The following is a 115,343-nucleotide window of genomic DNA, read 5'->3' as shown; positions in this document are numbered from 1 at the left end:
TCGGGGACACCAGGGGTACACCGAGGTCAGCGGAGCGAACGACCCCAGGCACCCGGGCCGTGGTCGAGCGGACGACGGAGCCCGCGCGACGAAGCCTGCCACCCGGTGCGGGGCTCGTCGACGATCTCGGCACGTCCGGCCGCCGCGGCCTCGTCGGCCTGTCGCTGGAGCACGGCGACCACCGCGGCGAGTTCCTCGGGGGTGGGCTCGCCGGAGACCACCCGGACGTCGGCGACCGAGGCCGGCTCGTCCGAGGGGACCGGAGCTGCGTGACGACCCATCAGTGCGCACCCATCAGAGCGGGATGTTCCCGTGCTTCTTGGGCGGCAGCGTCGCCCGCTTGCCGCGCAGGGCGCGCAGCGCCTTGATGACCGAGACGCGCGTGGCGTGCGGCTGGATGATGCCGTCGAGCTCACCGCGCTCGGCCGCCAGGTAGGGCGACGCGACGTTGTAGGTGTACTCGTTCGCGAGCTTCGTGCGGACCGCGGCGACGTCCTCGCCGGACTCCTCGGCGCGCTTGATCTCGGCGCGGTACAGGATGTTGACGGCGCCCTGACCGCCCATGACGGCGATCTCGGCGGTCGGCCACGCCAGGTTGATGTCGGCGCCGAGCTGCTTCGAGCCCATCACGATGTACGCGCCGCCGTAGGCCTTGCGCGTGATGACGGTGACGAGCGGGACGGTGGCCTCGGCGTAGGCGTACAGCAGTTTGGCGCCGCGGCGGATGACGCCGGTCCACTCCTGGTCGGTGCCGGGCAGGTAGCCGGGCACGTCCACCAGGGTCAGGATCGGGATGCCGAAGGCGTCGCAGAACCGGACGAAGCGGGCGGCCTTCTCGCCGGCGTCGATGTTCAGCGTGCCAGCCATCGCCTGCGGCTGGTTCGCGATGATGCCGACGGTGCGGCCCTCGACCCGGCCGAAGCCGATCAGGATGTTCGGTGCGAAGAGCGGCTGCACCTCGAGGAACTCGCCGTCGTCGACGACGTGCTCGATGATCGTCGTGACGTCGTACGGCTGGTTCGTCGAGTCGGGGATGACGACGTCGAGCTCGTGGTCGGCGTCGGTGGTCTCGAGCTCGGGCGCGACGTCGTAGGCCGGCGGGTCGGACAGGTTGTTGTCCGGCAGGAACCCGATCAGCGACCGCGCGTAGTCGAGGGCGTCGGTCTCGTCCTCGGCCAGGTAGTGGGCGACACCGGAGACGGCGTTGTGCGTCTGGGCGCCGCCGAGCTCCTCGAAGCCGACGTCCTCGCCGGTGACCGTCTTGATGACGTCGGGGCCGGTGACGAACATGTGGCTGGTCTTGTCGACCATGATCACGAAGTCGGTGAGGGCGGGGGAGTACACCGCACCGCCGGCCGCCGGGCCCATGATGATCGACAGCTGCGGGATGACGCCGGACGCCTGGGTGTTGAGGCGGAAGATCTCGCCGTACTTGCCGAGCGCGACCACGCCCTCTTGGATCCGGGCGCCGCCAGAATCGAGGATGCCGATGATCGGCACGCCGGTCTTCAGCGCGTGCTGCATCACCTTGATGATCTTCTCGCCGGCGACCTCGCCGAGCGAGCCACCGAAGACCGTGAAGTCCTGCGCGTACACCGCGACGTTGCGGCCGTGGATCGTGCCGACACCGGTGACGACGGCGTCACCGTAGGGGCGCTTGGCGTCCATGCCGAACGAGGTGGTGCGGTGCCGCACGAACTCGTCGAACTCCACGAAGGAGTTCTCGTCGAGCAGCTGCTCGATGCGTTCGCGCGCGGTGCCCTTGCCCTTGGCGTGCTGCTTGGCGATCGCGGACTCGCCCGCAGCGGTCACGGCCTCGTGGTACCGCTCACGGAGGTCGGCCAGCCGGCCGGCCGTCGTCGAGAGATCGGGGGTGTCTCCTGAAGTCACCCGCTCACCCTACCGGCGGCGGGCACGGGGCTGGTTGGAGGACCCCCACGGTTCCTGCCCGTACATTTGCGTGCATGTCCACATCCCCGTCGTCGTCGTTCCCCGTCACCAGCGAGGCGGTCCGGGCGGCGGGCGCGACCCTCAGCACGCCCGCCGAGACCGGCTCCACGAACGCCGACCTGCTCGCCGTCGCAGCCGAACAGCAGCACGGCAGCGTCGTCGCCACGCTCCACCAGACCTCGGGGCGGGGCCGCCTCGACCGCACGTGGAGTGCGCCGGCCGGCGAGGCGCTCGCGGCGAGCCTGCTCGTCCGCGCGGACCTCGCCGACCACGACCGTGGCTGGCTGCCGCTGGTCGCCGGTGCCGCCATGCGCGACGCGATCGCACGGGTGCTGCCCGCCGGTGCCGACGTCGCGGTGAAGTGGCCGAACGACGTCCAGGTGTCCGGCGACAAGGTGTGCGGCATCCTCTGCCAGGTCGCGGCCGACGGCAGCGTCGTGGTCGGCGCCGGCGTCAACCTCACGATCCCCGCCGACCGTCTGCCCACCACGACGTCGACGTCGCTCGTGCTGGCCGGCGCGGTCGACGACGCCCCGGCCGTGGCCGACGCGGTCCTGTCCGCCTTCCTGCAGTCCGTCCTGGAGGCCGTGGCCGCCCTGGCGACGGGTGGTCCCGCCGCCGAGTCGGTCCGGTCCCACGTCCGCGCCGCGTGCGGCACGATCGGTCGCCGCATCCGCCTCGAGCTGCCCGACGGCACCGTGGAAGAGGCCGACGCCACCGGCATCGACGACGAGGGCCGCATCACGATCCGGGATCGAGCGGGTGACTCCAGGGGCGTCGCCGTGGGGGACGTCACCCACCTGCGGTATGCATGACGGCATGACCGCCGAGCCGCCGCCCGAACGCGTCGTCGCTCGCCTGCGACCGCACGCGCGTCGGCTCGTGCGCCCGGCGGTGTTCGTCGTGCTCGTCACGGTGGCCGGCGGGTTCGGGTTCGGCGTGTTCCGGGCGCAGCTCGCGTGGCTGAACGTCGTGGTCGCCGGCGTCGTCGTGGTGCTCGTGGTGTTCGGCGGCGCCGTCCCGCTGTTCCGGTGGATGTCCGAGCGGTACGTGGTCACCACACGGCGGCTCGTGGTCGTGCACGGTCTCGGCACCCGCACCCGGCGCGAACTCCTGCACTCCCGGGGGTACGACGTCACGGTGCGCCGCCGCGGGTTGCAGGGGGTGTTCCGCTCCGGCGACGTCCTGGTGTTCCCCGGCGACGACCCGGCCCTGGTGCTGGCCGACGTGCCGCACGCCGACCTGGTCGTGGCCGTCCTGCACGACCTGGTCGAGGCGTACGAGGCCCGGCGCCGACACCGCGAGCCCGACTGGGACGAGATCGTCGGCGGCCCCGACCGACCGCCGTGGGGCGACGTCCGCGCCTGACCCGGTGCCACGACACCCGCCCCGGCCGTTGTGGAAGTCGACGCAGAACCCGGTACCGTCTTCGACGTGCGTATCTCTGTGATCGGCTGCGGGTACCTCGGTGCCGTGCACGCCGCCTCCATGGCCAAGCTCGGACACGAGGTCGTCGCCGTCGACGTCGACCCGACGAAGATCGAGCGACTCGCCGCGGGTGAGGCTCCCTTCTTCGAGCCCGGCCTGCCCGAGATCCTGACCGAGGCGCTCGCCTCTGGTCGGATCCGGTTCACCACCGACATGGCCGAGGTCGCCGGTGCCCGCGTGCACTTCCTCGCCGTCGGCACCCCGCAGAGCCCGACCGGCGCCGCGGACATGACCTACGTGAACGCCGCCGTCGCCGCCCTCACCCCGTACCTGTCCGCCGGCGAGTTCGTCGTCGGCAAGTCGACGGTGCCGGTCGGCACCGCTGCGCGCCTGGCCGCCGAGGTGTCCGAGGCCGTCCCCGGCGCGACGCTCGTCTGGAACCCCGAGTTCCTGCGCGAGGGCTTCGCCGTGCAGGACACGATCAGCCCGGACCGCTTCGTCTACGGCGTGCCGGACGGTGACGCCGGACAGGCGGCCGTCGACGCGCTCGACGAGGTCTACGCCGAGGCACTCGCGACCGGCACCCCCCGACTCGTCGTCAACCTGCCCACGGCCGAGCTCGTGAAGATCAGCGCCAACGCGTTCCTCGCCACGAAGATCTCGTTCATCAACTCGATGGCCGAGATCGCCGAGGTCGCCGGTGCCGACGTCACCGCGCTCGCCGACGCCATCGGGCACGACGCCCGCATCGGTCGCAAGTTCCTGAACGCCGGCCTCGGCTTCGGCGGCGGATGCCTGCCGAAGGACATCCGCGCGTTCCAGGCCCGGGCGAACGAGCTCGGCGTCGGGGAGTCCCTGGCGTTCCTGGCCGACGTCGACGCCACCAACCTGCGTCGTCGCGCGCACGTCGTCGAGCTCGCACAGGAGCTGCTCGGCGGGGTCGTCACCGGCAAGCGCGTCGCGGTGCTCGGCCTGGCGTTCAAGCCGAACTCCGACGACGTCCGTGACTCGCCCGCGCTGGACATCGCCGCTCGTCTGCACGAGCTCGGTGCGACGGTGTCGGCGTACGACCCCGAGGCCGTCGTCACCGCCCGTCGCGTGCACCCGGAGCTCGACTTCGTCGAGACCGCGGCGGACGCGCTGGTCGGAGCAGACCTGGTCCTCGTGCTGACCGAGTGGAACGAGTTCCGTGAGCTCGACGCGACGGCAGCGGCGTCCCTGGTGTCGACCCCGGTCGTCATCGACGGCCGGAACTGCCTCGACCGCGACGCGTGGACCGCTGCCGGCTTCACCTACCGCGGCATGGGCCGCTGACGACGAGCGTGGGGACCCGGATCAGGCAACGGCTCCTCGGCGGGTTCCACGGGCGGGAGTGGGCGACCCCGGTCGTCCTCGCCGCGACGCTCTTCGTCCTGGTCGCCGCCGTGGCACGGATCGCCTCGACGGATCCGCTGGGCGGCACCGACGAATCCGCGCACGTGGACTACGCCATCCGCGTCTGGCACGGGCAGCTGCCGGTGCTGATGGACGGTGTCCGCTTCCGGCCCGGGTTCGGCCACACGCCGCCGGTGCAGTGGGTGGCCCAGCACCCGCCGCTCTACTACGCCCTGCTCGCGCCGATCGTCGGCCCCCTCGTCGATTCCGGGCACACCGTGCAGGCGGTGGTCGCCGCGCGGCTCGTGAACGCGGTCATCGTCGCCGCCATCGTGCCCGCGGCGGCCTGGGCTGCGTCACGCTGCTTCCCGGGGGTGCGTCGCCTGCCGGCGACGGTCGCCGTGGTGTCCGGGTTCACCGCGGTCGTGATCGTGCAGGGCGGTGTCGTCTACAACGACTCGCTCGCCGCCTTCTTCGGTGTCCTGGCGTGCGGCGTCGCCGGCGCCGCCCTGCGTTCCGGGGTCACCACGCGGCTCGTCGTCGGCGGTGCGGTCGTCGCCGCTGCCGGCATCAGCACACGCCTCTCGTTCGCACTGTGGCTCGTCGCGATCGCCGTGGCGTTCCTGCTCTGCCGACAGGTGCGTGTCGCGCGACTCCGGGGCCCGTGGGCGCGGGTGCTCGTCGCCCTCGTGCCGGTCGTGGCTGCGGCGGGTGCGTCCGGCTGGTTCTGGATCCGCAACGTGGTGGTCGCGGGCTCCTTCAGCGGGCGACCGAAGGCCTGGCCGGGGTGGGTGCCGCGCGAGCACTTCACCGACGGTGAGATCGTCGCGATGCCGCTCTTCTGGAAGCAGCTGTTCGCCGTGTACCGAGGGGCGCTCGACCTGTTGGACCCGGTGCCGTGGACCCTGTTCACGGTGCCGCTGGTGCTCGCCGTCGGGTCTGCAGTGGCCCTGGTGGTCCGTGGTGTCGTCCGACGCCGATCCGGAGCGCAGCCGACCGAGCGAGCTGCGGCGGCGGCGCACTGGCGACGCGCCCTCGTCGTCGCGATGCTCGCCACCGTCGCCGTGTTGTTCGTCGCCGTCCAGGTCCGGTACGCCGCCGGGGGCGGTGCGCCGATCAACCGGTACCCACTCGCCATCTGGGGCCCGATCGCGCTCGCGATCGCCGCCGGGCTCCGGTTCTGGCAGCGGGCGGCCGTCGTGCTCGTGCCCGCGTGGGTGCTCCTCGCCCTCGTGCCGATCGCGAGTCTGCTGCACCCGGAGGGCGCGTCGCTGGTCCCGCACTCGGCCACGGTCGTCCTCGGGGCGACGGTACTGGCCGGACTGCTCGCCCTCGTGACGATCGCGCTGTTCGTGCTCGGCGAGGTCGACGCCATCCGTGGACGCGGCGTGTCCCGCGCGGCGGAGGGGTCCGCCGACGGTCAGCCGATCGCGGCGCGCAGGACCGCGCGGTAGCGCTCGCCGATCCGCTCGGTCGAGAACTCCGCTGCCGACACCACGGCCTGCTCCTGGAACCGTGCTCGTGCGGCGCCGTCGGAGAGCACACGCTGCAGTGCTGCTCGGAGCGCGGTGACGTCGCCCGGCGGCACGAGGATGCCCGAGTGGTCGTCCTGCACGACGTCGCGGATGCCCGGCAGGTCGCTCGCCACGATGGCGGCGCCGACGGCAGCGGCCTCGAGCAGCGTGACCGGCAGGCCTTCCTGGTCGCCGTTCGCCGCCGGGATCGACGGCACCGCGACGACGGTCGCCGCCGCCAGGGTCTCGAGCACCTCGGTGCGCCCCCGCTGCCCGAGGAACGTGACCGGCAGGCCGGCGGCCTGCTCTTCGAGTTGCGCGCGGTACGGGCCGTCGCCGACCACGGTGAGCCGCCACGGCACGTCGTCTCCGAGCCCGCGGAGTGCCTCGATCAGGTTGCCGAAGCCCTTCTTCTCGACGAGCCGGCCGACCGCGACGACGTGGTGCTCCTGCGCCGGGACGCGGGCCCGGGTGTCGCGGGCCGGGCCGAGGTCGACGCCCATCGGGATGACGGTCGAGCGCGCCTCGGGCACGCCCCACTCGGACAGCCGCTCGCGCATCTCGGAGTTCACCGTCGTCACGTGTGCCGAGCGGCCGAAGATCCAACGCTTGAGGCGCACCAGGGGAGCGGCGCGGAGCGCGTAGATGTCACCGCCGTGCGTCGTGACGACGACGGGCACGCCCGGGGCCGCCAGCGTCGCGACCAGGGCCTGGGGGATCGCCCAGTGGGCGTGGATGACGTCGGGCTTCGCGGAGCGGACCACGCGTCGCACGGCGAGGTACTGCGCGAGCACCAGGGCGGGCACCTGGACGATGCGGGAGCGGCGCTCCTTCAGGTTGTCGAGGATCGCGCCGTCGGCCAGGTCTTCGAACCGACGCGGGAAGTACGGGTAGCGGCGCACCGCGACCTCGCCGATGCGCTCCTTCGCGGCGCCGCCGGGGACCCGTGGCGTCAGCACGAGGGTGTCGAACTCGGTGGCCTCCTGGTGGGCGAGGTCGAGCACGAACGCCGGGACCCCGTCGTCCGGCCGGGCCGGGAACGTGGAGCCCAGGACGAGCAGACGGGGGCGGTCCTGGTGGGATCGGGCGGAGCGGGTGGTGCGGGACATCGTGCCTTTCCGGGGTGGCGGTGGACGGTCCGGTAGGCTCTCCACCCGTGCGCGTTCTGATCCACAATAGCGATTCGCCCCACAACCGCGGGGACCGGGCGATCCTCGCCGGCAACGTCGAGCTGGTCCGGCGGCGGTGGCCCGATGCCGAGATCGTCTCCCTGTCGCAGTACCCCGAGCGGGACGGCGAGTGGTTCGGGATCCGGTTCCTGCCGGTCTCCCCGTACAGCACCGGCATCGGCGACCTGTTCGCGCTGCTCCGTGCTGCCCGCAGCGCCGACGTGGTGCTGTGGGGCGGCGGCGAGATCCTCAAGGACTACACGAACAAGCTCGGCCTCGTGTACTGGTTCGGCAAGATGGCGTTGGTCCGCGCGGTCAACAAGAACCTGGTCGGCGCGTTCCAGGGGATCGGTCCGACGACCGCCGGGGTCAGCAAGCGCCTCATCCGCGCCACCGTCGACCTGTGCCGCTCGTTCGCCGTGCGTGACGACGAGTCGCGCGAGAAGCTCCTGGCGTGGGGTGTCCGCACGCCCATCGTGTCGTCGTTCGACCCGGCCGTCGTCGGGACCGTGACGGCGCCCGACGCCGAGGTGCTCGAGCGGCTCGAACGCACCACCGGCCTGACCGCCGAGCGACTCGAGGGCTCGATCGGCTTCGGCGTCCGCCGCTGGTTCCACTACAAGCGCAGCGGCTGGATCCCGTTCCGGTTCCTGCCGAAGCGTTTCCGCGAGACCGGGGTCGACAGCGACAAGCTCGTCACCTACCGGCAGGCCGTCGCCGACCTGGCCGACCGGGTGATCGACCGCTGGGATGCCGACGTCGTCTTCTACCCGATGCACATGGAGGCCTCCGAGGGCGACGCCGCCTTCGCCCGCGAGGTCATCGCCCTGATGCAGCACGGTGACCGCACCCACGTGGTCGAGGCCGACGAGTTCTCGCCGTCCGAGTACGCCGGCCTGATGTCCCGCAGCCGACTGTTCCTGGCGAGCCGACTGCACTCCGCCATCGTCGCGACGATCGCCGGCGTGCCCGCTGCGGTGCTCTACTACGTCGACAAGGGCCGGCTGTTCTTCGAGCAGATGGGCCAGCAGGAGTTCTCGAAGCCGATCGAGGCCGCGCTCGAGGAGCGCTTCGTCGACGACGTCACCGCGCAGCTCGAGCGCCTCGACGCGGACCGCGACGCGGTCCGCGCGCAGCTCGCCGAGGGCGTGGCCCGGATGGCCACCGCGCTCGACGCCGACTTCGCCGAGGCGACCCGCGACGTCCGCTGACACCGCCGGGGTGATCTGCGCCCCTGACGGACGGGAGGCCCGTGGCGACACCGCCACGGGCCTCCCGTCCGTCATCCGCACCCGCTCAGGGCGTGACGCGCGTCACTCGGTCTTGGCCGCGAAGCGCTTCAGGTAGGTGATGTCGTTCCGGTAGACGTCCTGGTCGCCGGGGAGCACCCCGCTGGACGCCCACTGCCAGAAGGTCCACTTCGACCAGCTGCGGCCGAGGGTGCCGGGCGTCGTGAAGTCCTTGACGGGGTAGAGCGCGACGAAGAGCGGGTTCTTCGAGAACTGGTTGCTGTTGTTCGTGCAGCGCTTCCACCAGTCGGTGGTCGTGTAGATCGCCGGGTAGCGGCCGATCTTCTTCTTGACGGTGCTCGAGAAGGCCTTGATCCAGCTGCGCATCTGCGCCCAGGACAGGCCGTAGCAGGTGCCCTGCGCGGCGCTGCCGTACTCGATGTCGAGCAGGGGCGGCAGGGTCTTGCCGTCTTTCGACCACTGGCCGCCGTGCGCGAAGAAGTAGTTCGCGGTCGCCGCGCCGCTCGCCTGGCTCGGCTGCGCGTAGACGTAGCCACCCCGGATGAGGTTGCGCTGCTTCGCGGTGGCGTACTGCTGCTTGTACGTCGAGCTGACGTACGAGGTGCCCTCCGTCGCCTTGACGTAGGCGAAGCGGGCGCCGTTGCGGTACGCCTGCCGGAAGTTGACGCTCGGCTGCCAGGCGCTGATGTCGAAGCCCTGGACGCGCCCCGGGGGCGGGCCGGAGGCGGTCGCTGCGGTGGAGGTGCTCAGCGACTGGGCGCTCACCCCACCGGCTGCGGCGTCCGGGTCGGTGACCGTGACGTGCGACTGGCCCGCGTGGGCGGCGATTCCGGCGCCCATCGTGTGGTTGCCGGTTCGGTCCATCTCGGCGATGGAGAGCTGCTCCGGCTCCGGCGTCGGCGCTGCCGAGACCGACGCTGTCGGCGCGGCCGCGGTGGGGGCGGTGTCGGCGATCGCCGGTCCGCTGCCGAAGGTGATGGCCCCGGCGACGGCGGCAACGGTGCCGAGTCCGAGGATCCTGGTGATCGGTGCGCGCATGTGGTCTCGTCTTCCCTGTCGAGATGCCGTGGGTCCCTGATCACCCACGCCGAGGTCCGAGCGATGCTACCTGCCGACCACGCGTGCTGTCCGCCACGCGCAGGACGTCATGTGGACGTCAGTGGCGCGTGCGAGCGGTCTCGTCGGTGGTGACGGCGTCGTCGTCCGTCTCGACCTCGGGGATGCGTCCACGGTGCGAGACCTCGGCGGTCGCGTGCTTCTGCCGACGGTTCATGAAGTTCCGCTCGACGAGCCACCAGAAGCCGATGCAGACGGCGATCGTGACGGGGATCACGAGGAAGACCATCATCAGGAACTGGTACTTCGGGTACAGCCCGAGGGGCAGCAGCAGCAGGTTGCCGAGGCCCAGGAGCGGGCTGTGGAACAGGTAGATCGAGTACGAGACCAGACCGGCGAGCACGAACGGCTTCCAGGCGAAGAACCGGGCGAGCCAGGTGTGCCGACCGGTGACCGCCTGCCGGCCCATCCATGTGAGCAGGATGCCGGCGAGGATGCCGGTGACGACCTCGGACGGCCAGGTCTGGTGCTGCCAGTAGTCGCGGTTCCGGAAGAAGACCAGGACGGTGCCGATGGCCATCGCGGCCACGAACGCGCCGCTCGCCCACCGCGGGCCGCCGAGCTTCGTGCGCACCGTGCCGGTCAGGTGCTCGTCACGGGCCTTCACGGTCAGTTCGGCGGCGAGCATGCCCACCGCGAAGAGCCCGACGAACCACGGGTGCATCCACGAGTAGCGGCTCTCGGAACCCATCCACATGCCGATGAGGACCAGGCTCGACGCCGTCGCCCACCCGCCGAACACGCGCCAGAGCGGAAGGATCAGCAGCGGCATCAGGAAGTAGATCTGCCACTCGACCGCGACCGTCCACATCGGGCCGTTGATCTTGCCGATGTACTGCGGGAAGAAGTCGTGCACCAGGAAGAAGTGCGTCAGGAACGTGCCCCAGCCCATCGGCAGCTTCGTGTCCCACTGCGTGCCGCCGGGCTGACCGAGCACAGGCACGAACAGGATGAGCAGCGCGAACAGCACCAGCGACGCCCAGTACGGCGGGATGATGCGCCGGGCGCGACGCCAGATGAACTTCCAGAAGCCACCCGGCAGGCGGTACCGGTCGAACCGCGTCAGCACCGGGAGCATCAGCACGTAGCCGGACAGCACGATGAACAGTGGGACGCCGAGGTAGCCCCAGCCGATGATGGGCCGCAGCCAGGGCAGCTCGGTCGGCCCGGTGCCGGTCGTCCCCGTGAAGAGGTAGGCGTGGTAGAAGACCACGGCGAGGGCAGCGAGCCCCCGGAGTCCGTCCAGGTAGGGGAACTCGAGCCGGCCGCCGGCGCGGGGCGCGGGGGCAGCGGAGTCGGCTGCGGGTACTGCGGCGCGGGTTTCGGTGGCCAACGATCGTCCTCGGGGGTGGTCGGAGCGGGGTCGCAGGCAGTCTCCCACACGCCGAGGGAGCCTCGCGATCTGGCCGCGTGCGCCGCGGAGATCCGATCGGATGTCATGATGAAGCACGTGACCTCGACGACCGCAGCTGGACCGCAGATCACCCACGAGCCCGTTCGACGGCGTTCGGGGGCCGTTCCACGTCGCTACCGGCACGTCGTTGCGCCCCTGATCCTGGCGGTGTTCGTCGTCGTCGGCGTCGGTCTGAGTGCCGCCGTGGCCTACCACAACCGCCTCGGCGTGACGAACGTCGACGGCATCTCGTACATGGGGATCGCGCGCGAGTACGCGAACGGGTGGCTTCCCGACGCGATCAACGCCTACTGGTCGCCGATGGTGTCCTGGATGATGGCGCCCTTCATCGCGGCGGGGCTCGGTATGCAGACCGCCTTCGCCGTCGTCAACTGCTTCGCGGTCGCCGTCGTGCTCGGGGTCGGTGGCTGGCTGGTCTGGTCGCAGAACCACCGCATCGTGCCCGCCGTCCTGTTCATGGTCACCGCGATCCCGGCACTGATGAGCGCGGTGTCGGTGCAGACGCCCGACCTGCTCGTCGTCGCGTGGGTGGTCGGGTTCCTCTGGGCGCTCCGGTGGGCGGACCAGGCGTTGCACGGCTCGACGCGGGCCCGACTCGTCTCCGGCGGGGTGCTCGGCGTGGTGGCGGCCATCGGCTACTTCGTGAAGCTGTTCCTGCTGCCCGTGGCGGTCGGCGCCGTCATCCTGTGGCTGGTCCTGCGTGTCTGGTCGGCTCGTCGACGCCGTGAACCGGTCCGACACTGGTGGACCTCGCCCGTCGCCACGATCGTGCTCTTCGCCGTCGTGGTCGCGCCCTGGGTCGGTGCCCTGACGCTGAAGTACGGCTCGCCGACCCTCGGGTCGTCGCTGTCGGTGAACATCGGCTCGAAGTTCGACGACGGCGGCCGCGCCACCGACTGGCCCTTCCTGCCCGTACCCCCCAACTCGCACGCGTTCTCGCCGAACGAGGACTTCACCCCGTCGGTCTACAAGCAGGGGCCGATGGACAACCCGGACCCCTCCGCGGTGCCGCCGACCACCGAGTCGACCACCGACGACACCGGTCCGAAGGTCACGAAGGAATCGGGCATCGCGGCCCGTGCCGGCTACTACCTGCACGAGCGCATGCTCGCGCTGCCGTACTACTTGCAGAAGATCAGCACGTTCGCGCCGTTCGCCGCACCGATCGCCCTGCTGTTCGCCGCGGCCCTGGTCATCGGCGTCGTCCGGTTCCGCCGGTACGCGTTCACCTGCATCGTCGCGGCGACGACCCTGGTGTACTTCGTCGGCTACGGCATGATCACGTCGTCGTCGAGCGGCGGCGGGAACGCGCGGTACTACTGGCCGCTCTTCTACCTGACGGCGATGATCGGCGCGCTCATGCTGCCGGCCGTCTGGCGCCTGGTCCGCCGTCGCGGGGTGGTGCGGACCATCGTCGCCTGCGTCGCGATCGCCGTCGTGCCCGTGGCGTCGTTCACACAGAACTGGTTCGGCTCGCCGGCGCCGTTCTACCCGTCGGTGAACCGCACCGAGGCGCTCCGCGTCACCGGGCCGACCGACGTGCCGGAGATCGTCCGACTCGCCGACCAGATCCGGGCGAGCGGTGCCCTGCCCGAGGACGCCACCGTGATCGGCTCGAACTACCGGTCGCTGTCGTCGCTGGCCTTCCTGACCGACACGCGTGTGTACGGTCGCTCAGGCCAGGGCTACACGTACCACTCCGACGCGATGCGGAAGCTGTTCATCGACGAGGGCGTGCAGTACTTCGTGCAGTTCGACCCCGCGACCGCGCCGGCACGCGACTACTCGATGGCGGGGAAGCTCGTCGGCACGTACAACGCGACGATCTCCTGCAGTGCCGACCGGTCCACCGACCCCGAGATCCCCTGCCGCATCCAGATCGTCAAGTTCGCGAAGTGACCGCCGCTCCAGGGAGCGTGCCACGCCAGCGTCTACGATGACCTGGTCCCGAAGCCCGGCAGGAGACCACGTTTGTCAGGAACCACCAGCGACACGCCCGCGCCCGAGGGGAAGCGTCCGCCGTCCTGGCGACGGTTCCTCGGCAAGGCGATCCCCATCGTCTTCTACGTGCTGCTCGCGGTCTTCCTCGTGCTGTACGTGCGGAGCGTCGACTGGGGGCAGCTCGCCGGGCTGGACTGGCAGTGGTCGTGGGTGATCCTGGCGACGGTGATCAGCCTCGGCTTCCGGTACTGGGGCGTCGGCATCTGGTTCTACCTGCTGCGGCGGCTCGGTGCGACCGGGCTCAAGGGCAGCGGCGTCACCCTGACCTACGTGTACGCGAAGTCCTGGATGGGCCGCTACATCCCCGGCGCAGCGACCTGGATCATCGGCAAGGTCTACTTCGCCTCGAAGCACGGCGTCTCGAAGGCCCGCCTCGGCGTGAGCGGCCTGCTCGAGGGCGCCCTGCAGATCGCGGCCACGTTGGCCCTGGCGCTCGTGCTGCTGCTCATCGACCCCCGCACGCACGAACTCGACCCGTGGCTCATCGTCCTGATGATCGCGGCGTTCGTCGGCTGCGTCGTCTGCCTGATCCCGAAGGTGTTCGTCTTCCTGATCGGCATCGCGCTGAAGATCCTGCGACGCAAGCCGCTCGAGGCCGACGTCCGTCCGAACCTGGGCACGGTCCTCGGTGGGGCCGGCCTGTACGTCGCCGGTGCGATCCTGTCCGGCACGGCGTACTACTTCATCACCCTCGGGGTGTACCCGTCGCTGAAGCTCAGCGACGCGGCCTTCGTCATCGGTGCCGCGAGCATGGCCTCGGCGATCAGCATGCTGGCCGTGTTCGCCCCCGGCGGCCTCGGTGTCCGCGAGGGCGTGCAGGCGCTCCTGCTGGCGCTCGTGATGCCGGCGCCGATCGCGCTCGTCGTGGTCGTCGTCACGCGCGTCTGGAGCCTGGCGGTCGACGGCCTTTTCCTGCTCTGCGCCGCAGCACCGACCTGGTTCCGCCGTGGTCGTCCGACCGACGACCCGTCGGCCGTCGAGGGCAGCGCCCCCGCCGCCTGACAGCGCATCGAGTGAGCAGACGACGACGGGTCCCACGCCGGGACCCGTCGTCGTCTGCTCACTCGGCGGCGTGCGGGATGCGCATGCCGCACGCCCGACGAGTGGTCACGGCGCGGGGGCGGCCACCCGACGGTCGGCACGGGCGACCTGGACGACGGACGCGACCAGGCCCACCGCGACCAGCCCCACGACGACCACGAGCACCGCGGGCGGCACCGGCCCGATCTCCGTGTACCGCAGCAGTCCGCGGCCCGTCACGGGGAACAGCGCGGCGTTCCAGAACCACGCCGACGCCACCGCGAACCCGTACACGCCCACGGCGGGCAGCAACACGGCCAGCGCGACCGCGGCCCACGCGCGTGCACGGCCGGCGGGCACCAGGCGACGCCAGGCCAACGCGCTCAGCACGATCAGGCAGACGATCGCCGGGAAGTAGTAGCGGCCCTGGGTCGCCGCGACCTCGGTGGTGGTCAGGTACGAGTGCGCGCTCGTCCGGTTCTGGATGCCGATGAGCAGCGCCGGGAACACCGCCAGGCAGAGCGCCACACGCAGGTCCGGGCCGCGCCGAAAGGCCCAGCCGACCAGCACGACCAGTGCGACGAGCGTCAGGACCGCGGTCAGCAGGTCGCCCATGCTCACCTGGGCCCGACCGCCGAAGCTGCCCCAGAACGTCCGCGACAGCGTGCCCCAGCTGACGTCGAGGAAGTGCCCGAGGGTCGGGTGCTCGCCCGGGGGGAAGTCCTTCGGCGGGCGCATCGCGGTGTAGCCGTTCGGCTGGATCCGGCCGTAGGCGAACCAGTTGTGGAGCCACCACCACGCCCCGATGCCACCGGACACGGCCATCGCCACGACGGTGCGGACCGCGCGTTGCCGCAGGGACAGCACGCTGGCGCCGGCGAACAGGACGACCACCGCCACGAACGGCACCGCCGGCAACCCGGTGCCCTTGATCCAGACCAGCGCGCCGAGCACCACCGCCAGGGCGATCGTGGTGCGCCACCGGGTGTCGCCGGTCAGCAGCCGGGTGGCGAGCCACACGACGATTCCGGCGACGAGCAGCACGGGCGCGTCGTTCGAGAAGGACGAACCGATGGAGGCGAGCTCGGGCGTCGCGAAGACCGCGAGCGCGCCGACCAGGGCAGCCCGTGGCGACCGGGTCACCCGGCGGACCGACGCCCACGCCAGCAGCGGCAGCGCGGTGACGGCGAGGACGTCGGCGAGGCGCAGCGCGGTGAAGGCCCGGTCCCACCGCAGGTCCCCGAAGTCCACGGCGCGCAGGACCGCGGCCCCCGCGAGGTACGCGGTCGGCGGGTGCTGGGTCATCTGGTTGACCATCGACGACTGCCCAGGGGCGTTCTGCAGCAGCTCGCTGACGGTCGACCACTCGCTCGCCGGCTTCGTCGCCTGCTCGACCTTGGCGGCCTGCACGGCGTTGGTCACGAACAGGTCGCCGGGGGCGGCCCAGGCATCACCGAGGGCGACGTGCACCGCGGCGTCGATGTGCGCGGTCTCGTCCGGAGCCTCGAACACCGGCACGATCAGGGCCCAGGCGACGAGCCACAGGCCGAAGGTCGCCGTGACGATCGCGATCGCCACACGCTCCCAGCGGGCGGTGCGGGGTGGTGCGGTGGTGCTGGTGGTGGTCTCGTGGGCCGTCACCCGTCGAGTCTAGAGCGAGTGCCTAGAGCGCGTGCCTACCGTGCGACGTCGGTGGCGACGGGCTCCGACGAGGTTCGCTCGGGGTGGTACACCCACACCTTGTAGAGCCAGAACCGGAACACCGTGCCGAGGACCAGCCCGACGATGTTCGCCACGTTGTCGGCGAGGACCGAGGTCAGTCCCATCGCGTAGTGGGACACCCCGAGGCAGGCGAGCGCGATGACCATGCCGCCGAGCGACACGACGACGAACTCGATGCCCTCACGGGTCGCGACCGCCCGGCGCTGCTCACGGAACGTCCAGTACCGGTTGCCCATCCAGTTCACGAAGATCGCCACGACCGTGGAGACGACCTTCGCCCAGAACGGCCCCGAGTGGACGTCCTCGGGGTTCAGGACGGTGAGCCGCAGCACGTTGAACACCGTGGTGTCCACGACGAAGCCGACGGCACCGACCACGCCGAAGCGTGCCAGTTGAGCAATGAGGCGCCGCACGTGCCCTCCAGGATCCGTAGAGTTGTGTCCGGTCGCGCACAGCGCGACCCGAACAGCGATTGTAGACAACGCGTTCGCACCACTCGGTGGGAACGCCGGAAGGATCACACAGCATGGCGTTGCGCGTCGGGGTCATCGGTGGGGGACAGCTGGCACGGATGATGGTGCCGGCGGCCGTCGAGCTGGGCATCGACATCCGGGTGCTCGCCGAGGGCCCGGGCATGTCGGCTGCGATCGCCGCCACGGCCGAGGGCGACTACCACGACGTCGACACGGTCCTGGCGTTCGCCCGCGACGTCGACGTCGTCACCTTCGACCACGAGCACGTGCCACAGGAGGTCCTGCGCGCCCTGGTCGACGCCGGCGTCGCCGTCCGCCCCGGCCCCGGGCCGCTCGCGGTCGCCCAGGACAAGATCACCATGCGCAGGAGGCTCTCCGAGCTCGGGCTGCCGGTGCCGGACTGGGCAGCGGTCCACGACCCCGACGAACTCCGCGCCTTCCTCGACGACCACGGCGGGCGTGCGGTCGTGAAGACCCCGCGCGGCGGCTACGACGGCAAGGGCGTGCGGGTCGTGTCGGACGCCTCCGACGTCGACGACTGGTTCATCGCCGTCGCCGAGGCCGGTGGCGGCCAGGCGCTGCTCGCCGAGGAACTCGTGCCCTTCACCCGCGAGCTCGCGCAGTCCGTGGCCCGGCGGCCCTCCGGCCAGGTCGTCGCCTGGCCCCTGGTCGAGACCGTGCAGCGCGACGGCGTCTGCGCCGAGGTCATCGCCCCGGCACCCGACAGCGCCGGCCGCATCGCCGACGTGACCGAGTCGATCGCGGTCCGGATCGCCGAGGAGCTCGGGGTCACGGGCGTCCTGGCGGTGGAGCTGTTCCAGACCGACGACGAGCGCATCCTGATCAACGAGCTCGCGATGCGACCGCACAACACCGGGCACTGGACGATCGACGGTGCGACGACGAGCCAGTTCGAGCAGCACCTGCGTGCCGTGCTCGACCTGCCGCTCGGCGCCACCGGCTCGTTCGCCCCGGCCGCCGTGATGGTCAACGTGCTCGGCGGGCCGGCCGACGGCGACCTCGCCGCTCGGTACCCGGCCGCGCTCGAGGCGTTCCCCGAGGCCAAGTACCACTTCTACGGCAAGGCACCCCGACCGGGTCGGAAGATCGGGCACGTCACGGTGCTCGGCGACGACGTCGACGACGTCGTCTACCGGGCGCGCGCGGCCGCGGCGCACTTCGACGACTGACACCGGGTCCGTCGACGCGACGGGTGGCGGACTGGGCCCACGCCGCCGGTACCGGAGCGACGCGCCAGCGGCGGTCCGGCCGTGTCGGTGGGGGGAGGCCCGTGGCGACGCCGCCACGGGCCTCCCGTCCGTCCGTGGGTCGCGTCCAGGGCGACCGGCGCGTCCCCCGGACTGCCGACACCCGCTCGGGTGGCACCCGCACTGGCGGGTGGTGGCCCGCGGCGGCCCGTGTTCCCATGGAACGGTCCGGAGTCGACCGTTCGAGGAGTGTGTCCATGCGTCGCCGTCAGCGCCGTGCTGTCCTCTGCGCCGCCGCCGTCGCACTCACCGCCCTCGTCGGCGCACTGCTGCCGGTGAGTGGCGCGTCCGCCGTCACCTCGGCGGCGACCATCCGCTCCGCGACGGCACAGTCGCTCTACGGGGCAGGGCCGTACCGCTCGCCGACCAGCGAAGCAGCGAAGGCCCAGGCCGCACTCGCCTCGTCGGACCCGGCCGGCGCGAAGGCCGCCGCGACGATCGCGCGGTACCCCGTCGCGACCTGGCTCGGCGAGTGGACGCAGGGCACCCAGCTGACGAAGACGATCAGCGCTGCGGTCACCGGCGCCGACGACTCCGGCACGACCCCGGTGTTCGTCCTCTACGCGATCCCCGACCGCGACTGCGGCGGGTACTCGGCGGGCGGGTTCTCGGAGGACTCCTACGACGCCTGGGTCGACCAGGTCACCGCCGCGCTCGCCGGGCACCGCGCCGCCGTCGTCGTCGAGCCGGACTCGCTCGCGATGCTCAGCAACGCGAAGTGCAGCGCCACGCTCGACGAACAGCGCTACCGGATCCTCTCCCGCACCGTCGCCGGGCTCACCGCTGCGGGCGTGCCGGCCTACCTCGACGCCGGCAACTCGAACTGGGTGCCGCCGGCCACCATGGCGGCACGGCTGAACAGCGCTGGCGTGCAGCAGGCTCGCGGGTTCTTCACCAACGTCGCGAACTACTACCCGACCGCCCAGGAGCAGGCCTACGCGCAGAAGGTGTCCGCGGCCACCGGAGGGTCGCACTACGTGATCGACACCTCGCGGAACGGGCAGGGCTGGCGGGGCACCTGGTGCAACGGTCCCGGCGCCGGGCTCGGCACCTCGCCCCGGGTCGTCGCCGACGGCACCGCGCTCGACGCCCTGCTGTGGGTGAAGACCCCCGGCGCGAGCGACGGCACCTGCAACGGCGCCCCGGCCGCGGGCACGTGGTGGTCGACGTACGCGCAGGCCCTCGTGGCGAACGCCCGGCTCGGCATGCCCGCACCCGACCTCGCTCCCCGCGGTGCGCTCGAGGTCGTCGCCGGCACCGGGGGTGGCGTGCGGGTGACGGGGTGGGCGTTCGACGAGGACGACCCCACGCAGCCCGTCCGGGTCCGCGCCACCGTCGACGGCGTCGTCGCGGGCGCCACCGCCGCCGCGCTCGACCGACCCGATGTGGACCGCGCTGCCGGCGTCGGTGCGGCACACGGCTTCGACGGCGTCGTACCCGCTGCCGCCGGCGCTCGCCGTGTCTGCGTCACCGCGGTCAACATCGGTGCCGGGTCGGACACGACGCTCGGGTGCGCGACGGTCCGGGCCTTCCGACACGATCCCTACGCCGCGCTCGAATCGGCGACGGCGACGGCGACGGGCGGCCGCGTCAGCGTGCGCGGTTGGGCGTTCGACGGCGACGCCGTGTCGGCCGCCAGCACCGTCGCGATCACCGTCGACGGCAAGCGTGTGGCGTCGCTGTCGGCCGGCCGCAAGCGCACCGACGTCGACCGGACGTGGGGTTCGGGAGCGAAGCACGGGTTCGCCGGCACCGTCGCGGTGCGGGCCGGGAAGCACCGGGTCTGCGCGGTCGCGCGGAACACCGGCGCCGGGACGGACCGCACGGCCAGTCCGTGCCGGTCCGTGACCGTGCGCTGAGGGCGCGGTCGGATGGCCGGCGACCCCGCACCGTGCGAGGAGTGGGTGCTGCGTGCGCACGGTGCGGCCCTGGTCTCCCGGTGCGGGGTTGCTCGCTGGGTGCGGTCCTGCACGCTCGCACGGAGCGGGCAACACGCGCACCACTGACGAACGAGGCGCCGTGCTCCATCCGTGACGATCGCGGCACGGTGCGCTGCCGACCGGCGGGTGCGAGTCTGCTCGATCCGTGCGAGAGGATGGGCGCATGCCGCGTGATCTCGTCCGCCGGGCCGCCCGCCGCCTCCGCCGAGCCGTCGTCGGCACGCCGCCCACTCCAGCGCCGTTGCCCGTCCTCGGCTACGTCGTCGCGGGCGGCGACGGGGCGCACCCGGCGTCCGCCCACGTGCGGGTGGTCCGGCGCACCGAACACCTCGCGGCCAGTGGCACGGCTGCGGTCCGCCAGGTCGACCCCGGCGCGTTCATCGACGGGACCGACACCACGGAGTACGCCGCGGTGCTGGTGCAGCGCGACAACCTGCCGCGCGACGCCGTGCAGCGCTTCCTCGACGCCGCTGCCGCCCGTGGGGTCCGCGTGGTCGGCGAGGTCGACGACGACTTCTTCACCGCGTCCGGCCGCGCGCGCCTGGCACGGGCCGAGTACGACCCGGACCGCCTCGCGTCGATCGACGCCCTGGTCCGCGGTGCCGACACCGTCGTCGTGAGCACACCAGAGCTCGCGGACGTCGTGCGTCCGGTCGCCCGCGAGGTGGTCGTCGTGCCGAACGCCCTCGACCCCGGGCTCTGGACGCCCGGCGACACCGAGGACGACGACGACCGACCCGACGGCGAACACCGCGTGCTCTACATGGGCACCCTGACCCACGCCGCCGACCTCGAACTGCTGCGCGACGTCTTCACCGACCTGACGGCCACCGACGGCGCACCGATCCGCCTCGAGGTCATCGGTGTGACCGACGAGGGGGGTGCCGACTGGTTCCGCCGGATCGAGGTGCCGGACGGCCACTACCCGGCGTTCTCGCGGTGGCTCGTCGCGCACCGGGAGCGCTGGCGAGCCGGGGTCGCCCCGCTGCGCGACGAGGAGTTCAACCGGGCGAAGAGCGACCTGAAGTTCCTGGAGTACACCGCGCTCGGGCTGCCCGCGGTGGTGTCCGATCGGCCGTCGTACGCCCTGGCGCGCGCGCACGGAGCCGTTGCGGTGCCCGACGGCACCGAGGCGTGGCGCGCTGCCGTGCGGGCCGCCGTCGAGGTCGGGACGGCCGACGAACGCGCGGTCCGGTGGGTGACGGGGGAGCGGACGATCGGCCGTGACGACGACGCCTGGCGCCGCGTGCTGCTCGGCTAGGCTCGTCGCGTGACCGACACCGCCGCACCCGCACAGCCGCTCGTCTCGATCATCATGGGCTCGGACTCCGACTGGCCGACGATGCGCGCCGCGGCGGACATCCTCACCGAGCTCGGCATCCCGTTCGAGGCCGACGTCGTCTCGGCGCACCGCACGCCCGACAAGATGACCCGGTTCGCCCGTGGTGCCGCCGCGCGCGGCATCCGCGTGGTGATCGCCGGTGCCGGTGGTGCCGCCCACCTGCCGGGCATGGTGGCGTCGATGACGACCCTGCCCGTCATCGGTGTGCCCGTGCAGCTGGCGCGACTCGACGGTCTCGACTCGCTGCTGTCGATCGTGCAGATGCCCGCCGGCATCCCGGTCGCGACGATGGCGATCAACGGTGCGGCGAACGCCGGTCTGCTCGCAGCACGGATCATCGGGTCGTCGGAGCCGGCCGTCGCCGCTCGTCTGACGGAGTACGCCGACGGGCTCGAGAAGCTGGTCGAGGAGAAGGCCGCGCGCCTTCGCGACTCCCTCTAGCGTTCCGCGCGCGGGGCCCCTGGGCCGTCGAACGGACTGCCGCCGTTCAGCAGGCCGTAGGCGATCGCGGTCGTCCGGTCCGCGCAGACGCGGTCGAGCGTCCGGGTCGCGGTTCGGACGACCTCGCCGGTGATGGGTCGGCCGCATTCCTCGCATCGCGTCATGCGCGCTACGGTAGCGCCATGCGCGCTCGTCTCCGTCGTCACACCGTCACGTTCGTCCTGGCCGGCGCCGCGGTCGTCGCAGCCCTGGTCTGCGCGATCGCCGTGCGGGGTGCCGGCCCGATCAACCCGGTGTCGCAGTGGCTCGGGGCGACGGACGGAGACGTCGTCGCCACCAAGTCGCAGTTCGAGTCGTGGACGCTGGCCCTGCACGTCGCCGAGGTCGCCGCGGTGGTCGTGATCGTCGCCGTACTGGCCGCCGTCGTCTCCGCCGTCGTGAGGTCGCGCCGCTGACACGCCGTCGTCATCGCTCGACGCCGCTCCGGTCGCGCCGCTGACACGCCGTCGTCATCGCTCGACGCCGCTCCGGAGCCGAGACGCCTCCGAATTCGACGGCGTCTCGACGGGACCGCGGCGTCCGGACGAGACGACGGCGTCTTGCGAGCAAGAGCGCACCGACAGCGCCGCGAGCAACACCGACAGCACCGTGACCGACAGCACCGAGGCACGGAGAACACGTGCCGTCAGCCCCAGAACGGGGGCGCTACACGGCGCTGACCAGCACTTCCTCCACGTAGACGGAACGGTCTGCAACCCCCGCGGACTGGGGATAGGGCTGATTTGTCAACCCCGCGCGCTGGCTGCACTTCGCAACTACCGTGATCCGCAGGAGGTCGGCAGGCGGCCTCCCGGCACCCACGGGAACGGGTGCGAACCGTCACGTCAGGGAGTGACAGCTCATGCAGAAACGCGCAACCAAGCGGGCAGCCATCGCCGTCGTGCTCCTCAGCGCGGCGCTCGTCGCGGGTCCGCTCGGCCCGGTGACCGCAGCGTCGGCCAGCTCGGCACCGATCGGCAACGTCGGGAACTTCAAGCAGACCTTCCGCGAGAACTTCAGCACCGCTGCGTCCGCCAAGGGGGCGTTCGCCAAGACCTACACGAACTCGTGGCAGCCGTACCCGGACGGCACGGGTGGCATGTACTACTCGGGGGCCCTCGTCAGCGCGCACAACGGGTACATGGACGTCAAGCTCGACGGCAAGCACGGCGCCGCGGGCACGTTCGGGACGCCGTCGGGTGCGTGGGGCCACAAGGGCGGCAAGTTCATCGTCCGTGCCAAGGCGACCGGTGGCGACGGGAACGGTGCGGCGTTCATGCTGTGGCCCTCGTCGGACAAGTGGTCGGACGGCGAGATCGACTACCCCGAGGCCAACTTCGACCAGCAGCCGATGCTGCACCACCACTCGATGACGCCCGGGCAGGAGGTCAACGCGACGAGCCTGAGCACCGGGGTGTCCTGGCGCTCGTGGCACACGTACTCGATCGAGTGGATCCCGGGCAAGTCCGTGCGGTACCGCCTCGACGGCAAGGTGATCAAGACGATCACGAAGCACGTGCCGAAGACCGCGCACCGCTACATGTTCCAGGTCGGCAACTGGGGCGACACCGGCCACCTCTACATCGACTGGGTCAGCACCTACACGTACGGGAAGTGACGCCGGGTCACAGGTCGGCGTGCAGCTGCCAGGTCTCGGCGGCGGAGTCGCTCCAGTCGTACATCCGGGCACGGTCCGGACCCGCCACCGCCAGGCGACTGGCGAGGTGCGGGTCGTTCACGACCTGGTAGACCGCCTGGGCGATCCGCTCCGGGTACGACTCCTTCGGCCCGCGTGCGACGGTCACGCCGGCGTCCGAGGCGACCTCGGCCACCGCGGGGTCGTCGGAGTGGATGACGGGGGTGCCGAAGCTCATCGCCTCGATCGCGGGCAGGCCGAAGCCCTCGGCGAGGCTCGGGAACACGAAAACAGTGGCCCGGTCGTACACCACGGCGAGGTCGGCGTCGTCGATCCTGCCGAGCACCTTCACCCGGTCGCGGGACAGGCCGGCGCGCTCCGCGGTGCCGTAGACGTCGACGTCACCCCAGCCGTCCGGGCCGGAGATGACGAGCGGGATGTCGGCTGGTGCGTCGGGGTGCGCGAGCGCCTCGATCAGGGACGACAGCGCCTTGCGGGGCTCGAGGGTGCCGACCGCCAGCACGTACCGGTCCGGCAGTCCGAGCCGCTCGGCACGCAGGTCGGCGTCGACCGGCAGCCGGAGCCGTCCGCTCGGCGCGCCGCCGATGACGCGCAGCCGGTCGTCGAACCGGTGGATCTCGTTCAGGGCACTCGCCACCGCGTGGGTGGGCACCACGACGGCGTCGGCGTGCTTCCACGCACGCTTCACCATCGCCTTGTGGAAGTGGACGCCGCGCGGCGTCAGGGTCTCGGGGTTGGTCCACGGCACGGTGTCGTGCACGGTGACGACGGTCTGCCGCCCCGGGTCCTGGAAACGGTCGTGCTTGACCAGGGGAGCGAGCACGCTCGGCGCGTGCACCATGCCCTTGGCGATCCCGCCGACGAAGCCGCCCTGCCAGGCCAGTGAGAGCTCGCGGCGTGCGAGCGGCAGCCGCTGCAGCTCGGACAGCCCCGGCAGCAGCGTGCGCAGGTGGGCCATCTCGTCGGAGCTGACCGCGGACACCACCCCGGCGACGTCGCACCCGCTCGGCGCGTTCGCGACGAGGTGTCGGGCGAGCTCTTCGGCGTACCGCCCGATGCCGCCGGGGACGGGGGCGACGACCTGGTCGACGAGGACGTGGAGGGTGGTCATGGTGCTGGTCTCCTCGTCGTGGTGATGGGGCCGAGGACCGGCCCGGCGCCCGGCTGCCCGACACTACCAGGGCAGACGGGTGGCCCCCTGAGCGCGGCCGGCGGGGTGCGGCAGGGGACCGAGACGGGAGGCCCGGGGTGCGTTCCCGACGTCGGGAACGCACCCCGGGCCTCCCGGTCGACTGCCCTGCCTACGTGCTCAGCGCACCTGCGGCCACCGCGGCGCGCAGCGCTTCGCGCCAGTCGCGCATCGGCGCGAGCCCGGCACGCGACCAGCCGTCGTGCCCGAGCACGCTGTAGGCCGGACGCGGTGCGGGCCGGACGAACGCGGCGCTGTCCGTCGGCAGCACACGCTCGGGGTCGAGGCCGAGCTCGCGGTAGATCGCGCGGGTGAAGTCGAACCACGAGCCCTGTCCGGCGTTCGTACCGTGGTAGACGCCTGCTGGGGCGTCCCCGTCGACGAGCTCGACGATGCGGGCGGCGAGGTCACCGGTCCACGTCGGCTGGCCGACCTGGTCGGTGACGACGCTCACGGTGTCGTGCGAGCCGGCCAGGCGGAGCATCGTCGCGGCGAAGTTCGGACCGTGCGCCCCGTAGATCCACGCCGTGCGGACGACGTACGACGTGTCCGGGGCGATCTCGCGGACGAACGCCTCGCCGGCGGCCTTGGTGCGGCCGTAGGCGTTGATCGGGTCGGTCGGGGCGTCCTCGGCGTAGGGCGCGGTGCCGTTGCCGTCGAACACGTAGTCCGTCGACACTGTGACGAGCTTCGCACCGTGACGCACCGCTGCCTCGGCGAGGAGCTTCGGGCCGGTCGCGTTGACGGCGAAGGCGGCGTCCTCGTGGCCTTCCGCGTCGTCGACCTTGGTGTACGCAGCGGAGTTGATCACGACGTCGTGCCCGGCGACGGCGGCGTCCACCGCGTCCGGGTCGGTGATGTCGAGCTCCGCGCGGGACAGCGCGGTGACGTCGCGTCCGGCGAGCGCGGCCTGGAGGTCACGGCCGAGCATGCCGGCGGCGCCGGTGATGAGGTACCTGGTCATGCGATCGCTGCGCGCTCCTTGAGCGGCTCCCACCACGAACGGTTGTCGCGGTACCACTGCACGACGTCGGCCAGGCCCTGCTCGAACGGCACGAGCGGCTCGTAGCCGAGCTCGGCCTGGATCTTCGAGATGTCGACCGAGTAGCGCAGGTCGTGGCCGAGGCGGTCGGCGACGCGGTCGACGTACGACCAGTCCTTGCCGGTGGCGTCGAGGAGCAGCTGCGTGAGCTCCTTGTTGGTGAGCTCGGTGCCACCGCCGATGTTGTAGATCTCGCCGGCGCGGCCACGGGTCAGGACCATCGCGATGCCGCGGGTGTGGTCGTCGACGTGCAGCCAGTCGCGGATGTTGTTGCCCTCGCCGTACAGGGGGACGTGCACGTCGTCGATCAGGTTCGTGACGAAGAGCGGGATGACCTTCTCGGGGAAGTGGAACGGACCGTAGTTGTTCGAGCAGCGCGTGATCGACAGGTTCAGGCCGTGCGTGCGGTGGTAGCTGCGGGCGAGCAGGTCGCTGCCGGCCTTCGACGCCGAGTACGGCGAGTTCGGCTCGAGCGGGCGTTCCTCGTCCCACGAGCCCTCGCTGATGGAGCCGTAGACCTCGTCGGTGGAGACGTGCACGAAGCGCTCGGTGCCGTGGCGGAGCGCGGCGTCGAGCAGGCGCTGGGTGCCGACGACGTTCGTCTCGACGAAGATGCCGGAGTCGCGGACCGAGCGGTCGACGTGGGACTCGGCGGCGAAGTGCACGATCGCGTCGACCGACGGGACGACCTCGTCGAGCTTCGCGGCGTCACGGATGTCGCCGTGCACGAAGGTGTAGCGGGGGGAGTCGGCGACCGGGGCGAGGTTCGCTTCGTTGCCGGAGTAGGTCAGTGCGTCGTAGACGACGACCTCGGCGCCCTCGAGGCCGGGGTACGCGTCCTCCAGCGTGCGGCGGACGAAGTTCGAGCCGATGAAGCCGGCTCCTCCGGTGACGAGGATCTTCACGAGTTCTCTTTCCTGACGGTCGGTTCGTGGGTCGGCGGCGATTCTAGCGGGAGGCCGGTGACGGGGGTGGTCGTGGTGGTCGGCAGGTCGGCAGCGCGCCGGACGAGCACGGTGCTCGCGACGGCGGCGACGAGGAACAGGGCACCGGCCACGCCGACCGGGACCGCTCCTGCGAGCGATCCGCTGGCCATCGCGGAGAGGCCGTCGGGGGTCACCCGGAACTGGACGTCCTCCCACGCGCCGCGGTAGGCGATCCCGATGCCGTACAGGCCGATCGCGAACGAGCCGACGGCAGCGACCACGGCGAGCCGGCGGCGCAGTTCGGGGCGCACGACGAGTGCCCGCCACGCCACGGCCTGGGCCAGGACGAGCGCGACGACGGCGACGAAGAGGAACCGGCCCTGCAGCCCGTTGCCGTGGTGCGTGCCGAGGTAGTTGCGCCAGTTGTAGGCGAGGGTCGCGACGACGACCAGGGCCGGCCAGACCAGCGCGATCGTCATCACCCGGCGGTCGGGACTGCGGCGAGCGTACGACCACGCCAGGGCCACGAGCCCGACGATCGCGAGGGCGTCGATGACCACGGGCGGCAGCGGCCACTGGTTCGCGCCGAAGTCCCCGAAGAACGACGCGGTCAGTCCGTCCCACTGCCGACCGGCGAAGGCGCCGGGGTTCGCACCGCCGGCGGGGTACGGCTGCACGGTGGTCGAGGCGCGCAGGGCGTCCGGCAGCAGCGTCCCGGTGGTGCGCAGCGTGCGGATCCACCACCAGCCCGACACCGCGGCGGCGGCCACGACGACGACGGCGGCGTGCAGGACGGTGCGCGCGGCGGTGCGGCCGCGTGCGCCGCCGGCGTCGCCGTCGCCGTGTGTGCCGCGTGAATCGGTGTCGCCGCCCGCGCCCCGGTGTGCGAGCACGAACACCACCACGACGAACGGCACCGCCAGCAGCCCCAGCGCGCTGATCGCGGCCAGGCCCGTCACCGCGACGGCGAGCCCGGCGGTGGTCCACCACGAGCGGTCGCCGGTCAGGACGCGCACGCTCAACCAGACGAGGACGGCACCGAGCAGGACCATCGGCGCCCACGACGTCACCCCGGCCCCGACCTGGGCGAGCTGCGGCACCGCGAAGAGCAGCAGCGGAGCGACGAGTGCGGTGCGCGGCGACCGGGTCACCCGGCGGACCGTGGCCCACACGAGCACGGGCAGCGCGGTCACGAGCGCGACGTCGAACAGGCGCAGCACGAGCACCGAGGTCGCCCAGTCGTGCGCTCCGAACCGGATGAGGCGCAGGATGCCGGCGGCGACGAGCCAGTACGTCGGCGGGTTCTGCGACATCGGGTCGATCGCGGCGGAGTCACCGGGCACGGCGGCGAGCAGGCCGTCGACCGTGGGGCGGTCGACGGCGGGCACCGGGTGCTCGACGATCTGCCGGATCGCGGCGAGGTAGTGCATCTCGCCGCCGTTCGGCCAGCCGAGGCCGAGCGCGAGCCGGAACGCCGCGTCGACGTGCGCCGCCTCGTCGGGAGCGCCGAACGCCGGCGTGAGCAGGGCGAAGGTGAGCAGGAACGCCAGCCAGGCGACGGTGACGCTGCCGAGTGCGACCAGTTCGCGGCGGCGGGTCACGCGGGGACCCCCGGACGGCGGACGAAGCGCACGAGCAGCACCCCGGTGCCGAGCAGCGCGACGGCGGCGATCACCGCGAGCGTGACGTTGCCGCCGGCCGCGAGCATGCCGTACCGGTCGAACGTGACGATGGACCGGCCGTCGATCCAGAACGCGGCGTCGCGCCCGAACGCCCGGAGCGCGTAGACGACCCCGTACAGCGCGATGGTCGTCGCCGCCACGGACATGCCGATCGCCAGGCGCGTGGTGCCGGCCGCGCTGATCGTCACCCGGCGCCAGGCGAGGGCGCTCAGGGCGATGAGCGCGATGAGCGTGGGGTAGTAGTACCGGCCCTGGGTGCCCGCGACGATCGTGTTCTTGACGTAGCCGCCCCACCCGCTCTGCATGTGCAGGGCGATCAGGATGACGGGGAAGGACGCGAGCACGATCGCGGGGCGGAGCGACGGGCCACGACGGAACGCCCAGATCACGATGCCGGCGATCGACACGATCGTGAGCGCGTCGACCAGGAACTGCGCGAACTGGAACTGGGCCAGGCCGCCGACGCTGCCCCAGAACGTGCGGGTCACACCGTTCCAGTAGTCGCGCAGGAAGACCTCGGGGCTGGCCGACGTGCCGTCCGGGAACGGCATCGGCGGGCGTTCGGCGGCCATGCCGTCGGGCTGGATCCCGTGGTACACGAGGATGTTCCGGAGCCACCACCAGCCACCGACGACCCCGGCGATCCCGAGGGTCCAGAGCGTCCGGAGCACGTTCCGCCACACGGCGGCACGGGTGTACCCGGCGGCCATCACGGCGATGCCGACGAAGGGGACGGCGGGCAGCGCGGTGCCCTTGGTGAGCAGCATCGCCCCGAGCAGCAGGCCGATCCACACCGTGGTGCGCACCCGCAGGTCACCGGTGAGCATGCGGACGACGAAGAAGACGAGGGCTCCGGCGAGCGGCAGCATCAGGGCGTCGTTGGTGACCGATGCCCCGATCGACGCGACCTCGGGCACCGCCAGCACCGCGGCGCCGCCGATCACGGCCGCGCGGGGCGAACCGGTCAGTCGGCGGACGGTGGCCCACGCCAGGAACGGCAGCGGCAGGACCAGCAGGGCGTCGAACAGTCGCAGGGCCATCACGGCGTGGTCCCACCGGAGGTCCTCGAAGTGCACCAGGTGGAGCACCCCGGCGGCGAGCGCGTAGTAGGTCGGCGGGTGCTGTGACATCTGGTCGATGCTGGTCGGGTGCACGCCCGGGAACTCGCGGAGCAGCTCGCCCCAGGTCGCGTTCTCGCTGGCCGCCTGGTGCAGGTTGCTGACCTGCGTGCTGTGCATGGCGTTCAGGTAGTGCATCGCACCGGGCTCGGCCCAGGTGTCGCCGATCGCCAGGTGCAGCGCGGCATCGACGTGCGTCGGCTCGTCCGGAGCCTTGTAAGTGGTGGTGACGACCGCCCAGACCGCCAGGACCGCGGCGAACGCGATCGTCAGTGCGATGACGACGGTGCGTTCGGCGCGGCCCACGCTCGGTCGGACGGCGCCCGACACGGTCGGAGCCGTGTCAGTCGCCATACCGCTGCAGTTTCTGCAGGTCGAGCTGCTCCTCGGCCAGCGTGCGGTTGAGGCGGGTGAGGTCGGCGACGACGCCGATGACGATGGAGAGCAGCGCCGTGATGAGCAGCACCACGCCGAGGATGATCGACTGCAGGTGGTTGCCGGGGGTGTGCATCGCGAGCAGCACCAGGTAGCGGATGAGCGGCCAGAGCCCGAGACCGCCGAGGACCACGCTGACCCAGGCGAACAGTGCCATCGGCCGGTACATCAGGTAGACACGGGCGATCGCCGACCCGGACTCGAACATGTGCTGGAAGATGTTGCTGAAGAGCCGGGACTCGCGCGTCTTCGGGTTCGTGGTGATCGGCACCGAGGCGATCGCCAGGCGCTTGTAGCCGGCCTGCACGATGGTCTCCATGCAGTAGCTGAACCGCGTGACGATGTTCAGCCGGATGAGCGAGTACTTCGAGTACGCGCGGAACCCGCTCGCGGCGTCGGGCAGGTCGAGCCCGGCCGCACGGCTGGCGACCCACGAGCCGAAGCGCTGCATGATCTTCTTGAAGCCGGAGAAGTGCTCGATGGTGCGCGTCTGCCGGTCGCCGATGACGATCTCGGCCTGTTTCCGGAGGATCGGCTGGACGAGCTCGGCGATCTGCGCCTGCGGGTACTGGTTGTCACCGTCGGTGTTGACGACGATGTCGGCACCGTGCAGCAGGGCGTAGTCGACGCCGTCGCGGAACGAGCGGGCGAGACCCATGTTGGTGGTGTGGTGCACGAAGTGCTTCACACCGTGCTCCTTGGCGACCTCGACGGTGCGGTCGGTGCTGCCGTCGTTGATCACCAGGATCTCGATCTCGTCGATGCCGTCGATCTCCCGTGGGATGGAGTCGATGACGCTGGCGAGGGTGTTCTCCTCGTTGAGGCAGGGGATCTGGACGAATAGCTTCACGGGCTCGCTTGGTCTCGTTTCAGGAGTCGGCAGGGCGCAGAACCATGACAGCCTATGCGAACTCGGGCCTTGCTAGGCTTCCACGGTGCAGATCCGCGAACTGAAGATCCCTGGCGCGTGGGAGTTCACGCCCGTCCAGCACGGCGACGCACGGGGTGCATTCCTCGAGGCGTACCGGGCCGACGTCGTCGAAGCGACCGTCGGGCACCCGCTGGACCTCCGTCAGGTGAACATGTCGATTTCGTCGGCCGGCGTCGCGCGGGGCATCCACTACGCCCTCGTCGCGCCCAGCCAGGCGAAGTACGTCACGGCCGTCCGCGGCGCGTTCATCGACTACATCGTCGACATCCGCGTCGGCTCCCCGACCTTCGGGCAGTGGGACTCGGTCCGCATCGACGACGTCGACCGCAAGGCCGTCTACCTGTCCGAGGGCCTCGGCCACGCGATCGTCGCGCTCGAGGACCAGTCGACCGTGAACTACCTCGTCAGCGCCCACTACGACCCGGAGCGCGAGAAGGGGATCACCATCCTCGACCCGACCGTCGGCCTCGAACTGCCGGACGGCATCGGCGAGCCGGTGCTTTCCGAGAAGGACACGAGCGCCCCCACGCTCGAGGAAGCCGCCGCCGCCGGTCTGCTGCCGACGTACGAGGAGTGCGTCGCCTACACCGAGTCCCTCCGAACGAAGAAGTAAGGACGCACCGATGAAGGGCATCATCCTCGCCGGTGGATCCGGCACGCGCCTCTGGCCGATCACCAAGGGCATCAGCAAGCAGCTCATGCCGATCTACGACAAGCCGATGGTCTACTACCCCCTGTCGACCCTGATGATGGCCGGCATCCGAGAGGTGCTCGTCATCACGACGCCGGAGTACAACGAGCAGTTCAAGGCCCTGCTCGGCGACGGCTCCGCCTTCGGCATGGAGATCCAGTACGCCGTGCAGCCGTCACCCGACGGTCTCGCGCAGGCGTTCGTCATCGGCGAGGACTTCATCGGCGACGACAGCGTCGCGCTCGTCCTCGGCGACAACATCTTCCACGGCACCGGCCTCGGCACGAACCTGCGCAAGAACACCGAGGTCGACGGCGCGACGATCTTCGCGTACCACGTGGCCGACCCGAAGGCGTACGGCGTCGTCGAGTTCGACGACGACTTCACCGCCGTCTCCATCGAGGAGAAGCCGGCCGAGCCGAAGTCGAACTACGCCGTCCCCGGCCTGTACTTCTACGACAACAAGGTCATCGAGATCGCGAAGACGATCGAGCCGAGCGCCCGTGGCGAACTCGAGATCTCGACGGTCAACGAGCGCTATCTCGAGGCCGGCGAGCTCGGCGTCCAGGTCCTCGACCGGGGCACCGCGTGGCTCGACACCGGCACGTTCGAGTCGATGATGCAGGCGTCCGAGTACGTCAAGGTCATCGAGGACCGCCAGGGCTTCAAGATCGGCTGCATCGAGGAGATCGCCTGGCGCAACGGCTGGATCGACGACGCGCAGCTCGCCGAGCTGGCCGCGCCGCTGGTCAAGGGCGGCTACGGCGTCTACCTGCAGCGGCTCCTCGGCGTGCAGTAACCCACGTGACCCCCGGTTCTGGTTGGTTCGGTCGCCGTCGTCGCGACACGACGGCTGCCGACCACCCCGACCGGGAGGCCCGTCCCGCCCCCGCAACGACGGCTGACGTCGTCCGCGTGGCCGGCTTCAACCGTCCCCTGCCGCACCTGGACCGCGACGTCACGGTCCTCGTCACGACCCGGTCCGACCGGCATGCCGAGGTCGACCGCCTGGTCGCCGTCGCCCGAGCGGCCTTCGGCCGCGGCGCCGACGTCCGTGCCGTGAGCTACGTCGCCGACGCCTCACCGCGCGATGCGTTCAGCCGTCGGCTACCGTGGGTGCGGACCGTGCCGGTCGACGGCCTGGGGTCCGCGATCAACGCCGGGCTCGCCGCCGGGGTCGGGCGGGTCCTCTTGCTGATCGACACCTCGGTGTCGGTCGAGGTGTCGGCACTGCGCGACCTCGCGGCGGCGGGGTCGGTCGCCCAGGCACAGGTCCGGCTGCCGGACGGAACGCTCCGCTCGGGTGCCCGGCTGCTGCGCCCTGGCGCCCTGCCGTGGTCGGACGACCGGGCCGACGTCGACGTCGTCTTCGCGGCCGACCAGCCGGTGCTCTCGGTGCCGGGAGCGGCGCTGGTGCCGGCACCGTGCCTCCCGGACGAACGCACGACCCTGACGGCCTGGAGCCGCGCCGTCGCCGAGACCCACGGCGGGCCGGTGCGCGTCGTCGGTCAGGCGACCCGCTCGGTCGAGCCCGGCCGCACGGTCGACGCTGCGACCGTCGACGCGGTCGCTGCTTGGCGCCACCGTGAACCCGGGGGCGGCGCAGTCGTCGCAGGTCCGCCGTTGCCCCCGTGGGGAGCCCGGCCGGTGTCCCCGGCCTCGCACGCGCCCGACAGCGACGCTGATCACCTGACCTGGTCGCTGAAGATCGCCGCTCCCGCAGGGCCCGAGGGTGACGGCTGGGGCGACGTGCACTTCGCGGCCGAGCTGGCCGGGGCCCTCGAGCGGCTCGGGCAGCGCGTCCGGATCGACCGACGTGACGCCCACGTGCGGGACGACGACGCCGCCGACGACGTGACGCTCGTGATCCGCGGACTCGACCGGGTGCCGCCGAACCCTGCGTCGGTGAACCTGCTCTGGGTGATCAGCCACCCCGACGACGTGTCCGACACCGAGCTGCGGTCGTTCGATCGGGCCTTCGCGGCCGGACCGACCTGGGCCGCCGCGGCATCCGCGCGGTCGGGCGTCGACGTCGAGCCGCTGCTGCAGGCGACCGACCCGGCGGTGTTCCACCCGGGTGTTCGCTCGACGAGCAGTGCCGATGCCGACCGGGTGGTGTTCGTCGGATCGACCCGCGGCGCCGCACGTCCGGTGGTGTCCGATGCGGTGGCGCTCGGGGCGGACCTCCGGGTGCACGGGCCCGGTTGGGGAGCACTCGTCCCCGCAGAGTCGCTCGGCGAGCCGTCGCTGAGCCGGGCCGAGGTCGCGACGGCCTACGCCTCGGCGCGCGTGGTGCTCAACGACCACTGGCCGGACATGGCCGCGGGCGGGTTCGTGTCGAACCGGGTGTTCGACGTGCTGGCCTCCGGGGGAGTCGTCGTGACCGACGAGGTCGCCGGATTGGCCGAGGTGCTCGACGTCCCGACGCTGGCGGTCGCCCGCTCCCGTGACGCCCTCGCCGCGCTGCTGGACCCGGCACGAGTGTGGCCGTCCGCTGCCGAGCGGGCGGAGATCGCGTCGCGCATCGCGGCCGAGCACTCCTTCGACGCCCGTGCCGCCGTGCTGCTGACGGCGGCCCGCACCGCCCGCGCCTGCCTCCGCCCCTGACCCGTTCCACGGAACCAGGTTCCGGCGGCGGGCGGGGCTACTTGCGCGTGACCCAGCGGGCGCGGAGCGACAAGCCGGCGCGCAGGACCGCGCGCAGGGGCCAGAGCCACCACGCGCCGTACTTCCGCGACAGGAACCGGTACGCGCTGCGGTGGTGCTCGATCTCCATGCGGCGCCGGTTCGACGACGTCGAGTGCGCGCCGGTGTGGGTGACCACGGCCGTCGGCACGTAGACGTTCGCCCGGCCGGACCGTCCGACGCGCTGCCCGAGGTCGACGTCCTCGAAGTACATGAAGTACGACTCGTCGAACCCCCCGAGTTCGCGGAACAGCGACGTCCGGATGAGGAAGCACGCGCCGGACAACCAGCCGGCCTCGCGTTCGACGACCTGCGTGGTGGACCAGTACCGCTGGCTCCACGGGTTCGCCGGCCAGAACCGTGAGAACGCCGCGTGGCCGAGGCCGGTCCGGAGCGAGGGGAGCTGGCGGGCGGATGGGTAGGTCTCGCCCTGGTCGTCGAGGATCCGCGGCCCGAACGAGCCGCCGGACGGCAGTCGGTCGGCGGCGGCGACGAGCGCGTCGATCGACCCCTCGCCGAGCACGACGTCGGGGTTGGTGACGAGCAGGAACTCGGGGCGGACGTCGGGCAGGACGTCGTCGAGGGCGCTCAGCGCGGCGTCGATGCCGCCGCCGTACCCGCGGTTGCCGCCGGAGGACACCACGACGGCGCCGTAGGACTCACCGATCGCCCGGAGCGCGTCGATGTCGGCCGAACCGTTGTCCGCGATCACGACGGCGACGGGTTCCTGCGACGCACCCGCCACGCTCGCCAGGAACGGCCGGATCGTCTCGCCGGTGTTGTAGGTGACCGTCAGCACCGCGACGCGGATCACCGGGTACCCCCGACCGGAGCGACGCCTGCCGCAGCAGCGCCGGCCACGGCCGAGTACGCCTCGACGTGCACGGCTGCCGTGGCCTCCCACGTGAAGTCCGCAGCCCGGGCCAGCGCGGCCGCCCGGTGCGACGCCACGAGCGACGGATCGTCGAGGAGCCCCGTCATCGCGGATGCCAGCGCGGTGGCGGACGGCTCGGTGTAGACGGCTGCGTCGCCGCCGACCTCTGGGAGCGACAACCGCCGGGTCGTCAACACGCACGCACCGGAGGCCATCGCCTCGACCACCGGCAGGCCGAAGCCCTCGCCGAGGGACGGGTAGACGACGAACTCCGCACCGCCGAGGTACCCGGAGAGGTCCTCGAGCGGCAGGTACCCGGCCTCGATCACGTGGTCGTCCGGCTGCAGGGCGTCGAGCCGGGCGACCGCGGACTCGTCCCACCCCCGTGCCCCCGACAGGACCAGCCACGGCGTGTCCGCACCGGCGGCCGCACGCGACGCCCGCACCGTGGCGTAGGCGTCGAGCAGCGCGGTGACGTTCTTCCGCGGTTCGATCGTGCCGAGGAACGCGATCCAGGGCGCTCCCTCGGGCAGGGTCGCGGCGATCCGGGCGTCCTCGACCTCGGCGGTGGACGGCTCGTGGAACACGGCACGGTCGACGCCGAGCGGCGCCACCCGGACGTCGGCGCGGATCCCGCTGACGACCCGCGCGGCCTCGGTCGCGGTGGCCGCACTCGGCACGATGACGACCGGTCGGGTGCGCAGGGACCGGCGGCTCCACCAGGTGAAGAACGTGCGCTTCACCCGGGAGTGCCACTCCGGGTTGGAGAAGAACGTGGCGTCGTGCAGCGTGACGACGGACCCGCCGCGCCAGCCGAACGGGAACGTGTAGTGCGGGGAGTGCAGCACCTTCGCCCCGAGCCGCCGGCCGAGCGCGGGCAGCCCGGTCTGCTCCCACAGGAACCGCAGCGGCACCCGGTCGGTCCACGCCGGTGCGGTGTGCACGGTCGCGTGCGGTGCCACGGCGCGGAAGTGCGCGGCGTGCACGGGGCGGACGACCAGGTGGACGTCGAGCGCCGGGTCGGTCAGGTGCGACACGACCCCCTCGACGTAGCGGCCGACCCCGCCGAGTTCGCGCGGTACCGCGGTGCCGTCGACGAGGACGGTGAGCTGCGGCACGCGTGGGTCCTTCCGAGCGGGGGAGCGAGCTGGGGAGTGACCAGGATAGCCCTCCGCGCTCATGCGCCCGGGTCCACGCTGCGGCGTGGGACGGACGCGCGACGCGTCTCGCGGAGCCGCCGGGCGAGGTGGGCGGGCAGGGTCCCGACGACGTCGACGAACGCTGCCAGGACGAGCCGGGCCTCCCGTCGGGTCGCACCGGACAGCAGCCCGCGCAGGCCGCGGAAGAGGGTGCGGGCGCCGGCCCGCAGGACGGTCGACCAGGGCGCGTGCCAGAGCGCGACGACCAGGCGGTTGCGCGCGTTCCGGAACAGGAACAGGTCGCTCTGCACGCCGGACGACGCCGAGTGGTCGTGTTCCACGACTGCGTCGGCGGCGTGTTCGACGCGCCAGCCGCGTCGGCGCAGTCGCCAGGCGAGCTCGGTGTCCTCGTAGTACATGAACAGCGACTCGTCGAGCAGGCCGACGTCGTCGAGGGCGCTGCGGCGCAGCGCGGACGCACCCCCGGAGAACCCGAAGACGTCGACGTCGGCGACCCGGTCGACGGGCGCGAACCAGTCGCGGTCCATGCCGTTGCCGTCGCGGTCGACGCGCACGCCGGTGGAGTTGAGGCGGACCTCGCCGTCCGCCGACGGCGTCCACAGGCGGCCGTCGTGGTCCCGCAGCACGCGTTGGTCGGGTGCGGGCGTCGCGTCGACCGGGAGGCCCGTCCAGCGTCCGGCGAGCACGATGCGGCCCGTCACGGCCGCGACCTCGGGCCCCGCCTGCGTCAGGTGGTCGCGGAGCGCCCGGACGAAGCCCGGAGCGGGCACCGCGTCGTTGTTGAGCAGGACGACGACGTCGGCGTCGGCGTGCCGGATGCCGGTGTTCGCGCCGGCCGCGAACCCGCCGTTGTGCGCCCGCGCGATGACGGTGGTGCCCGGCAGGTCGCGGCGGAGCACCGGGACGGAGTCGTCGGACGACCCGTTGTCGACGACGACGACGTGGTCGGCGGTGCCCTCGTCGAGCACGGCGCGGACGGCCGCGATCGTCAGGTCGGCGCGTTCCCAGTTGACGACGACGACCGCGGTGCGCGGGACGCCAGGGGTCCGGGCGCCGGTGCCGTCGTCGGTCGGGCTCAGTCGAGCTCCTCGATCGAGGGCTGCGCGTAGACCGTGCCCACGGCGTTCTCGAACCCGGGGACCTCGAACGAGTCGCACTCCGGCATGTCGTGCAGGTGGCGGCCGGCGGAGTCCATCATCGACACGTTGATGAAGTACTTGCCGGTGCCGAACGCGGTGTCGGCGATCCGCAGGCGGAGCTTCCGGCGACCGTGCAGGGGCTGCAGCTCGAGCCCCATGATGCCGGTGGTGGTGCCGTAGACGACCTGGCCGCCGGCGTTGTTGATCTGCACCGCGGCCTCCCAGTCGGCGATGCCGTCCAGGTGCTCGAACTCCATGTCGACGACCAGGTCGTCGCCGGGCATGACCTCGGCCCGGCGCTCCTTGCCGTCGACGTGCACGCTCGCGCCGATGACCTTGCCGCGGCCGACGGCGACGTCGGTGCTGAGCTCGCCCTGGCGGCGTTCCTCGAGGACCTCGCGGAACATGCTCACCGCCTGGACGGGATCGCCGTCGTGCAGCACCTTGCCCTTGTTGAGCAGGACGACGCGGTCGCACATCTCCTGCACCTGGCTGAGCGAGTGCGTGACGATGATGATCGTCTTGCCGGCCTCTTGGAAGGTGCGGATGCGGTCGAGGCACTTGCGCTGGAACGCCTCGTCACCGACGGCGAGCACCTCGTCGACGAGCAGCACGTCGGGGTCGGTGTGCACGGCGACGGCGAAGGCGAGTCGCACGTACATGCCCGATGAGTAGAACTTCACCTGGGTGTCGATGAAGTCGCCGATCCCCGAGAACGCCAGGATGTCGTCGAACTTCGCGTCGGTCTGCTTGCGGCTCAGGCCGAGCAGCGCAGCGTTGAGGTAGACGTTCTCGCGGCCGGACAGATCGGGGTGGAACCCGGCGCCGAGCTCGAGCAGTGCGGCGAGACGGCCGCGGCGGGACACTGTGCCGGAGGTCGGCTGGATGATGCCGCCGATCGCCTTGAGCAGCGTCGACTTGCCGGAGCCGTTCTGCCCGATGAGGCCGACGGTCGACCCGGCCTGGATCGACACCGTGACGTCGTCGAGCGCCCAGAAGTCCTGCCGGTGCTTCCGGCCGGCGCGGCCGAGCGTGACGATGCGTTCGCGCAGGGTGTTGTCCTTGCGGACCGTGAAGCGCTTGCGGACGTGGTCGATGACGATGACGTCCGGACGGTCGCTGGTGCCCTCGGTGGTCGTCGGGGCGACGGGGGTGCTGATGGCCATGGTCTACAGCTCCTGCGCGAAGTTGCCCTGCAGACGGGAGAACACCCGCTGCGCGCCGAGGAGGCAGAGGACACCGATGACGAACGCGATGCCGAGGCGCAGCATCAGGTGGTCCGGGTACGTGACGTCGGCCGGGTCGTGCAGCCAGATCGCGTTCTGCAGGCCGAGCACGGCCAGCGTCAGCGGGTTGTTCGTGTAGGCCGTGATGAGCCAGTCGGTGTTCACGGTGGCGACCACCCGCGAGTACGAGTACACGATCGGCGAGGCCCAGAGCAGGACCATCAGGCCGACGTCGATGACGAACTGCACGTCGCGCAGGTAGACGTTGAGGGCCGAGAGCACCAGGCCGATGGCGGCGCCGTAGACCAGGATCACCGCGAGCGACGGGATCAGGTAGACGAGCCCCTCGTGGAACGGGAAGACGCCGATGACCACGGTCGCGGCGAGCAGGATCGCGAACTGGATGGTGAAGTTCACCAGGGCCGCGCCCACGCTGGCGAGCGGGAAGACCTCACGCGGGACGTAGACCTTCTTGATCAGCCCGGAGTTGCCGACGATCGAGCCGGTCGACCCCGCGACGATCTCGCTGAAGAGCGTGTAGGCGGTCAGGCCGGTGAAGACGTAGATCGCGAAGTTGTCGATGCCGTTGGCGGCCCCGAGGACCTTGCCGATGACGAAGTAGTAGATGAGCAGCTGGGTCAGCGGGCGCACCAGCGTCCACACGAACCCGAGCGCCGAGTCCTTGTACCGCGCCTTCAGGTCGCGGCGGACGAGCATCCCGAGCATCTCGCGCTGTCGGAAGACGTCACGCAGTTCACGCCAGGTTCCGCGGAAGGCACTCGTCGGAGCGCCGATCACGACGAGGGGTTCCTTCGCGAGCGCCGCCATGCGGGCTTGATCGACCATACGTCTCTTCGTTCGTGGGGGCAGGACCGGAACAGCATACTCACCGGGCCCGCGCGGCAGGGATGGGCGACGGACGTCGTGCACCCCGAGTGGGGGTGATTCCGGACGATCCAACCCTCAACCTTCACTTTCGGGTTACCGTTGTTGCAACCCGGACCCTTGTCAACATCCTCAGGACGGCCCGTCAGCATGCTCCTCGCATCCAGGCCGATCGCTGCGTTCGCGGTGGTCGGTGCACTCAGTCTCCTCGTGGCCGGTTGTTCCGGTGGTGGCGACGACGCCGCCCCGTCGCCGTCCTCGTCGGCCTCGCGCACCGCGAGCCCCACCCCGACCGCCGACGACTCCCAGGCCGCCGAGCCCACGGACACCGCGTCGACACCCGGCGACGACGACACGTCCGCCGCTGACGACGACACCCCCGGTGCCTTCCCCGGCAGCGGCGCGACGAACCAGCCGGACACCGACCCGTCCGACTTCCCGGCCACCGCGGTCGTCACCTACGCGGGCTGGGACACCGGCTCGAAGACGCTGCAGGCCGGCGGACTCGTCTCCGGCACCACCGACACCAGCGGGAAGTGCACCTTCACCGCGAAGCAGGGCGGCGTGACGCGCACCGCGACGAGCACCGCCCAGGCGAGCGCCTCGTCGGTCAACTGCGCGCAGGTCGCGTTCCCCGCGGCCCAGGTCCCCAGTGGCACATGGTCCGTCACCCTCACGTACGCCGTCGGGTCCGCCTCGACGACGTCCGACCCGATGCCGGCGGAGGTGCCGTGATGCAGTCCATCCAGACCGAACCGGACCGGCGGCGTCGCCGGCCCCTCCGGACGTCCCTCGCCCTCGTCGCCGCACTCGCCGTCGCCGTCAGCGGCCTGACGTTCGGCACGATGCTGTCCGAGCAGACCACGACCGAGTCCGCCTCGGCCGCGGTCGCGGGCGACTTCGACCCGGGCAACATCATCAGCGACGCGAACTTCTACAACGGCTCGGCGATGAACGCCGCCGCCGTGCAGTCGTTCCTGTCGAGCGTCGCCCCGAACTGCCGGAAGTCGTCGAGCGGGCCCGCCTGCCTGAAGGACTTCTCGCAGAAGATGAGCGGGATCGGCGCCGTCTCCGGCCGGTGCAGCGCCATCGCCGGTGGCACGAAGTCCGCCGCGACGATGATCGCCCAGGTCGGTGCCGCGTGCGGGATCAGCCAGAAGGTGCTCCTCGTGCTCCTGCAGAAGGAGCAGGGGATCGTCACGACGTCCTCGCCGACGTCGTACATGTACCTGCACGCCACCGGCTTCGCCTGCCCGGACACCGCCCCATGCGACCCGGCGTACTTCGGCTTCGGCCAGCAGGTCTACGCCGCGGCCCTGCAGTTCAAGCGGTACCAGGCATCGCCGACCTCGTGGGCGTACCAGGCGGGCCGGACCAACTCGATCCTGCTCAACCCGAACGCCGCGTGTGGTCGGAAGTCCGTCTACATCCAGAACCAGGCGACCGCCGGGCTGTACATCTACACGCCGTACACCCCGAACACCGCCGCGATGTCGAACCTCTACGGCACCGGTGACAGCTGCTCGGCGTACGGCAACCGCAACTTCTGGCGCATGTACACCGACTGGTTCGGCTCGGCGACCGGTGGTGGCAACCCGTACGGCAACGTCGACGCCGTCACGGCCAGCTCGACCTCGTCGATCACGGTCACCGGCTGGGCAGCCGACCCGGACACGTCGAACGCGCTCCGCGTCGCGCTGTACGTCGATGGCGAGGGCGCGAAGACGGTCACGGCGAACGTGAACCGTCCCGACCTGTCGGCCACCCTCGGTGCGAACAACCTCAAGCACGGCTTCGACACGGAACTGACCGGTCTGAGCCTCGGCAAGCACTCGGTCTGCAGCTACGCCATCAACCAGGGCAAGGGGTCGAACACCCTGCTCGGCTGCTACACCCGCACCGTCACCAGCGAGGCGCCGAAGGGTGCGCTCGACACCGTCACCGGCGGCGTCGGCACGATCACGGCGACCGGCTGGGTGCTCGACCCCGACTCGGCGAAGCCGGGCCCGTGGAAGATCCTGGTCGACGGCACGAGCCGCGCGACCGGCACCGCGAACCTCAAGCGCACCGACGTCGCGAACGTCTACCCGGGCGTCGGCAGCACCGTCGGCTTCTCGAAGACCATCGGCGGCATGACGCCCGGCAAGCGGACCGTGGCGCTCTACACCCAGGACAAGCCCGGCACGGGCTACGTCAAGGTCGCGTCGAAGACCGTGACCGTCGACGCCCCCTCGACCGGCAAAACCGGCAAGACCGGAGCGGTGCGCGGGTCCTACGACTCGGTCACCGGCGGCGTCGGCACGGCCACCGTGCGCGGGTGGGCGATCGACCCGGACGTCTGGGACCCCGTCAAGTACAAGATCCACGTCGACGGCGTCAGCACGGACAGCGGGAGCGCCGACGCCACCCGCACCGACGTCGAGGCCTCGCACCCGACCTGGGGCTCGGACGTCGGCCTGACGCTCCGCCTCACCGGGCTCACGGCCGGCAAGCACACGGTCCGCGTGTACTTCCAGGACCTGCCGAGCGGCAAGTACGTCAGCTTCGGGACGAAGACCGTGACCGTCACCGCGGCCGCGTCGGGAGAGCCCACCGACCCGTCGGGCACCACCGGCAAGACCGGGAAGACCGGTTCGGTCAAGGGCGCGTTCGAGTCCGTCACCGGCGGCGTGAACAGCGCCACCGTGCGGGGCTGGGCGATCGACCCCGACGTGTGGGACCCCGTGCAGTACAAGATCCACGTCGACGGCGTGGCCATCGCACCGGGTGCCGCGAGCGCGAAGCGCACGGACGTCGAGGCGGTCCACCCCGCCTGGGGCTCCGACGTGGGGCTCGCGCTGAAGATCGGCGAGCTGAGCGCCGGCACGCACACCGTCCGCGTGTACTTCCAGGAGCTGCCGAGCGGGACCTACAAGAGCTTCGGCACGAAGAACGTCACGGTCACCGATCCGCCAACCACGGGCAAGACCGGCAAGACCGGCTCGGTCAAGGGCCTGTACGAGTCGGCCACCGGCGGTACGGGGACCATCACGGTCGCCGGCTGGGCGATCGACCCGGACGTCTGGGACCCGGTGCAGTACAAGATCCACCTGGACGGCGTCGCGGTCGCCCCGGGCACGGCGAACGCCGCCCGCACCGACGTGCAGGCCGTGCACCCGGACTGGGGTTCGGACGTCGGGCTCTCGCGGAAGTTCACCGGCCTGAAGGCGGGCAAGCACACCGTGCGCGTCTACTTCCAGGACCTGCCGAGCGGCACCTACAAGAGCTTCGGCACGAAGACCGTCACCGTGCGGTAGACGGTCACCGAGACGGACGGGAGGCCCGTGGCGGATCCGCCACGGGCCTCCCGTCCGTTCGTGGTCGCGCCCAGGGCGCGCTCGCCCGTCAGCGGCGCACGCGCCGGGCCACCAGGCCCACACCGTGCAGCAGCCGGTACTCGGGCGAGCGGGTGAGGCCCGCGAACCGCGCCGCGATCTGGTCGCGCTCCGCCTCGGCCTGTCGGCGCGCGGTGTCGTACGCACCGACCTGCTGCTCGGACGCGACGAGCCGCTGGTTGATGTCCTGCACCCCGGACAGGTGCACGTCGCGGTCGTGCTCGGCCTGCCGCAGGACCTCGCGCTGCGCGGTCGCCCAGCGCAGGAACGCGCCGCGCTGACCGGACCGACCGGACGCGATCGCGACGGCCGCGTCGAGGACCGGGCCGACCTGCTCGGCGCGGGTGCGGAACGAGTGCCGCTCGACGACCACGGCACGGAGCCGGGCGGTCAGGGCCGTGCGCTCGTCGCGGGGCATCGCGAGCGCTCGCTCGAGCGAGGCGGCGTCGTCGAAGACCGGCACGTCGGACAGGCCGAGTTCGTCGAGACCGAGCGTGCAGTCCGTGACGGGCAGCGCGCCGGCGGCGAGCGACTCGAACAGTCGGGAGTTCAGCGTGCCGTACTCGGCGGCCGGTGCGATGACGTCGTCGACGACGAACCCGGCGGCGCGGTAGACCTCGGGCAGTGCGAAGTACGACACCGCCGGGCGCAGCTCCACGCCGGCGGTGGCCTCGACGTGGTCGACGTTCGCGGCGAACCAGACGATCGGCTCGGCCGGCGCGACCTCGGCGAGGACGTCCTGCACGCGGCGGCGGACACCCCAGAAGTTGACGGTCGTGACGGCGCGGTCGGTGCGCTCGCGCGGTGCGGGCGTGTCCGTCGTGAAGAGCTCGGTGTCGACACCGATCGGGACCACCTCGACCGGGCCGTCGTACTGCGCGGCGACGGCGTCGCGTGCGGGAGACGACGACGTCCACACCGCGTCGAACTCGTCCAGGTAGGGCAGCGCCGCCCACTTCGCGGTCCAGTTCCGCACCCACGCCACCAGCGCGGTACCGGCGGGGACGTACCCGGGCACGAACGACTCGATCATGCTGACGACCACGGCGGTGTCGGCGGGGACCTCCTCGCCCCAGCGCTCGAGCGGCCACATCGCGACGCCCCAGCCCTCGGCCCGGAGCGCCCGCGCGAGCCCGAGGGCGACGAACAGGTCACCCTTGCCCTCGGTGGGGTCGGCCGTCGACACGGCGAACCGGACGGTGCCACGGGGTCCCTCGACGTGCTCGCCGGCCGCGATGGCCTCGTACTCGGCGCGGAGGGGAGCGGACAGGGGCGTGTTCGGGATCACTGCGGCGGTCACCCGGCCCATTCTGCACGAATCGGCGCCCGCCTCAGGGGAGCGGCGGGGCGCGCCTTGTAGGGTGTCATCGGTCCGCGGCACCCCGCGGCCGAGCCATCGACCCGCGCACGTCTGCGCGCCAGCTGCTGGAGGAACACGCGTGACACAGCGCAAGCCGGGAGTCGTCTCCGTCATCCTCGTCAACTACAAGGGCACGGACGACACCCTGACGAGCATCGCGGAGCTCCGCAAGCAGGACTGGCCGCAGGACAAGCTCGAGGTCATCGTCGTCGAGAACGGCTCCGGCCCGGAGCACCTCGGACGCCTGCAGGCCTCGGACCTCGACTTCACCCTGATCGACGCCGCCGCCAACCTCGGGTTCACCGGCGGCTGCAACCTCGGCGTCGAGAAGTCCTCCGGCGAGGTCGTCGCGTTCCTGAACAACGACGCCCGCCCCGACACCGGCTGGGTGCGCGAGGCGATGGCCACGTTCGCGTCCGGTGCCGACATCGGTGCCGTGGCGTCGAAGGTCCTCGACTGGGAGGGCGTCAACATCGACTTCACCGAGGCCGCGATGACCTGGTACGGCATGGGCTACAAGCCCTTCGCCGGTTCTCCGGACACCGGCCGCTGGGAGAGCGAGACGGACGTCCTGTTCGGCACCGGTGCGGCGATGTTCATCCGTGCAGAGCTCTTCGAGCAGCTCGACGGCTTCGACGACCGCTACTTCATGTTCTACGAGGACGTCGACCTCGGCTGGCGCCTCAACCTGCTCGGCTGGCGCTTCCGGTACCAGCCGAAGTCGGTCGCGTTCCACAAGCACCACGCGTCGATGAACAAGTTCGGCGACTTCCGCGAGACCTACCTGCTCGAGCGGAACGCCCTCTTCACGCTCTACAAGAACCTCGGCGACGAGCAGCTCGCCGCCGCGCTGCCCGGGTCGCTCGCGCTCGCCGTCCGCCGTGCCGTGGGCCGCGGCGAACTCGACTCCACCGAGCTCGACCTGCGGAACCCCGGCGACGACAGCGTCCCGACGATCCCGGTGCCGAAGACGAGCATGGCCGGCATCTACGGCGTCGACCAGTTCGTCGAGCAGCTGCCGTCGATGACCGAGTCCCGCCGCGCGATCCAGGCCACGCGCGTCCGCAGCGACCGCGAGCTCCTCCGCCTGTTCGGCAACCGCGACGAACCCGCCTACCCGATCGAGAACTACCTGGCCGGCTACGACAAGATCGTGCACTCGCTCGGCGTGCTCGAGGTCGGCACCCGTCGCCGCATCCTCATCATCACGGGCGACTCGATCGGCGCGAAGATGGCCGGTCCGGCGATCCGCGCCACCCAGATGGCGAAGCAGCTCGCGTCCGAGCACGACGTCCGGGTCGTCAGCCTGACCCGCTCGTCGCAGATCGACCCGTCGTACGACGTCGTCACCGTCCCGCACCGCCACCCGCGGCAGATGGTCGAGCACGAGGGCTGGGCCGACGTCATCATCGTCCAGGGTCACGCGCTCCGGCTGTTCCCGGTGCTCGAGTCGACGAGCAAGATCCTGGTCGTCGACGTGTACGACCCGCTGCACCTCGAGCAGCTCGAACAGGGCCGCAGCGACGACGTCGACCAGTGGAACCGTCAGATCCTCGACGCCTCGGACACGCTCAACCACCAGCTCGAGCTCGGTGACTACTTCATCTGCGCGTCCGAACGGCAGCGCATGTTCTGGCTCGGGCAGCTCGCCGGCTCCGGTCGGGTGAACGCCCGCACGTACTCGCGCGACGCCGACCTCCGATCGCTCATCGGCGTCGTCCCGTTCGGGCTGTCCTCGACCCCGCCGGTGCACGACCAGCCGCGCGTCAAGGGCGTCGTGCCGGGCATCGGCAAGAACGACAAGCTCGTGGTCTGGGGCGGTGGCATCTACGACTGGTTCGACCCGATCACGCTCGTCCGCTCGATCGCGCAGCTCGCCGTCCGCCGCCCGTCGGTGAAGCTCTTCTTCATGGGCGTGCAGCACCCGAACCCCGACGTGCCCGAGATGGACATCGTCGCGAAGGTCCGTGCCGAGGCCGACGCCCTGGGGCTCACCGGCAAGCACGTGTTCTTCAACGACTCGTGGATCCCGTACGAGGAGCGTGGCGCGTACCTGCTCGAGGCCGACGCCGGCGTCTCGACGCACTACGAGCACCTCGAGACCACGTTCTCGTTCCGCACCCGCATCCTCGACTACCTGTGGGCTCGCCTGCCCATCGTCACGACGGCCGGTGACTCGTTCGGCGACCTGGTGGCGGAGCAGAAGCTCGGCGTCGCCGTGCACGAGCAGGACGTCGACGGCCTCGCCACGGCACTCGAGACGGCGCTGTTCGACAAGAAGGCCCGTGCCGAGTTCATCGGCAACGTCGACCGCGTGCGCGAGCAGTTCACGTGGGAGAACGTGCTGGCCCCGCTCGTCGAGTTCTGCCGGAACCCGATCCGTGCGGCGGACAAGTCGGTGCGCGACACCACCGCCACGATCGCGCCCCACACGATGCGCGTGCGCGTGCCGGACCGCAAGAAGCTGTCCGGCGTCCGCTACGACGTCGGCCGGGCGGTGCACTACTTCCGCACCGAGGGCCCGCGCAGCGTCGCGGGGAAGATCAAGCGGCGCCTCGGCAACCGGTGAGCCCAGCCGACCCCACGGCGCTCGTCATCGTCCCGACGTACGACGAGGCCGAGAACATCCGGGCCATCACCGACGCGATCCTGACGGCGTCGCCCGGTGCGCACCTGCTCGTCGTCGACGACGGCAGCCCCGACGGCACCGGCGACATCGTGCGGTCCCTCGCAGCCACCGACGACCGCGTGCACCTGCTGCAGCGCTCCGGCAAGCTCGGGCTCGGCACGGCGTACGTCGCCGGGTTCCGGTGGGGGCTCGAACGCGGCTACCCGCTGCTCGTCGAGATGGACGCCGACGGCTCGCACCCCGCCGACCGGCTGCCGGCCCTCATCGACGCCGTCGCCGCGTCGGACGACGTCCTGCTCGCGATCGGGTCCCGGTGGGTGCCCGGCGGGTCGGTCGTCGACTGGCCGCTCCGTCGCCAGGCCCTGAGCCGCGGGGCGAACACCTACGCGCGGTTCGTGCTCGGGCTCGACGTGCGGGACATCACCGCCGGGTACCGGGTCTACCGCTCGTCCGCGATCGCGCGGATGGACCTCGGCTCGATCGACTCGAAGGGGTACTGCTTCCAGGTCGACATGACGCTGCGCGTGGACGCCCTGGGCGGTCGCATCGTCGAGGTGCCGATCCGGTTCCGCGACCGCGTGCACGGGGTCTCGAAGATGAGCCGCTCCATCGTGCTCGAGGCCATGCTCCGCGTCACCCAGTGGGGCCTGCAGCGTCGCCTCGGCCGCCGTACCCGCCCGTAGCGCTCGCCCCCGCGCCCGCGCCCCGCGCCCCGCGCGCCCTGCATGCACCCCGAGCGCCCCGCATGCGCCCCAAGCGCGCCCCGAACTCCCCGCGTGCGCCCCGAGGTTCCGAGATCTTGGAACCTCGACGCTCCGAGGGGGGCTCCGTGGAACCTCGGCGGCACACGGCACACGGCACACGGCACCCGGCACCCGGCACCCGGCACCCGGCACGTGGCACAAGACACGCGCCACCGGCCCGGCACCCGGCGCGGCAGCTACACGCGCGGCAGGTGCCGGCGCCACGAGCGGCGCCGCGCGGCGATGACGAGCACCGTCACGAAGAACATCAGGCCGGCACCGTGCAGCAGGTAGCTCTCCGCCGCACTCGTCACCCCGAGCAGCACGAGCACCGCGGCCGGCCACACGTAGGCGACCCCCGGGAACGTCGTCGCCGTCACCCAGGCCCGCGCGAACGCCAGCAGCGCCGCGATCCCGAGGATGACCGTGCCCGCCACCCCGAGCTGCAGCCAGGCGTCCACGAAGGCGTTCAGGCCCGAGGTGAACCGTGCTCCTGAAGGGTCGATGAGGGTCACGTACGGCACGACCGGCTCGGCGGGCCAGGTGCCGACCCACCCCCATCCCTGGATCGGGAACCGCTCGGTCAGGACGCGGATCTGCGACCACAGGTCGATGCGCGTCGCGGTGCCGCCGGCCGCCCCGATCTCGGCGAGCAGCCGGTGCCGGGCGAACACCGCGACCACCAGCGTGAGCAGGACCGCGGAGCCGAGGACGCCGTTGACCACCGGTCTGGTGGCGGGTCGCGCGTGCCGGAGCGACCAGAGCGCCAGGGCGGTGACGGCCAGGGCGATCATCGCGAGGCCCGTGATGGGGGACTGCACGAGCATCAGTGCGATGACGGCGAGGGTGGTGGACCCGATGGCGCGCCACATCGTGACGGAGCGGGTGAGGAACTCGACGACGAAGGTGACCAGGGCCATCGCGGCGATGAAGCCCATGAAGTTGCGCGTGCCGCCGATGCCCTGGATCGGGCCGCCGTACGCGATGTCGCCGCGGATGCCGAACGCCGGCAGGGGGACGTCGAGGACGAGGCCGGACAGCACCTCGAGCCCGAGCGCGACGACGAGCAGGATGCGGAACGCGTCTCCGGAGGCCCGGATCACCTGCACCAGGTCCCGCCCGAGCGCCAGGTAGAGCCCGAGTCCGATGAAGCAGACGGTCTGCACGAGCCCGCGCAGCGCGACCCACGAGTACTCGCTCCACAGCACGCTCAACGCGCAGTAGCCGACGAAGGCCAGCAGCGACAGGGGGAGCACTCCGTGCCACTCGATCCGGTACCGCTGCCCGAGCAGGCTCAGGCCGGCGAGCACGAACAGCGTCACGAGCACCGCCCACGTCCCCGCGCGGCCGACCATGGCCTGCACGGTGGGCTGCCCGAACCCGAACAGCACGATGACCGTCGCGAGCGCCTGGCTGAACCGTCCACCGGCCGAGAAGCCGATCCAGGCGGAGAGGTACCGGCGCCCGAGCACGTGTCTGCTCACCCGGCCGTCCGTCACGCGTCCATCTTGTCGTACGACCGTGTGCGCGGCGGCCAGCATCGCGGAAACGTCGTATCGACGATCCGCCGTGTGGCGTCATCGACGATACGCGATGCTGACCTAATCTCACTCGAATGGACCTCGTGCGGAGGGTCGCCGGCCTCCCACTGGTCGCGGTCGTCATCGGCCTCGCCGCCACCGCGCTCGCCTGGCACCGGCTCGGCCCGGTGCCGCGGAACACCGTCTGGGCCGAGGACGGCGGGGTGTTCCTGCGCGAACGGATCGCCCTCGGCCCGGTGGACACCCTGCTGCACCCGTACGCCGGCTACCTGCACCTGCTGCCCCGCATGGTCGTCGACCTCGGGTACGCGCTGCCCATCGCCCGGTACGCCCAGGTCGTCTCGCTGTCGTCCTGCCTGGTCGTCGGCGCGGTGTGCGCGCTCGTCTTCGTGCTCTCCCGTGACGTCGTCCGACCGTGGCCGTTCCGGCTCGTGCTCGCCGCCGTGCCCGTCGTGCTGCCGCTCGCCCCCTACGAGATCAGCGGGAACGCCGCGAACCTGCACTGGTACCTGCTCGTCCTGGTGCCGTGGGTGTTCGCGCACCGCAGCCGCACCTGGTGGGGCGCCGTGGCGCTCGCCGTGGTGACCGGGCTCGCGGTGCTGACCGAACCGCAGACGATCGTGTTCCTGCCGCTGCTCCTGCTCGCCTGGACGCCGCGCGGCACGCAGCCCGGCACACAGCGCGGAACGCAGCCCGTTCGGTCGACCCGCGGTGTGCGGCTGCTCCCGCTGCCCGTCACGGTCGTGGCGCTCGCCGGTGCCGTCGCCCAGGTCGTGACGACCGCCACCCACCCGCGTGACCTCACCCCCGGTGCGCCCGCGTTCCGCGACGTGCTCGCCGGGTTCCTGCTCCGCCCCGTCGCCGGAGCGTGGGACCCGGACCTCGGCGGGGTCCTCGCCGCGGTGGTGGCGCACGGCTGGGCACGCGTGCTGGTACCGGCGGCCGTGCTGCTGGTCGTCCTGGTCGCCGGCGTCGTCGTGGGGCCGGCCCGGGTGCGCTGGACGGTCCTCGCGTTGACGCTGGGGTCCGGCGGCGTGTGGTGGGCGGCACTGCTGGCGAACGACGGGGTCGGGGTGTCGTGGGCGAGCCCGACCGCGACCATGGCAGCGATCCCGCCGCAGCGCTACGCCGCCGCAGCGGGCCTGCTGCTCGTCAGTGCCGCCGTGGTCGCCGCGGCCGCGCTGGCGGACACGACGAGGTGGTCACGTGTCGCGGAGCGGACGGGAGGCGCGGGTCGCCTCGTCGGCGCGCTGGCCGCCTGGTGCGTGGTCGCCGCCGTCGTCACGTCGGCTGTCCTGCACGTCGCGCCGACGGACACGCGGCGGAGCGGGGGACCGGTGTGGGCGGAGCAGCTGCCCGCCGCCGCCGAGGCGTGTCGCGCGGACCCGACCCTCGAGGTCGTGCGGGTGCGGTCGAACCCCTGGTCCTCGCCGGTGGCCTGCGACTGGCTGTTCCGCTGACGAGACTGCGGAGCGCGGCCGTGCTCAGCGCGTGGTGGCCCAGCGGAACTCGCGCTTCGCGGGCGGGGTCCGCGGGCCGTCGCCGGTCGACGTCGGTTCCTCGCCGGTCAGGACGATCCGGGTCTTGACGGCGATCAGCGCGAAGAGCACCCAGTTGCCCTGGTAGAGCAACCGGGACTCCGCGACCGACTGCACGAGCAGCGCGACGACGATCAGCAGCGGCAGGAGCGACACCGGGTCGAACGTGCGCGGACGCAGTGCGGCGTCGTAGCCGATCCGGGTCGCGCACGCCCACGACCGCGACAGCGTGGTGACGACGTAGAGCAGGAACAGGACGAGCCCGATGATGCCCGTCTGCATCCAGACGTCGAGGTACGCGTCGTGCGCCTGCAGGTACGTGACGCCCTTGCGGTGCGCCAGGTCCGCCAGCGTCGGGATGCCGGGCCACCAGTAGCCGATCCAGCCCCAGCCGACGATCGTGTGCTGGTCGATCAGGCCGAGCACCTTCGCCCAGATCTCGCCGCGGCCGGTGGCGTCCGAGCCCTTGCCGAGCAGTTCGGAGACCGGCCCCCGCAGCAGGAACGCCGCGGCGGCGACCACGACGGCCCCGGCGCCGAGCAGCAGGTACCGCGGACTGCGTCGCTCGGTCGGGACCCGGCGCATCCACACCGCGACCAGGGCGACGACGGCGACGACGAGCGCGGCCGCGATGACCGTCGACGACCGGGTGAGCACGAACCCGAGCGCGGCGACGACCAGCCAACCGGTGGCCCGCTGCCGGCGCATCCGACCCTCGGCGAGCTGCAGCACGACGACGATCGCGACGAGGAGCGCCACCATCGCCAGCAGGTTCGCGTTGCCCGGCAGCCCCTGGATGCGGCCACCGGTGAAGAGCTCGGCGCGTGAGAAGTAGAAGGCGTCAGGGATCTCCGCATCGCCGTAGTCGGTCCAGATCGGGGCGATGGGGTGCCGCACGAACACGGCGACGACGGCCTCGAACACGATCGAGAGCAGCAGCACCCAGCGGAGTGCGAGGCTGAGCGCGTCGAGGATGCGGCGCCAGGTCAGGGTGGAGGCGATCGTGAAGGCCACCGCGGCACAGATCACCTGCACCGTCAGGCTCGAGATCGTCGCGAACCGCCAGTGCGACCAGACCACCGACACGAGACACCACGCCAGGAACGCCCAGAGCGGCCACGGGGAGCGCACCAGGGGCGGCTTCGCCCGGACCAGGATCGTGATGCCCCAGGCCCCGACGAGCGCCCACAGGACACCGGCGCCGACCCAGGTGAGGGTGTTCGGCACGGCGTCCCCGGCGAACAGCACGAAGATCGTCGTCGCTCCGAAGGCGAACGCCTCGCGCTCGGGTACGGTCCCGCGTGCCAGCGGCCAGGAGTTCGTCACGACGTCAGGCTACCGGCGGAGCGGGGCCGCAGGGGCCCGGCGGATCGCGCCGGTAGGCTCTGGCCCATGTTCCTCGGCATCACGAACACCCCCCGCGACTACGCCTGGGGCTCGGTCACCGCGATCCCGGAGCTCCTCGGGCGCACCGTCACCGGCGCCCCGCAGGCCGAGCTCTGGCTCGGCGCGCACCCCGGCAGCCCGAGCGTGGTCGTCAACCCGGCGATGGTCGGCGGCGCCGACACCCTGCGCGACTGGATCGAGGCGGAGCCGCAGGACGCCCTGGGCAGCGACCGCACCGGCCTGCCGTTCCTGCTGAAGGTGCTCGCGGCGGCGGCGCCCCTCTCGCTGCAGGCGCACCCGACGCCGGAGCAGGCCGAAGCCGGCTTCGCGCGCGAGGAGCGCGAGGGGATCGCCATCGACGACCCGGCCCGCAACTACAAGGACCCGTTCCCGAAGCCCGAGCTCGTGGTCGCCCTGAGCGAGCGGTTCGAGGCGCTGAGCGGCTTCCGACCGGTCGAGGACACCCTCGCCGAGGTCCGGGTGCTCGACGCCGGCACGGGGCGGCTCGGCCCGCTCGAGGTGCACCTGCAGCACGGGCTCGAGGACACCGTGCGCTGGCTCGAGACCGCCGACGAGTCCGCGCTGGCGATCGTGCAGGCCGCGAGCGACCTCGCCGTGGCCCTCGACGACGCCCTGCTCACCCCGAACACCGCGACGGTCCGCGACCTGGCGACGAGCTGGCCGGGCGACCCGGGGATCGTGGTCTCCCTGCTCATGCACCGTGTGACGCTCACCGCGGGGCAGGCGATGTACCTGCCCGCCGGCAACATCCACGCCTACCTGGACGGCCTCGGCATCGAGCTGATGGCACCGTCGGACAACGTGCTGCGCGGCGGCCTGACGCCGAAGCACGTCGACGTGCCGGAGCTGCTGCACGTGCTCGACTTCACCGCGTACCCGGCGCCGGTGCTCGAACCCGAGCAGCTCGCCCCCGGCGTCGACCGGTTCGCCCCGGCCGGCGTCGGCTTCGCGTTGCTGCGGGTGACCGGCGACGGACGACCGGTCGGGCTGAGCACCGGCGGGATCGCTCCGCTCTCCGGTCCGTCGATCGCGATCTGCACCGAGGGCGTCGTCACGCTCGTCGGTGCGACGTCGGCGACGCTGCTGCGGAAGGGCGAGTCGTGCTTCATCACCGCCGACGAGGGCGACGTCACCGTCGAGGCCGACTCGTCGGACGGCGTCACGTCGACGGTCTTCATCGCCACCGGCCGGTAGCACGGGCGGCACGGGCGGCACGGGCGGCACGGGCGGCACGGCCGGGCAGCACGGACCGGCGCGGAGCCGCACGCGCTGGCGCGGACCCGCACACCGCCACCGGGGCGTCTCGATCGTCCGCTAGCGTGGCGAGCATGAGTTGGCTGGTCACCGGCGCTGCCGGGTACATCGGGTCCCACGTCGTCCGAGCACTGCGCTCGGCCGGCATCGACACGGTCGCGTTCGACGACCTCTCGAGCGGCTTCCGCGCGTTCGTGCCGGACGACGTGCCGTTCGTCGAGGGCACGATCCTGGACGGCGACCTCGTCGCGCGGACCCTGCGCGAGCACGAGGTCACCGGCGTGGTGCACGTCGCGGGCTTCAAGTACGCCGGCGTCTCGGTCGAGCGCCCCCTGCACACCTACGAGCAGAACGTGACCGGTATGGCGACGCTGCTCCGTGCGATGGCCGAGAACGGCGTCACGAAGGCAGTCTTCTCGTCGAGCGCCGCGGTCTACGGCACCCCGGACGTCGACGTCGTGGTGGAGTCCACCCCGAAGGCGCCCGAGTCCCCGTACGGCGAGTCGAAGCTCATCGGCGAGTGGCTCCTGCGCGACATGGAGGTCGCCGCGGGCTTCACGACGACCTCGCTCCGGTACTTCAACGTCGTCGGGTCCGGCGAGCCCGACCTGTACGACGCCAGCCCGCACAACCTGTTCCCGCTCGTGTTCGACGCGCTGCTGGCCGGTCGGACGCCGCGCATCAACGGCGCCGACTACGCCACCGAGGACGGCACCTGCGTCCGTGACTACATCCACGTCGCCGACCTCGCGCACTCGCACGCCGTCGCGGCGCAGAAGCTCGAGGCGGGGGAGCCGCTCGAGTCGGCCTACAACCTCGGCAGCGGCGACGGTGTGAGCGTCCGACAGATCATGGACGCCATGGCGAAGGGCACCGGGATCGCGTTCGACCCCGAGCTCGCTCCGCGCCGCCCCGGTGACCCGGCCCGCATCGTCGCCACCGGCGAGGCGGCGACCCGCGACCTCGACTGGGCGATGCGCCACACCCTCGACGAGATGGTCACCAGCGCCTGGGAGGCCCGCCGCAGCGCCTCGTAGTGGCTGAGGACGTGTCAGTTGTCCCCCGGAACCCCGACAGAACGAGCGCGACACGCCCAAACGGGGGACATGACACGCCGAAGCGGTCAGTGCCTTCTATGATCCGCGACTTGACTCAGGCGAATGACACCGCTGTAATTACAGGCAACGACTTCAATCGTTGTGGTCCCGTTATCGAGACGTCAGGGGTGATCAGGGTGAACGGTTCAGACTTCCACGCCGGAGTTCCGGAGGACTGGCACGTCGACCCCGTGGCGCTCGGCGTCCCGGGAGTTCGTCGGCACGAGACGGACGACGAGGAGAACCCGCTCGCGTGGCAGGTCGACTCGCTGTGCGCACAGACCGACCCGGAGGCGTTCTTCCCCGAGAAGGGCGGCTCCACGCGCGAAGCGAAGAAGATCTGCACGACGTGCGAGGTCCGGGCGCAGTGCCTGGAGTACGCGCTCGAGAACGACGAGCGTTTCGGCATCTGGGGCGGGCTGTCCGAGCGCGAGCGTCGCAAGTTGCGAAAAAGGGCGTAGCCGCCCCGTCCGGGAGGCGCGTGGAGCGCCCGTCCCGCACCGCGCGTTCCTGAATCCTCGTCGCAGGCTCCTCGGCGCGACCTCGCACGGCGCTGGCGCGCCGTGACCGCTCGGCCGCGCAGGTTCACGGCGCGCCGCCGTCCGCAGCCGGCACCGCGCCTCCAGACCGTAGAGTGACGCCCGTCATGCAGCCCAGAGTCACCGCGATCCTCGTCGCCGCCAACGGAGCGGCCCACCTCGACCGGACCCTGGACGCACTCGCGGCCCAGACCCGCCACCCCGAGAACCTGGTGGTCGTCGACGTCGGCTCGACCGACGGTTCGACCGCGGACCTGTCCTTCGGTGGGTCCGCCGAACTCCTGCGGCTGCCGGCCGGACGCCCCTTCGGCGAAGCCGTGGCCCGCGGGGAACGCGAAGCGCCGCCCGCCGTCGTCGACGAGCCCGTCGACGAGTGGCTGTGGCTGCTCGGCCACGACAACGCCCCGGCGCCGACCGCGCTCGCCGACCTGCTGTCCGCCGTCGAGATCGCGCCGTCGGTCGTCGTCGCCGGACCGAAGCTCGTCGCCGACGACGACCCTTCGCTCATCCGCGCGTTCGGCGAGAGCATGACCCGCTTCGGCCGGTCCCTCGGGCTGGTGCAGGACGAGCTCGACCAGGGCCAGCACGACCGCCACACCGACGTGCTGGGCGTCGCCGCCGGCGGCATGCTCGTGCGTCGGTCGGTGTGGAACGAACTCGCAGGCTTCGACCCGGCGCTGCCGGACGTCGACGCGGCGCTCGACTTCTGCGTCCGGGTCCGGCTCGCCGGGCACCGCGTCGCCGTGGTCCCCGAGGCCAAGGTGACCACCGCCGGTCCGATCGAGGAGTTCGGGCGCAAGCGTCTCTCCGAGGCCCGTCGCGTCCGGATGCACCGCCAGGCGCAGCTGCACCGTCGGATGACCTACGCGCCCGGCGGACTGCTGTGGCTGCACTGGCTCACCCTCGTGCCGTTCGCACTCGGCCGCTCGATCGGTCACCTCGTCGCCAAGCACCCCGCCGCCGTCGTCCCCGAGCTCGCCGCGGCGTTCGCGGTGGCGTTCGGCGGGGGCACCGGGCGTGCACGGAAGAACCTCGCCCGGTCGAAGAAACTCGGCTGGGCGGCCGTCGAACCGTTGCGCGTCAGCTGGCGGCGGGTGCACGAGCACCGGACCACGTCGCGCGACGTGGAGCTGGCCCGGGTCGAGGACGCACCGATCGCCCGAGCGTCGTTCTTGGGCGACGGCGGCATCTGGGTCGTGCTCGCCGCCGCGGTGCTCAGCATCGTCACGCTGTACCCGCTGCTCGGGTCGCCCGCGCTGACCGGCGGTGGACTGCTGCCGCTCAGCACGAGCGTCGGCCAGCTCTGGCAGAACGTCGGCTACGGCTGGCACTCGCTCGGCACCGGGTTCACGGGCCCGTCCGACCCGTTCGCCGCGGTCCTGGCCCTCCTCGGATCCATCGTCTTCTGGTCGCCGTCGACGTCCGTCGTGCTCGTGATGCTGCTCGCCTTCCCGGTGTCGGCCCTCGGCGCCTGGTTCGCGGTCCGCAAGGTGACCACCCGCAAGTGGGTGCCGGTCATCGGCGCAGCGCTCTACGCCATCGCCCCGGCGCTCGTCGGCGCGGTCACGACCGGACACCTCGGCGCCGTCATCGCGCACCTGGTGCTGCCGTGGTTGTTCGTCGCCGTGCTCGAGGCGCACCGCTCGTGGGCCTGGGCGTCCGGCGCCTCGCTGCTGTTCGCGGTCGTCGCCGCCTCGGCGCCCTCGCTGCTGCCGGTGCTGCTGATCGGCTGGCTCGTCGCACTCGTCATCGGGTGGCGCCGTGCGCACCGTCGGGCCTTCATCCCGGTGCCGACCGCCGTGCTCTTCCTGCCGCTCGTGCTCGCCCAGCTCGCGCGCGGCAACGTCCTCGCGGTCTTCGCCGACCCCGGAGTGCCGTCGGCGACCCGCGCGCCGTCCGCGCTGCAGCTGGCGATCGGGCAGCCGTTGCCGGACTGGAGCGGGTGGCTGCCCGCCACGTCCGGCCTCGCCGCCGTCGGCACCTGGCTGCCGATCGTGATGGCCGTGCTCGCCGTCCCCGTGGCCCTCGCCGCGCTCGGAGCGATGCTCGGGCACCGCTGGGCCGTCGCGGGTGCAGCGCTCGTCGTCGCCCTGCTCGGGTTCGGCACCGCGTTCGCCGCCACCCACGTCACCGTCACCGGCGTCGGCTCGACCACCACCATCGTCTGGCCCGGCAGCGGGCTGTCGGTGTACTGGCTCGCGCTCGTCGTGGCCGCCTGCATCGGCATCGACGTGCTGCCGAAGGCCGCCCCGGTCACCGGCCTGGTCGCGACCGTGCTCGCCGGCGTCGCGGTGGCACCCGCCTTCGCGGCGTTCTACCTCGGCACCGCCGTGATCCAGCCGACCACCGGCCGCGTCCTGAGCGCCTACGTGAACGCCGAGGCGCAGGCAAACCCCGACGTCGGCACGCTCGTCGTGGTGCCGCAGGACGACGGGTCGCTGTCGGTCGCACTCGAACGCGGCCAGGGCGCCACCCTCGACGACCAGTCCACGCTCGACGCCACCGCCCTGCGGTTGAGCGAGTCCGGGTCGCGCCTGACGACCCTCGCCGGCAACCTGGCGAGCCGCAGCGGGTACGACCCCCGGCCGGCACTGCAGGAGCTCGGCATCAGCTTCGTGCTGCTCGACGACGCCGGCGACGACCCCGAGGCGCAGACCGTGCACGACCGCGCCGCCGGGGCGATCGGCCAGAACGCCCTGTTCACGAGCATCGGTGAGACCACCAACGGGCAGCTGTTCCACTACGACGGCGACGTCGACCGGACCAGCACCGGGTCCGCCGCAGCCCGTGCGACCCACGTGCTCTACCTGGTCGTGCTCGGCGTCGTGTTCGGCGCGGCCGCCCTGCTCGCCGTGCCGACGGCCCCGCGCCGACGCCGTGCCACCTCGAACGTCATCGAGGCCGAGGAACCCGCGACCACCTTCGACGAGGAGCGCGACGAATGAGCGCCACCACCGGATCCGTCCGCCGCTGGGTCGTCCGCGGCACGGCCACCGCGATCGCCGTGGTGGTCGCCGCCGGTGCCGTCACGGCAGCGCACGCCTACGGCACCGCGGCCGAACCGGGACGCCCGGCCGGCCGGACCGTCACCCCGGTCCCCGCCGACGCCCAGCGCGTCTGCGCAGGCAGCGCCCTCCGGCTGTCCGACGACGCCGGCAACGACGCCACCACCGCCAGCACCGTCGGATCCGCCACCGTCGCCACGGCGACGACCGGGTCGACCGTCGAGCGGTCGTCGCTCGACCCGTCGACCACCGGCGGCAGCGACCCGCGCCTGCTCACCGCCCCGGCCGGGGACACCACGCCGCAGGTCGCGGGCAGCAGCTACCAGAGCGTCTCCAGCGGCGACCTCGTCGGTGCCGGCGCGGCGTCGTGCGACGACCCCTCGCAGTCGACGTGGCTCGTCGGCGGCTCGACCGAGACCGGTCGCACCAGCCTGGTCACGCTGTCGAACCCGACCGACGTGAACGCCACGGTCGACCTGGCGATCTACGACGGCACCGGCACCGTCAGCGCCCCGGGCACGACCGGCATCGTCGTCGCCCCGAACACCCAGAAGGTCGTCCCGCTGTCCGGCTTCGTCTCGGACCAGGGCTCGACCGTCGTGCACGTGTCGTCCTCGGGCGGGCAGATCGTCGCCCACATGCAGGAGACCGTCGTCCGGACGCTGACGCCCGGCGGCTACGACATCGTCTCCGGCGGCGCCGCTCCGTCACGCTCGCAGGTCATCCCCGGCGTCGTGCTCGCCGGTGCGCAGGAGGCCCAGCGCGGCGACGACACCGCTGACGCCGCCCCGGTCGTCCGGCTCTTCGTACCGGGCACGCAGTCGGCCCGCGTCACCCTCGGCATCTCCACCGCGGACGGCGGCGGCACGACCGTCAACGCCACCGCGGAACCCGGGGTCGTGACCGACGTCGCGCTCGACGACTTCCCGGACGGCCGCTACTCGTTCACCGTCACGTCGACGCAGCCCGTCGTCGCCGGCGCCCGGACCACCACCCCGACGGCGGGCGGTGGCAGCGACCTCGGCTGGTTCGCGTCGGCCGAGCCCCTCGGCGACCGGGTCGTCACCGCGGTGGCACCGGGGGAGGGCGTCCGTCTGAACCTCGTCAACCCCACCCGCGAGGACCGGTCGGTCACGATCCGCTCCGGCGACGAGAAGCGCACGATCGAGCTGCTGTCCGGTGCGACGGCGACCATCCAGGTGCAGACCGCGAAGCAGTTGTCGCTCTCGGGTACCGAGGGCGTCGTGGCGGGCGTGACCTACCGCGGGGACGACGGCATCGCCGGGTTTCCGGTCCGACCGTCGACGCAGGTGTCGACGCCGGTGCGCGTCTACCCCTGACGCACGCGGCGGTGCCGCGTCGTCACCAGTGCCGGTAGCGGTCCGGCGCCAGGTCCCACGGGTCCTTGCCGATGAGTTCGCCGACGGCGCGGAACACGGCCGTCTCGATGATGATGCGGCGGTCCGCGTCGTCCTTCTCCGGGCTCCGGTTCACCCGCTCGACGGGGATCCGGAACACCGTGACCCGTCGGGTGTCGCGGTCGATGCGCCACCGTGGCATCGCGTCCGGCAGGGTCACGTCGCTCGGCATGTCCGCCACCTGGAACACCACGCCTGCCAGTTCCTCCGGCCACAGACCGACCAGGTAGTGCGCGCTGTCGCCGACGATGCGGTCGAACGCCTCGGCACGGGTGGTGATCGGTGCGAGTTCGGGACCGGTCACGCTCGACCGCCCGCCGCGTCCGTGCCGGGACCGGCCTCGACCGCGGTCGATCGGGGTGACGAGGCGAGGATTGCGACGCATCCCCACATCGTACGCGCGCACCGGGTGCTGCCGGGCGCTGCCGGGTGCTCCGCTAGGCTCACCGACGACATGGACGTGAGGATCTGCAGCAAGGTCGCGTGCGCCGCGAGCGCTTCGGCGACCCTGACGTACGACTACGGCGACTCCATGGTCGTGGTCGGACCGCTCTCCACGCGGGTCGAACCGCACGGGTACGACCTGTGCGCCCGGCACGCCGCCGGCCTGCGCGTGCCGCGCGGCTGGCAGGTGGTGCGGCGCGAGCCGCTGCAGCGCGAGACCGACTGACGGCTGGCGTCCGCAACGCACCAGCGGCGGTGGCCGGGGAGGCCCGTGGGGCGTGACCGACGTCGGCTGGGGACCCGCGCCTCCCGGCATGGAAGACTGGCGGACATGCCCACCGCAGCCCAGACCGCAGCCCCGTACCGCGTCGCCGACCTCTCCCTCGCCGAGGCGGGCCGCCACCAGATCCGCCTCGCCGAGAACGAGATGCCGGGTCTGATGTCCCTGCGCGAGGAGTTCGGCGCGTCGCAGCCGCTCGCGGGTGCGCGCATCGCCGGGTCGCTGCACATGACGGTGCAGACGGCCGTCCTCATCGAGACCCTCGTCGCGCTCGGCGCACAGGTCCGCTGGGCGAGCTGCAACATCTTCTCCACGCAGGACGAAGCCGCCGCGGCGATCGCGGTCGGACCGACCGGCACCCCGGACGCCCCCGCCGGCGTCCCCGTGTTCGCGTGGAAGGGCGAGACGCTCGAGGAGTACTGGTGGTGCACCAGCCGCATCTTCGACTGGACCGCCGAGGCCGCAGCGGTCGGCGCCGACTGGGCCGGCCCGAACCTGATCCTCGACGACGGCGGTGACGCCACCATGCTCGTGCACACCGGTGCCGATGCCGAGGCCGCCGGTGCCGCCCCGGTCGCCGACGCCGACGCGAGCACCGAGTGGAAGATCGTGCTCGACACCGTCGCCGCGTCGCTCGAGACCTCGTCGGACCGCTGGACCCGCATCGCCGCGGACGTCCAGGGCGTGACCGAGGAGACCACCACGGGCGTCCACCGCCTGTACGGACTGTCGCGGAACGGGCAGCTGAGGTTCCCGGCGATCAACGTGAACGACTCCGTCACGAAGTCGAAGTTCGACAACAAGTACGGCATCCGGCACTCGCTGCCCGACGGCCTGAACCGCGCGACCGACGTCCTGATGGGCGGCAAGGTCGCGTTCGTCGTCGGGTACGGCGACGTCGGCAAGGGTGCGGCCGAGGCGCTCCGGGGGCAGGGTGCCCGCGTCATCGTCAGCGAGGTCGACCCGATCTGCGCCCTGCAGGCCGCCATGGACGGCTACCAGGTGGCGCGCCTGGCCGACGTCATCGAGACCGTCGACATGGTCATCACCTGCACGGGCAACCTCGGCGTCGTGGGCGTCGACGAGATGCTCGGGCTGAAGCACCTGGCCATCGTCGCCAACGTCGGACACTTCGACAACGAGATCGACATGGCCGGGCTCGAGTCGCTGCCCGGCGCCGTGAAGGTCGAGATCAAGCCGCAGGTGCACGAGTGGCGGCTGCCGACCGGCCGTGCGATCCTGGTGCTGTCCGAGGGCCGTCTGATGAACCTCGGCAACGCCACCGGGCACCCGTCGTTCGTGATGAGCAACTCGTTCACGAACCAGGTCCTGGCGCAGATCGAGCTGCACACCCGTCGCGACGAGTACCCGACCGGGGTCTACGTGCTGCCGAAGCACCTGGACGAGAAGGTCGCGCGCCTGCACCTCGGCGCCCTCGGGGTGGAGCTGACCGAGCTCCGTCCGGAGCAGGCGGCGTACATCGGCGTGCCGGTCGAGGGCCCCTTCAAGCCGGAGCACTACCGCTACTGAGCCGGGCGGCGGGCGGGCGGGCGGCGGGCCGTCGTGCGGAACCAGGTTCCGGACACAGCACCGCGCAATCCCGCGGTGCTGTGTCCGTTCCGCGGTGTAGCGCTACTCGCGCGGCCCGGCCCGGCCCGGCGCGGCGCCGCGCGGCGCGGCCCCGCCCCGCGGCGCCCGCCCTCAGCGCGGGAAGCCCGGCGGCCGCGCCGACGCCGATGCCCCCGCCGCGGTGAGCAGCTCGACGCGGGAGCGCATCGCCCGCACGTCCCGCCCGCGTCGCAGCACGACGACCCCGGCCAGGAACACCTCGGCGGGGACCGGCGGCACCGGGTGCGCGAACGGCGCGACGTCCGCGGCCAGTGCGCGGGCAGCGGACTCCCGGAGCTCGGGGCGCATCACGGCGGCACCACGGAAGAACGCGCCGAGCCGGTTCTCGAGCCGTTGCGGCAGCGCCGAGACGTCCGCGACCGCGGCCCACGTCGTCAGCTCCGGCGGCAGCAGCACCTCGGGATCGCGGTGCTTCGGCAGCCGCTCGTGCTGCACCACCGTGCCGGCGAGCAGGTCGCCGAGGCGCCGCGGACGGCTGCCGAACAGCGCCACGAGCAGCGCCACGGACCCGAACGTCATCCAGAGCTCGAACAGCCCGGCGAGCGCGCGGGTGAACGCGTGCCGGAACCCGATCGCTCCGCCGTCGACCCGGACGACCCGGGTACCGGTGGCGTACCGGCCGACACTGCGGCCCCGCGTGACCGTCTCGACCGCGGCCGGAACGAGGACCAGCACCGCGACGAACAGCGCGATGCCCAGGGCGGCGCCCCACGCCTCGTCGACCCCGCGCGGCCACAGCCGGGACACCCCGAACAGCAGCAGCAGGTACAGGGCGATCAGGCACACGCCGTCGAGGAGCGCCGCCGCCAGTCGCAGCACGAGGCCGGCCGGCTGCACGTCGAGTGCGACCGCCTCGCCGACCACGAGCTCGTCGCTGGTCTCGTCGAGGGCGAGCGAGAAGCGGGCGTCGGCGAGGTCGCGCGGCGTGCGGGGCTTCGGCATGGGATCATTCTGTCGGAAGTCGGCCGACACGAGGGGGAACACGTGGACCTGGACGCCTACGACGCGGTGCACCGCGACCGGTGGGACGAACTCGACCGCCTCGCACGCGCCCGGCACGCCACCGGCGCCGACGTCGACCGGCTCGTCTCCGGCTACCAGGCGGCCGCCACGGACCTCGCGCGCATCCGCGGTGCGGCGCCGCGCACGGCGACCGGCGACCGGCTCTCACTCATCCTGTACCGCGCTCGCCTCCGCTTCACCGGCACCCCGGTGGACCCCCTCACGGCCCTCGCGCTGTTCTTCACCCGGCAGCTGCCCGCGGCGCTCTACCGGATCCGCTGGGTGACGATCTGGGTCGCACTGGCCACCGCCCTGATCGGGGCGATCGTCGCGGTCTGGATCACGACGACGCCGGGGGCGACGGCGACGTTCGGCACGCCGGAGGCACTCCGCCAGTACGCCACGCAGGACTTCGTCGACTACTACTCCGACCACGGCCTCGGCGCGTTCACGGCGCAGGTCTGGACGAACAACGCCTACATCGCCGCGACGATGGTCGCGTTCGGCATCACGGGGGTGTTCGTGCCGTTCTCGATCATGCAGAACGCCGTCGGGCTCGGCGTCTCCGCGGCGATCATGCACTCGCAGGGTCGCCTGGCCGACTTCTTCCTGTACATCGCGCCGCACGGGCAGCTCGAGCTGTACTCGATCTTCCTCGCCGGTGGCGCGGGACTCATGATCTTCTGGTCGTGGGTCGCCCCCGGCCCGCACCGTACCCGGGCACAGGCCCTCGCCGAGGACGGCCGCGCCCTCATCACGATCGCGGTCGGCCTGACCCTGACCCTGCTGCTGTCCGGGCTGGTCGAGGGCGTCGTCACCCGCCAGGACTGGCCGTGGCCGATCAAGATCGGCATCGGCACGGTCGCCCTCGTCGCGGTCCTCGCCTACCAGTGGGTGCTCGGCGGTCGCGCGTACCGGGCGGGGGAGCGCGGCGACGTCGAGGAGTTCGAGCGCGGCACCTCCGCCCTGGTCGCCGGCTAGCGTCCGGTCCGGATCAGAGCCGGCCGGCGGCCTTCGCGCGCAGGTACGCGTCCGCGACGAGCGGCGGGACGTCCTCCGGGGCGCCACGCACGACCTCGGCACCGGCGCGCCGTGCGACGTCGGCGGCGCCGTCGGCATCGAGCAGGGTGCGTTCGGCGGCGGCCCGCCGGTACACGTCGCGTTCCGCTGACGGGAGGCCCGGCACCCGTCCGCCCCGCGGCGTGCGGATCGTCGTGGCCGGGTCCACCCCGCCGCGTGCGGTCCGGTGCACCGCCGGGTCCTCGATGCTCGTCACCACGACGGCGTGCCGCCGGGTGAGCCGCGGCAGCACCGCCAGCAGGTCGCCCGAGGCGCCGACGGAGTCGAGGCTCGACGCCAGCACGACGAGCGCCCGTGAGGTCGTGATCGAGTCGACGAGCGCCGGCACCGCGGACCAGTCGGTCGCGGCGAGTCCGGGTTCCGCCATCGCGAGGGCCTCCCCGAAGCGCTGGACCACGTCGGTGCGGGTCGCCCCGTGCACACGATCGTGGACGGTGTCGTCGAGGACGGCCAGGTCGACCCGGTCGCCGGCGGCCGCGGCCAGGGCGCCGAGGAGCAGTGCGGACTCGATGAAGGTGTCGAGGCGTGGTTCGTCCCCGACCCGTCCGGCTCCCGCGCGTCCGGCGTCGACGATCACGACGACCCGCCGGTCGCGCTCCGGGCGCCAGGTCCGGACGACCAGGTCTTGCCGCCTGGCGGTCGCACGCCAGTCGATGGAGCGGACGTCGTCGCCGCGGACGTAGTCGCGCAGCGAGTCGAACTCGGTGCCGTGGCCGCGCAGCTGCAGCGTGGTCTCACCGTCGAGCTCCCGCAACCGGGCCAGTCGTGACGGCAGGTGTCGTCGGGAGCGGAACGGCGGGGTGACGACGAGCTCGCCGGGGGCCGCGACGACCCGCTGCCGTGCGGCGAGTCCGAGCGGCCCGAACGCGCGGACCGCGACGCCGTCCGTGCGACGTCGGCCGCGGCGGAACGGCGTGAACCGCATCCGGGCGGTCCGCCGTTCGCCCGCGGGGACCGTCATCCGGATCCGTCGGGGGCGGTGGCCGGCCGACGGCTCCCACATGTCGCGGACGACCCCGCGGAGCGTCCGGCGGCCGTCGTTCGCGAGCACGAGCGTGCCGTCGGCGGCGGTGTCCCGACGCGCGAGCCGTGGCATCCGCCGTTCGATGCGCACCCGGGTCAGGTCGGCGGCGAGCAGCACGTCGAGGGCGGCGGCCAGCACCACGACGACGACCCACGCCAGACCGGCCCACCCGCTGGCGAGCAGCACGGTGGGCACGATCGCGACGGCGAGCAACGCGACGAACCGGCCGGAGATCGCCACTAGATCGGCACCCGCACCTGTTCGAGCACCTGTTCCAGCACCCCGTCGCCGCCGACGCCCTCGAGCTCGGCGTCGGCGGCCACCCGGAGCCGGTGCCGCCAGACCGGCAGGGTCATCGCCTGCACGTGGTCCGGCGTGATCGCGTCGTAGCCGGTGAGCCACGCCCACGCCTTCGCCGCGGCGAGCAGGGCGGTGGCACCACGCGGGCTGACCCCGACCCGGACGGACGGCGCCTGACGGGTGGCGCGGGCGAGGTCGACGATGTACGCGAGCACGTCGTCGCGGGCGCCGACGGCACGGACGGCGCGCTGCGCGGCGATGACCTCGTCGACACCCACCACGGGGGTGATCCCGGCGGATCGGACGTCCCGCGGCACGAAGCCGTCGGCGTGGCGGCGGAGGACCTGCCACTCGACGTCGCGCGGCGGGATGTCGAGCGTCAGCTTCATCAGGAAGCGGTCGAGCTGCGCCTCGGGCAGCGTGTAGGTGCCCTCGAACTCGATCGGGTTCATCGTGGCGGCGACGAAGAACGGGTCGGGCAGCAGCCGGGCGTCGCCGTCGACGCTGACCTGGCGTTCCTCCATCGCTTCGAGCAGGGCGGACTGCGTCTTCGGCGGCGTGCGGTTCACCTCGTCGGCGAGCAGGACGTTCGTGAAGACGGGGCCTTCGCGGAACGGGAACGTCCCGGTGGAGGCGTCGTACACGAGTGACCCGGTGACGTCGCCGGGCATCAGGTCCGGGGTGAACTGGATCCGCTTGGTGTCGAGGGACATCGCGGCGGCCAGGCTCCGGACGAGCAGGGTCTTCGCGACGCCGGGCACGCCCTCGAGCAGGACGTGTCCCTGCGCCAGGAGGCCGACGATCATGCCGGACACCGCGCCCTCCTGCCCGACGACGGCCTTCGCGACCTCGGTGCGGACCCGCCCGAAGGCGTCGCGGAGTCCGGGGTCGTGCGGCGCGCGGTCGTCGTGCTGGGTGTGGTCGGGGGCAGCTGGCAGGTCGGTCACGGTCGTGCTCCTGGTCGGTCGTGGTCGGTGCTGGGACGGTCGCCGGAGGTGGCTCGTCGGACGGCCCGTTCGAGTTCGTCGAGCGCGCTCGTGCCGTCGACGAGTGCGCGGTCGTCGGTGGTCGGGCCGCCGACGAGGACGGCGCCGACGCGGTCGTGGGGGATGCCGGTCGCGCGGGCGGCGGCGCGGACGACGTCGTCGACGTGCGCGGAACGGGGGAGCCCGAGCAGGCGACCGATCCGACGCACCGCGGCGACGCGCAGGGTGTCCAGGGCGTGGGTGCGGTCGTGGGTCCTGGCGTACATCCGGGCCCGGCCCTCGGTGGTCTCGGCGGCGCGGACCACCACGGGCATCCGCTCGACGACCAGTGGTCCGAGCCGTCGGCCGCGCCACACCGCGGCCGCGACGGCGACCAGGGCGAGCAGCGCGATGCCGCTCGGCACCCACGGCGGGGCGAGCTCTCCGAGCGTCGGAGCGGCGTCCGGCGCACCGACGGTCGGCGTGTACCAGGTGAGCGTGTCGTCCGCGCCGAGCAACCCGAGCGCGAGCGCGGCGTTGCCGGCGGTGGTCACGGTGTCGTTCCGGAAGGCCGACGTGGTGCCCACGAGTGTGACGTCGCCGCCGCGGGTGGTGGTGCGGACGAGGCCCCAGGCACGGTCGTCGCCGCTGCCGGACGGTGCGCACCGGTCCGCGTCGGGATCGTCGACGGTGTAGCCGTACCCGTCGGTGGACACCCGCGCGGCGGACGCGGCCGCCGGGATGGCGCAGGACACGGTGGACACGGTGTCGCCGCCCTCGGGCACGGTGGCCGTCGTGACGTCGAGTCCGAACGACCCGTACGGCGTCGAGTCGACCCCCACCAGCACGACGTGCTCCGCGGTGCGCGCGATGCGTGCAGCGACGGCGGGGTCGAGGACCCCGTCGGAGTCGTCGACGAACACCGTGCCGCCGTCGATGTCGGCGGCGCTGTCGGTGACCGAGACCGCCGTGCCGCGCTGTTCGAGGACACGGACCAGCGCCGCCGATCCGCTCGCGGTCGTCGAGGTCGGGTCGAGGGGGCGCCGCTCCGGCGGCTCGGCGCCCTGCACCACGGCCGTGAGCACCGCGAGCACGACCCCGACGAGCACGATGGCGGCCCAGAAGCCGAACCGGAACCGTCTGCCCTCGCGCTGGTCCGGCTCGGACGCAGGCGTGCGCGGCACCGTGGTGACGGCGCTCACGCGGGCACCGCCGGCTCCGGCGACCGGACCGGCCGGGCCTGGCGGACGGCCCGTTCGGTGTCGAGGACGCGTCGCGCGGTGGACTCGTCGGCATCGACGCCGAGGTACCGGACGGCGTCGAAGGCCGTCGCGGCGTCGTCGAGCGCCGCCGTCGCCGCCGGGAACGGCACGGCACCGCGCGTCGCGATGGTCCGGGCCGTGGCACCGGGGACGTCGGGCACCAGGTCGCGCTCACCGAGCCCTCGGGCGATCGCGCGGAAGCCGTCGAGCACCGCGGCGGACCAGTCACCCCGACGCAGTGCCGCCTGGGCGGCGCCCTGCAGTTCGCGGGCGGAGCGCAGGTCGTCGTCGTCGAACACCCCGCCAGTGTCGTCTTCTGCGGTGCGGGCGCGACGTCGGGGGAGTCCGCGGGCGACCACGACGAGCACGACGACGGCGACGAGCACCACGATCGCGATCACCAGGGCCGTGCGGGCGGCGACGGGGGAGTCGAGTCCGTCGGCCCGGAGCGACCCCAGCCAGTCGAGGAACGAGCGGGACGCGCGGTCCCACCACGTCACGTGCGCGCCGTCGTACGCCGACCGGTCGAGTTCGCGTTCGAGCAGGCGGCGGGCCTCGTCGGGGTCGACCGCCGTCATGCGCGTCCGTCCGGTGGGCGGTGCTGTCCCTGCTGCGGGGGAGCCGGCCACTGCTGCTGCGGCGGTTGCTGCCCGGGCCATGGCTGCTGGGCCTGCTGCCCGGGCCATGGCTGCTGGGCTTGCTGTCCGGTCCACGGCTGCTGCCCGGTCCACGGCTGCTGCTGCCACGGCGGACGGGCCACCGGTGCCGACGGGGCGAACGGGTCGGACGGCTGCCCGGTGTCCAGGTGCGACGCGATCCGCTGGTCCAGGGCCTCGGTCCGGATCCGCCGGTCGATGGTCAGGAACGTCACCACCGCGGCGCTCAGCACGTCGGTGATGCACTGCACCGCGATGGCGAGCAGGCTGCCGATGACGATCGCGACGAGGGCGCCGGCGCCGACGCCGGAGGACGCGCCGGTCTGCCCGAGCGGGTCGAACACGCCGCCGACGAGCACGGCACCGATGGTGAGCGGCGCCGAGGCGATCGACGCCGCGACCCCGAACATCACCTGCACGAGCAGCAGGATGCCGAAGGTCCGCCAGAACGCCCCGCGGGTGAGCCGCCACGACTGCGCGGCCGCCGCGAAGACCGGTCGGCCCTCGAGCGCGATGGTCGGCACGGTGAAGGCGAACCGGATGCCGAGCCACGTGAGCACGACACCGAAGCCGAGCACCATCACGAAGGCCGCCAGGACGAACCACCCGGCGCCCGAGCCCCCGGCACCGAGCGCTGCGAAGAACCCGAAGAACACCAGGGCGACGGCGATCCCGATCACCAGGCCGGCGCCGACCTGCACGAGCATCCACGCGACGACGGACCACCGGCGACCGGCGAGGAGCGCCCACAGGCCGCGGAACGTCGCCCGTCGTCCGAGCACGCGCTGCCCGGTGTCCGCGGCGACGGGAGCGACGAGGAACCCGCGACCGAGGTACGCCAGGAACGGCAGGCCGATCGTCAGAAGGATCCACAGCGTCACCGAGCCCGCGACGATCGTGTCGCCACCACCGCTGCCGTCGAACGCCGTCATCATCCGCGACTGCAGCGCCTGCTGGCCGAACGTGCTGACGAGCGTGGAGAGCAGCCCGAGCACGCCGCTGAGCAGCACGCTCCAGAGCAGTAGCACGCGGGCGTTGCGGCGGAAGACCGTGAACGCGCCGCCGAGCACGTCGCCGAACCCGAGGGGGCGGAGGGGGATCACCGGACGCGAGCCGGCAGGGGGTCGGCTGCCGGGCGGTCGACCCGGCCCCGCGGCGGGCGGCGGCGGCGCGGAGAAGCGGGGCGGGCCTCCCGGCTGCCCCTGCCACGCGCCCTGCTGCCCGGAGCCCTGCTGCCCGGCACCCTGCTGGTCGGCGCCCTGCCGTCCACTGCCCGGCGTCTGCCAATCGGACATGACCTCGGCCCCCTTCGTCGTGTCGGTCCGCGCTGCGACGCGCGCCCCACGTCCATCCTGGCGGAAAACGCCGCGTGACGGGGCCTCGGCTATCGTGAGGGGACACGTGCCGAACCGGCACCACCCGCACGCCACACGGAGTCCACATCACATGACACCGCGCATCCTCGTCGTCGACGACGACCAGGCCCTCGCCGAGATGATCGGCATCGTCCTCCGCTCCGAGGGCTACGAACCCGAGTTCAGCGCCGACGGCAACGACGCCGTCGACGCGTTCCACAGCACCAAGCCGGACCTCGTCCTGCTCGACGTCATGCTCCCGGGCATCGACGGCATCGAGGTCTGCAAGCGCATCCGCGCCGAGAGCGGCACGCCGATCATCATGCTCACCGCCAAGAGCGACACCGCCGACGTCGTGCTCGGCCTCGAGAACGGTGCCGACGACTACGTCGTCAAGCCGTTCAACCCGAAGGAGCTCGTCGCCCGGATCCGCACCCGGCTCCGGCCGAGCGCGACCGACGCCACCGTGCTGCACGTCGGCGACGTCACGGTCGACGTCGCCGGGCACGAGGTGCGCCGCGGCGACACCGTCATCGCGCTCACCCCGCTCGAGTTCGACCTGCTCCGCGCGCTCGCCGAGAAGCCGAACCAGGTCTTCACCCGCGAGATGCTGCTCGAGCAGGTCTGGGGCTACCACTACAAGGCCGACACCCGCCTGGTGAACGTGCACGTCCAGCGCCTCCGCGCGAAGATCGAGCACGACCCCGACAACCCGAAGACCGTCACCACGGTCCGCGGCGTCGGGTACCGGGCCGGAGGAGCCTGACCACCGTGCCACCAGCCCCGCCCGCCGCCGGCACCGCTCCCGGCACGGCCACGGTGTCGATCGGTGTGGTCGGCCGCGGTCGGCGACGCATGCGCCGCTGGGTCCGGCGCGGCTGGCGGCCCGTCGCGTACGTGTGGCGCCGGTCGCTCATGTTCCGCTCGGTCGCCATCACCGTGATGACGACCGGCCTGGCCGTGGGCATCATCGGCACCGCCGTCATGGTGAGCATCTCGACGAACGTCTACTCGCAGCGCCGCGACCAGATCGAGTCCGAGTCGGCCCGTGCCACCATCGTCGCGCAGGGCATCTTCGACGCCGCCACCGCAGCCGAGGACAACAACCAGTCCGAGCTCGAGACGCTGCAGAACGAGGCGCAGCAGGCGATCCTGTCGAACACCACGAGCCCCGGCGGCACGAGCATCGCGATCGAGCGGAGCCCGAACCAGTCGACGCCGCAGACGCTGCAGACCATCGCCAGCCAGGACTTCCCCGACGCCGTGATCACCGACGCCCTGCGGAAGGAGGTCGGCGCGAACACCGGCAAGCTCAGCCTGCAGCCGGTGCAGCTCCGCGACGACGGCCGCCGCGTGCCCGGGCTGGCCGTCGGCTCGACGCTGCAGATCCCGAGCGCCGGGCAGTACGAGCTCTACCTGGTCTACGACCTCTCCGACGCGCAGCAGACCCTCGACTTCGTCTCGCAGACGCTCTCGATCGGCGGTGTCGCCCTCATGGTGCTCATCGCCCTCGTGACCTCGCTCGTGGTCCGGCTGGTCGTCGTCCCGATCCGTGAAGCCGCCGAGACGAGCCGGAAGATCGCCGCGGGGCGCCTCGACGAACGGATCCCGGTGCGCGGTCAGGACGACCTGGCCACCCTCGCCCGGAGCTTCAACGGCATGGCCGAGGCCGTGAGCCGGCAGATCACGCAGCTCGCCGAACTCTCCCGCGTGCAGCAGCGCTTCGTGTCCGACGTGTCCCACGAACTGCGCACCCCGCTCACCACCATCCGGCTCGCGGGCGACATGCTGTTCGACTCGCGGCACGCGTTCGAGCCGTCGGTCGGGCGGTCCGCCGAGCTCCTGCACGCCCAGGTCGAGCGGTTCGAGCTGCTGCTCGCCGACCTGCTCGAGATCTCCCGCTACGACGCCCAGGCCGTGCAGCTCGACACCGAGCCCTCGGTGCCGGCCGCGCTCGCCGCGGACATCGTCGACGAGTTCCGTCCGCTGGCCGAACGCGCCGGCATCGACCTGCAGCTCGCCACCCCCGGCGGGCACACCACGATGCGGCTCGACGCCAAGCGGGTCCGCCGCATCCTGCGCAACCTGGTCGGCAACGCGATCGAGCACGGCGACGCGAAGCCCGTGCAGGTCGTCGTCGACAGCGACGCCCGGACGGTCGCCATCGCCGTCCGCGACCAGGGCGTCGGCATGCCGCCGGAGGACGCCGCCCGCGTGTTCGACCGGTTCTGGCGCGCCGACCCGAGCCGCAAGCGCACCATCGGCGGCACCGGACTCGGCCTCGCGATCAGCCTCGGCGACGCGAAGCTGCACGGTGGCCGGATCGACGTGTGGTCCCGCCCCGGCCAGGGGTCGACGTTCGTCCTCACCCTGCCCCGCAACGAGCAGGTCACCGCGGCGACCTCCGCCATCCCGCTGCCCGAACTCGACGAGTCGTACGACGGCCCCCGCGCCGTGCGAGAGGAGTCCTGATGCGTTCCCGTCCCCGCCTCCGGCACGTCGTCGCCGCCGCCCTGGCCGCCGTCAGCGTCCTCGCGCTCACCGCGTGTGCCGCGATCCCCGTCGACGGCGCGGTCCGCACGGGGCAGACGATCAAGGACGAGTCGCTGTCCGGCGTGGACTTCCGGCCGGACAAGCCGATCACCGGCTCCGACCAGACCGCCATCCTGCGCGGGTTCATCGCGGCGGCCACGGGTGCGCAGGACAACTACGCGATCGCCCGGCAGTTCCTGGCGTCGGACTTCTCGCAGCAGTGGAACCCGCGGCAGGGCGTCACCATCCGCGACGGCAGCGGGACGGTGGAGCGCGCCGCCGACCGCGAGCTCACGTACACGCTCACCGCGAGTGCCACCGTCGACTCCGAGGGCGAGTACACCCAGGCGGTCCGCCCGACCTCGTCGACGCTGACGTTCCAGTTCACCCGCGAGGACGGCGAGTGGCGCATCGCCTACGCGCCGGACGGCATCATCCTGTCGCCGGTGAGCTTCGACTCGGTGTTCCAGCAGCACGCCCTGTACTTCTACGACCCCACGTTCCGGTTCCTCGTGCCGGACGAGCGGTGGTTCCTCGCCCGATCGTCGACCAGCACCCGCATCGCCAGTGCCCTGCTCGCCGGTCCCGCCGACTGGCTCAAGGGCGCCGTCGTCTCGTCGTTCCCCGAGGGCACCCAGCTCTCGCTGAACGCCGTCACCATCGACAGCGGTACCGCACTCGTCGACCTGTCCAGCGACGCCCTGCGCGCCAGCACCGTGGACCGGGTCCGGATGCGCGAGCAGCTCAGCAAGTCGCTCGCCTCCGTCGCGACCATCTCGTCGGTGTCGATGACCATCGAGGGCGCGAGCCTGTCCGTGCCGGACTCCAGCGGGGCGAACGCGCAGCAGAACCCGGACGTCGACCCCCGCCCCCTCGTTGAGGACGACGGCGTCGTCGGCTACGCCGCCACCGGCACCGGCAAGGTGTCGAAGCTCGGCGGTGGCGTCGGCGACACGATCGCCGCGCTCGACCCGACGTCGATCGCGCTCTCCGCCTCGGGGACGACCGCCGCCGTGGGCAACCGCGACGGCGCGGTCGTCGTGCGCGGCAAGGACCACCTGCGCGTCGACGCGCGCGAGGACCTGGTCGCCCCCGCGATCGACGACCTCGGCTTCGTGTGGGTCGGCGAGCGGTCGGACACCCGCCGGATCACGGCCTACGGCCTCGGCGGCGACCCGCACGACGTCGCCACGTCGCTGCCGCGCGGTGACCTGGTCTCGTTCCAGGTGTCGCGTGACTCCACCCGGGCGCTCGCCCTGATCGAGACCGCTGACGGGCCCGGTCTTTACGTGATGGCGATCATCCGCGGGTCCGACCGGTCGCCGACGTCGTTCGGCGCCGCGGTCCGCGTGCAGGCAGCGGCCGGCGACGCCGTCGGGGCGACCTGGGTGAACGACACCGATGTCGCGTCGGTCGGACAGACGACGTCCGGCCCGAACATCGTGCGGACGACGATCGGCGGGCAGTCGAGCACCCTGCCGAAGCCGGACGGTCGTGCGACGTCGATCAGCGGCGGGAGCGGTGGAGCGCTGCTCCTGCGGATGTCGAACGGGTCGGTGCTGCAGTCCACGGGCGGCGGCTGGGACACCACCGGCGTCACGGCGCACGTGCTCGGCGTCCAGCGCTGACGCGGGAGGCGCGTCCGCACCTGCCCGGTGCGTCCGTCCCTCCACACCCACCCCGACCGGGAGGCCCGTCCACCGTCCGCACCGCCGGCCCGCGCCCGCCGTGCGGTCACCGTCACACTCGGTGCGTGCGCACCACAGATCGTCCCACCCCGCTCCGTCCCACCCCGCTCCGTCCCACTCCGTGGCGTGACGCTGCGCTCGCGGTGCTCGGGTTCTTCCTGCCCGTCGCGTGCCTGGGCTGCGGACGACCGGACCGGGCGCTCTGTCGGACCTGTCGTGCGGCGCTCGACGCACGTCCGCGCCGGGTGCGCCTGGTCGCCGGCGTCCGGCTCGACGCCGCGTTCGAGTACGAGGGACTCGTCCGCACCCTGCTGCTCGAGCTGAAGCTCCGTGGGCGGGTCGACGTCGCACGGCCGCTCGGCACCAGGTTCGGCGCCCTCGTCCGTACGGCGCTCGCCGAGGCGTCCGCGGGGACGGTCGTCCTCCGGATCCCACCGTCGCGGGCCGGGGCACGGCGACGCGGCTTCGACCCGGTGGTCCTGCTCCTCGCCCGCGGCGGCGTCCACCGCACCGGTCGACTCCGGCGGGTCCGGGCCGGCCCCACCGGCAAGGGACCCGGGCAGAAGGAACGGACCGCGACCGAGCGGGTCGCCGCGACCGTCGGCACCCTGCGTGCCCGCGGGGTCGACGGCCGCGACGTGGTCCTGGTCGACGACGTCGTGACGACGGGCGTGACGATGGCCGAGGGCGTGCGGGCTGTCCGGGTCGCGGGCGGCCGGGTCGTCCGCTGCGTCGCCGTCGCGAGCGTCGAGGACTGACGGCTCGGTGAACACCCGGTGTCCACTGTGTGTCCGGTGAGTGTCCGGCGGACTCGCCGGTGCACCGTGACGCCGGACCAGCGGCGGGTCTAGCCTCGCGACAAGGCGTTCGGGTTCGCCGGATGGAGGCGACGCGCCGAAGCTCGATGGGAGCCGCGACATGGACGTGACGATCACAGGCCGGAACGTCGGGGTCACCGACCGATTCCGCACCTACGTCGAACAGAAGTCCGAGAAGATCGACGTGCTCGCTGACCGAGCGCTGGCCTTCGAGGTGCGCATCAGCCGCCACCACGAGAAGTCCGGCGGCAGCCAGGGCGAGGACCGCATCGAGCTCACGCTCATCGGTCCAGGACCCCTCGTGCGTGCGGAGTCCGCGGCGTCCGACAAGTACGCCGCCTTCGACCTCGCCTTCGCCCGCATCATGGAGCGTCTGCGTCGTGCCCGTGACCGCCGCAAGGTGCACCGCGGCCGTCACCGTCCGACCTCGGTGGCCGAGGCCGCCGGCAGCGGCTTCGACGGCATGGGCGTCGTCCCGGCCGACGGGCGGCTCATCGAGGACGTCGCCACCGGAGCCGTCCCCGTCGTCGACACCGGTGCCGACGCGCCGGAAGAGGACGACACCGAGGTCTACAGCCCGGTAGTCATCCGGCACAAGGTGTTCGAGGCGGCGCCGATGACGCTCGACGACGCGCTGTACTTCATGGAGCTCGTCGGGCACGACTTCTACCTGTTCGTGGACGCCGAGACCCACCGTCCGAGCGTCGTGTACCGCCGCAAGGGCTGGGACTACGGCGTGATCGGCATCGACGACCAGACCGGCGCCGCCGCGACGGCCGGGGCCGAACCCGCTGCTGCGATCGCCTGACCCGTCACCGGGACGAACCGTTCCGCACCGTGCGCGGCCCGTTCGCGGGCCGCGCACGCCCGTGCCCCCACACCGGCGTCCCTCACAGCGCACGGCGCTGGCGGGTTGCTAGCATGACTGGTCGATCGGTCGCGCAGGTCGCGCACGACGACCCCGTAAGGAGCTCACGTGGCAAACGTGCTGGAGAAGGTCCTCCGCATCGGCGAAGGACGAACCCTCCGCCGGCTGAAGGCGTACGCCTCGGCGATCAACGACCTCGAAGACGACTTCTCGAGCCTCAGTGACGAGGAGCTCCAGGACGAGACGAAGGAGCTGCGCGAGCGGTACGCCAACGGCGAGACCCTCGACGACCTGCTGCCCGAGGCGTTCGCCGCGGTGCGGGAAGCAGCGAAGCGCACCCTCGGCATGCGGCACTTCGACGTGCAGCTGATGGGTGGCGCAGCCCTGCACCTCGGCAACATCGCCGAGATGAAGACCGGTGAGGGCAAGACCCTCGTCGCGACCACGGCCGCGTACCTCAACGCGATCCCCTCGCGCGGCGTGCACGTCATCACGGTCAACGACTACCTGGCGTCGTACCAGTCCGAGATCATGGGCCGCGTCTTCCGAGCCCTCGGCATGACGACCGGCTGCATCATCGCCAACCAGACGCCCGTCGAGCGCCGTGAGCAGTACGCCGCGGACATCACCTACGGCACGAACAACGAGTTCGGCTTCGACTACCTGCGCGACAACATGGCGTGGCAGGCCTCGGACATGGTGCAGCGCGGTCACTTCTTCGCCGTCGTGGACGAGGTCGACTCGATCCTCATCGACGAAGCCCGCACGCCGCTCATCATCTCCGGTCCGTCCTCGGGCGAGGCCAACCGCTGGTTCACCGAGTTCGCCTCGATCGCCAAGCGCCTCACCCCGGGTGAGGACTACGAGGTCGACGAGAAGAAGCGCACCGTCGGCGTGCTCGAGCCCGGCATCGAGAAGGTCGAGGACTACCTCGGCATCGACAACCTGTACGAGTCGGCGAACACCCCGCTCATCTCGTTCCTGAACAACTCGATCAAGGCCGTCGCGCTGTTCAAGCGCGACAAGGACTACGTCGTGATGAACGGCGAGGTGCTCATCGTCGACGAGCACACCGGTCGCATCCTGATGGGCCGCCGCTACAACGAGGGCATCCACCAGGCGATCGAGGCGAAGGAGAACGTCGAGGTCAAGGCGGAGAACCAGACCCTCGCCACGGTCACGCTGCAGAACTACTTCCGCCTGTACCAGAAGCTCTCCGGCATGACCGGTACCGCCGAGACCGAAGCGGCCGAGTTCATGTCGACGTACAAGCTCGGCGTCGTCCCGATCCCGACGAACAAGCCGATGCAGCGCATCGACCAGACCGACCTGGTCTACAAGAACGAGAAGTCGAAGTTCGAGCAGGTCGCCGAGGACATCGCCGAGCGCCACGAGCAGGGCCAGCCCGTCCTCGTCGGCACCACGAGCGTCGAGAAGTCCGAGTACCTGTCGAAGCTCCTCGCCAAGAAGGGCGTGAAGCACGAGGTCCTCAACGCGAAGAACCACGCTCGCGAAGCCGCGATCGTCGCCCAGGCCGGTCGCCTCGGTGCCGTGACCGTCGCCACGAACATGGCCGGTCGAGGCACTGACATCATGCTCGGCGGCAACTCCGAGTTCCTCGCCGTGCAGGAGATGCACGCCAAGGGCCTGTCGCCGACCGAGACCCCCGACGAGTACGAGGCCGCGTGGGACGAGGTCTTCGCCCGCGTCAAGGCCGAGGTCGAGGTCGAGGGCGACAAGGTCCGCGAAGCCGGTGGGCTCTACGTCCTCGGCACCGAGCGCCACGAGTCGCGCCGCATCGACAACCAGCTGCGCGGTCGTTCCGGCCGCCAGGGCGACCCCGGCGAGAGCCGTTTCTACCTGTCGCTCACCGACGACCTGATGCGCCTGTTCAACTCCGGCGCTGCCGAGAGCCTGATGGGCCGCTCGAACGTGCCGGACGACCTGGCGATCGAGAACAAGCTCGTCGGCCGTGCGATCCGTTCCGCCCAGGCGCAGGTCGAGGGCCGCAACGCCGAGATCCGCAAGAACGTCCTCAAGTACGACGACGTCCTGAACCGCCAGCGTGAGGCGATCTACAGCGACCGCCGCCACATCCTCGAGGGCGACGACCTGCACGACCGCGCGCAGTCGTTCCTCAAGGCCGTCGTCGACGACGTCATCGACACCCACACCGGCGAGGGCTCGCCGGACGACTGGGACCTCGACGCCATGTGGACCGAGCTCGGCACGCTCTTCCCGATCTCGATCTCCATCGACGAGGTCATCACCGAGGCCGGCTCGAAGGGCAAGGCGTCGCGCGACTTCCTCGGCCGCGAGATCTTGTCCGACGCCCAGCTCGCGTACTCCAAGCGTGAGGAACTGCTCGGCGACGAGGCGATGCGCGAACTCGAGCGTCGCGTGGTCCTGTCGGTGATCGACCGCCGCTGGCGCGACCACCTGTACGAGATGGACTACCTCAAGGACGGCATCGGCCTCCGTGCGATGGCGCAGCGCGACCCGCTGGTCGAGTACCAGCGCGAGGGCTACGCACTGTTCCAGACGATGATGGGGCAGATCCGCGAAGAGTCGGTCGGCTACCTGTTCAACCTCGAGGTCCAGGTGCAGTCCGATGGCGAGAACGCCGTGATCGAGGCCAAGGGTCTCGACGAGGACGAGGTCTCCGGCCTCGAGTACTCGGCCCCGTCGATCGACGGCGAGGTCGAGGTCCGCGACGAGAAGGGCCGCCTCGAGCAGGCCGCCACCGCTCGGGCGCAGCGGGCACAGGCCGAGGCCGAGGCGGCTGCCGAGCCCGAGCAGGGTTCCGCGTTCGGCAACGCGGCCACGGCTTCCGGCCAGGCCGCTGCGAGCAACCGCGCCGAGCGTCGTCAGGCGTCGAAGAAGTAGTCCGCGTGCGCGACAGCGCATCGTGAGCAGAAGTGGTCGGGTCCCGCATCGGGACCCGACCACTTTGCTCACCAAGCGCGCCGGCCGACGGACGGGAGGCCCGTGGCGGCATCGCCACGGGCCTCCCGTCCGCGTCGGGCACCTACAGGACGCCGATCGCGGTCGCCCGCCAGCGCCCCTGCCGCGTCTCCAACCGCATCGCCACGGCGCGGGCGTGGCTGCGTGTGTGCACCACGACGGTCGCCTCGGCGACCCCGTCGGCCGGCCGGCAGACGAGCACACTGCCGACGCGGAGTACCGGGCGTGCGCGCGACCGTCGACCGACCGATCGGGCGTGGGCGGCCACAGCGGCCCGCTGCTGCAGGTGCCGGTGGACGTCGTCGGTGATCCACCGGGCGATGCTGTCGACCTCGCGCGAACCGGTCAGCACCTCGGCCACGCACAGGCCGAGGGCTCGAGCGGTCTCGGCGGGGTCGGGCGGGCCGGTGGACGGCTCGTCGACGGGCGGCGGTTCGACGATCGTGAGCGGTGGCGGGTGCACCGTCGTCGTCGCCTGTTCGATCCGGTGTGCCTGCTCCGCCACCCCTGCCCCTTCCGTTGCTGGAGCGAGCGTATGGGGCGTGCAACATGCGAAATACGAAGGCGTTGGGCCTGTGGAGAGGGCGATGTTGTCCACAAGTCAGCGCACCTAGACTGGCGGAGTGTCGACCCTCAGTGACCTCGTCCTCGCGCAAGGCCGTTCCTCCGAAGCCGACGTGGAGTGGCTCCACCTGCTCGTGGGGGACTGGCAGCTCCTCGCCGACCTGTCCTTCGCCGACATGGTCCTGTGGGTGCCGACCTCCGAGGACGGCTCGTTCGTCGCCGTCGCGCACGCACGGCCGAGTTCCGCGGCGACGCTGTTCTACCGCGACATCGTCGGGCAGGAGATCCGCGAGGAGTGGCGCGGCCAGGTGACCGAGAGCTTCGCCGGCGCCCGCGTCGTCGACTCCGCCGAGCCCGACTGGTACGAGGACACCCCGACCCGGGTCCGAGCGATCCCGGTGCTCCGCCGCCTCAGTGCGAAGAGTGCCCAGACCACCGAGCGGCCGATCGCCGTCGTGACCCGGCACTCCAACCAGGACGAGATGCGGACGCCGAGCCGCCAGGAGCTCAACTTCACCGCGAGCGCCAACGACCTGTTCGGCATGATCGCGACCGGGGACTTCCCCGACCTCGGAGCACCGGCCGGCCCGCGTCGTGGTGCTCCCCGCGCCAGCGACGGCCTGCTACGCCTCGACACCGCCGGCATCGTCACCTTCGCGAGCCCGAACGGGCTGAGCGCCTTCAACCGCATGGGCTTCGAGGGCGAACTCGAGCGGAAGTCCCTCGCCGAGGTCACCACCGAGCTCATCGGCGCGCAGCTCGACGTCGACGAGTCACTGCCCCTGGTCGTCACCGGCCGCGCGCCGTGGCGGGCCGACGTCGAGTCGAAGGGCGTCACGGTCTCCCTGCGCTCCATCCCGCTCCGCGACCACGGCGACCGCATCGGCGCGATCGTGCTCTGCCGCGACGTGTCCGAGCTCCGCCACCAGGAGCGCGAGCTCATCACCAAGGACGCCACGATCCGCGAGATCCACCACCGCGTGAAGAACAACCTGCAGACGGTGGCGTCGCTGCTCCGCATCCAGGCGCGGCGGACGCACTCCGACGAGGCGCGGACGTCCCTGCAGAACGCCATGCGCCGCGTCGCGGCGATCGCGGTCGTGCACGACACGCTGTCGAGCGGGCTGAGCCAGACGGTCGACTTCGACGACGTGTTCGACTCGGTGCTCAAGCTCGTCACCGAGGTCGCCGCATCGCACAACACGACCGTGCACCCGAAGAAGACCGGTGAGTTCGGCGTGCTGCCGTCCGAGGCGGCCACGCCGCTCGCGCTCGGTCTGACCGAACTCGTCACGAACGCGGTCGAGCACGGGCTGGACGGCCGTGACGGCGAGGTCGAGATCGTCGCCCGGCGCTTCGACGACCACCTCGAGATCGAGGTCCGCGACAACGGTGTGGGGCTGCCGGAGGGCAAGGTCGGTTCGGGCCTCGGTACCCAGATCGTCCGTACGCTCATCCAGGGCGAGCTCGGCGGCACGATCGACTGGCACACGCTGACCGGCAGCGGCACCGAGGTCACGATCGCCATCCCGTTCCGCTGGCTGACCGCCCCCGCCGCCTAGCCCCTGCGCTGCGCTGCGCCGCGTCCGCTCGTGAGGTTCCGAGATCTGCGCACCTCGGCGTGCGATCGCGCGTGCTGTGGAACCTCGACGGTCGGCGCGCGGCGTGTTGTGGAACCCGGGCGGCTGTCGGACGGGAGGCCCGTGGGCGCGTTGCCACGGGCCTCCCGTCCGTCGTTCGGTCGCGTCTCGGGCCGCGCCGAGGTTCCGAGATCTGCGCATCTCGGCGTGCGATCGCGCGTGTTGTGGAACCTCGACGGTCAGCGCGCGGCATGTTGTGGAACCCCGAGTACCAGCGCACGGCGTGCCGCCCCGCCACGCGCCCCGCGCGTACGACGACGCCCGCCGTCCCCGAAGGGGCGACGGGCGTCGGTGTGTCGGGAAAGCTCCCGGGTCAGGAAGCGCGGCGGGCGCGCGCGGCGCGACGCTTCAGCGCGCGGCGCTCGTCCTCGCTCAGGCCGCCCCAGACGCCGGAGTCCTGGTTGTTCTCGAGCGCGTACTGCAGGCACATCTCGGTGACCGTGCAACGCGCACAGACCGACTTGGCCTTCTCGATCTGGTCGACGGCGGGCCCGGTGTTCCCGACGGGGAAGAAGAGCTCGGGGTCTGCGGTGAGGCAAGCTGCCTTGTCACGCCAGTCCATGTGTGGTGCTCCTTGATGTCGATGCTCGAACGGCAGGCCGGGGCCGAGGTTCGGGGGATCGGAACGCTGACCATGCATGAGGCATGACGGGACAACTGTGGGGAGGAGTCCGCTGGAAGCGAGTCTGACGCCCGCGTGACGCTCGGGGGAGGAGCGACGAACCACGGGAGACGCACACCACATCGTGCCGTCCAAACGACCTCGAATATCGTTCCATACTGGTAGGGGCAAATCAAGGGTTGCGATGCTGGAGGATCACTGTGCACGATGACGACCTGACCGCGGTCGACCGTCCGGAGCGACGCTCGCGCGCACTGATCGGCCTGCTCGTGGTCGTCGGACTCGAGTTCGCGGCCCTGGTCGTGGTCACCGTCGTGCTGATCGTGGAGCTGATCGTCGCGCCCGCGTCGAGCCTCGCGTCCGGCATCGCGCTCACCGTCCTGTCGGCCGTCGCGGCGCTCTGGCTCGGCGCGCTGCTGAACGGCCTCTGGAAGGGCCGCGCCTGGGTGCGCTCGGGGATCATCGTCTGGCAGGTCCTGCAGGGCGCCATCGCGATCGGTGCGTTCCAGGGGGTCTTCCGTGTGCCGGCGATCGGCTGGGTCCTGCTGATCCCCGCACTCCTCGGCATCACGCTGGTGCTGTCGCGGTCGGTGACGGTCGCGCTCGCGCGTCCCGTGGAGTAGACGCGACCGACAGGCGGACGGGAAGTGCGGTGCCAGCTGGCACCGCGCCTCCCGTCCTGCCGTGGTCCGGTCCTCAGACCAGGCCGAGCTTCTTCCGCAGGCTCGCCACGTGTCCGGTCGCCTTGACGTTGTAGAGCGGCAGCTGCACGGTGCCGTCCTCGTCGACCACGATCGTCGACCGGATCGTGCCGGTCACGATCTTGCCGTAGTTGTTCTTCTCGCCCCAGGCGGCGTACGCCTTGTGCACCGCCAGGTCCGGGTCGCTCAGCAGCGGGAACGTGAGGGCCTGCTCGTGCTGGAAGGTCTTGAGCTTCGCGGGCTCGTCCTTCGAGACGCCGAGCACCTCGTACCCGGCGGCCTGCAGCGACGACATGTTGTCGCGGAAGTCGCAGGCCTCGGTGGTGCAGCCGGGGGTGGAGGCCGCCGGGTAGAAGTACACGATGACCTTCCGGCCGCGCAGGCTCGAGAGGGCGTGGTCGACGCCGTCCTGGTCCGGCAGGGTGAAGTCGGGGGCGGTGTCGCCGGCGGCGAGACGGTCGGTCATGGTGCTCCTGTTCGCTCCGTGCCCACGAGTGGTCGTGAGCGCGCAGAACCCATGCTATTGTTGATTCCCGTTGCGGCACGGAAGCCGGAACATGCACCTCTAGCTCAATTGGCAGAGCAACTGACTCTTAATCAGTGGGTTCTCGGTTCAAGTCCGAGGGGGTGCACCAGAACACCGAAGGCCCCGACTCATCGAGTCGGGGCCTTCGTTCGTTCCGGGGGCGATCGCGCGTTCGGAACGGGACACGCCCGAGGTGCGTGCGGCGGGCAGATTCAGTCGGCGGCGACGTCGACGACCTGTTCCTCGCCGACGACGAGGTCGACCGCGCCGGCCGAGGCCGCCGCGAGGTCGGCCCCCAACGCGCCGAGCGCGTCGGCCGGCACCCAGACCTCGAACGTCGCCGCCTGCCCGTACGCCGTCGGGCCGAGGGTCGCGTGGTGGTGCCGGACCCAGTCGCGCAGGACGTTGTCGAGCCTGCCGGCCTCGGCGTGCGGGGCGTCGAAGCGCACCTGCGTCAGTGCCTCGCGTCGGACGAGGGCGGCGGCGTCCAGCGCCTCGGACACCGACGTCGAGTAGGCGCGGACGAGTCCGCCGGCGCCGAGCTTCACCCCGCCGAAGTACCGCGTCACGACCGCCACCACGTCGGTCAGCTCGCGGCGGCGCAGGACCTCGAGCATCGGGACGCCCGCCGTGCCGGAGGGTTCGCCGTCGTCGGACGACCGCGCTTGGTCGCCGAGCGTGCCGGTGACCATCGCGGTGCAGTTGTGCCGGGCGTCCCAGTACCGCCGCTTCACCTCGGCGATGACCCGTTCGGCGTCCGCGACGTCCGACACGGGTGCGACGGTGGTGATGAACCGCGACTTCGTGATGACGATCTCGTGCTCGACCGGCTCGGCGATCGTCGCGGGGAAGCTGCGGGCCATGCCACGAGGCTAACGGCGAGCACCGTGTCCGCCGCGCTACCATGTCCTGCACGCACGGCTGGGGAGGAGTCCGACATGGAGACCGGTGATCCGAGGGGCGGGGTCCTGGACGCCGCCGAACTCGCACGGCGCATCAACCTGCTGCTCGACTTCGAGGAGTCCCAGCGCGGGACCCCGGTGCCCTTCGCCTCGATCGAGGAGTACGTCGCCACCCGCGGCGGTTCGCTCTCGCGGGCGAAGTGGACCTACATGCTCTCCGGCGACGGCCGCCGCAACCGCGACACCGGACTCCTGCGCCTGCTGGCCGGGTTCTTCGAGGTCGACGAGCGCTTCCTGCTCGAGGACAGTGACGTCCCCGAGCGCATCGGCGCGCAACTCGCCCTGGTCCGGTCCCTGCGCTCGGCACGGGTGAGCGGGTTCGCCGCGCGGACCTTCCCCGGTGAACTCTCACCCGACGCGCTGCGGCGCATCGCCGAGGTGCTCGAGGAGGAGTCGCAGCGGGGGAGCGTGGCATGACGGACGCGCTGCTCGAGTCCTTCTGGGCACGCGGCGCTGCCGAGGGCTGGTCGGACGTCGACCAGGCGGTCGCGGCCGCCGCCGACGTCGTCGCGAAGCCGATCATCGTGCGCGAGGAGGCGTTCCTCGCCGCCGAGCCCGTGTGCGGGTTCGTCGCGACACTCGAACACGCGCACGTGATGATGATCTCGCCGACCGCGTCGCCCACCTTCCGGGCGTTCGTCATCGGCCACGAGCTCGGGCACGTCCTGCACCGGCACCAGGAGCACGCACCGCAGTCCGCGTACATCCGCGACGTCATCCCGAACCTGCCCGACTACAAGGTCGAGCGTGCCCTGGCGCGGGGGATGTTCTCGAACGTGTACGAGCACGAGGCCGAGGTCTTCGCCGACGAGCTCGCCACGCTGATCCGACGGCACCGCGGCCGTCCGAGCGCCTTCCGCGGGGTCTTCGGGTGATCGTCGCCGTCGTCCAGGCGGTGCTCCTCATCGCCGGGACGATCGCGCTCTTCGTCCTGCAACGCGGACAGGACCGCACCCTGACGATGACCTTCCTGTTGTTCTCTGCCACCATCGTCACGAACGTCGACCCGCTCTACCGATGGCTCGACCCGCTGCTCGGCGGGCGCAACGTGGTGACCGTGATCAGTGACTGCCTGATGGTCGCCGGCACGAGCACGCTGTTGTGGGGCGTGGCGAAGGCGGTCGGGGCGGCGCGGCCCTGGCTCCGGAACGCCATCGTGGTGTCGTTCGTGCTCGTCGTGGCGGTGATCGTCATCGCCTTCTCCGTGCTGGACAAGCCGACCACCACGACGACCTTCATGCTCGATGCGGGGTCGCACCCGGCGGCGAGCGTGTACTCGATCGCACAGACCGTCTACCTCGGGGTGGCGCTCGGCGCGACGGGCGTGATCTGCGTCCTCCGACTGCGCGAGGCCCGGACGACCACGGACCTGGTCGGCCTGTGGGTCCTGGTGCTGGGCGGCGTCCTCGGCGTCGTCCGGATGGGCGTGGTGGTGGTCATGGACCTCGCACACGTCCTCGGCGACCTGGACCGCATGCGCTCGCTCTCGCTGCCGTACGACGTGACCACGCCCGGCGCGGTGCTCTGCGTGGCGTCCGGCATGCTCCTGCTGGTGGTGGGGCACCGGGTCTCGCAGCGCCGCCGTTCGCGCCGGGTCGACACGGCACTGCGCCGGCTCGCGCCGCTGCACGAGCGGATCGGCGTCGACAACGCCTACCCGACGACGGACGACCCGGCCACGCGGTTGAGCCGCGCGATCGTCGAGGTCAACGACGGGCTCCGCCGGTCGCGTGCGTCGTTGTCCGACACCGAGCGAGCGGCCCTCGCCGAGGCCGAGGCAGCACTCGACACGGCGTAGCCCGAACGGGTGGCTCGACGGTCCTCCGGGCTCCGTGTAGGGTTTGTAGCAAGTGCTACAGATCCTGTGGTTCGTCTGGTGGGACTCGGCCGCGTTGGGGGCGGCCGAGCACCACCGACACTCCGCTCTGGACACGCGTTGTCTAGACTCGGACGGTGCTCGTCTTCGCCGCAGTCGTCCTGTTCATCGGTGCCGTCTTCAACATCGTCACCTGGCCGCGCTTCTTCCAGCGCGTCGCGAAGGACACCCGTGCGCGCGACGCCGCGGGCAAGCCGACGACGTTCTACACGGTGCACCTCGTGCTCCTGCTCATCGCGCTCGCCATCGCCGTCGCCGCGGTCGTCGCCGGGGTCCTGCTGCTGGTCTGAGCAGGTCGCCGTCGGGCGTCGCTTCAGCGCCGCTTCAGCGCTGCTTCAGCGCCGCACGGCAGGATCGTCGCCATGCGTGTGCTGGTGGTCGATGACGAGGTCCGACTCGCCGACGGTGTCCGCCGTGGCCTCGAGGCCGAGGGGTGGGCGGTCGACGTCGCCCACGACGGGGTCGACGGTCTGTGGCACGCGCGCGAGTTCCGCTACGACGCGATCGTCCTCGACCTGATGATGCCGGGGATGAGCGGGTGGGCGGTCTGCGCGCAGCTCCGGGCAGACCAGGACTGGACCCCGGTGCTCATGCTCACCGCCAAGGACGGCGAGTGGGACCAGGTCGAGGCCCTGGACGCCGGTGCCGACGACTACGTCACGAAGCCCTTCTCGCACCCGGTCCTCGTCGCGCGGCTCCGCGCCCTCGTCCGTCGCGGTGCGCGGGAGCGGCCGGCCGTGCTCACCCTCGGTGACCTCGTCGTCGACCCGGCCGCGCGGACCGTCACCCGGGCCGGCGCCGTCGTCGAGCTCACCAGCCGGGAGTTCGCGGTCCTCGACTACCTCGCGCGACACGCCGGCCAGGTGTGCTCGAAGCGGGCGGTGATCGAGAACGTCTGGGACGTCGACTTCGAGGGCGACCCGAACATCGTCGAGGTGTACGTCGGGCACCTCCGCCGCAAGCTCGACCGGCCCTTCGGGCGCACGGCGCTGGAGACCGTCCGCGGTGCGGGCTACCGACTGGCGGCCGACGGTGGCTGAGCGCGGTCGGACCCGGGGCCAGCGCTTCCGGTCGGTGCGCGCACGGACCACGCTCGGCGCCGGCGTCGTCGTGCTCGCAGCCCTCGTCGTCGGCGCCGTCGGCTTCGTGGTCGTCCTCCGGCTCGTGCTGCTCGACGGGGTGCGGGCCTCCGCCGAGGCCGGCCTCGAGCAGGCGTCGTCGCGCGTCGAGACCGACGGCGCCGGTGCGGTCAGCGGGTACGAGGACGTCCTCGTGCAGGTCGTCGGCGACGACGGGGCGGTCCTGGCGCACGGCGACGACGCCGACGCCCCGGCACTGCCGACGGCCGACGAATCCCGCTGGTCGCACGACGGCGAACGGTGGCTGCTCGTCGCCGACGACGTCGACCTGCCCGGCGGTGGCGAGGCGACCCTGGTGTACGGCGTCTCCCTCGAACAGACCGACACCGCGGTGCGTGCTGCGGTGGTGCTCCTCGCCGTCGGCGTGCCGGTGCTGGTCCTCGTGCTCGGCGTCGTGACCTGGTCCGTCACGGGACGGTCGTTGCGGCCGGTGGAGCGGATGCGCACCGAGGTCGAGACGATCCGTGCCGCCCACCCCGACGCCCGCGTGGTCGTGCCCGACACCGGTGACGAGGTCGCACGGCTCGCGACCACGATGAACGCCATGCTCGACCGTCTCGACCGGTCCGCTGCGGGCCAGCGGCAGTTCGTGTCCGACGCCTCGCACGAGCTGCGGTCGCCGATCGCTTCCATCCGCCAGCACGCCGAGGTCGCCGTCGCACACCCGGACCGGACCGACGTCGCCGAGTTCTCCGACGTCGTGCGGTCCGAGGCCGTGCGCCTGCAAGACCTCGTCACCGGGCTGCTCGAGCTGTCCCGGTTGGACGAGGGTGGCACGGGGGTGCGCCGCCCGGTGGACCTCGACGACCTCGTGCTCGACGCGGTGACGCGGGCGCGGGCACGGGTGCCGAGTGGCGCGACCGGCGACCGTGCGATCCGCGTCGACGCGACGGGGATCTCCGCCGCTCGGGTGCTCGGTGACGAGCGCCTGCTCGCCGGGGTGGTCGGGAACCTCGTCGACAACGCCGTCCGGCACGCGTCGTCGCAGGTCGCGGTCGCGCTCGCCGAGCAGGACGGTGCGGCGGTGCTCACGGTGGACGATGACGGTGCCGGCGTGCCCGTGGCCGAACGGGACCGGGTGTTCGAACGGTTCGTCCGGCTCGACGAGGCCCGCAGTCGTGACGCCGGTGGCGCGGGTCTCGGCCTGGCGATCGTGTGGGACGCCGTCCGGGCGCACGGCGGCGAGGCATCGGTGACGGACGCACCCCTCGGCGGGGCGCGGTTCGTCGTGCGCATCGCACTCGGTGGCTGAACAGGTGGCTTCAGGTCTGCTTCAGCACCCCGCCGACATGCTCGTGCCATGAACCTCCGCACCCAGCACCAGAAGTCCTCCGCCCGCCGCGTCGCCGCCCTCGCCGCCCTGCCCGTGGTGGCCGCGCTCGCCCTCGCCGGCTGCTCCACCGCCGGGTCGTCCACCGGCTCGTCGGCGATCGGTGCCACGACCGGCACGACCGGCACGACCGCGACCGCTGCTTCGGCAGCGTCCAACGAGGCGCTGCTCGCCGCCGTCGCCACCGCGTGGAAGAGCGTCGGTTCCGGCACCGTCATCTCGGTCGAGCAGGAGCAGCGTGGCAGCGCGTACGAGGTCCTCGTCGTGACGGAGGACGGCACCGAGCACGAGGTGCACACCGATGCCGCCGGCACCGGGGTGACCGGCACCCCGCAGACCGAGACCGCGGACACCGACGACCGCGCCGAGCACGACCGGTTCGTCGCCGCGGCCGACCTCGACGTGCGCACGGCCGTCAGCGCCTTCGAGGACCTGCACGCCGGTTCGATCTCCGAGCTCGGCCTCGACGACCACCTCGGCACGGTGGTCTGGGAAGGCGACGTCGTCGACGGGTCCGGCACCAAGCACAGCGTCCGGATCGACGCCGGTTCGGGCGACGTCGTCACCGACCAGGTCGACACCGACGACTGAGCGCCGTCAGGACTCCACGTGCAGCGGCGGGCCGAGCACTTTCCGGATCGCCAACGCGGCGAGCTGCTCGTCCGAGGTGTCGAGCAGCACCCGGAACGTGTCGGCTTCGGTGACGAACTCGACGCAGACCGCGTCCTCGTCGCAGGGTCCGATGTGCCAGCTGCGTACGGCGTCCATCGGCACGCTGGTCCGCGCCGCTCGCTCGTAGTCGGTCTCGGCCTCCAGGCGATCAGGGAAGACCCGCAGGCGTCCGTACGCACCGCGCCAGCTCAGTCGCAGGTCGAGGGTGGGGGAGACAGAAGGGTCCGGCACCCGCCGATCGTACCGACGGGTACCGGACCCGGTGTGCATCGGGAGCGGCGTGCTGCGCTCCCGGGACAGATCAGGCGGTGCCGTTCGACCCGCCCTGGTCATCGCCGTCACGGCGGACCTGGTTCGCCGGGTCGCGGACGCCGATCGGGTACGGACCGGTGACGCCCTGTCGCAGCGATGCGATGCGCAGGATGCGGTCGCGCTGCAGGAACCAGCCGACGATGAGCAGCGGGATCACGATCACGAGGGAAGCGATCGTGTAGGTGCCGACGGGGTAGTCGATCGCCATCAGGACGATGACCGAGGCGAGGAACGCCAGGGTCAGCCATGCGGTGACCGGCGCGCCCGGCAGCTTGAACGACGGCTCCTTCGCCAGCCCCTGCTTGGCCCACGAGCGGAGCCGCATCTGGCAGAGGATGATCGTGCCCCACGCCGTGATGATGCCGAGGCTCGCGATGTTCAGCGCGATCTCGAACGCCTGGCTCGGGACGAAGTAGTTCAGGACGACGCCGGCGACCGTGAAGCCCGCGGTGAGCAGGATGCCCGCGTAGGGGACCCCGCCCTTCGACATCTTGGTGGTCCACTTCGGTGCCGAGCCGTTCATCCCCATCGAGTGCAGGGCACGGCCGGTCGAGTACAGACCCGCGTTGAGCGACGACAATGCCGCAGTGAGCACCACGAAGTTCATGATGCCGCCGACGATCGACCCGACCTGCGGGTTGCCGAGCGACGAGAAGAACGTCACGAAGGGGCTCTCGCCCTCCTTGTACGCCGTGTAGGGCAGCAGCAGGGAGAGCAGGATGATCGACCCGACGTAGAAGACCGCGATGCGGAACACGACCGAGTTGATAGCGCGGGGGATGACCTTCTCGGTGTTCTGCGTCTCACCGGAGGCCGTGCCGACGAGCTCGATGGCCGCGTACGCGAACACGACGCCCTGGATCACGATGACCGCTGGCAGGATGCCGTTCGGGAAGACCCCGCCGTTGTCGCCCAGCAGGGAGAAGCCCGTCCGGACGGCTTCGCCGCCGGCCTCGACCGGGAACGCGAAGACGAGCCAGATGATCGCGACGACGAGGAACGCGACGAGTGCGGCGACCTTGATGAGGGCGAACCAGAACTCGAGCTCGCCGAACACCTTGACCGCGACCATGTTGGCGGCGAGCACGACCACCAGGGCGATCAGCGCGAGGAGCCACTGCGGCGCGGCGGTGAACGCCGACCAGTACTGCAGGTAGATCGCGACCGCGGTGGTGTCGACGATCGAGGTCATCGCCCAGTTCAGGAAGTACATCCAGCCGGCGGCGTAGGCGAACTTCTCGCCGTAGAACTCACGCGCGTACGAGATGAACGAACCCGAAGACGGGCGGTGCAGCACGAGCTCGCCGAGGGCGCGCAAGATGAAGAACGCGAAGATGCCGCAGATCAGGTAGGTCAGCGCGAGCGCGGGGCCCGCGGTGTGGAGTCGTCCACCCGCACCGAGGAAGAGTCCGGTGCCGATGGCCCCACCGATCGCGATCATCTGCAACTGCCGGGGCTTCAGTCCGTGCTGGTAGCCCTCTTGCTCGTGCGAGAAGTCGTTCGCCGGAGCACGGTTCACGCCCGTGTCGTTCTGCGCTGTCATGCGCGCCAACCTACATGCGCGCGGAACCGGGGCGGCACACAAACCTCCGAACGAGCTGATCTGTAACGAGACGGTCACGATCCCGATCCCCATGGGCGTGGGCGACACGCCGATGACGGGGTACACGGGTGCCCGGATTCCGGCGGACGTCGATTGGGTTCGGGGGACAAGGGACCGCTAGGTTTGAACGTCCCCACAGGCCCGTCGGCCGGGGGCACGACGACCAGAACGCGACCGCGGCCAGCAGCGCCGCGGCCGTACGGTCGGCCGGACCGGGACCGCCCCGAGCGTGGTCCCCGCGTGCGTGATCGCTCGCTCTGCGCCCTTGCGCGGGGCTCGACGTGGCCGCGCGCACCGTCCCGGACGACCCGTTCGCAACCACACCGTCGCCGCACGCGCGCTCGTTCGCCGTGGCGACGCGAGGAGATCAGTTGTCCATCGAACCACCCGAGAGCCGGCACACCACGTCGCCGGACCCCACCGGAAGCTCGCCGGACCCCACCGGCACGTCGCCAGCGGTCAGCGTCCGCGACGTCTACAAGGTGTTCGGCCGCCGGCCCACCGAAGCCGTCCGGCGCCTCGCCGCCGGCGCCACCCGCGACGAGGTCCGCGACCAGGGCTCCGCCGCCGTCATCGACGCGTCGTTCGACGTGCTCCCCGGCGAGATCTTCGTCGTCATGGGGCTGTCCGGCTCCGGCAAGTCGACCCTCATCCGGATGCTCAACGGCCTGCTCGAGCCCACCTCGGGCAGCGTCGAGATCGGTGGCCGCACGGTCACGAAGGCCACGCCGAAGGAGATCCGCGACATCCGCCGGTCGAGCGTGTCGATGGTGTTCCAGCACTTCGCCCTGCTGCCGCACCGCACCGTGCTCGAGAACGTCGCGTTCGGCCTCGAGGTGAACGGCGTCGACAAGGCCACGCGGCTCGCGAAGGCCCGTGAGGTCATCGACCTGGTCGGCCTGGACGTCTGGGCCGACGCGAAGCCGGACGAGCTCTCGGGCGGCATGCAGCAGCGCGTCGGCATCGCCCGCGCCCTCGCCGCCGAGACCGACGTCCTGCTCATGGACGAGGCGTTCAGCGCGCTCGACCCGCTGATCCGCCGCGAGATGCAGGAGCAGCTCGTCGACCTGCAGCAGCGGCTCGGCAAGACCATCGTCTTCATCACACACGACCTGAACGAGGCGATGTTCCTCGGTGACCGGATCGCCGTGATGCGCGACGGCCGGATCGTGCAGATCGGCTCCCCGGAGGAGATCCTCACCGACCCGGCGAACGACTACGTCGCCCAGTTCGTGCAGGACGTCGACCGTGCCCGCGTGCTCACCGCCGCGAGCGTGATGGAACCGGCCCGTGCCACCGTCCCGCTGACCGTCGGTCCCCGCGGCGCGCTGCGCACCATGCGCGACCTGCAGACCGCGGCGCTCTTCGTCACGGGTCGTGGCCGCAAGCTCGAAGGCTGGGTCCGCGACCGCCACGTGATGCGCCAGGTCAAGGCCGGCGACACGAACCTCGACGCGATCGTGAACACCGAGTACGCCCGGGTCGCTCCCGACACGGCGCTGACCGACCTGTTCGAGCTCGCCGTCGAGTCGCCGCTGCCCATCGCGGTGGTCGACGACCAGGAGCGCCTGCTCGGCGTCGTCCCGCGCGTCACCCTGCTCGCCGCGCTCGGCAACGTGCCGACCGCGACCATGCCGATCCCGGTGCTCGAACCGGTGACCCGGATCTCGGACTCCGACATGGACTCGACCCTCGCCGCCACCGGCGAGCCCGCGACCGGCGAGCCCGCCACCGAAGGAGACCACGCATGATCGCCCCCGGTACCAACTCCTTCGGCGACTTCCACCTGCCCCTCGGCACCTGGGTCGCCGCGGTCGTCGACTGGATCACGACCTACCTGTCCGGCTTCTTCGACGTCGTCCGCTACGTGTTCACGTGGATGGACGCGTGGATGGAGTACTTCCTGGCCACCCCGCCGTTCTGGGTCGTCGTCGCGGTCCTGGTCGTCCTGGCGTTCCTGGCGAAGGGCTGGAAGCTCGCCCTCGGAGCCGCGATCGGCCTGCTGTTCATCGTCAGTGTCGGGCAGTGGACCAACGCCATGAACACCCTCGCGCTCGTCGTGGTCGCCGCCGGCCTGGCCGTGGTGCTCAGCATCCCGCTCGGGGTGTGGGCCGCCCGGTCCGACGCCGCGAGCCGGATCATCCGCCCGGTGCTCGACTTCATGCAGACCACCCCGGCGTTCGTGTACCTGATCCCGGCACTGCTGCTGTTCCGCGTCGGCGTCGTGCCCGGCATCGTCGCGACGATCGTCTTCGCGATGGCCCCCGGCGTCCGGCTCACCGAGCTCGGCATCCGCGGGGTCCCGAGCGAGGTCGTCGAGGCCGGTGCGGCGTTCGGTTCCAGCCCGTGGCGCATCCTGCGCCAGATCCAGCTGCCGTTGGCGAAGGCCAGCATCATGGCCGGCGTCAACCAGGTCATCATGCTGTCGCTCTCGATGGTCGTCATCGCCGGCATGGTCGGCGCCGGCGGACTCGGCGAACAGATCGTCGCCTCGCTGAACCGCATCGACGTCGGTCTCGGGGCGGAGGCCGGCCTGTCGGTCGTGGTCCTGGCGATCCTGCTGGACCGTCTGACCGCAGCACTCGGCGGCGACGCGAGTGGAGCCTCCAGGCCGTGGAAGCGCGGGCGGAAGCCCGCCGTGACCGCGACGCCGGACGCGGCGACCGCCCAGACCGCCGCCACCACCGAAGCGGTCAGCGACCGCCAGACAGTCGACGCGTGAGGAAGGCCCAGACCATGACGCGCAACAGCACCCCACGCACCCGCACCCGCCGCATCTTCGCGGCGGCCGCGCTCGCCGCGGCCACCGCCGTCGGCCTGTCCGCCTGCATGCCGCCCGGCTACTACGGCGCCTCCGGCACCGTCGACAACGGCGACCAGAAGTCGATGCACGTCGTCGTCTTCAACGGCTGGGACGAGGACACCGCCGCCAGTTACCTCTGGAAGTACGTGTTGGAGCAGAAGGGCTACGACGTCCAGCTCACGAACTCCGACGTCGCGCCGGCGTACACGGGCCTGGCCTCCGGCGACTACGACGTCGTGTTCGACACCTGGCTGCCGAACACGCACAAGGAGTACATGGACACCTACGGCAAGGACCTGACGGACCTCGGCGCCTGGAACGAGCAGGCGTCGCTGGAACTGGCGGTGCCGGAGTACTCGGACATCGACTCGATCGACGAGCTCAAGGCGCACGCGTCCGAGTTCGGCAACAAGATCGTCGGCATCGAACCCGCTGCGGGTGAGACGAAGGTCGTGTCCGAGCAGGTCATCCCGCAGTACGGCCTGGACGGCATGGACTTCATCACGAGTTCGACACCGGCGATGCTCGCCGACCTCAAGGCCTCGATCGCGAAGAAGGAGGACGTCGTCGTGACGCTGTGGCGTCCGCACTGGGCGTACGACGCCTTCCCGATCAAGGACCTGAAGGACCCGAAGGGCGCGCTCGGCAAGAACGAGGAGATCCACACGATCGCCAAGAAGGACTTCGAGCAGGACTTCCCGCAGGCGTCGAAGTGGATGGAGGACTTCGCGATGGACTCTGACACCCTCTACTCGCTCGAGAACGCGCTCGTGAACAGCGGTGCGAAGGCCAGCGAGTACCCCGCGATCACGGAGAAGTGGGCTTCCGAGCACCAGGACTTCGTCGATTCGCTCACGTCCGGCGAGTAGTCAGCAGGGCGGACAGGAGGCCCGGTGCGCGTCGTGCGCACCGGGCCTCGTCGCGTGCGCGGCCGGGTCCTGCGAACAACGCCTGTCGTCTGTTGCTTGCATGGAGGGATGGACATCCTCCTCCGACTCCTCGTCGCGATCGGGTTCGCCCTGCTCATCACCGCCGTCGCCGCGGTCGTCCTGCACCTGGTGCTGCGGACGGTCGCACGCCGGGAGCGGTGGGCCGGCGTGCTCTCGCGGCGGGCGAAGCACCCGTTCCGCACCACCCTGCTCGTGGTCCTGCTCTGGATCGCGTTCACCGCGAGCGTCCCGCGCGACGCCGACGCCTACCCGTGGCGCGACGAGGTCGTGCACGGGTTCCTCATCGTCACGATCGGGGTGGGGTGCTGGTTGGCGTGCCAGATCGCGATCTTCCTCGAGGACCTCGGCCTGCACCGGTTCCGCATCGACGTCCCCGACAACCGGCAGGCCCGGCGCATCCGCACACAGGTCCTCATCATCCGACGGCTCACCGTCGCCGTGCTCGTCATCATCGCCGTCGGCGCGATCCTGCTCACCTTCGACGGGGTCGAGGCCGCGGGCGCGAGCGTGCTCGCGAGCGCCGGACTGATCTCGGTCGTCGCGGGTCTGGCGGCGCAGTCGACGCTCGGCAACGTCTTCGCGGGGATGCAGCTCGCGTTCTCCGGGTCGATCCGCGTCGACGACGTCGTCGTGGTCGAGCAGCAGTGGGGGCGGATCGAGGAGATCACCCTGACCTACGTGGTCGTGCACCTGTGGGATGACCGGCGCTTCGTGCTGCCGTCGACGTACTTCACGAGTACCCCGTTCGAGAACTGGACTCGCACCAACAGCGAACTGCTCGGCGCCGTCGAGATGGACCTGGACTGGCGGGTCCGGCCGGGGGAGATGCGCGAGGAACTCGACCGGATCCTCGACCGCACCGAGCTGTGGGACCGCCGCGTCAAGGTGCTGCAGGTGACCGACGCGGTGCAGGGGTCCGTGCGGGTGCGGGTCCTCGCGACGTCGCACGACGCCCCGTCGCTGTTCGACCTGCGCTGCTACATCCGCGAGGAGCTCGTCGAGTGGATCCAGCGCACCCACCCCGACGCCCTGCCGGTCCAGCGGGTGCTCATGGTCGACGAGACGGCGCCGCGGCGTCGCACGGCGTCGACCGCCGCCGACTCGGCGCTGTTCGCGCCGGGGCAGGAGGACCGCGCGTCGCTCTTCACCGGCCCGATCCAGACGTCCGACATCCCGCCGTCGGAGCGCTGACGGGCGCGTCCGTCGCTGCGGAACCAGGTTCCGGACACAGCACCGCGGGATCGCGTGGTTCCGTGTCCGGAACCAGGTGCCGTCGACGGGGCCGATGACGGACGGGAGGCCCGTGGCGGATCCGCCACGGGCCTCCCGTCCGTCATGTGGTCGCGTTGGCGACCTACGGCTGGCGCGCCTTCACGGCGCGGTCGTCCTCGACCACCGTGCCGATCGCCACGATCGTCGTCGCGATCCACGCGACCCACGTCAGGGCGAGCCGCCAGTCGCGGGGTCCCTGGCGGGTGGTCTGGAGCACGCTGTAGCCGCTGATGAGCGAACTCCACACCGCACCGTTGAACATGAACTTGCGCACAGAGGCCTCCTGTCGTCGTGCTCCCAACGCTACCGGTCAGTACATTGGAGCGCCGCCGGACACCCTGACCGGCGCAGTCGTGGAGGAACGCCCGTGCGTCAGGCCGTCATCGGAGCAGTGCTGCTCGTCATCGGCGCGGTCTGCGTCGCCCTCGGACTGCTGCCGCTCGACGACCTCGGTGTCCTCGCCGAGCGGGTCCTGCCCGTGCTCGGGTTCGTCCTCGGGCTGACGATCGTCGCCGAGCTCGCAGCCGACGCCGGCGTGTTCGACCGGCTCGCCGACGTCGCCGCGCGGGTCGGCGGCGGTCGCACGATCGGGCTCTGGGGTGCCGTCGTCGTGCTCGCCGTGCTCTGCACCGTGTTCCTGTCCATCGACACCACCGCGGTGCTCCTCACCCCGATCGTGATCTCGCTGGCGCGCCGGGTCGGCCTGCCGCCGATGCCGTTCGCACTGACGACCGTCTGGCTCGCGAACACGGCGTCGCTGCTGCTGCCGGTGTCGAACCTGACGAACCTGCTCGCCGTCGACCGGATGGGCCTGGGCGGGCCGCTTCCGTTCGCCGGGCTGATGGCGTGGCCGGCCGTCGCCGGGGTCGTCGTGCCGTGCGCCGTCCTGCTCGTGGTGTTCCGGGGAAAGCTCTTCGGGCGCTACACGCCGGTGTCGGTGCGGCGTCCCGCGGATCCGGTGTCGTTCTGGGCGGCGTCCGGCGTGCTGATCGCCCTCGTCGTGGCCCTCACCGCCGGGGTGACGGTGTGGATCGCGGCCGTCGCCGGTGCCCTGGTGCTCGTCGTCGTCGCGGCGTTCCGGTCACCGGCCGAGCTCCGACCGTCGCGCGTGCCGTGGTCGACGCTGCTCTTCGCCGCCGGGCTGTTCGTGGTCGTCGAGACGCTGCACAGCACCGGGCTCACCGACCCGATCGTGCAGGCGCTCGGCGACGGCACCGGCACAGGTCCGCTCCTGCTGCTCGGCGGCGCCGGTGCGGTGGCGGCGAACGTGATCGACAACCTGCCCGCTTACCTGGTGCTCGAGCCGGCCGCGGGGCACGAGGCCGTGCGGTACGCCGCACTGCTCATCGGTGTGAACGCCGGGTGCCTGGTGACGCCGTGGGCCTCGCTCGCCACCCTGCTGTGGCACGCGCGGCTGTCGGCCGAGGGCGTGCACCTGTCGTGGGGGAAGTACATGCTGCTCGGATGCATCGCGGCTCCGCTCACCGTGGTCGCCGGGGTGCTCGCGCTCGCGATCTGACGCGGGGTCGCGCTTCACTGATCGCACGGTGCGTGTTCGGTCGTTCGGTGCGGTGGCAGCTGCCTGGTGCGAGCTTGCGGCGGGGCACGGTGCGGTCAGGCCCGCACCGGCCGAACAACCTCGCACCGTGCGAGGAGCGTGAGCCGCGGTCAGAGCCAGTCGCGACGCTTGAACGAGGCGTAGAGCAGCAACGACGAGACCACGGCGAGCCCGACGGCCAGGGCCAGTCCGGACCAGTGTCCCTCGCCGGGGAACGCGACGTTCATGCCGAACGCTCCTGTGATCGCGGTGGGCACGGCGATGATCGCGGCCCAGCTCGTCACCTTCTTCATCACGGTGTTCTGCCGGTTCGACGACAGGTTGAGGTTCGTGTCGAGGACGCTCGAAACGGCGTCGCGCAGCTGCTCGACGGAGTCCGAGATCGACACCAGGTGGTCCTCGACGTCGCGGAAGTACGGCCGGATGCCGTCCGAGATCGTCTCGGCGTCGCCGTGCAGCAGCGACGCGACGCTGTCCCGGGTCGGGACGACGAGGCGCCGCATCACCCCGAGTGCCTTGCGGAGACGGAACGACCGCCGCTGGATCTGCTGCTCGCGCGGGTTCCCCCGTTCGAACAGGTCGTCCTCGAGGTCGTCGATCCGTCGCTCGATGTCCTCGACGGTCTCGGTGGCGTGATCGACGACCGCGTCGAGCAGGGCCCAGACGAGCCACGGCACTCCGTGGTCCGCGACGTCGGCGTTCGCGTCGAGCCGGTGTTCCATCGCGGTCGTGTCGACGTCGGCACCGTGGATCGTGACGAGGGCGTGCTCGGTCACGAACGCCTTCACCTCGTGCGTCACGAGTGCACCGTCGTCGTCGAGGCCGCCCACGTCGTAGACGACCAGGAACAGGCTGTCCCGGTAGCGGTCGAGCTTCGGGCGTTGGCCGTGCTCGACGGCGTCCTCGACCGCGAGGGCGTGGATGCCGAGCTCTTCCTCGACCTGTTCGAGGTCGGCGTGCTCGGGATCGGTGTAGTCGATCCAGACGAACGTGTCGGCGTCGGCGACGAGGTCGGAGATCCGGTCGACGGGGAAGTCCTGCTCCGCGGCGCCACCGTTCCGCCACGCCCGTGTCCTGACCATGGGCGTCAGCCTAGTGAGACGGCCGGCCCGGGGATCCCAGGCCGGCCGTCGTCGTGCGTGCGGTGGCGCGTCAGTACGCGGAGACGAGCTTCCCGTCCTCGACCTTCAGGTACTGGTTCACGTCGAAGCTGTCCTCGCCGTGCTTCTCGTCGCCGAAGTACGACGTGTAGTCGTACTCGACCACGCCGTCCTTCGTGCTCTGCACCATGACGGTGCCGGCACCGGAGGCCTCGACCTCGACCTCGGGCATGGTGGTCACGTCGTACGCGACCGCGCCGTCGGCGTCGTACGGCCCGTACCAGGGGCAGCCGCTCAGCGCGCTGAGGTCCTTCTTCGTCGCGCAGTCGTCGATCAGGTCCGACACGTACTGCTCGGCGTCCTGCTGGAGCGCCTTGGTGGCGGTCGGAGCGAAGTCGACGTACCCGGACGACGTCGCGCCGACGGACAGCTTCTGGGTGCCACCGGTGAAGTACTTCGTCCCGCCGACGGTCACCTCGTACGTGCCCGGGTAGGCGAGCGAGGTGAACTTGCCGTCGGTGATCTCGCCGACCTTCTTGCCGCCGATCGTGACCGGGGCGCCCTCGAGCACGTCGGTCGCCGTCATGGTGACGGTCTGGGCGAGCGGTTCGGTGACGCGCCACTCGTCCTTCACCAGGAACGAGGTGCCGGTGCGGCGGAGGCTGACCTGCCCGGAACGGTTCTTGCCGTCCTGGGTGTAGCTGACGGTGGCGACGGCGTTGTCCCCGCTGGTCGACACGCGACCGACGCGGATGTCCGAGGGCCGGTCCTCGGCGCTCTTCAGGACGGCGGTGTCGAGCATCGCCGAGTCGTCGGGGACCTCGCTCAGGCGTGCAGCGGCGTCGGCGTCGCCGCTGGCGATGGCCTGCACGTACGACTTCACGGTCGGTGCCGGACCCCACACGTTCGCGCGGAGGACGCCGGTCGTGACCGCACCGGCGATGACGACGACCACCACGGCACCACCGGCGATGAGCGAGCGCACGAGGATCTTCCGCGCGCGCGGCGACATCGGGGCGGGTGCGGGAGCGCCACCGCCGATGAAGGGCTGCGCGGGCTGGCCGACACCGGGCTGGCCGGCACCGGGTGCTGCCGACCACGCCGCCGCGGCTGGGTCGCCCTGGGCCGGGTCGCCCGCGGGCGCCGCCGACGGGAACGCCGGGGCAGCAGACGGGAACGTCGGGGCGGCCGACGGGAACGCCTGCGCGTCCTTCGGCGCTTCCGCGGGGAACGCCGGAGCCGCCACCGGGCGCGGGTCAGCACCGACCAAATGAGACGTCCGCAGCACGATGCCACCGCCGAGGCGGGGGAGCAGCACGGGCGCGAGGTACCGGGCGACGACCTCGATCGCGCCGCCCCACAGCGCGAACACCAACGGCGTCCACGGCGCGATCCCGATCGATGCGCTGCCACCGGCAGCGACCGCGCTCGTGGTCTGGTACGACACCAGGCCGGTGCCGAGCACGAAGAGCAGGAGCCCGAGTGCGAACCACACCACCGGGGTCACGACCCAGTCGAGTGTCGAACGGACGCGGTCGTTGCGTCGGACGGCGAGCGCGAGGCCCGCGACGACCGAGGACACCACCACGAGCAGCACGGCCAGCCAGAGCCATCCGCTGGCACCGCCGAAGACCGATGCCGTGCCGCCGGCCGAACCGAAGCCGGAGATCCCGACGCCGCCGAAGAAGCCGAGTGCGGTGAGGGCGACCCCGAGGTTCCCCACGAGCAGGGGCAGGGCAGCGCCCACCGACGGCTGCGCGACGAGGGCGACGACGATGATGACGACCGTTCCCAGCACGACGAGCGCCGTGAGCTGGGACGCCGCGATGCGCAGGGTGCCGAGCACCCGGGCGGCGAAGACGGTGCTGCCGAACAGGACGGACGGTCGGGCGAGCGCCGCGGCGAGCGTGCCGACGACGAAGGCACCGAGGACGCTGCCGAGGCCGACCGCGTGCACCGGGTCGATGGAGGCGCCGGGGATCGAGGGGAACCGGATCGCGAGGATCCCCGCTGCGGCGTTCGTCAGCACCGTGGTGACGATGCCGGACAGCGCCGCGGTCAGGAGCACCTGCGTGCGACCGAGTCCACGGGTCCGGATGCGGCGGGTGAGCACGACGGCCAGGACGACCTGGGCGGCGAGCACGAGCACCGGCACGACCGCGAGCGAGCCCGAGCCGGAGCCGAGCAGAGCGATCGACCCGGACACGTGCAGCCGGCCGAGGTCGGCGAGCGCGACGAGCTGGGCGGGCGAACCGAGCAGGACGCTCACGCCGGAGAGCAGCGTCTGCGGATCCGGCGTCGTACCGGATCCGAGGTCGGTGCCGGTGCTCCCGCCTGCGGAGCCGGTGGAACCGCCGCCGCCGGCCGCCAGCAGGGCGACGGTGAGCAGCAGCGAGATCCCGGCGACCACGTAGGCGGCGACCCACCCGCCGACGGCGGCGAGCACGGACGCCAGCCAGTCACGACCGGACACGGACCGCAGGAGGCGACCGAACGCATCGGACGGTTGCGGCGCGGGCGTGGGCTGTCCCTGCCACTGCGGCGCGCCTCCCGGCTGCTGCTGCCACTGGGGCTGACCCGGCGGGACGGGCGGGTTCGGCGGGTTCTCGCTCATGGCTGGTGGGTCCTCTCCGGCCCGGAGGCCGGTGCCGCGCGCCAGCACCCGTGTCCCCCCGACACGTGGGAGCAGCGTACCGGAACCGCCGATCCGCCGTGAATCGGCTGTCCGGGCGCTGGTAACTTCAGGGTGCACCCCGGCACCCGAGTCGGACCGATGCACCCGGCAGCTCGCCGGGCGGAACGGAGATCACACCACCCCATGCCTGCTGACCACACCGAACAGACCCGCTACGCCTTCGTCGTCGCCTCGAACCGCCTGCCGGTGGACCGGGTGGTCGACCAGGACGGCAACGAGGGGTGGCGGCACTCGCCGGGTGGCCTCGTCACCGCACTCGAGCCCGTGATGCGTGCGAACGACGGTGCGTGGGTCGGCTGGGTCGGCCAGCCCGAGGTCGAGGTCGCGCCGTTCGACAACGAGGGCATCCACATCGTGCCGGTCCCGCTGTCGGACGACGACGTCGAGGAGTACTACGAGGGCTTCAGCAACGACACCCTCTGGCCGCTGTACCACGACGTCATCGAGCACCCGAGCTACCACCGCGACTGGTGGAACGCGTACAAGCGGGTCAACGAGCGCTTCGCCGCCCAGATCGCCGAGATCACCGAGCAGGACGGCATCGTCTGGGTGCAGGACTACCAGCTGCAGCTCGTGCCGGCCCTGCTCCGCGCCAAGCGTCCCGACCTGACGATCGGCTTCTTCAACCACATCCCGTTCCCGCCCGTCGGCATCTACGCGCAGCTGCCGTGGCGTGCGCAGATCCTCGACGGCCTGCTCGGCGCCGACGTCATCGGCTTCCAGCGCCACGACGACGCCAGCGACTTCCTCCGCGCGGTCCGCCACATCAAGGGCTACACGACGAAGGGGCAGACGATCGACGTCCCCGTCGACGACCCGGACGCCCCGCGCAGCCGCAAGGGCATCACGGTCCGCCACGTCGAGGCCCGGCACTTCCCGATCTCGATCGACGCCGAGGCCTTCGAGGAGATCGCGCGGCGTCCCGAGGTGCAGGAGCGCGCCCGCGAGATCCGTCAGAGCCTCGGCAACCCGAAGACGGTGCTGCTCGGGGTTGACCGGCTCGACTACACCAAGGGCATCCGGCACCGCATCAAGGCCTTCGGCGAACTCGTCGAGGACGGTCGCATCAAGGTCGAGGACGCCGCGCTCATCCAGGTCGCGAGCCCGAGCCGCGAGCGCGTCGACACCTACGCAACGCTCCGCGACGAGATCGAGCTGAGCGTCGGCCGGATCAACGGCGACCTCGGCGTGATCGGCCACCAGCCCATCTCCTACCTGCACCACGGCTACCCGCGCGAGGAGATGGTGGCGCTCTACCTGGCCGCCGACATCATGCTCGTCACCGCGCTGCGCGACGGCATGAACCTCGTCGCGAAGGAGTACGTCGCCGCACGCTTCGACAGCGACGGGGTGCTCATCCTGTCCGAGTTCGCCGGTGCCGCCGACGAGCTGAAGCAGGCCGTCATCGTGAACCCGCACGACATCGGCGCGCTGAAGGACAGCATCGAACGTGCCATCCAGATGCCGCGCCGCGAGCGTTCGACGCGGATGCGCGCGCTCCGCAAGCGGGTGCGCGACAACGACGTGGCGCGCTGGTCGCGCTCGTTCCTCGAGGCGCTCGACCGCCACGCGCCGCGGAACGCCCAGCTGGATCCGTCCGCCACCGATCCGGCGGACCGGCACCGCGAAGCGCAGACCGACAACATGTCGATCTTCGACCAGGACGCGCAGTCCGCCAGGGCTGCCGAGGACACCCGGGAGGCACGTGATGACTGAGCAGACCACCCACGTCGACGAGTCGGCAGCTCCAGGGCTCGACGCCGCGCTGGACGCGCTGGCCCGCGCCGGGCGCGTGATCGTCGCCCTCGACTTCGACGGCACGCTCGCTCCGTTCGCCGACGAGCCGTCGCAGGTCGGTGCCCTGCCGGGGTCGTGGGCCGCGGTCCTCACCCTGCACCGGGCGAAGGACACCGAGGTCGTGCTCGTCTCGGGCCGCCCCCTCGGCAGCCTGGCCGCGGTGTCGCACGCGCCGCAGGACATGGCACTCGTCGGGTCGCACGGCGTCGAGTGGCGCGTGGACGGCCACGACGAGGCAGCACTCACCGACGACGAGGTCGCCCGGGTCGCACGGATCGGCGCAGCGCTCGACGAGGTCGGCGCGCGGTACCCCGGCGTCGTCATCGAGCACAAGCCGGCCGGGCACGGCGTGCACACCCGCCGGGTGAGCGCCGAGGTCGCCGCGCAGGCGAACGCCGACGCGAGCCGTGCGGCGCACGAGGCCGACGCCGGCGTGCTCGAACGCGGCGGCAAGGACATCGTCGAGTTCGCCGTCCGGCACGTCACCAAGGGCGACGCCATCGTGCGGCTGCGCGAGCTCCACGGCGCTGACGCGGTGTTCTTCGCCGGTGACGACGTCACCGACGAGGACGGCTTCCGCGTGCTCGGCGACGGCGACGTCGGCGTGAAGGTGGGCCCGGGGGAGACCCGTGCCGGGTTCCGCATCGCGGACCCGGCGGCCCTGACCGACGTCCTGAAGCAGCTCGCGCGCCTCCGTGCGACGCGCTGATGAGGTGATCCGGGCCTCCCGGTCGACACGCGGAAGCATGCGAACGCATGAAGGTGCGCAACTGGTATCCCAATCCGTCCTAGACTCCACCCATGCCTGATATCGACGTCAAGCCGCGCAGCCGGGTCGTCACCGACGGGATCGAAGCAACCACCTCGCGTGGCATGCTGCGGGCCGTCGGTATGGGAGACGAGGACTGGAGCAAGCCGCAGATCGGCATCGCGTCCTCGTGGAACGAGATCACGCCCTGCAACCTGTCGCTCGACCGCCTCGCGCAGGGTGCCAAGGAAGGCGTCCACTCCGGTGGCGGCTACCCGCTGCAGTTCGGCACCATCTCCGTCTCGGACGGCATCTCGATGGGGCACGAGGGCATGCACTTCTCGCTCGTCTCGCGTGAGGTCATCGCGGACAGCGTCGAGACCGTCGTCAACGCCGAGCGCCTCGACGGCACCGTCCTGCTCGCCGGCTGCGACAAGTCGCTCCCCGGCATGCTCATGGCAGCGGCGCGCCTCGACCTCGCGAGCGTCTTCCTCTACGCGGGCTCGGTCATGCCGGGCTACGTGAAGCAGGCCGACGGCACCATGAAGGAGGTCACGATCATCGACTCCTTCGAGGGCGTCGGTGCCTGCAAGGCGGGCACCATGTCCGAGGAAGAGCTGAAGAAGATCGAGTGCGCCATCGTCCCGGGCGAGGGCGCCTGCGGTGGCATGTACACGGCCAACACCATGGCGAGCGTGGCCGAGGCCCTCGGCATGTCGCTGCCGGGCTCCGCTGCCCCGCCGAGCGCCGACCGCCGCCGCGACTACTACGCGCACCGTTCCGGCGAGGCCGTCGTGAACATGCTCGAGCACGGCATCACCGCCCGCCAGATCCTGACGAAGGAAGCCTTCGAGAACGCGATCGCCGTCGCGATGGCCCTCGGCGGCTCCACCAACGTCATCCTGCACCTGCTCGCCATCGCCTACGAGGCCGAGGTCGAACTGTCGCTGGACGACTTCAACCGCATCGGCTCGAAGGTCCCGCACCTGGCCGACATGAAGCCCTTCGGCAAGTACGTCATGGTCGACGTGGACCGCAACGGCGGCATCCCGGTGATCATGAAGGCGCTGCTCGACGCCGGCCTGCTGCACGGTGACTGCCTGACCGTGACGGGCAAGACCGTCGCCGAGAACCTGGCCGAGATCGACCCGCCGGCGCTCGACGGCGAGGTCTTCCGCACGCTCGACAACCCGATCCACGAGACCGGTGGCCTGACGGTGCTGCAGGGCACCTTCGCGCCCGAGGGTGCCGTGGTGAAGACGGCCGGCTTCGACGCCGAGGTCTTCGAGGGCCCCGCTCGGGTGTTCGACCGCGAGCGCTCCGCCATGGACGCCCTGACCGAGGGGAAGATCCAGAAGGGCGACGTCGTCGTCATCCGCTACGAGGGCCCCAAGGGCGGCCCGGGCATGCGCGAGATGCTGGCGATCACCGCAGCCATCAAGGGCGCGGGCCTCGGCAAGGATGTACTACTCTTGACCGACGGACGATTCTCAGGCGGCACAACCGGCCTGTGCATCGGCCACATCGCACCCGAGGCAGTGGACGCAGGTCCAGTTGCCTTCGTGCGCGATGGCGACCGCATCCGTGTCGACATCGCGGCTCGCTCGCTCGACCTACTGGTCGACCCGACCGAGCTGGAGGCCCGCCGTGACGGCTGGGCCCCACTGCCCCCGCGCTACACCCGCGGAGTCCTCGCGAAGTACGCCAAGCTCGTGAAGTCCGCCGCCCAGGGCGCGGTCACGGGCTAGCGTTCGACACCCGCACCATCGCCACCTCTCCAGGCAAGGACCACCTCATGTCCACGGAAGCCACTCCGCTGTCCGCGGCCGCCGGTGCACGCCGGTCGCCGGAGATCCTGACCGGCTCGGGAGCCGTCCTCCGGACGCTCGAGCACCTCGGGATCACCGACGTCTTCGGCCTGCCGGGCGGTGCCATCATCCCGTTCTACGACGAGCTCATGGCGTCGAAGACGATCCGCCACATCCTCGTCCGCCACGAGCAGGGCGCCGGCCACGCCGCCGAGGGCTACGCCTCGTCGTCCGGCAAGGTCGGCGTCGCCATCGCGACGTCCGGCCCCGGCGCGACGAACCTCGTCACGGCCATCGCCGACGCGTACATGGACTCGGTGCCCTTCATCGCGATCACCGGTCAGGTGTTCTCGACGCTGATGGGGACCGACGCGTTCCAAGAAGCCGACATCGTCGGCATCACGATGCCGATCACGAAGCACTCGTTCCTGGTGACCGACCCGGCCGACGTGCCGGCGACCCTCGCCGCGGCGCACCTCATCGCGACGACCGGACGCCCCGGCCCCGTGCTGGTCGACATCACGAAGGACGCCCAGCAGAAGTCGGCGCCCTACGTCTGGCCGCCCAAGATCGACCTGCCCGGATACCGTCCGGTCACCAAGGCGCACGGCAAGCAGATCACCGCGGCCGCGCAGCTCCTGGCCGAGGCCGAGCGCCCCGTGCTCTACGTCGGCGGCGGCGTCATCCGCTCCCGCGCGACGGCCGAGCTGCTCCGGTTCGCCGAGGCCACCGGTGCGCCGGTCGTGACGACGCTGATGGCCCGCGGTGCCTTCCCCGACTCGCACCCGCAGCACCTCGGCATGCCCGGCATGCACGGCACCGTCCCGGCGGTGCTCGGCCTGCAGGACAGTGACCTCATCATCGCGCTCGGTGCCCGGTTCGACGACCGCGTGACCGGCAAGGCCGACGAGTTCGCGCCGAACGCCAAGGTCGTGCACGTCGACATCGACCCGGCCGAGATCTCGAAGATCCGCTTCGCCGACGTCCCGATCGTGGGCGACGCGCGCGAGGTCCTGGTCGACCTGCTCGACGCCTGGGGCGGCATCGCCGTCGACGACCGTGCATCGACCGCCGAGTGGTGGACCAAGCTCCGCCAGCTCAAGGTCGACTTCCCGCTCGGGTACGCGGAGCCCACCGACGGCCTGCTGGCCCCGCAGGCCATCATCAAGCGCATCGGTGAGCTCTCCGGCCCCGAGGCGGTCTACGCCTCCGGAGTCGGCCAGCACCAGATGTGGTCGGCGCAGTTCATCAAGTACGAGCGCCCGAACGCCTGGTTGAACTCCGGCGGCGCGGGCACGATGGGCTACTCGGTCCCTGCGGCCATGGGTGCCAAGGTTGCGCAGCCCGACCGTGTGGTCTGGGCCATCGACGGCGACGGCTGCTTCCAGATGACGAACCAGGAACTCGCGACCTGCGTCATCAACGACATCCCGATCAAGGTCGCGATCATCAACAACTCGTCGCTCGGCATGGTGCGGCAGTGGCAGACGCTGTTCTACGACGGCCGCCACTCGTTCACCGACCTCGAGACCGGTCACGACTCGCGCCGCGTGCCCGACTTCGTGAAGCTGGCCGACGCGTACGGCGCCCTCGGCATCCGGGTCGAGAAGGCGGACGAGGTCGATGCCGCCATCCAGCTGGCCCTCGAGACGAACGACCGACCCGTGGTGATCGACTTCGTCGTCAGCCGTGACTCGATGGTCTGGCCGATGGTCCCGCAGGGCGTCAGCAACTCGTCCATCGAGTACGCCCAGGCCCTCGCACCCACCTGGGACGACGAGGACGCCGACATGACGGGGGAAACCGCATGAGCCACGTCCTGTCCCTCCTCGTCGAGGACAAGCCCGGTCTGCTGACCCGCGTCGCCGGCCTGTTCGCCCGTCGCGGGTTCAACATCGAGTCGCTCGCCGTCGGCAACACCGAGGTCGACGGCCTCAGCCGGATCACGGTCGTCGTCGACGTCGAGGACCTCCCGCTCGAGCAGGTGACGAAGCAGCTCAACAAGCTCGTCAACGTCATCAAGATCGTCGAACTGGACTTCTCGCAGTCCGTCCAGCGCGAGCACATGCTCGTGAAGGTCCGTGTCGACAACCAGACGCGGTCGGCCGTGCTCGAGGCAGTGACCCTGTTCCGCGCACAGGTCGTCGACGTCGCGAACGACTCGCTCATCGTCGAGGTGACCGGAGACCCCGGCAAGATCCAGGCGATCCTCCGCGTCCTCGAGCCCTACGGCATCAAGGAGCTCGCACGTGCGGGGCTCCTCGGCATGGGCCGCGGACCGAAGAGCATCACCGACCGAGTGCGCTGACCAGCGGTCCGCCACCCCCACAGACCACCAGAACCAAGGAGACACACCCTCGTGACTGACATCGTGTACGACGCCGACGCCGACCTGACGCTCATCCAGGGCAAGAAGGTCGCCGTCATCGGGTACGGCTCGCAGGGCCACGCCCACGCCCTCAACCTCCGTGACTCGGGCGTCGAGGTCAAGATCGGCCTCAAGGAGGGCTCGAAGAGCCGCCAGAAGGCCGAAGAGGCCGGCTTCGAGGTCCTCACCCCGGCCGACGTCACCGCCTGGGCCGACGTCGTCGTCATCCTCGCGCCGGACCAGGTCCAGCGCATCGTCTACGCCGACGACATCCGTCCGAACCTGAAGCCGGGCGCGACGCTCGTCTTCGGCCACGGCTTCAACATCCGCTTCGGCTACATCGAGGCTCCGGAGGGCGTCGACGTGTCGCTCGTCGCCCCGAAGGGCCCGGGTCACACCGTCCGCCGCGAGTACGAGGCCGGCCGTGGCGTCCCCGTGATCGTCGCGGTCGAGGTCGATGCCTCGGGTTCCGCCTGGGACCTCGCCTGGTCGTACTCCAAGGCCATCGGTGGCCTGCGCTCCGGTGGCATCAAGACCACGTTCACCGAGGAGACCGAGACCGACCTGTTCGGCGAGCAGGCCGTCCTGTGCGGTGGCACCTCGCAGCTCATCCAGTACGGCTTCGAGACCCTGGTCGAGGCGGGCTACCAGCCGCAGATCGCCTACTTCGAGGTCCTGCACGAGCTCAAGCTCATCGTCGACCTGATCTGGGAGGGCGGCCTCACCAAGCAGCGCTGGTCGATCTCCGACACGGCCGAGTTCGGTGACTACGTCTCCGGTCCGCGCGTGATCTCGCCCGACGTCAAGGAGAACATGAAGGCGGTGCTCGCGGACATCCAGAACGGTGCCTTCGCGAAGCGCTTCATCGACGACCAGGACGCTGGCGCACCCGAGTTCAAGGCGCTGCGCGCCAAGGGCGAGGGCCACCCGATCGAGGCGACCGGCCGCGAGCTCCGTGCGCTCTTCGCGTGGAAGCAGAACGACGGCGACTACGTGGACGGCTCGGCAGCGCGGTAGTCTTCCGAGGAACACTCGATGACGAGGCGGCGGTGCAGCCCTTGCACCGCCGCCTCGCGACGTGACCCGAACGTTATGCAGCAGCTCTTCTCCAGCCCCGACGCCGTGGACCGGCGTCCCCTCGGCGTGCGCCCGGACGATGTGCGACAGTCGTCGGCCGCGGTCCGTCCGAGCGGTCAGGGACGGACCGACCAGCATGGGATGATCATCGGATGGCGGTGACGAAACGAGCGGTCCACATCGGCGCCGGCAAGATCGGGCGCGGGTTCGTGGGCCAGTTCCTCGTGGCGAGCGGCTACGAGCTCACCTTCGTCGACGTCGACGAACGCGTCGTGTCCGCACTGAACGAAGCCGGCCGCTTCGTGGTGCACGAGGTCGGCGAGATGCCGGTCGAGCACCTCGTCTACGGCTTCCGGGCGCTCAGCAGCAAGACCGACCGCGAGCGCGTGGTCCGGGCCATCGCCGATGCGGACGTCGTGACGACCGCCGTCGGTGCCCGCACCCTGCCGCTCGTCGCGCCGCTCATCGCCGAGGGACTCGCGGCCCGACCGCTGGAGCGTGGCGACGTGACGATCGTGGCGTGCGAGAACGCGTTCAACGCCACCGACTCGCTGCACGCCAGCATCCGGCGTGCCCCCGTGCTCGAGGACCGCGACATCGCCGCCGTCTTCGCGAACTGCGCCATCGACCGCATCGTCCCCGACCAGTCCGGCGTGCTCGGGCAGTCCGGCGGCCTCGACGTCGTGCTCGAGCCCTTCTACGAATGGGTCATCGAGCGCACGCCGTTCCTCGGTTCCGACGCCGAGCCGCCGATGATCGCGGGCGTCACCTGGGTCGACGACCTGCAGCCGTTCGTCGAGCGCAAGCTCTACACGGTGAACACCGCACACGCGACGGCGGCCTACCACGGCTACGTCCGCGGCATCCGGCTCATCCGCGAAGCCCTCGAGGACGAGGCCGTCCGGGCCGAGGTCGACGGGGTGCTCGCGGAGACCACCGCACTGCTCGTCGCGAAGCACGGCTTCGACCCGGAGGAGCACGCGCGCTACGTCGCGGCGAACCTCTCCCGCATCGCGAACCCGCACCTGCCGGACACCACCGTGCGCGTCGGCCGCAACCCGCTCCGGAAGCTCGGGCGCCGCGAGCGCTTCGTCGGCCCCGCCGCGCAGCTCGCCGAACGCGGCCTGCCCGTCGAGCACCTGCTCGGCGCCGTCCGGGTCGCCCTGGCGTTCGACGACGAGAACGACCCGGAGTCGATCGAACTGCACGCGCTGCTGCGCTCGGGGGCGACCGCGCACGCGCTCACCGAGATCCTCACCGGCCTGATGGAGAGCCATCCGCTCTTCCCGGCGGTGCGCGACGTCGTCGCCGAGGTGCTCACGACGCAGCCCGCCGACGCCTGACCACCCGTCCCACAGCAGACGCATGGTCTCCTCGTGCGCTCGTCCCTCGTAGGATCGAGCCATGAACACGGCAGCATCCCCTCCCGACGGGTCGGTCGACCCGGACGTGACGAACGCCGTCGACCACGACGACGACGCACTCAGCTGGGGTGACGCGGACGACGCCACGCACGTCGACGCCGCCCACAACCCGGTCGCCGTCAAGGACCGTGGCGACCGCGACCCCGAGGCACCGGAGACCTCCGGTGCGCTCGTCGGGTTCGGCGTCTTCGGCGGGCTCTACCTGCTGTACACCGTCGCCTGGCTGCTGACGGCGTCCACCTCGTACGTCTCGGGTGTCGACACCGTCCTGACCGTCTTCGTCGAGGTGCTCCGCTTCCTCGCCATCACCGCTCCGGCGCTCTGGTTCACGGTCGTGCTGTGGGCCGCCCGTGGCAGCCGCACGCGCACCCGGCTGCTCTGGATGCTGCTCGGCGCCGTCGTGCTGTTCCCGTGGCCGTTCCTGCTGACCCGGAGCTTCGGGTGACCGCCGCGACGCCGGCTGCCGCCGGTCCGATCGTCGGACGCGTCGTGGTCTGGGTGGTCTTCGCCGCGCTGTTCGCGTACATGACGGTGCAGGCGGTCGGGAACCTCACGCAGATCTCGCAGCGGGTCGACGACTTCAACGCGTTCCTGGCGACGACCTCCGGTGGCGCGTCGCTGCAGGCCAGTACGCCGTGGGTCTGGCTGGTCCTCGACATCGCGATCGGTCCCGTCGCGTTCGTGGTCGCGCTCTGGGTCACCCGACGGGCCCGGCTCGCCGTGACCGTCGCGGTGTTCGTCCTCGCCTTCGCGGCAGCCGGCGCGCTCTGGCTCGACCTGCAGCTGTTCGTGCCGAGCTTGCTGCAGTTCTAGGCTCGCGCGGTCGTAACGACCGGCACACGTCGATAGCATGGTGGGATACCAACCGTCTCTCGTGAGGAAACAGCAGCTGTGTCGAAGCCGGTCGTCCTGATCGCCGAAGAACTCTCGCCCGCCACGGTCGACGCCCTCGGGCCCGACTTCGAGATCCGGAACGTGGACGGCACCGACCGGCCCGCGCTCCTGTCGGCCCTCGCCGACGCGGATGCCGTGCTGGTGCGATCCGCCACCAAGGTCGATGCCGAGGCGATCGCCGCGGCCCCGAACCTCAAGGTCGTCGCCCGTGCCGGTGTCGGCCTGGACAACGTCGACATCAAGGCGGCGACCACCGCCGGTGTCATGGTGGTGAACGCGCCGACGTCCAACATCATCTCCGCCGCCGAGCTCACCGTCGGGCACATCCTGTCGCTCGCGCGCCACATCCCGGCCGCGCACGCGTCGCTGGCCGCCGGTGCGTGGAAGCGCTCGTCCTACACGGGCGTCGAGCTGTACGAGAAGACCGTCGGCATCATCGGCCTCGGCCGCATCGGTGCGCTCATCACGCAGCGTCTGCAGGCGTTCGGCGTCCAGGTCATCGCGTACGACCCCTACGTCACGACGGCCCGGGCCCAGCAGCTCGGGGTCGAGCTCGTCTCGCTCGACGACCTGCTGCGGCGTGCGGACTTCGTCACCATCCACATGCCGCGCACCCCCGAGACCCTCGGCATGATCTCGGACGGCCAGTTCGCGCTCATGAAGCCGACGGCGTTCGTCGTGAACGTCGCCCGTGGCGGACTGATCGACGAGGATGCCCTGCACCGCGCACTGACCGCGAACACCATCGCGGGTGCCGGCCTCGACGTCTTCGTGTCGGAGCCCCCGAAGGACTCCCCGCTCGTCTCGCTGCCGAACGTCGTCGTCACGCCGCACCTCGGCGCCTCGACCGACGAAGCGCAGGAGAAGGCCGGTGTCTCGGTCGCCAAGTCGGTGCGCCTCGCGCTCGGCGGCGAGCTCGTGCCGGACGCCGTCAACGTCGCCGGTGGCGTCATCGACCCGTACGTGCGCCCGGGCATCCCGCTGGTCGAGAAGCTCGGTCAGGTCTTCACGGCCCTCGCCACCTCGCCCGTCACGAGCATCGACGTCGAGGTCCACGGCGAGCTCGCCGCCTACGACGTCAGCGTGCTCAAGCTCGCGGCGCTGAAGGGCGTCTTCACCGACGTCGTCAGCGACCAGGTCTCGTACGTCAACGCCCCGCTCATCGCGGAACAGCGCGGTGTCACGGTGCGGCTCATCACCGAGCAGGACAGCCCCGAGTACCGCAACGTCCTCACGATCCGCGGCGCGCAGTCCGACGGCCCTGCGATCAGCGTGTCCGGCACGCTCACCGGCCCGAAGCAGGTCGAGAAGGTCGTCGAGATCAACGGCCACGACGTCGAGGTCCCGCTCGACAAGCACCACGTCGTGATGGAGTACATCGACCGGCCGGGCATCGTCGCGGTGTACGGCAAGGAGTTCGGCGAAGCCGGTATCAACATCGCGGCCATGCAGATCTCGCGCGAAGCCGCCGGGGGCCAGGCCCTCAGCGTCCTGACCGTCGACTCGCCCGTGCCCGCCGAGATCCTCGAGCACGTCGGCCGGGCGATCGACGCCTCCTCGCTCCGCGAGATCGACATCACGCTCTGATGGACGTCCGGACGCTCAAGCTCGCGGTGATCCGTGGCGACGGCATCGGTCCAGAGGTCGTCGACGAGGCCCTCAAGGTCCTGCACGCCGTGACCCCGGCCGACCTCGTGATCGAGGAGACCCCGTTCTCGCTCGGCGCCACCCGGTACCTCGAGACCGGCGACATCCTCACCGAGGACGACATGTCGGCCATCGCGTCGCACGACGCGATCCTGCTCGGCGCCGTCGGCGGAGACCCGCGTGACCCCCGCCTCGCCGGTGGGATCATCGAACGCGGCCTGTTGCTCAAGCTCCGCTTCGCGTTCGACCACTACGTCAACCTGCGACCGACGAAGGTCCACGACGCCGTCGCGACCCCGCTCGCAGCACCGGGCGAGGTCGACTTCGTCGTCGTGCGCGAGGGCACCGAGGGGCCGTACGTCGGCAACGGCGGCGCGATCCGCACGGGCACCCCGCAGGAGATCGCGACCGAGGTCTCGCTGAACACGGCGTTCGGTGTCGAGCGGGTCGTCCGCTACGCCTTCGAGCTGGCGAACCGTCGCGCGCGCAAGCACCTGACGCTCGTGCACAAGAGCAACGTGCTGGTGCACGCCGGTGCCCTCTGGCAGCGCACCGTCGCGGCCGTCGGGCCGGAGTTCCCGGACGTCACGGTGGACTACCAGCACGTCGATGCGGTGACCATCCACATGGTGAAGGAACCTGCTAGGTTCGACGTCATCGTCACCGACAACCTCTTCGGCGACATCATCACCGACCTGGCCGGCGCGATCAGCGGCGGCATCGGTCTGGCGGCCTCGGGCAACATCAACCCGGACGGCACCTTCCCCAGCATGTTCGAGCCGGTCCACGGCTCCGCGCCGGACATCGCGGGTCAGCAGCAGGCCGATCCGACGGCTGCCATCCTCTCCGTCGCACTGCTGCTCGACCACATCGGTCGCAGCGACCTGGCGACGGCGGTGACGCGGGCCGTCGAGGCAGACCTGGCAGACCGGGGCACCACGCAGCGTCGCACGGCCGAGATCGGCGACGCCATCGCCGCCGCGGCCACGGCACGCACCACCACCGCCTGAGAAGGAGCCTCCCCATGAGCACCGACACCGCCTTCGGACTCGAGTTCGCCACCACCCCGTCCGCGGATCGTCGTGCCGCAGCCGAGCGCGAGGAGATCCTCGCCGACCCGGGGTTCGGCAAGCACTTCACGGACCACATGGCCACCGTAGAGTGGACGCTCGACGACGGCTGGCACAGCGCCTCCGTGCACCCGTACGGACCGCTGTCGCTCGACCCGAGTGCGAGCGTGCTGCACTACGCCCAGGAGATCTTCGAGGGACTCAAGGCGTACCGGCACGCTGACGGCTCGGTGTGGTCGTTCCGCCCGGACGCCAACGCGCGCCGTTTCCAGCGGTCGGCCCGTCGCCTGGCGTTGCCGGAACTGCCGATCGAGGCCTTCGTCGAGTCCATCCGCCAGCTGGTGCAGACCGACGTCGACTGGGTGCCGTCCGCGCCCGAGACGAGCCTGTACCTCCGGCCGTTCATGATCGCCACCGAGTCGTTCCTGGGGGTGCGCGCTGCCCAGGCGGTCGCGTACCACTGCATCGCCAGCCCGGCCGGGGCGTACTTCACCTCGGGTCCGAAGCCGGTCTCGATCTGGTTGTCGACCCAGTACGCCCGCGCCGGCAAGGGCGGGACCGGTGCTGCCAAGACCGGCGGCAACTACGCGTCGTCGCTGCTGCCCCAGCAAGAGGCCTACGAGCACGGGTGCCAGCAGGTCATGTTCCTCGACTCGGTCGAGGGCAAGTACCTCGAAGAGCTCGGCGGCATGAACGTCGTGCTGGTGAAGTCGGACGGCACGCTCGTGACACCCGACTCCGAATCCATCCTCGAGGGCATCACGCGCGACTCGATCCTGCAGCTCGCCGAGGACCGGGGGCTCACGGTCGAGAAGCGTCGCGTGACCCTCGACGAGTGGCGCGACGGCGTGGCCGACGGGTCCATCACCGAGGCGTTCGCGTGCGGCACGGCAGCCGTCGTCACCCCGATCGCGGAACTCCGTGGCGAGGGCTTCACCATCGGTTCACCGACCGAGGGCGCCGGCGAACTGACGATGTCCCTGCGCGACGAGCTCACCGACATCCAGTACGGTCGCCGCGCCGACCCGCACGGGTGGATGACGAAGCTGACCGACGCGTCCTGATCGACGCTCGAGCGTGGGTAGGGTCGAACGGTGAAGATCGCACGGTTCAGCAGCAAGGGTGAAGACCCCCGGTACGGCATCCTCGACGAACGGCACTTGGTGGTGCTCGCCGGAGACCCGATGTACCAGGGGTTCGAGACCACGGGGGAGCGCGTCGCACTCGCCGACGCAAAGCTCCTCGCCCCCGTCATCCCGCGGTCGAAGGTCATCGGGGTGGGGCTCAACTACCTCGAGCACGCCTCGGAGATGGACGAGCGCGCCGGCGACGACCCGGTGGTGTTCCTCAAGCCGAACACCTCGGTGATCGGTCCGGACGAACCCATCCGCCTGCCCGCGGACATCGGTCGTGTCGACCACGAGGGTGAGCTGGCCATCGTGATCGGCTCGCTCGCGAAGAACGTCCGCCGTGAGGACTTCGCGAGCGTCGTCCTCGGCTACACGATCGCGAACGACGTGACCGCCCGCGACCTGCAGGCCCGCGACGGCCAGTGGACGCGGTCGAAGGGGTTCGACACCTTCTGCCCGCTCGGCCCCGTGATCGAGACCGAGATCGACCCGTCGGACATCCGCATCGAGACCCGCGTGGACGGCGACCTTCGCCAGGCCGGGTCGACGAACGAGATGGTCCACGACATCCCGTCACTGGTCGAGTTCGTGTCGTCGATCTGGACCCTGCTGCCCGGCGACGTCATCCTGACCGGGACCCCGGCGGGAGTCGGCCGCATCCGCGACGGCGAGGTCGTCGAGGTCACCATCTCCGGCATCGGCACCCTCAAGAACCCGGTGATCGCGCGCCACTGACCCGGCCCGTCACCACAACGGCCCGTTCCCCTTGGGGGAGCGGGCCGTTCTCCGTTGCCGGGCTGCTCTCGTGCTGTCCCGGCGCGACACGCCCGGGAGGTGGGGCGGTTGGCGGGGTGCTCGGGGGCTGTGTAGAGTTACCTCTCGTTGCCACGGCGGCGGAGAACGGAACGGCTGAGACGGTCACTGGGTTTACCTGGGGACCTTGTCCGCCAGGGTTCTTCCCCGGGTGACGGATTTGAAAGCCTCTCTGGCGAAGCCCCGTGTGGGTGGAGTGGGGGAGTGCGTCTGGTCCTTGAGAACTCAACAGCGTGCACATTGTCAATGCCAATTTATTGATTGACCTCGTGCCTGGTCGGCTTGCTGACTAGGTCATGATGCAATTCCTTTTGGATTGAAGATTGTCAGTAGACAGTCAACAGTCAGAATCAACTCGGTCTGATGCCT

99 protein-coding genes and 1 tRNA gene are annotated in these 115,343 nt (G+C 71.5%); 63 read left to right on the top strand and 37 right to left on the bottom strand.

Features of this window, described 5'->3' with window-relative positions; all coding sequences use genetic code 11:
- Positions 1-26: 26 nt before the first annotated feature.
- Together ITJ59_RS14135 and ITJ59_RS14130 are read right to left on the bottom strand one after the other, a co-directional pair.
- Positions 27-281, bottom strand: a complete 255-nt coding sequence (locus tag ITJ59_RS14135) for an acyl-CoA carboxylase subunit epsilon (RefSeq protein WP_194651952.1) — start codon at positions 279-281, stop codon at positions 27-29.
- Between the two features lie 13 nt (positions 282-294).
- Positions 295-1,890, bottom strand: a complete 1,596-nt coding sequence (locus tag ITJ59_RS14130) for an acyl-CoA carboxylase subunit beta (RefSeq protein WP_194651951.1) — start codon at positions 1,888-1,890, stop codon at positions 295-297.
- A gap of 74 nt (positions 1,891-1,964) precedes the next feature.
- On the opposite strand from ITJ59_RS14130, the gene ITJ59_RS14125 reads away from it, so the two are divergent.
- From ITJ59_RS14125 to ITJ59_RS14110, 4 genes are all read left to right on the top strand, one after another.
- A complete protein-coding gene (locus ITJ59_RS14125) occupies positions 1,965-2,765 on the top strand; it encodes a biotin--[acetyl-CoA-carboxylase] ligase (RefSeq protein ID WP_194651950.1) in 801 nt (266 codons plus the stop codon).
- A 4-nt stretch (positions 2,766-2,769) separates the two neighbouring features.
- Positions 2,770-3,318 (top strand): PH domain-containing protein, encoded by a 549-nt coding sequence (locus ITJ59_RS14120; RefSeq protein ID WP_194651949.1) that lies wholly within the window; start codon positions 2,770-2,772, stop codon positions 3,316-3,318.
- 66 nt (positions 3,319-3,384) lie between these two features.
- Complete coding sequence (locus ITJ59_RS14115; protein WP_194651948.1) at positions 3,385-4,692, top strand: UDP-glucose dehydrogenase family protein; 1,308 nt, start codon at positions 3,385-3,387, stop codon at positions 4,690-4,692.
- Between the two features lie 8 nt (positions 4,693-4,700).
- On the top strand, positions 4,701-6,206 hold the full coding sequence (locus ITJ59_RS14110; RefSeq protein WP_194651947.1) for a hypothetical protein: 1,506 nt from the start codon (positions 4,701-4,703) through the stop codon (positions 6,204-6,206).
- Here ITJ59_RS14110 and ITJ59_RS14105 read toward each other — a convergent pair.
- Positions 6,173-7,375, bottom strand: a complete 1,203-nt coding sequence (locus tag ITJ59_RS14105) for a glycosyltransferase (RefSeq protein ID WP_194651946.1) — start codon at positions 7,373-7,375, stop codon at positions 6,173-6,175. The genes ITJ59_RS14110 and ITJ59_RS14105 overlap by 34 nt on opposite strands.
- A 47-nt stretch (positions 7,376-7,422) precedes the next feature.
- Here ITJ59_RS14105 and ITJ59_RS14100 point away from each other — a divergent pair, with 47 nt between their 5' ends.
- Positions 7,423-8,646, top strand: coding sequence for a polysaccharide pyruvyl transferase family protein (locus tag ITJ59_RS14100; RefSeq protein ID WP_194651945.1), 1,224 nt, complete (start codon positions 7,423-7,425; stop codon positions 8,644-8,646).
- A 102-nt stretch (positions 8,647-8,748) separates the two neighbouring features.
- Here the strand turns inward: ITJ59_RS14100 and ITJ59_RS14095 are convergent, their stop codons facing one another.
- Positions 8,749-9,723, bottom strand: a complete 975-nt coding sequence (locus tag ITJ59_RS14095; RefSeq protein WP_228511566.1) for a GH25 family lysozyme — start codon at positions 9,721-9,723, stop codon at positions 8,749-8,751.
- Positions 9,724-9,841: 118 nt separating this feature from the next.
- The gene (locus ITJ59_RS14090; RefSeq protein WP_194651944.1) at positions 9,842-11,134 is read right to left on the bottom strand and encodes an acyltransferase family protein; all 1,293 of its coding nucleotides are present in this window, start codon (positions 11,132-11,134) and stop codon (positions 9,842-9,844) included.
- A 117-nt stretch (positions 11,135-11,251) separates the two neighbouring features.
- Here ITJ59_RS14090 and ITJ59_RS14085 point away from each other — a divergent pair, with 117 nt between their 5' ends.
- Entirely contained in the window at positions 11,252-13,114 is a 1,863-nt protein-coding gene (locus ITJ59_RS14085; protein ID WP_194651943.1) for an ArnT family glycosyltransferase, read from the top strand.
- 72 nt (positions 13,115-13,186) lie between these two features.
- On the top strand, positions 13,187-14,218 hold the full coding sequence (locus tag ITJ59_RS14080) for a lysylphosphatidylglycerol synthase domain-containing protein (RefSeq protein ID WP_194651942.1): 1,032 nt from the start codon (positions 13,187-13,189) through the stop codon (positions 14,216-14,218).
- A 105-nt stretch (positions 14,219-14,323) separates the two neighbouring features.
- Here the strand turns inward: ITJ59_RS14080 and ITJ59_RS14075 are convergent, their stop codons facing one another.
- The gene (locus ITJ59_RS14075; RefSeq protein ID WP_194651941.1) at positions 14,324-15,877 is read right to left on the bottom strand and encodes a DUF2142 domain-containing protein; all 1,554 of its coding nucleotides are present in this window, start codon (positions 15,875-15,877) and stop codon (positions 14,324-14,326) included.
- Positions 15,878-15,912: 35 nt separating this feature from the next.
- Entirely contained in the window at positions 15,913-16,371 is a 459-nt protein-coding gene (locus tag ITJ59_RS14070) for a GtrA family protein (RefSeq protein ID WP_194651940.1), read from the bottom strand.
- Between the two features lie 113 nt (positions 16,372-16,484).
- Between ITJ59_RS14070 and ITJ59_RS14065 the strand changes: the two genes are divergently transcribed.
- The 6 genes from ITJ59_RS14065 to ITJ59_RS14040 all read left to right on the top strand — a co-directional run bounded on the left by ITJ59_RS14065 (position 16,485) and on the right by ITJ59_RS14040 (position 23,079).
- Positions 16,485-17,621 carry a 5-(carboxyamino)imidazole ribonucleotide synthase gene (locus tag ITJ59_RS14065; protein WP_194651939.1) on the top strand — a complete coding sequence of 379 codons (1,137 nt, stop codon included), beginning with the start codon at positions 16,485-16,487 and terminating at the stop codon, positions 17,619-17,621.
- A gap of 275 nt (positions 17,622-17,896) precedes the next feature.
- On the top strand, positions 17,897-19,558 hold the full coding sequence (locus tag ITJ59_RS14060) for a glycoside hydrolase family 6 protein (protein ID WP_194651938.1): 1,662 nt from the start codon (positions 17,897-17,899) through the stop codon (positions 19,556-19,558).
- Between the two features lie 244 nt (positions 19,559-19,802).
- Entirely contained in the window at positions 19,803-20,900 is a 1,098-nt protein-coding gene (locus tag ITJ59_RS14055) for a hypothetical protein (protein WP_194651937.1), read from the top strand.
- A gap of 9 nt (positions 20,901-20,909) precedes the next feature.
- On the top strand, positions 20,910-21,422 hold the full coding sequence (gene purE, locus ITJ59_RS14050) for a 5-(carboxyamino)imidazole ribonucleotide mutase (protein ID WP_323749513.1): 513 nt from the start codon (positions 20,910-20,912) through the stop codon (positions 21,420-21,422).
- A 182-nt stretch (positions 21,423-21,604) separates the two neighbouring features.
- Positions 21,605-21,877 (top strand): hypothetical protein, encoded by a 273-nt coding sequence (locus ITJ59_RS14045; RefSeq protein WP_194651936.1) that lies wholly within the window; start codon positions 21,605-21,607, stop codon positions 21,875-21,877.
- Positions 21,878-22,323: 446 nt separating this feature from the next.
- Entirely contained in the window at positions 22,324-23,079 is a 756-nt protein-coding gene (locus ITJ59_RS14040) for a glycoside hydrolase family 16 protein (protein WP_194651935.1), read from the top strand.
- Between the two features lie 7 nt (positions 23,080-23,086).
- Here the strand turns inward: ITJ59_RS14040 and ITJ59_RS14035 are convergent, their stop codons facing one another.
- The 6 genes from ITJ59_RS14035 to ITJ59_RS14010 form a co-directional block, all read right to left on the bottom strand.
- Positions 23,087-24,229 carry a glycosyltransferase family 4 protein gene (locus tag ITJ59_RS14035; protein ID WP_194651934.1) on the bottom strand — a complete coding sequence of 381 codons (1,143 nt, stop codon included), beginning with the start codon at positions 24,227-24,229 and terminating at the stop codon, positions 23,087-23,089.
- A gap of 190 nt (positions 24,230-24,419) precedes the next feature.
- Positions 24,420-25,271, bottom strand: a complete 852-nt coding sequence (gene rfbD, locus ITJ59_RS14030; RefSeq protein WP_194651933.1) for a dTDP-4-dehydrorhamnose reductase — start codon at positions 25,269-25,271, stop codon at positions 24,420-24,422.
- Positions 25,268-26,254, bottom strand: a complete 987-nt coding sequence (gene rfbB, locus ITJ59_RS14025) for a dTDP-glucose 4,6-dehydratase (RefSeq protein WP_194651932.1) — start codon at positions 26,252-26,254, stop codon at positions 25,268-25,270. Before rfbB ends, rfbD begins: the two co-directional genes overlap by 4 nt.
- Positions 26,251-27,876, bottom strand: a complete 1,626-nt coding sequence (locus ITJ59_RS14020) for a glycosyltransferase family 39 protein (RefSeq protein WP_194651931.1) — start codon at positions 27,874-27,876, stop codon at positions 26,251-26,253. The genes rfbB and ITJ59_RS14020 overlap by 4 nt, the downstream gene beginning before the upstream one ends.
- On the bottom strand, positions 27,873-29,429 hold the full coding sequence (locus tag ITJ59_RS14015; RefSeq protein ID WP_194651930.1) for a DUF2142 domain-containing protein: 1,557 nt from the start codon (positions 29,427-29,429) through the stop codon (positions 27,873-27,875). The genes ITJ59_RS14020 and ITJ59_RS14015 overlap by 4 nt, the downstream gene beginning before the upstream one ends.
- Entirely contained in the window at positions 29,419-30,360 is a 942-nt protein-coding gene (locus ITJ59_RS14010; RefSeq protein ID WP_194651929.1) for a glycosyltransferase family 2 protein, read from the bottom strand. Before ITJ59_RS14010 ends, ITJ59_RS14015 begins: the two co-directional genes overlap by 11 nt.
- Before the next feature lie 85 nt (positions 30,361-30,445).
- Between ITJ59_RS14010 and ITJ59_RS14005 the strand changes: the two genes are divergently transcribed.
- Genes ITJ59_RS14005 through ITJ59_RS13995 form a run of 3 tightly spaced genes read left to right on the top strand, consistent with a single transcriptional unit; the run spans position 30,446 to position 33,739 of the window.
- Positions 30,446-31,054 carry a dTDP-4-dehydrorhamnose 3,5-epimerase family protein gene (locus ITJ59_RS14005; protein ID WP_194651928.1) on the top strand — a complete coding sequence of 203 codons (609 nt, stop codon included), beginning with the start codon at positions 30,446-30,448 and terminating at the stop codon, positions 31,052-31,054.
- 10 nt (positions 31,055-31,064) lie between these two features.
- Positions 31,065-31,931, top strand: coding sequence for a glucose-1-phosphate thymidylyltransferase RfbA (gene rfbA, locus ITJ59_RS14000; RefSeq protein ID WP_194651927.1), 867 nt, complete (start codon positions 31,065-31,067; stop codon positions 31,929-31,931).
- Positions 31,932-31,936: 5 nt separating this feature from the next.
- Positions 31,937-33,739: a glycosyltransferase family protein gene (locus tag ITJ59_RS13995; RefSeq protein ID WP_194651926.1), complete on the top strand. Its 1,803-nt coding sequence runs from the start codon at positions 31,937-31,939 to the stop codon at positions 33,737-33,739.
- A 37-nt stretch (positions 33,740-33,776) separates the two neighbouring features.
- Here the strand turns inward: ITJ59_RS13995 and ITJ59_RS13990 are convergent, their stop codons facing one another.
- The 5 genes from ITJ59_RS13990 to ITJ59_RS13970 are packed head-to-tail and all read right to left on the bottom strand — an operon-like array spanning position 33,777 to position 39,062.
- On the bottom strand, positions 33,777-34,631 hold the full coding sequence (locus ITJ59_RS13990) for a glycosyltransferase family 2 protein (protein ID WP_194651925.1): 855 nt from the start codon (positions 34,629-34,631) through the stop codon (positions 33,777-33,779).
- Complete coding sequence (locus tag ITJ59_RS13985) at positions 34,628-35,809, bottom strand: glycosyltransferase family 1 protein (RefSeq protein WP_323749512.1); 1,182 nt, start codon at positions 35,807-35,809, stop codon at positions 34,628-34,630. Before ITJ59_RS13985 ends, ITJ59_RS13990 begins: the two co-directional genes overlap by 4 nt.
- A 59-nt stretch (positions 35,810-35,868) precedes the next feature.
- Positions 35,869-37,008: a glycosyltransferase family 2 protein gene (locus ITJ59_RS13980; protein WP_323749511.1), complete on the bottom strand. Its 1,140-nt coding sequence runs from the start codon at positions 37,006-37,008 to the stop codon at positions 35,869-35,871.
- Positions 36,927-38,156 (bottom strand): ABC transporter ATP-binding protein, encoded by a 1,230-nt coding sequence (locus tag ITJ59_RS13975; RefSeq protein WP_194651923.1) that lies wholly within the window; start codon positions 38,154-38,156, stop codon positions 36,927-36,929. Before ITJ59_RS13975 ends, ITJ59_RS13980 begins: the two co-directional genes overlap by 82 nt.
- 3 nt (positions 38,157-38,159) lie before the next feature.
- Complete coding sequence (locus ITJ59_RS13970) at positions 38,160-39,062, bottom strand: ABC transporter permease (RefSeq protein ID WP_194651922.1); 903 nt, start codon at positions 39,060-39,062, stop codon at positions 38,160-38,162.
- Positions 39,063-39,251: 189 nt separating this feature from the next.
- Here ITJ59_RS13970 and ITJ59_RS13965 point away from each other — a divergent pair, with 189 nt between their 5' ends.
- The gene (locus tag ITJ59_RS13965; RefSeq protein WP_194651921.1) at positions 39,252-39,836 is read left to right on the top strand and encodes a hypothetical protein; all 585 of its coding nucleotides are present in this window, start codon (positions 39,252-39,254) and stop codon (positions 39,834-39,836) included.
- Positions 39,836-42,397 (top strand): hypothetical protein, encoded by a 2,562-nt coding sequence (locus ITJ59_RS13960; RefSeq protein WP_194651920.1) that lies wholly within the window; start codon positions 39,836-39,838, stop codon positions 42,395-42,397. The genes ITJ59_RS13965 and ITJ59_RS13960 overlap by 1 nt, the downstream gene beginning before the upstream one ends.
- A gap of 88 nt (positions 42,398-42,485) precedes the next feature.
- Here the strand turns inward: ITJ59_RS13960 and ITJ59_RS13955 are convergent, their stop codons facing one another.
- Complete coding sequence (locus tag ITJ59_RS13955) at positions 42,486-43,775, bottom strand: glycosyltransferase family protein (RefSeq protein ID WP_194651919.1); 1,290 nt, start codon at positions 43,773-43,775, stop codon at positions 42,486-42,488.
- A gap of 139 nt (positions 43,776-43,914) precedes the next feature.
- Here ITJ59_RS13955 and ITJ59_RS13950 point away from each other — a divergent pair, with 139 nt between their 5' ends.
- Both ITJ59_RS13950 and ITJ59_RS13945 read left to right on the top strand, forming a co-directional pair.
- A complete protein-coding gene (locus tag ITJ59_RS13950) occupies positions 43,915-46,404 on the top strand; it encodes a glycosyltransferase (protein ID WP_194651918.1) in 2,490 nt (829 codons plus the stop codon).
- Positions 46,401-47,147 carry a polyprenol monophosphomannose synthase gene (locus tag ITJ59_RS13945; protein WP_194651917.1) on the top strand — a complete coding sequence of 249 codons (747 nt, stop codon included), beginning with the start codon at positions 46,401-46,403 and terminating at the stop codon, positions 47,145-47,147. The genes ITJ59_RS13950 and ITJ59_RS13945 overlap by 4 nt, the downstream gene beginning before the upstream one ends.
- A gap of 257 nt (positions 47,148-47,404) precedes the next feature.
- Here the strand turns inward: ITJ59_RS13945 and ITJ59_RS13940 are convergent, their stop codons facing one another.
- Positions 47,405-48,691 carry an O-antigen ligase family protein gene (locus ITJ59_RS13940; protein ID WP_194651916.1) on the bottom strand — a complete coding sequence of 429 codons (1,287 nt, stop codon included), beginning with the start codon at positions 48,689-48,691 and terminating at the stop codon, positions 47,405-47,407.
- A gap of 131 nt (positions 48,692-48,822) precedes the next feature.
- Between ITJ59_RS13940 and ITJ59_RS13935 the strand changes: the two genes are divergently transcribed.
- Positions 48,823-50,208: a hypothetical protein gene (locus ITJ59_RS13935; protein ID WP_194651915.1), complete on the top strand. Its 1,386-nt coding sequence runs from the start codon at positions 48,823-48,825 to the stop codon at positions 50,206-50,208.
- 24 nt (positions 50,209-50,232) lie between these two features.
- Here the strand turns inward: ITJ59_RS13935 and ITJ59_RS19670 are convergent, their stop codons facing one another.
- Positions 50,233-51,612 (bottom strand): O-antigen ligase family protein, encoded by a 1,380-nt coding sequence (locus ITJ59_RS19670; protein WP_194651914.1) that lies wholly within the window; start codon positions 51,610-51,612, stop codon positions 50,233-50,235.
- 66 nt (positions 51,613-51,678) lie between these two features.
- Between ITJ59_RS19670 and manA the strand changes: the two genes are divergently transcribed.
- The 5 genes from manA to ITJ59_RS13905 all read left to right on the top strand — a co-directional run bounded on the left by manA (position 51,679) and on the right by ITJ59_RS13905 (position 58,928).
- Positions 51,679-52,887 carry a mannose-6-phosphate isomerase, class I gene (gene manA, locus ITJ59_RS13925; RefSeq protein ID WP_194651913.1) on the top strand — a complete coding sequence of 403 codons (1,209 nt, stop codon included), beginning with the start codon at positions 51,679-51,681 and terminating at the stop codon, positions 52,885-52,887.
- Positions 52,888-53,021: 134 nt separating this feature from the next.
- Positions 53,022-53,984, top strand: coding sequence for a UDP-glucose 4-epimerase GalE (gene galE / locus ITJ59_RS13920; RefSeq protein WP_194651912.1), 963 nt, complete (start codon positions 53,022-53,024; stop codon positions 53,982-53,984).
- Between the two features lie 188 nt (positions 53,985-54,172).
- Positions 54,173-54,505, top strand: a complete 333-nt coding sequence (locus ITJ59_RS19665; protein ID WP_416354874.1) for a WhiB family transcriptional regulator — start codon at positions 54,173-54,175, stop codon at positions 54,503-54,505.
- Positions 54,506-54,690: 185 nt separating this feature from the next.
- Positions 54,691-57,528: a glycosyltransferase gene (locus ITJ59_RS13910; RefSeq protein WP_194651910.1), complete on the top strand. Its 2,838-nt coding sequence runs from the start codon at positions 54,691-54,693 to the stop codon at positions 57,526-57,528.
- Positions 57,525-58,928, top strand: coding sequence for a DUF5719 family protein (locus ITJ59_RS13905; RefSeq protein WP_194651909.1), 1,404 nt, complete (start codon positions 57,525-57,527; stop codon positions 58,926-58,928). Before ITJ59_RS13910 ends, ITJ59_RS13905 begins: the two co-directional genes overlap by 4 nt.
- Before the next feature lie 22 nt (positions 58,929-58,950).
- Here ITJ59_RS13905 and ITJ59_RS13900 read toward each other — a convergent pair whose 3' ends face one another.
- A complete protein-coding gene (locus tag ITJ59_RS13900; protein ID WP_194651908.1) occupies positions 58,951-59,391 on the bottom strand; it encodes a metallopeptidase family protein in 441 nt (146 codons plus the stop codon).
- Between the two features lie 69 nt (positions 59,392-59,460).
- On the opposite strand from ITJ59_RS13900, the gene ITJ59_RS13895 reads away from it, so the two are divergent.
- Together ITJ59_RS13895 and ahcY are read left to right on the top strand one after the other, a co-directional pair.
- A complete protein-coding gene (locus ITJ59_RS13895; RefSeq protein WP_111085977.1) occupies positions 59,461-59,676 on the top strand; it encodes a DUF3499 family protein in 216 nt (71 codons plus the stop codon).
- A 105-nt stretch (positions 59,677-59,781) separates the two neighbouring features.
- The gene (ahcY, locus tag ITJ59_RS13890) at positions 59,782-61,260 is read left to right on the top strand and encodes an adenosylhomocysteinase (RefSeq protein ID WP_194651907.1); all 1,479 of its coding nucleotides are present in this window, start codon (positions 59,782-59,784) and stop codon (positions 61,258-61,260) included.
- A 171-nt stretch (positions 61,261-61,431) separates the two neighbouring features.
- Here ahcY and ITJ59_RS13885 read toward each other — a convergent pair whose 3' ends face one another.
- Complete coding sequence (locus ITJ59_RS13885; protein WP_194651906.1) at positions 61,432-62,301, bottom strand: RDD family protein; 870 nt, start codon at positions 62,299-62,301, stop codon at positions 61,432-61,434.
- A gap of 42 nt (positions 62,302-62,343) precedes the next feature.
- Between ITJ59_RS13885 and ITJ59_RS13880 the strand changes: the two genes are divergently transcribed.
- The gene (locus ITJ59_RS13880; RefSeq protein ID WP_194651905.1) at positions 62,344-63,342 is read left to right on the top strand and encodes a stage II sporulation protein M; all 999 of its coding nucleotides are present in this window, start codon (positions 62,344-62,346) and stop codon (positions 63,340-63,342) included.
- A gap of 13 nt (positions 63,343-63,355) precedes the next feature.
- Here ITJ59_RS13880 and ITJ59_RS13875 read toward each other — a convergent pair whose 3' ends face one another.
- From ITJ59_RS13875 to ITJ59_RS13855, 5 genes are read right to left on the bottom strand one after another with little or no spacing between them, the layout of a single operon-like run.
- Positions 63,356-64,705 carry a DUF58 domain-containing protein gene (locus ITJ59_RS13875; protein ID WP_194651904.1) on the bottom strand — a complete coding sequence of 450 codons (1,350 nt, stop codon included), beginning with the start codon at positions 64,703-64,705 and terminating at the stop codon, positions 63,356-63,358.
- Positions 64,705-65,712: an AAA family ATPase gene (locus ITJ59_RS13870; protein WP_416354872.1), complete on the bottom strand. Its 1,008-nt coding sequence runs from the start codon at positions 65,710-65,712 to the stop codon at positions 64,705-64,707. Before ITJ59_RS13870 ends, ITJ59_RS13875 begins: the two co-directional genes overlap by 1 nt.
- The gene (locus ITJ59_RS13865; protein WP_194651903.1) at positions 65,709-66,932 is read right to left on the bottom strand and encodes a DUF4350 domain-containing protein; all 1,224 of its coding nucleotides are present in this window, start codon (positions 66,930-66,932) and stop codon (positions 65,709-65,711) included. Before ITJ59_RS13865 ends, ITJ59_RS13870 begins: the two co-directional genes overlap by 4 nt.
- A complete protein-coding gene (locus ITJ59_RS13860; RefSeq protein WP_194651902.1) occupies positions 66,929-67,570 on the bottom strand; it encodes a DUF4129 domain-containing protein in 642 nt (213 codons plus the stop codon). The genes ITJ59_RS13865 and ITJ59_RS13860 overlap by 4 nt, the downstream gene beginning before the upstream one ends.
- Complete coding sequence (locus ITJ59_RS13855; RefSeq protein WP_194651901.1) at positions 67,567-68,943, bottom strand: glycerophosphoryl diester phosphodiesterase membrane domain-containing protein; 1,377 nt, start codon at positions 68,941-68,943, stop codon at positions 67,567-67,569. The genes ITJ59_RS13860 and ITJ59_RS13855 overlap by 4 nt, the downstream gene beginning before the upstream one ends.
- Positions 68,944-69,094: 151 nt before the next feature.
- On the opposite strand from ITJ59_RS13855, the gene mtrA reads away from it, so the two are divergent.
- The 6 genes from mtrA to secA all read left to right on the top strand — a co-directional run bounded on the left by mtrA (position 69,095) and on the right by secA (position 77,795).
- Positions 69,095-69,769: an MtrAB system response regulator MtrA gene (gene mtrA / locus ITJ59_RS13850; RefSeq protein ID WP_123292246.1), complete on the top strand. Its 675-nt coding sequence runs from the start codon at positions 69,095-69,097 to the stop codon at positions 69,767-69,769.
- A 5-nt stretch (positions 69,770-69,774) separates the two neighbouring features.
- Positions 69,775-71,475 carry an MtrAB system histidine kinase MtrB gene (gene mtrB, locus ITJ59_RS13845; protein WP_194651900.1) on the top strand — a complete coding sequence of 567 codons (1,701 nt, stop codon included), beginning with the start codon at positions 69,775-69,777 and terminating at the stop codon, positions 71,473-71,475.
- Positions 71,475-73,163, top strand: coding sequence for a GerMN domain-containing protein (locus ITJ59_RS13840; RefSeq protein ID WP_194651899.1), 1,689 nt, complete (start codon positions 71,475-71,477; stop codon positions 73,161-73,163). Before mtrB ends, ITJ59_RS13840 begins: the two co-directional genes overlap by 1 nt.
- Positions 73,164-73,288: 125 nt before the next feature.
- Positions 73,289-73,981: a ComF family protein gene (locus ITJ59_RS19660; protein WP_194651898.1), complete on the top strand. Its 693-nt coding sequence runs from the start codon at positions 73,289-73,291 to the stop codon at positions 73,979-73,981.
- 160 nt (positions 73,982-74,141) lie between these two features.
- Entirely contained in the window at positions 74,142-74,849 is a 708-nt protein-coding gene (gene hpf, locus ITJ59_RS13830; protein WP_194651897.1) for a ribosome hibernation-promoting factor, HPF/YfiA family, read from the top strand.
- 168 nt (positions 74,850-75,017) lie between these two features.
- Positions 75,018-77,795 carry a preprotein translocase subunit SecA gene (gene secA / locus ITJ59_RS13825; RefSeq protein ID WP_194651896.1) on the top strand — a complete coding sequence of 926 codons (2,778 nt, stop codon included), beginning with the start codon at positions 75,018-75,020 and terminating at the stop codon, positions 77,793-77,795.
- 142 nt (positions 77,796-77,937) lie between these two features.
- Here the strand turns inward: secA and ITJ59_RS13820 are convergent, their stop codons facing one another.
- Entirely contained in the window at positions 77,938-78,378 is a 441-nt protein-coding gene (locus ITJ59_RS13820; RefSeq protein WP_194651895.1) for an Rv3235 family protein, read from the bottom strand.
- Between the two features lie 118 nt (positions 78,379-78,496).
- On the opposite strand from ITJ59_RS13820, the gene ITJ59_RS13815 reads away from it, so the two are divergent.
- Positions 78,497-79,999 carry a sensor histidine kinase gene (locus tag ITJ59_RS13815; protein WP_194651894.1) on the top strand — a complete coding sequence of 501 codons (1,503 nt, stop codon included), beginning with the start codon at positions 78,497-78,499 and terminating at the stop codon, positions 79,997-79,999.
- Between the two features lie 391 nt (positions 80,000-80,390).
- Here ITJ59_RS13815 and ITJ59_RS13810 read toward each other — a convergent pair whose 3' ends face one another.
- Positions 80,391-80,639, bottom strand: a complete 249-nt coding sequence (locus ITJ59_RS13810; protein ID WP_017888820.1) for a WhiB family transcriptional regulator — start codon at positions 80,637-80,639, stop codon at positions 80,391-80,393.
- 260 nt (positions 80,640-80,899) lie between these two features.
- On the opposite strand from ITJ59_RS13810, the gene ITJ59_RS13805 reads away from it, so the two are divergent.
- Positions 80,900-81,322 (top strand): hypothetical protein, encoded by a 423-nt coding sequence (locus ITJ59_RS13805; protein WP_194651893.1) that lies wholly within the window; start codon positions 80,900-80,902, stop codon positions 81,320-81,322.
- A 73-nt stretch (positions 81,323-81,395) separates the two neighbouring features.
- Here the strand turns inward: ITJ59_RS13805 and bcp are convergent, their stop codons facing one another.
- The gene (gene bcp / locus ITJ59_RS13800) at positions 81,396-81,866 is read right to left on the bottom strand and encodes a thioredoxin-dependent thiol peroxidase (RefSeq protein ID WP_194651892.1); all 471 of its coding nucleotides are present in this window, start codon (positions 81,864-81,866) and stop codon (positions 81,396-81,398) included.
- Positions 81,867-81,959: 93 nt separating this feature from the next.
- Here bcp and ITJ59_RS13795 point away from each other — a divergent pair.
- Positions 81,960-82,035: transfer RNA gene (locus ITJ59_RS13795), tRNA-Lys, on the top strand.
- A 103-nt stretch (positions 82,036-82,138) separates the two neighbouring features.
- Here ITJ59_RS13795 and ITJ59_RS13790 read toward each other — a convergent pair.
- Positions 82,139-82,789, bottom strand: a complete 651-nt coding sequence (locus ITJ59_RS13790; protein ID WP_194651891.1) for a YigZ family protein — start codon at positions 82,787-82,789, stop codon at positions 82,139-82,141.
- Positions 82,790-82,864: 75 nt separating this feature from the next.
- On the opposite strand from ITJ59_RS13790, the gene ITJ59_RS13785 reads away from it, so the two are divergent.
- From ITJ59_RS13785 to ITJ59_RS13755, 7 genes are all read left to right on the top strand, one after another.
- The gene (locus ITJ59_RS13785; protein ID WP_194651890.1) at positions 82,865-83,305 is read left to right on the top strand and encodes a hypothetical protein; all 441 of its coding nucleotides are present in this window, start codon (positions 82,865-82,867) and stop codon (positions 83,303-83,305) included.
- Complete coding sequence (locus tag ITJ59_RS13780) at positions 83,302-83,763, top strand: ImmA/IrrE family metallo-endopeptidase (protein ID WP_194651889.1); 462 nt, start codon at positions 83,302-83,304, stop codon at positions 83,761-83,763. The genes ITJ59_RS13785 and ITJ59_RS13780 overlap by 4 nt, the downstream gene beginning before the upstream one ends.
- Positions 83,760-84,686: a hypothetical protein gene (locus ITJ59_RS13775; RefSeq protein WP_194651888.1), complete on the top strand. Its 927-nt coding sequence runs from the start codon at positions 83,760-83,762 to the stop codon at positions 84,684-84,686. The genes ITJ59_RS13780 and ITJ59_RS13775 overlap by 4 nt, the downstream gene beginning before the upstream one ends.
- 155 nt (positions 84,687-84,841) lie before the next feature.
- Positions 84,842-85,054: an SCO4848 family membrane protein gene (locus tag ITJ59_RS13770; RefSeq protein ID WP_194651887.1), complete on the top strand. Its 213-nt coding sequence runs from the start codon at positions 84,842-84,844 to the stop codon at positions 85,052-85,054.
- A 72-nt stretch (positions 85,055-85,126) separates the two neighbouring features.
- Complete coding sequence (locus tag ITJ59_RS13765; RefSeq protein WP_194651886.1) at positions 85,127-85,804, top strand: response regulator transcription factor; 678 nt, start codon at positions 85,127-85,129, stop codon at positions 85,802-85,804.
- Positions 85,797-87,155, top strand: coding sequence for a HAMP domain-containing sensor histidine kinase (locus ITJ59_RS19655; protein ID WP_323749510.1), 1,359 nt, complete (start codon positions 85,797-85,799; stop codon positions 87,153-87,155). The genes ITJ59_RS13765 and ITJ59_RS19655 overlap by 8 nt, the downstream gene beginning before the upstream one ends.
- Positions 87,156-87,203: 48 nt before the next feature.
- Entirely contained in the window at positions 87,204-87,824 is a 621-nt protein-coding gene (locus ITJ59_RS13755) for a PepSY domain-containing protein (protein ID WP_194651885.1), read from the top strand.
- A gap of 6 nt (positions 87,825-87,830) precedes the next feature.
- Here ITJ59_RS13755 and ITJ59_RS13750 read toward each other — a convergent pair whose 3' ends face one another.
- Together ITJ59_RS13750 and ITJ59_RS13745 are read right to left on the bottom strand one after the other, a co-directional pair.
- Positions 87,831-88,136, bottom strand: coding sequence for a hypothetical protein (locus tag ITJ59_RS13750; RefSeq protein ID WP_194651884.1), 306 nt, complete (start codon positions 88,134-88,136; stop codon positions 87,831-87,833).
- Between the two features lie 70 nt (positions 88,137-88,206).
- Positions 88,207-89,760: an amino acid permease gene (locus ITJ59_RS13745; RefSeq protein WP_194651883.1), complete on the bottom strand. Its 1,554-nt coding sequence runs from the start codon at positions 89,758-89,760 to the stop codon at positions 88,207-88,209.
- A 542-nt stretch (positions 89,761-90,302) separates the two neighbouring features.
- Between ITJ59_RS13745 and ITJ59_RS13740 the strand changes: the two genes are divergently transcribed.
- The 4 genes from ITJ59_RS13740 (at position 90,303) to ITJ59_RS13725 (ending at position 94,764) form a co-directional block, all read left to right on the top strand.
- On the top strand, positions 90,303-91,571 hold the full coding sequence (locus ITJ59_RS13740) for a glycine betaine/L-proline ABC transporter ATP-binding protein (protein WP_323749521.1): 1,269 nt from the start codon (positions 90,303-90,305) through the stop codon (positions 91,569-91,571).
- Positions 91,568-92,542, top strand: coding sequence for an ABC transporter permease (locus ITJ59_RS13735; RefSeq protein WP_194651882.1), 975 nt, complete (start codon positions 91,568-91,570; stop codon positions 92,540-92,542). The genes ITJ59_RS13740 and ITJ59_RS13735 overlap by 4 nt, the downstream gene beginning before the upstream one ends.
- Positions 92,543-92,556: 14 nt before the next feature.
- Positions 92,557-93,492 carry a glycine betaine ABC transporter substrate-binding protein gene (locus tag ITJ59_RS13730; protein WP_194651881.1) on the top strand — a complete coding sequence of 312 codons (936 nt, stop codon included), beginning with the start codon at positions 92,557-92,559 and terminating at the stop codon, positions 93,490-93,492.
- A 108-nt stretch (positions 93,493-93,600) separates the two neighbouring features.
- Positions 93,601-94,764 carry a mechanosensitive ion channel family protein gene (locus ITJ59_RS13725; RefSeq protein ID WP_194651880.1) on the top strand — a complete coding sequence of 388 codons (1,164 nt, stop codon included), beginning with the start codon at positions 93,601-93,603 and terminating at the stop codon, positions 94,762-94,764.
- Positions 94,765-94,927: 163 nt separating this feature from the next.
- Here the strand turns inward: ITJ59_RS13725 and ITJ59_RS13720 are convergent, their stop codons facing one another.
- Entirely contained in the window at positions 94,928-95,119 is a 192-nt protein-coding gene (locus ITJ59_RS13720; RefSeq protein WP_111085947.1) for a hypothetical protein, read from the bottom strand.
- Positions 95,120-95,212: 93 nt separating this feature from the next.
- Here ITJ59_RS13720 and ITJ59_RS13715 point away from each other — a divergent pair, with 93 nt between their 5' ends.
- Positions 95,213-96,364 carry an SLC13 family permease gene (locus ITJ59_RS13715; RefSeq protein WP_194651879.1) on the top strand — a complete coding sequence of 384 codons (1,152 nt, stop codon included), beginning with the start codon at positions 95,213-95,215 and terminating at the stop codon, positions 96,362-96,364.
- A gap of 149 nt (positions 96,365-96,513) precedes the next feature.
- Here the strand turns inward: ITJ59_RS13715 and ITJ59_RS13710 are convergent, their stop codons facing one another.
- Together ITJ59_RS13710 and ITJ59_RS13705 are read right to left on the bottom strand one after the other, a co-directional pair.
- Positions 96,514-97,485 (bottom strand): magnesium transporter CorA family protein, encoded by a 972-nt coding sequence (locus tag ITJ59_RS13710; protein WP_194651878.1) that lies wholly within the window; start codon positions 97,483-97,485, stop codon positions 96,514-96,516.
- A 70-nt stretch (positions 97,486-97,555) separates the two neighbouring features.
- On the bottom strand, positions 97,556-100,117 hold the full coding sequence (locus ITJ59_RS13705; RefSeq protein ID WP_194651877.1) for a hypothetical protein: 2,562 nt from the start codon (positions 100,115-100,117) through the stop codon (positions 97,556-97,558).
- A gap of 204 nt (positions 100,118-100,321) precedes the next feature.
- Here ITJ59_RS13705 and otsA point away from each other — a divergent pair, with 204 nt between their 5' ends.
- From otsA to ITJ59_RS13640, 13 genes are all read left to right on the top strand, one after another.
- On the top strand, positions 100,322-101,914 hold the full coding sequence (otsA, locus tag ITJ59_RS13700; protein WP_194651876.1) for an alpha,alpha-trehalose-phosphate synthase (UDP-forming): 1,593 nt from the start codon (positions 100,322-100,324) through the stop codon (positions 101,912-101,914).
- A complete protein-coding gene (gene otsB, locus ITJ59_RS13695; protein ID WP_194651875.1) occupies positions 101,907-102,704 on the top strand; it encodes a trehalose-phosphatase in 798 nt (265 codons plus the stop codon). Before otsA ends, otsB begins: the two co-directional genes overlap by 8 nt.
- Positions 102,705-102,796: 92 nt before the next feature.
- Positions 102,797-104,491 carry a dihydroxy-acid dehydratase gene (gene ilvD, locus ITJ59_RS13690; protein ID WP_194651874.1) on the top strand — a complete coding sequence of 565 codons (1,695 nt, stop codon included), beginning with the start codon at positions 102,797-102,799 and terminating at the stop codon, positions 104,489-104,491.
- A gap of 47 nt (positions 104,492-104,538) precedes the next feature.
- Positions 104,539-106,362 (top strand): acetolactate synthase large subunit, encoded by a 1,824-nt coding sequence (locus tag ITJ59_RS13685; RefSeq protein ID WP_194651873.1) that lies wholly within the window; start codon positions 104,539-104,541, stop codon positions 106,360-106,362.
- Positions 106,359-106,859, top strand: coding sequence for an acetolactate synthase small subunit (gene ilvN / locus ITJ59_RS13680; RefSeq protein ID WP_194651872.1), 501 nt, complete (start codon positions 106,359-106,361; stop codon positions 106,857-106,859). The genes ITJ59_RS13685 and ilvN overlap by 4 nt, the downstream gene beginning before the upstream one ends.
- Positions 106,860-106,910: 51 nt before the next feature.
- Positions 106,911-107,936: a ketol-acid reductoisomerase gene (gene ilvC / locus ITJ59_RS13675; RefSeq protein ID WP_111085939.1), complete on the top strand. Its 1,026-nt coding sequence runs from the start codon at positions 106,911-106,913 to the stop codon at positions 107,934-107,936.
- 212 nt (positions 107,937-108,148) lie between these two features.
- On the top strand, positions 108,149-109,339 hold the full coding sequence (locus ITJ59_RS13670; protein WP_194651871.1) for a mannitol-1-phosphate 5-dehydrogenase: 1,191 nt from the start codon (positions 108,149-108,151) through the stop codon (positions 109,337-109,339).
- 61 nt (positions 109,340-109,400) lie between these two features.
- Positions 109,401-109,865, top strand: a complete 465-nt coding sequence (locus tag ITJ59_RS13665) for a hypothetical protein (RefSeq protein WP_194651870.1) — start codon at positions 109,401-109,403, stop codon at positions 109,863-109,865.
- Complete coding sequence (locus ITJ59_RS13660) at positions 109,862-110,233, top strand: hypothetical protein (RefSeq protein WP_194651869.1); 372 nt, start codon at positions 109,862-109,864, stop codon at positions 110,231-110,233. Before ITJ59_RS13665 ends, ITJ59_RS13660 begins: the two co-directional genes overlap by 4 nt.
- 78 nt (positions 110,234-110,311) lie before the next feature.
- On the top strand, positions 110,312-111,901 hold the full coding sequence (gene serA / locus ITJ59_RS13655; RefSeq protein ID WP_194651868.1) for a phosphoglycerate dehydrogenase: 1,590 nt from the start codon (positions 110,312-110,314) through the stop codon (positions 111,899-111,901).
- The gene (locus ITJ59_RS13650; protein ID WP_194651867.1) at positions 111,901-112,971 is read left to right on the top strand and encodes a 3-isopropylmalate dehydrogenase; all 1,071 of its coding nucleotides are present in this window, start codon (positions 111,901-111,903) and stop codon (positions 112,969-112,971) included. Before serA ends, ITJ59_RS13650 begins: the two co-directional genes overlap by 1 nt.
- A 14-nt stretch (positions 112,972-112,985) precedes the next feature.
- Positions 112,986-114,095 carry a branched-chain amino acid aminotransferase gene (locus tag ITJ59_RS13645; protein ID WP_194651866.1) on the top strand — a complete coding sequence of 370 codons (1,110 nt, stop codon included), beginning with the start codon at positions 112,986-112,988 and terminating at the stop codon, positions 114,093-114,095.
- A gap of 30 nt (positions 114,096-114,125) precedes the next feature.
- Positions 114,126-114,896: a fumarylacetoacetate hydrolase family protein gene (locus ITJ59_RS13640; protein WP_194651865.1), complete on the top strand. Its 771-nt coding sequence runs from the start codon at positions 114,126-114,128 to the stop codon at positions 114,894-114,896.
- Positions 114,897-115,343 lie beyond the last annotated feature (447 nt).

Origin of the sequence: Curtobacterium sp. VKM Ac-1393 (genome assembly GCF_015350995.1) — a bacterium.
Lineage (GTDB): Bacteria > Actinomycetota > Actinomycetes > Actinomycetales > Microbacteriaceae > Curtobacterium.
Note: the sequence above shows the minus strand (reverse complement) of the source record. Positions and strands in the feature narration are given on the sequence as shown.

Bases quoted from the DNA above. Each gene is read 5' to 3' on its own strand.
- ITJ59_RS14135 (WP_194651952.1), bottom strand. From the start codon at position 281: ATGGGTCGTCACGCAGCTCCGGTCCCCTCGGACGAGCCGGCCTCGGTC.
- ITJ59_RS14125 (WP_194651950.1), top strand. From the start codon at position 1,965: ATGTCCACATCCCCGTCGTCGTCGTTCCCCGTCACCAGCGAGGCGGTC.
- ITJ59_RS14120 (WP_194651949.1), top strand. From the start codon at position 2,770: ATGACCGCCGAGCCGCCGCCCGAACGCGTCGTCGCTCGCCTGCGACCG.
- ITJ59_RS14105 (WP_194651946.1), bottom strand. From the start codon at position 7,375: ATGTCCCGCACCACCCGCTCCGCCCGATCCCACCAGGACCGCCCCCGT.
- ITJ59_RS14095 (WP_228511566.1), bottom strand. From the start codon at position 9,723: ATGCGCGCACCGATCACCAGGATCCTCGGACTCGGCACCGTTGCCGCC.
- ITJ59_RS14065 (WP_194651939.1), top strand. From the start codon at position 16,485: ATGGCGTTGCGCGTCGGGGTCATCGGTGGGGGACAGCTGGCACGGATG.
- ITJ59_RS14060 (WP_194651938.1), top strand. From the start codon at position 17,897: ATGCGTCGCCGTCAGCGCCGTGCTGTCCTCTGCGCCGCCGCCGTCGCA.
- ITJ59_RS14055 (WP_194651937.1), top strand. From the start codon at position 19,803: ATGCCGCGTGATCTCGTCCGCCGGGCCGCCCGCCGCCTCCGCCGAGCC.
- ITJ59_RS14045 (WP_194651936.1), top strand. From the start codon at position 21,605: ATGCGCGCTCGTCTCCGTCGTCACACCGTCACGTTCGTCCTGGCCGGC.
- ITJ59_RS14040 (WP_194651935.1), top strand. From the start codon at position 22,324: ATGCAGAAACGCGCAACCAAGCGGGCAGCCATCGCCGTCGTGCTCCTC.
- ITJ59_RS14035 (WP_194651934.1), bottom strand. From the start codon at position 24,229: ATGACCACCCTCCACGTCCTCGTCGACCAGGTCGTCGCCCCCGTCCCC.
- rfbD (WP_194651933.1), bottom strand. From the start codon at position 25,271: ATGACCAGGTACCTCATCACCGGCGCCGCCGGCATGCTCGGCCGTGAC.
- ITJ59_RS14015 (WP_194651930.1), bottom strand. From the start codon at position 29,429: ATGGCGACTGACACGGCTCCGACCGTGTCGGGCGCCGTCCGACCGAGC.
- rfbA (WP_194651927.1), top strand. From the start codon at position 31,065: ATGAAGGGCATCATCCTCGCCGGTGGATCCGGCACGCGCCTCTGGCCG.
- ITJ59_RS13975 (WP_194651923.1), bottom strand. From the start codon at position 38,156: ATGGCCATCAGCACCCCCGTCGCCCCGACGACCACCGAGGGCACCAGC.
- ITJ59_RS13970 (WP_194651922.1), bottom strand. From the start codon at position 39,062: ATGGTCGATCAAGCCCGCATGGCGGCGCTCGCGAAGGAACCCCTCGTC.
- ITJ59_RS13965 (WP_194651921.1), top strand. From the start codon at position 39,252: ATGCTCCTCGCATCCAGGCCGATCGCTGCGTTCGCGGTGGTCGGTGCA.
- ITJ59_RS13960 (WP_194651920.1), top strand. From the start codon at position 39,836: ATGCAGTCCATCCAGACCGAACCGGACCGGCGGCGTCGCCGGCCCCTC.
- ITJ59_RS13935 (WP_194651915.1), top strand. From the start codon at position 48,823: ATGGACCTCGTGCGGAGGGTCGCCGGCCTCCCACTGGTCGCGGTCGTC.
- manA (WP_194651913.1), top strand. From the start codon at position 51,679: ATGTTCCTCGGCATCACGAACACCCCCCGCGACTACGCCTGGGGCTCG.
- galE (WP_194651912.1), top strand. From the start codon at position 53,022: ATGAGTTGGCTGGTCACCGGCGCTGCCGGGTACATCGGGTCCCACGTC.
- ITJ59_RS13910 (WP_194651910.1), top strand. From the start codon at position 54,691: ATGCAGCCCAGAGTCACCGCGATCCTCGTCGCCGCCAACGGAGCGGCC.
- ITJ59_RS13905 (WP_194651909.1), top strand. From the start codon at position 57,525: ATGAGCGCCACCACCGGATCCGTCCGCCGCTGGGTCGTCCGCGGCACG.
- ITJ59_RS13900 (WP_194651908.1), bottom strand. From the start codon at position 59,391: ATGCGTCGCAATCCTCGCCTCGTCACCCCGATCGACCGCGGTCGAGGC.
- ITJ59_RS13895 (WP_111085977.1), top strand. From the start codon at position 59,461: ATGGACGTGAGGATCTGCAGCAAGGTCGCGTGCGCCGCGAGCGCTTCG.
- ahcY (WP_194651907.1), top strand. From the start codon at position 59,782: ATGCCCACCGCAGCCCAGACCGCAGCCCCGTACCGCGTCGCCGACCTC.
- ITJ59_RS13885 (WP_194651906.1), bottom strand. From the start codon at position 62,301: ATGCCGAAGCCCCGCACGCCGCGCGACCTCGCCGACGCCCGCTTCTCG.
- ITJ59_RS13860 (WP_194651902.1), bottom strand. From the start codon at position 67,570: ATGACGGCGGTCGACCCCGACGAGGCCCGCCGCCTGCTCGAACGCGAA.
- ITJ59_RS13855 (WP_194651901.1), bottom strand. From the start codon at position 68,943: ATGTCCGATTGGCAGACGCCGGGCAGTGGACGGCAGGGCGCCGACCAG.
- mtrA (WP_123292246.1), top strand. From the start codon at position 69,095: ATGACACCGCGCATCCTCGTCGTCGACGACGACCAGGCCCTCGCCGAG.
- ITJ59_RS13840 (WP_194651899.1), top strand. From the start codon at position 71,475: ATGCGTTCCCGTCCCCGCCTCCGGCACGTCGTCGCCGCCGCCCTGGCC.
- hpf (WP_194651897.1), top strand. From the start codon at position 74,142: ATGGACGTGACGATCACAGGCCGGAACGTCGGGGTCACCGACCGATTC.
- ITJ59_RS13810 (WP_017888820.1), bottom strand. From the start codon at position 80,639: ATGGACTGGCGTGACAAGGCAGCTTGCCTCACCGCAGACCCCGAGCTC.
- bcp (WP_194651892.1), bottom strand. From the start codon at position 81,866: ATGACCGACCGTCTCGCCGCCGGCGACACCGCCCCCGACTTCACCCTG.
- ITJ59_RS13790 (WP_194651891.1), bottom strand. From the start codon at position 82,789: ATGGCCCGCAGCTTCCCCGCGACGATCGCCGAGCCGGTCGAGCACGAG.
- ITJ59_RS13785 (WP_194651890.1), top strand. From the start codon at position 82,865: ATGGAGACCGGTGATCCGAGGGGCGGGGTCCTGGACGCCGCCGAACTC.
- ITJ59_RS13780 (WP_194651889.1), top strand. From the start codon at position 83,302: ATGACGGACGCGCTGCTCGAGTCCTTCTGGGCACGCGGCGCTGCCGAG.
- ITJ59_RS13765 (WP_194651886.1), top strand. From the start codon at position 85,127: ATGCGTGTGCTGGTGGTCGATGACGAGGTCCGACTCGCCGACGGTGTC.
- ITJ59_RS13755 (WP_194651885.1), top strand. From the start codon at position 87,204: ATGAACCTCCGCACCCAGCACCAGAAGTCCTCCGCCCGCCGCGTCGCC.
- ITJ59_RS13745 (WP_194651883.1), bottom strand. From the start codon at position 89,760: ATGACAGCGCAGAACGACACGGGCGTGAACCGTGCTCCGGCGAACGAC.
- ITJ59_RS13735 (WP_194651882.1), top strand. From the start codon at position 91,568: ATGATCGCCCCCGGTACCAACTCCTTCGGCGACTTCCACCTGCCCCTC.
- ITJ59_RS13730 (WP_194651881.1), top strand. From the start codon at position 92,557: ATGACGCGCAACAGCACCCCACGCACCCGCACCCGCCGCATCTTCGCG.
- ITJ59_RS13725 (WP_194651880.1), top strand. From the start codon at position 93,601: ATGGACATCCTCCTCCGACTCCTCGTCGCGATCGGGTTCGCCCTGCTC.
- ITJ59_RS13710 (WP_194651878.1), bottom strand. From the start codon at position 97,485: ATGGTCAGGACACGGGCGTGGCGGAACGGTGGCGCCGCGGAGCAGGAC.
- ITJ59_RS13705 (WP_194651877.1), bottom strand. From the start codon at position 100,117: ATGAGCGAGAACCCGCCGAACCCGCCCGTCCCGCCGGGTCAGCCCCAG.
- otsA (WP_194651876.1), top strand. From the start codon at position 100,322: ATGCCTGCTGACCACACCGAACAGACCCGCTACGCCTTCGTCGTCGCC.
- otsB (WP_194651875.1), top strand. From the start codon at position 101,907: ATGACTGAGCAGACCACCCACGTCGACGAGTCGGCAGCTCCAGGGCTC.
- ilvD (WP_194651874.1), top strand. From the start codon at position 102,797: ATGCCTGATATCGACGTCAAGCCGCGCAGCCGGGTCGTCACCGACGGG.
- ITJ59_RS13685 (WP_194651873.1), top strand. From the start codon at position 104,539: ATGTCCACGGAAGCCACTCCGCTGTCCGCGGCCGCCGGTGCACGCCGG.
- ilvN (WP_194651872.1), top strand. From the start codon at position 106,359: ATGAGCCACGTCCTGTCCCTCCTCGTCGAGGACAAGCCCGGTCTGCTG.
- ITJ59_RS13670 (WP_194651871.1), top strand. From the start codon at position 108,149: ATGGCGGTGACGAAACGAGCGGTCCACATCGGCGCCGGCAAGATCGGG.
- ITJ59_RS13665 (WP_194651870.1), top strand. From the start codon at position 109,401: ATGAACACGGCAGCATCCCCTCCCGACGGGTCGGTCGACCCGGACGTG.
- ITJ59_RS13650 (WP_194651867.1), top strand. From the start codon at position 111,901: ATGGACGTCCGGACGCTCAAGCTCGCGGTGATCCGTGGCGACGGCATC.
- ITJ59_RS13645 (WP_194651866.1), top strand. From the start codon at position 112,986: ATGAGCACCGACACCGCCTTCGGACTCGAGTTCGCCACCACCCCGTCC.